Below are 99,702 nucleotides of genomic sequence, written 5' to 3' on the forward strand. Positions count from 1 at the left end.
CTGTAGTATGTAATTCTGTTAAAATATCATGTAATTCTTCACTTGGACCAGTAAACTCATGTGTTAAAAAGGATTGGATCATATCAATCGTGGGATCCTTCTTTTTGACGGATTCACGTTCTTGTTGAGAAATATAAAATAGTAAAAATGCAAAAGCTCCTAAAACTATTAGAATCTTAATTAGCTTTTTGGGTGGTCTCATTTTGTATTTCCCTCCATTCAAATCCGATATACTAATGTATATGTTTACACTATATACATAGTTTCAAGTATGGCATAGAATTTGGTGTGACAAAATTTACCAGAAACTCAATTTGAAAAGGGTATAGTTACTTTTACTATTTATGGTAGTCTATAAACAAAGGGGTGTGCCTCATGAAAAGAATATTCATATTATTGTGTGGACTATTTTTAGTTGCAGTTACAGTTGCAGGCTGTTCAAATGTAGCGAAAACATCGGATAAAACAGAAAATACAGGATTCCAAATGGCATCATCAACCGTCTCTATTGGTGCAGTCGAAGAAACCAAAACCGATATACAGAAACTAAGCTATGAATTTGTTATGACGAATGATAAACATAAAGCTATTCAGGAAAATTCGGTTGAAATCATGCAAACAGATTGGTTAAAAGATCTAATAATTGACCAGCAAATAACCGAGATAACGATCCATATGGATGATCTGGTGATTAAAGGGTATATTATTTTTGACACGAAGGGATTAACAAAAGAAGAGATTGTAAGTAACGAACCGTTTTTAGAAGGTGTTAAGTTCAGTACCGTAGACGGAGCTGAGCACGTGATTAACCATCATGATTAAAAAATCATCATCTGTTAGATGGTGATTTTGTTTTTTTAGACAAATTTTTGAGTTACCAGTGAAAAAGAAGTAATTCCTTGTTCAGGTTCCAGCTACAAGTTTATATAAAGTCTAATTTTAGCCTCCATTTTAATCTTGCTTCTACTAATAGTCTCCATTTTTCGTCGTCCTAGTATTTCGAATTTTTATTTTTTCATTCATAATGAGGTTAAGAGACAAGGAATCCTTAAAAGAAAGTGTGGTAGAAATCGTGAATCCATTTTTACGCGAAAAGATCGAGGTAATGGTAGGTCCAATTCAAAATATCACTGTACTAGCTGAGCAGGGCTGGACCTCTGAAGTTTGTCAAATTGAAACTGAAGCTGGTATTTATTTAATGAAAAGTTCTTATAAGGAAAAATACCGTGAGTGGTTAAAGCAAGAAGCAAACGTGTTAGAAAAGCTTCATAACCAAAATCAAATTCCCGTCCCTGCTTATTATGGGTTTATTGAGGAACAAGATGGTGCACATTTGATCATGTCATTTGAGCAGGGAGTCACGTTACGAGTTGCCTTAAAGCAAGCCGAAACAAGAGCTGAGCAGAAAGCGCTGATAAAAAGCTTTGGCCATTTTCTTCAACAACTCCACGAAACAAAAATTATCCAAACACTAGACCGTCATGAAAATTGGTTAGAGGAACAGCTAGCAAAGGCTGAAGGGTATGTGAAACGTGGACAAACAGATGGGAGTGTAGAGCTACTTGAGAAGTTAAAGAATTCAAAACCATTCCCGGTTAAACAAACCATTATCCACGGGGATTGTACAATTGATAATGTTCTAGTGAAGGATGGAGAAGTGAAGCTATTTATAGATGTTGCTGGGATGACAGTCGGTGATCCAAGATATGATGAGTCGCTCGCCATCAGAAAGTTTGTTAACGATAAAGAGGATATGGATGCTTTCTATGAAGGCTATACACGTTACAGGGTGTCAAAAGAGGAGCTACAATACTTTGATGAGGGATTATATGAGTTTTTTTAACTACAGTATGCCAATATGATATCAAAGAAAAAACCACTTCCTACTGGGGGGAACCTATACACGATTTGGATGGTTGTATTACTGTCTTTTTTAAAGAAATTTACAAATGCTCATAGAACAAGCCATCCAATCAGAAGAAATAATGCGATAGTGTTTAAGCCAGGTATACCTATGTTATTCATAATTAGTATCCTCTATTTCTAACAGTATTAAAACTGATATCTACTAATAGTCGTCTCCTAAAGTAAAAGTCAAGTAGATGAAAGCTATGTGATATTAAAAGGATACTGCCATTGGTTTTTGTAAGGAACAAGACTATAAATAAATCATTCTTTGGACAAATCGTGAGCTTCGGGCAGCAAGACTGATTTACGAGAAACATAGATTTATCTTAAACCTTACTAGAACCCAAATACTCTCAAATAAAGAACTTACCGAAGAACAGTGGGAACGATTCATTTAAAAAGGCTTTACCATAGTAAAGCCTTAATAAGGCTACTCCGCGAAATAGCACACACCAAGTGTATGACCATCTAAGTCCTTGAAATTAAATGATAAAACATCCCCATAATCAACAATTTCTTCTACTTGAACCCCTTTCGACTTGAGTTCTTGATGTGCCTTATGAATATCGGATGTATAAAAGTTAAAAGGACAGTGGGATGAAGGCGTTACTTCTTTTGAACGAACTAGAGTCAGTGGAGTTTCACCTATATTGATTGCAGCATACCCACCTTCTTGCTGATACCAGCGCAAGCTAAACCCTAAAACGTCTGTGTACCATTTAATAGACTCATCCATATCAGAAACCTCTAAAAAAACAGTATCGATTCTTTTAAATAAATGGCTCATTTTGATTGCTCCTTTATTGTTTTTTCCTTGGAAGCATTCTACCACGATAGCTTTTTTTCCTGTGCCTATTTTGAGGATTGGTAAAAAAATAGTAGGATGCCTGGGTTACAAAAGAACTTAAATGTTTTACGGGGAGTATGCTAATAAACGTTTAGGAGCATAAGTTAACCGCCGTTAAAAAATATATGGCTCTATTGAAAATCTGTCTGCAGAATTTGTTAATTTCTATAAGAAGGGATCGTAAAAGGAACGCTACTATTGTTTTATTAATTTTTTATGCCCGTACAGTTTTCGATCATTTTTTCGTCTTAACCATTGAACACACTATTTTAGGGAGGAACTATAGTGATAAAAAATGATGTATCCAACATTAGTGAAGAGTTAGAACGTATTCATGATTCCTTTGATCAAATGGTCCAGCCTTTTCGCTCAGCTCTATGGAATTATTGCAAAAGATTGACTGGCTCTCCATGGGATGCGGAGGATTTGCTGCAAGAAACTTTGTTAAAAGCATTTGCATCCTTGACTAGGGTGAAGCAATCAGTAAACCCAAAAAGCTATTTATTTCGAATTGCTTCAAATACGTGGATTGACGATTGTCGGAGGAACAAAATCCAAATAGAAGAGCTTGAGATTGAACAAGCCTATGAAGAACATTCTGTTTCTTACATAGATCTCTCAGAGGCAATGGACACGTTAATTCATCAATTACCACCAAAACAAGCATCGGTTATATTATTAATGGAAGTACATAACTTTACAGCAAAAGAGACAGCAGACATTTTAGGGACGACTGAAGGTGCAGTGTACTCACTATTGAATCGAGCAAGAAATAGACTACAAAAGCTGCATACTATAGACCAAACTGAACAGTCCCTTTCCACTTCCGCTGAAAAAGAGGCCGTGATCCAGCAGTATATGGATTCATTTGTGAAGGGAGACTTTAAAACAATCGGCACTCTATTAGCAGATTATGCAACAAATGAAGTTGTTGGAAGAGGACTTGATATCGGAAAAGTACAAATTCGCAAGAATTCCATGGGGGATTGGGCAAGTGGTGGTTCGGATCAAAGCTTGCAGGCAAAGCTTGTCACTCTTTGGGGGAAACAATCTGTTATGTATACAAAGGAAACAAAAACGGGAACTGCTTTATGGGATATTACGACAGTTGAAATTGAAAATGGACGGATTGCCAAACATAGAAGTTATTATTTCTGTAAGGAATTTTTAGAAGCAGCGGCAAAGGAGCTTCATATACCATTGTTTGTAGATAAAGAGTTGTATGGGGTTCAGTGGTAAAATTGTAGAATTTTCTCATCAAATGAAATATATAAGGGAGACAGAAGAATGACTAGACAAATGGAAGCAAAAGTTGAAAATGACAGTACAACATGTTCGTAAACTGACACTCTGATTATGAAAGGGATGCTAACAATGGGAAACATAAGCTGGGAAGAATCATATGTAGGTCAAATGCGAAAATTGATTGGTCATGCTAAACTTATTCATCCTTCTGTCCGAGCAATCATTCAAAACGAACGAGGTGAAATTTTATTCATTGATCGAAGAGGGGAAAATCGTTGGGGGATGCCAGCAGGATCAATGGAGCTAGATGAATCAATTTATGATTGTTTAGTTAGAGAAGTGAAAGAAGAGACAGGAATCGATGTGCAAGCAGCAACATTACTAGCTATTTATACTAGTCCTAAAAAGTCGATTACGAATTATTTTGGAGATGAATACCAAATGTTTGAGCTAGTCTTTCATGTGAATAAATGGTCAGGTGAAATCATAACCGAAACGGAGGAGACAACTAACGCCAAGTTCTACCCTATAGACGCATTACCAGCGGGGTCAGATGAATTCTGGGATGACCATCATCAAGAGGTCGTAAAGGATTTACAGAGCTTTACCGGATCTGTTATCGTGAAGTAGATTTAATGAGGAGAGGAATAGCTTAGCTTAGGTACGATGCCAAAGCTATTCCTTTTTTTGAGTACGATTTCAACTAAACTCATTTTTTTCCGCCATTAAATAGGTGTGGTATTCAAAATTTAAATTATAGCTACTGTTTATTGTCTATAATGATAAATTTACTAGTAACTTATTTCAATATTTTGGTAGAATAAATTCATACTTGATGGCTCTCTTTCATGGATGCCAAAAGTGTAACTTGTAACTTCATAAATTTGTGATAAGTGAATACTATTTTTTCTCTTGTAATAGGGGAAAGGGGCGGGATGTTTTGGGGCTACTACATCTTTTTGATACGATTGTTGAAATTATGCATCATGACTATGCCGGGCATAAAGATAAAGAAGGCTGGGACCGGCCGGACTATTTTCGAGGAAAGCTTGAGGAGCTTGACAAGAATGACCAGCTGACTAGAAATCGATTTGAACAAATAGTAGGAGATTATTTACTAGATTTTCAAGATGAGCATAATGTTCTTCGTTCCATATTGGATGAAGCACCACCAACATCAGTAGGGTTTAGAGTCAGACATTATGAAGAGTATCTGTTTGTGGATAGGGTAGACCAAGAATCGAGAATACAGCTCGGTACTATCATTACTGAGATTGATAAGGTTCGAATAAATGTTATAGCTGATGAGATGAGACGGTACTTAAAGTCAACGGTTCCTGAAAGAGAATGGTGGGAATCTATTTTACTTGAGGCGAAAACGATAACCATTGAAAAAGATGGAACGAAAACGTTAGTTGAATTGAGTCACTATGATAACCCTCGTCAACCTTCCAACTATGTTGTTGAAGAAAAAGAAGGTACCTTGCTCTTTCGTTTTAATGATTTTATCGACCTTAACCAAATGAAATCATTATTAGAAACACATAAAGATCAGCTAAACAGTACATACAACTGGATTATAGATGTTCGAGAATGTCGAGGGGGCTCTGACTCAGTTTATCATCTACTACTGGATGGGATCTTTCAACCGAATCCAACCCTTACCCATGATGGAATGCTACATTTATGTACAGAGCGAAATTATCATAATCGTATGACGACCTTTAAGAAATTTAATAACATCTTAGAAAGTCCAGATCTTTTCATTGCAGCCTTTATGATACAGATGGACGTAAATCGTGGCAAAGGTTTTGTACAATTTGATTTTAGTGAATTTAATGAGGACAATCCGATTAAAGGTTCTGAGCTTCCCAAACGGGTAATACTCGTAATAGATAAATTTTGTGGAAGCTCAGGCGAGCAGTTTGTGTTGGATGCAAAACAGTCAACAAAAGTAACGGTAATTGGCAGGCCAACAAAAGGTGTCTTGGATTATAGTAACCAGGCTGTTGAGATATTTAAACATGAAGGTTATGAGTTTGTGTATGCAACATCTAGAAGTAACCGAATTGATCGTAACGAAGGAATAGATTTCAATGGAATTAATCCTGATATTTATATTAAGTGGACACCGGAACATTTACGAAAAGATGTGGACGTTGAATATGCATTACAGCTAATAAAAAATGGCTAAATGAAATAGAGGAGAACTGGAAGTCTTGGATGTAAATCCTCTTTGAGTCTGGGATGGCCGCCAAAATTTCTAGAACTTGCTCTCAATCAAACTTTTCCATTTATTTTATAACAATCATTTACAAAAATATGAAAAAATGTGATAATAAAGAAAATCTTGAAGGGGGAAAGTAAGTTTATGGAACCAACGAATTGCTAGTATTAATTTTATTTAAATTAATATGTATTTTGTATGGAGTATGGATTCGCCTACAATTGATAGGTTTATTTGTTATGCTCTTTATGAAATCACGGCAATTTAGAAGGTTACTTACTTTACTGATAACGAGATAATAATTTATCGACTCATTTATAGTTTTAATGGATGTCGTTGGTTTTGATTAGGCAAGTGCTTGCATTTCTTTTGCATGGGCATGTTTTTTCATGGGCCATAAATTATACGTGTTGATGATATAGACTGTAAGGAGAAACCCTCTTCTTATAGTCTTTTTATTTTTCAACTAAATACCTGCAGTTCTTCTTTGCCGTGTCCATAAAGACGTAACGTACATTATGGATGAAAGAAGGAATACGTATGTTAGAACTGAAATTAAATAGGATTAAAAAATATATGGAAGCGACCCTAGTCGTAAAGGATATAACCTTTCAAGCGTATGAAGGGGAAAAGGTTGGGATAGTTGGTGCAAATGGAAGTGGAAAGAGCACGATTCTTAAATTAATCGCTGGCGTAATCCAGATGAACTATTGGCCAGGATATCCACAAACCTCAAGCCCCGGATATGATGAAGGATTGATTCACTTGCCAAGAGGTGCCACAAGGGCATACCTAGAACAATCACCAGTGTTTCCAAAGGGATTAAAGGTCATTGATGTATTGAATGTAGCGTTTGAGGAAATAGATACCATTGAAATGCAAATGCGAGAATTAGAAGCACTAATGCAGACACTGCAAGATGAACAGCTCGAAAAAGCATTAAAAAAATATAGTGATTTGCTACAAGTGTATGAGGTAAAAGGTGGATACGAAAGGGATGAGAAGGTAAGTAAGGTTTGTACAGGTCTTCACTTTACAGATGCCTTTTTAAACCAAGACTTTGATTTATTAAGCGGAGGGGAAAAAACGACTGTCGTTCTAGGGAAGTTACTCATTCATAACCCAGATATCTTGTTGCTTGATGAGCCGACCAACCATCTAGATATGGAATCGATTGAATGGCTTGAAGGTTACTTGAAAAGCTACAAGGGTATCGTCTTGATTGTCTCCCATGATCGATACTTCTTAGATAATGTTGTTTCCAAAATAGTCGAAATCGAGGATATGGAGTCAATCTCCTACAAGGGCAATTATTCCTCTTTTGTAAGTCAAAAAGAGGAAAACATGCGAGTCCAATATGAGCATTATCGTGAGCAACAAAAAGAGATTAAAACCTTTGAAAAACAGGTGCTGAGTTTAAGAGAATGGGCCATGAGGGCTGATAACAACAAGTTCTTCAGAAGAGCAGCAAGTATTCAGAAGAAGCTCGATAAAATGGCTCGGATTGATAAGCCGATTTTTGAACGACGGAATATGAGACTTGATTTCAAAGAGACAGAACGTTCGGGTAAGGAAACAATCAAAGCGGTGGATTTAACGAAAAGCTTTGAGAATAAAGTAATCTTAAAAAATGCCAACCTCTTAGTTGAATATGGTGAAAGAGTGGGGCTGATTGGTCCTAACGGTAGCGGGAAAACGACTTTCTTAAAGATGCTTGTAGGAGAGGAGCAGCCAGATCATGGTGTGGTGGAATTAGGTGCAAATGTGATGGCGGCCTATTTACCACAGAACATTACCTTTCATAACGATGAGCATACCGTATTAGAGTGCTTCAGAGAAGATATATCCATTGTGGAGGGAAAAGCACGAGAATATCTTGCTAAATTCATGTTTTACAAAGGCAGTGTGTTTAAGAAAATCAAGAATCTGTCAGGTGGAGAGAAAATTAGACTTAAGCTCGCGATGCTGCTATATCAGGATATAAATTTATTAATTTTAGATGAACCAACCAATCATTTGGATATAGATTCTATCGAAACATTAGAGGCAGCACTTGAGGACTTTCAGGGGACTATCTTCTTTATCTCTCATGATCGGTACTTTATTAACAAAATTGGAGAAAGAATCATTGCTGTTGAAAACCAAATGCTGAAAAGCTATCTAGGCAATTATGATGAGTATAAGTTGGAAAGAGAAAAGAAAAGTATGTCCAAAGTACAAGAGCCGATAGCAAAAACCGAACAAGTAGAGAAAGAACTGCCAAATGATGTTGATTCGAAGAAGGAAGCTGCAAAAGCCAAAGTCCTTATAAATATTGAACGTCTTGAGGAGGAAATTAGTGAGATCGAAATTGCAATGAACACAGGTGACATGGATTACGAAGAGCTGACGAAGCTATATGATAGAAAACAAGCCTTAAATAGTGAGCTTGAGAGTGCAATGGAGCTGTGGCTTGGGTAAGGTAGAGAGGGAGTTTGTAAACTCCCTCATTATTCATTCGCCGGTAAATGGCCAAAATCGGCCGGTATTTTGCTGAAATTCGCCGGTAAATTCTGCTGCTACGGGAAATTACTAGTCAAATTGGGGAGTTGTGCTTGAACTTTCCCTAATACATGATCTAAGTGAGGCATTATTGTAGACGAATTGAAGGAATTTAGTTTATTATGTTGAATTTCCTAAATAATACTATCAGAAAAAGGTAGGTTCTAAAATGAAACAGAAAAATCGTCTATTAGAATTTACACAAATGCACGATGAATTTATTCAAAATTGGAAGGTGGCGATGAAAACAGGTGATACATCAGCTGTTGAGAGAATGGCTGAGGATTACTATGTCGCCTTCTTTAGTGGAGCACATGACAAGCCGATGTTCTTTAATAAAATAGAAGCTGTAACTGGTATGAAGCAATCGGTTATGCATTTTCTAGGGGCTGAAAAGAGATTTGAAAATAGAGTCATTCGTCTTAAAAGCGATGAACTTGTGGTTGTTTTTTATGAGCAGGTCATTGTAAAAGAAGAGCAGGTAGAAGCAAGGTTGTTTACGATAGAAAGCTGGAAAAAGATCGATAACAAATGGATGATTGTGAGAGAAATAGAAGAACCGCTTTAAGAAAGGAATGACAATGAACGAACTTACACTGAAAGATTTACAGAAATATATAAAAAATAAAGATTATAAACCGGATATGAAACATGCTTATTTTCAGAAGCTCATTGAAGAAGTAGGGGAACTTGCTGAATCCTTACGTAAAGATAAACGAATGGAACAAGGTGTGATAAAAGGAACGATAGAAGAGGAATTATATGACGTTCTCTACTATATCCTAGCCATTGCGAATGTTCATGAGATTGACTTACAGGAATGCTTTCATTTGAAGGAAGAACTTAACATGAAGAAATACCAACAATAGTCGCTGTGTGGAAAGTATTGACTATTTTTCCTTTATTTAATAGAATATTAGGAAAGTTTCATAGTTGAAAACACAATGATTAGGAGTAGTAAGGACAAGTTATTGGAAAGAGAGCTGTCGGTCGGTGCAAGACAGTCAATAGCCTCCTGAAGCTCGCCTATGAGTGGATAGATTGATATGTAAATCTGTACGGGTCACTTCCGTAATCAAGTATCGAGATGTTTCGCTTTCTTTAACGAAACAAGAAGAGTGGTACCACGATAACACCTATCGTCTCTTTTGAGACGATAGGTTTTTTATTTTTGCAATGACTCTATTAGTATTTGTTGTTGATATTGAAACAGAAATTGGTGTTGAGCGAGAGAGCAACCGATATTCTAGGAGCAATTCAAAAACTAACACCGGCGAAATAACATCGTTTACGAGAGTATTTAATTGATGCCCTTGCTGCTGCTTCTTCTACGGGGACTGTTCTATAAGACCTTTTGGGGCAATAATTCGGCTACTTTGACTTTTTTATTGCGAAGCAGTTTAGACAAAGCAGAATGTTCCCTATTTCTTAATTGAAATTTATATGGGACTTCGCTACAGGGAGCAAAGGTTGTAGAAGAATTTACTATCGGTTAAAACTGTTGACAGTAATAAAGGAGATCATTATGGGGGAATAAGAGTTGGAAGATCAAGAAAAAGTGAGTACCTTTCAAGAGGTTAATAGGATTCGTAATAAAATGAAATCTTTAGTTCTAAGCTATATTTTTGCTTTATTAACAGGGTGCACAAACCACACATCAAATGAGGAAGATTATCTAGAACTACAAAAAAGTATAAATAGTTTAGAAGCCGAAATTTCTAATTTGGAAAAAACTATTGAAAAACAACAAGTAATCTTAGAAAATCAAGAACAGTATTTAGCCCAAAATAAGGATAAAATTCAAATGATGGATAATACTATTTCTTTTCTTGAAGAACAGAATTTTGTTTTAACACTAAGAGAAAAGAATTCACATTATGAACAGATGTATAAAGAACTTATTACTAAAGTAAAAGATCAAAGAATTGCATCAGTTGTCATTCTTTACCTAGAGGCTATGAGAACCGAGGAACAATCTACATTGAAAAAATATTCATACACTCCAGAGGAAAAAGCATTAACGGAGCATATAAAAGAATATAAAAACATCCAGTTTCCATCTATGAAAATAATAAATACACAGTATAGTAAGGCAGATCCAGAATTATTAATTACGTTATCTTACGATGAACTAAATGGTAAAGCGGGTAAAAGGTTTTTAGCCTTACAGGATTATGAATCTATTAAAGTATATGAATCTGATAAAGGTTACGATTAAGACCATAGAAATTAGAATTCCAAATATACGGAAGTCCTAATTGTGTTGATGAAAATCAACATTAAACACATATAAAGCCTTTACAATAAAAAAGGAGGAAGTGTAATGACTGAGAGTTGTTTCATTTGTGACAAGCATAGGGGGAACATCAATACCGCCGGAATTATGATTTATGAAGATGAATATGTGTTTGTTGGTCATATTGATAGAGGTGGAAAACCAAATTATATAGGTCATATCATGATTGATTTGAAAAGGCATATACCAACACTTGCTGAAATGACAATGGAAGAAGCGAAAGTCCTTGGAGTGGTGATGGCTAGAGTTAGTAAGGCATTAAAGGAAACGGAGAAAGCTGAGCATGTATATGCACTTGTGTCGGGTAACTCAGTTCCTCATCTTCACGTCCATTTAGTCGCACGTTATCCGAATACACCTGAGGAATACTGGGGTCCTATGGAGGTATATGATTGGGCTGATGCACCCATGGGAAGCAACGATGAAGTAATAAAAATTTGCAAACGAATAAAGGGTTATTTGGAACAAAACGTAGATTCTAGGTGCAAATATGATTGATTTTCAATGGGTAGGTAGCGATAAAACGTTTGTGGATGAAATTGACATTCGATCATTGAATGATCATGTTGTAGTAGGACGCTTTGGGGGGAACTCATCAGCTGGTCAATATAAAAATGAGGACGGCCTATTAATCTGGGCAGCTCCAGATAAAGCGTGGGAATTTGTGATCCTTCTTGATTCTCATAACACCGCTCAAAGTGCAGAGCTCGTTATAAATACTTTCGAGAATGAAAAAGAGGACATTTTAAAGCTTTTACACTTAGAAACAGATAAAGTGTTTGATCTAATAAACAAGCACCTGCTACATATCTTCACAAGTGAGAAATTTAAGGAATCCTGTAAGCATATTACCGGTGAGACAGCATGTCTACTTGTTGTGAGAAAAGAGAATTATCTTTGGTGGTTTTCAATTGGAGATTGTGTTCTTTCTTTATATCATCCAGAACTTGCAGCTCTCGGAGAGTATCAACAAAACCATCGAAGCTTTTATGAATGGATAGGTCAAGAAAGCACGTTCAATAAGAAGGTTCCTTGTTATAGCTCAGGGACAAAAGAGCTACGAAAAGGAGAAAATCATATATTCATGACCACAGATGGTCTCATAGAGTGTCCAAACACTAGCTATTATCATCAAAAGGTACTATTTGATGAGTTTTTGGGCTTATCAAATAAAGAGGGTGTCAAAAAATTGCTTGAAAGGATCAAGAATAATCATGTCCGTGATAGTACAACGATTATATCTTGGAAAATAGTGAATAACGTGAAAGCTACGATGCCGAGTGATCAAAAGGAAGGGTAGGTACCAAATAAACAAAATTAAGTTAGATTAAATTATTTTGATGTTCAAAAATGTAAGTGGGGGATAATGTTGGAGATTTTAAAAATAAAAGAAGAAATGTTAGAGAAAGTTGCTTCTTTGTATAATAAAGTTTGGAGTGTAAGAGGAACCTCATTTCTAGAAAGATTACAAAAGCATATGAACTATGAGGGGTTTACAGGATTTGTTATCGTCTCAGAAGATGGTGATGTGATTGGTTATTCTTATGGATATACATCACTGCCAGAACAATATTACCATGGTTTACTATCTAATGAGTTTAATTCAGAAGATTATCAAAAGTGGCTTACAGATTGTTTTGAGTTTGTTGAATTAGCAGTTCATCCTGGTTATAGGAAACAGGGCCATGCGAATCAATTAATTACGAAATTGCTCGATGGTGTAGGACATAAAACTGCTATTTTAACTACTCAACAAAACAATTTCTCTGCCCGAAAGTTATATGAAAGCTTACATTGGGTGCTTTATAAAGAAACATTTTACCCAGGTGATAAGAGTAATCCTTTTGTAATCATGGTAAAGAAATTACGTTAGTTTAACACTCTAGAGCTTCATGAGGTGAGGTTATGGAAGACAATAAATGGAATCCTCTATCAGTAGAAGAAATTCACGACCTATTTCGTACAATCCCGATAAGTTGGTGGATTGCAGGGGGATGGGCATTAGACCTAAATGTAGGGAGAAAAACAAGAGAGCACGATGATATCGATATCGTCATCGTAAGGGACGAGCACTTAACATTACAGGCTCATTTACATAATCAATGGGACATGTATAAAGCGATCAAAGGACAATTAATACCGTGGGATAAAGATGAAATACTACAGGTTCCAATTGATAGTATTTGGGTGAAAAAAAAGGGCGACAAAGTATGGGCATTTCAAGTCATGATATTAGATACGGAAGGGGATGAATGGGAATATAAACGGAAAAATACTATAAGGAAGCCGATAAAGGATATCGGACTATGTTCACCAACAGGCATTCCATATTTAAGACCAGAAATCCAGCTTCTTTATAAAGGAGGAAGCTCTGTTCTTAGGGGAAAAGATACGGTAGATTTAGAAAACGTCCTACCACTATTGGCGAATTCAGAATTAAGGTGGTTAAAGGATTCACTTGCTGAGCAATTTCCAACTGGACATCAATGGATGGATCAACTGGTTAAATGATGGGATCGGTAAATAGAAGCCTTAAAATTAGTCGTATTTCTGCGAGAATACTTTTGGCAAGAAGGAAACCTTAAAGAGTAGGTAAGGCTATTCCATTATCGTAAGACTGAGCAAGAGAACATCCTACCTTTTCACAGAGTTCTTTACAATCCTATAGAAAATAATTTTCATTTGACATAATTTTGATAATTCGGTATTAAACTACAATTGTGCAGATAAGTTAATTATTTAACAAATGGAGAGATGCATGATGAAGTACTTTAAGACAACGAATGAAATTCACAATGTTCACTGTTCAAAGAAGGATAACGAAAAACCTTCTCCTCTCAAGCCGAGGGATGACAACTGGCTATTTCCTATGTAAGTATACTGCTACCTGAGTAATTCATAACAAAATATAGAGCATAATTTAAAGAATACACATTAGAACCTTCAATCAGGAAGGTTTATTTGTATTTACTATAAAACTGGAATAGGATAATGGATAAACTATGTGAATTTAGAATTCACATCTATTTCAAACTGAATGTCCTTCATAGTTTCGTTCACATAAAGTATGTAAGGGAAATTTGTTTGCCGGAAAAGTAAAGAAACAATGTTTTTCCACGATTTAAAGTATTCATGAGCATTAAAGTCCAAGGATTGTATTGTAAGAAAATCTTGACCGGAGGAAATTCTAACATCCGATTCACATCAAATGTAAAATCCTATTGACGTCGAATGACGGGTTCGAATACAATGAAAAGGGAAAGATTAACAAAATGATAGGATTGGAGAATGGATTCAATTGAGTATGTATCAAGAACGAATTAGTTTTCAAATCTCACCTGTAGCCGAGTTGCTTTCAGCACTATGTCTTCTTGGATTTAAAGAACATGTTGATGATGCAACGAATGAGCGAAACGAGCTTAATCCAGAGCTAAAAGAATGGGTAGAGAGCATGAAACAACAACTTCCTAAAGACATGTTAGAGGAAATCCAGGTATTCTTCAACAAAGAGAGTTTTTTAGGGTTCACACTGTTTCCGTTTGGTATCCATCACAAAGCATTTGAAGAAGTTCATGCCTTTATTAGTATGCTTCATCATCTCCCATTAAAGGATTACTATTGGGCGTTTACGAATACCGGCTTTAGCCCTGACATTAAGTTGGAGGGAAATGAGGAGCCCAAAGCTATCATTGATCTATTAAATACGACCAATTTGCCGCAGGAAGAAAAGTGGAAGATTAGCTATTTAATTTTTGATGGTGAGCGAACAAAAGAGCGTGTGATTAAACTGATTGAACGTTTCTATTATCAGTATTTTCAAGAGTCTGAAGAGAAGTTAATCAAACACCAAAGGAAATTCACGAGCCAGATGGAGCAGGAGCTTCAGGGAGGCAATGTGAAATATCTTGAGTCGTTAATTGACGAACAAGGAATCGATTTGATGAATCATGATGTCATCGTTTTTCCTTCTTATTATTCAGACGCAAATATTGCTTACTCATCTATCGGCCGATTTAATTTAAAGTGTTTTATTGTAGGCACAAGGCATTACAAAACAAAGGAAATGGCCCGAGGGGAAAAGGAAACATTAGATGCGATAAAGGTCTTAATCGATGAACGTCGGTTTAAGATTCTACAAATGTTAAAAAAGCAGCCTTACTATGGGTATGAATTAGCTCAAGCTATCAATGTTTCGAATTCAACGATGTCTCATCACCTTTCTACGCTTATGTCCCATCACTTCATTAGAGCCATTCGAAAAGAAAACAAAGTGTATTATGAAACCAATAAGGAAGAAATTCAGGCTGTCTTACAACAAGTGGAAAGAATGTTTATTGACTAGGTAGAATAGGGGGAATGCTCCTCCTTTTTTTACGAATAAACATTCGATGTGTATCGAATGTTTAGTTTGATGAGAGGGTGAAGAGGATGGGACAGGTACAAACGGTTATTAAGCAAGAAGCGAAACAAATGGGAATGATGGGGATACTTGGACAAAAGAAATTTTTACTATTGTGGCTCACCTATTTAGCATCGTCATTAAGTGTATCGTTCTTTTTGTTTGTCACAAATTGGTACGTAGTTGACTATTTAAGATTGGAAGCGATGTTAGGGCTCGTATTCTTTGCATCGACTGTTCCTAGGGTCTTATTTATGCTAATTGGCGGAGCTATTGCTGACAGGGTGAGTAAACCATGGATTATGTTCGTTTCTGATTTTGCAAAGGGGCTCATCTTACTTGGGGTAATTGTTCTATTGTTTACTGATTTACTATCCATCTGGGTACTCATTGGTTTAGGACTTGTCTTTGGGATTTTAGACGCTTTTTTCTGGCCTGCCAGTGGATCGATCCTACCTACGATTGTAAAGGAAGAAGAGCTAGTTCGTGCCAATTCAATTTTAGACATGACAAGGCAATTTTCTTTTATATGTGGACCATTGATCGCTTCATTCTTACTTGGCATAGGAGGATATACGACGGTATTCGCTATAACGGCTGTTTTCTTGCTTTATGCAGCATTTATTGATCTAAAACTAAGAGCTAACGGATCGGAAGAATTAAAAGAGGAAAGCGAGAAGGAAGGACGTATGGCAAAACAGCAGCTTGCAAGTATCATGGCCTCAATTAAAGAAGGATTCATGTATGTAAAAAAATCCACCTTTCTGACTGCGTTAATGAGTACCTCGGTTTTTTTAAATCTTTTCTTTACGGGACCTTATACGTTAGGAATGCCTATTTTCACCCGGAATATATTAGGGGGAGATGTGTTAACGTATAGTTTACTAACTGGGAGTGTCACAACTGGAATGTTAGTGGGTACCTTTTTAATTGGAATGCTAAATCTTAAGAAAAAACGAGGACTCATTTCAATTCTTAGTATTTTAGCCATGTCGATTCTATTTATAGTCTTAAGCCTTACAAAAGTATTTTGGATTAGTATCCCGGTCGTAATTTTAATGGGGGCAACGATTGCGTTTGCGAATGTACCATTATCAGCTGTTATCCAAAGTCATACCGATAAGGAGTATCTAGGAAGAGTGATGAGTTTACTCGCATTTGCAGCCATGGGCCTTACACCCATTTCACACCTTCTCACCTCTAGTTTATTAGCACTTGGTATTTCGATTGAAAAAATCATGCTCGTAAGTAGCTCATGCTTATGCTTGTTTATCGTCTTTACGATCATTAGGGCAAAGCCTCTTAGAGAGGTTGATTAAGCCATAAAGGACCGTTTTACGTTCGAATGGAACAGTAAAACGGTCCCTTTTTTTTCAATAATTACCAATTAGTGAGTTAGGTTTAACATAATATCGGTTACGGGTAGTTATAATACTAATAACTAGTAGTAAGAAATTGTTTAAGGTAGGAGGTGATAAACTTGAGTAGAAAATTAGAGTCAGTTCAGCACTACAAATCGCTCTATGAAAATCACCCAGATGCCATTTTTACGTTTGATGTGTCTGGAAACTTTTTGGATGTTAATCCAGCATGTGAAAAACTATCAGGTTATTCTGCCGAAGAATTAATTGGGAGATCCTACCTTCCACTAATAGCATCAAACGAGAGAGAAAAAGTGAAGTCTAGCTTTGATCGTGTCTTACTCGGTGAAACGGAGAGTTATGAATGCTCGATTCACGATAAGAGTGGAAGGGTGATTGACTTAAGCATTATGAATATTCCCATTGTTATCGATCGTAAGGTAACGGGGGTATTCGGTATAGCAAAAGATATTACAGAAATGAAAAGATTAGAGAAACAGCTTCTCAATTCACAGAAAGAATTGAAGGATATCGTTCATAAGCACCTAGGGTTCATTTTTAAATTCAAGAAAATAAAGGATGAATTCATTTATACATTAGCTGATGGACAATTACTATCGAAAATGGGAAGTAGCTCTGGCGATGTACTTCATAAAACAGTAGAAGAAGTATTTGGTTATTCAGAAGAAACCTTACAAATCAAAAATATATATGAACGGGCATGGAGCGGAGAAGAGGATCTATTTTATGAAGGAACGTTTAACGGGATTTCATATATTACAAGGTTAACACCGATATTTAGAGAAAATGAGGTAACAGAGGTACTGGGGAGCTCCATAGATATAACAGAGCTAAAAAATATGGAGAGGATTTTATCAGTAAATGAAAAACGATTTCGAAGCGTCGTAGAATTGTCACCTAGTATTATTATTATTCATAGAGATCAAAAAATTTTATATGCAAACCCAGCAGCGGTAAAGATAGTTGGTTTAAATAGTCAAGATGAGTTAAACGATCATTTTATTACAGATTTCATCCATACTGACAGTCAAGAACTATATGAAACAAGGATGAAATCCTTCATGGATGATACTGATAATTCCTTTCGAGAATATAGAATCATTAGAAATGAAGGAAAGGATTTTTATATTGAAGCACGAGCTAGAGAAATTCACTATAAAGGACAAACGGCTGTGCTAACTGTTGGAGTAGATATCACGGCACGTAAAGAAAAAGAAGAGCAGCTTCGAAAGAGTGAACAACTACTAGCAGAAGCACAACGAATTGCTAAATTAGGAAGCTGGGAGTTTAACTTACTTGAGAAGAAATTATGTTGGTCGGATGAAACATATCGAATTTTTGGGGTGACATCAGAAGAATTTACACCAAGCTACGATGCATTATTAAACTTTATTCCTCCTGAAGAAAGAGAATACGTACATCGAGAAAGCGAAGCTGCTTTGAATCAGAAATTACCTTTTTTGGTTGAACACCGAATTATTCTAGCTGATGGAAAAGAGAAATTCGTTCGCCAACAAGCGGAGGTGATTTATGAGGATGGACAGGCCATTTTTATGATTGGTACCATCCAGGATATAACGAAAAAACGAAAGACGGAACTTGAGCTAAAGAGGAGTGAGGAGAAGTTTCGTTCAATGGTTCAGCACGCTAGTGATGTGATTAGTATTGTAGACGAAAAAGGAGTTATTCAATATCAAAGCCCTTCCAGTAAACAAATATTTGGTCATGAACCAGAAGAATTATTAGGGAAAAATGGTTTTACCTACAATCATCCTGACGAAAGAGGACGAGCTGAGGAAATCCTAAAGAAAGCATTAAAACATCCAGGAAGACCAATTCGAGCAGAGCTTATGATACAGCATAAAAGTGGAAAATGGCTACACTGTGAGCAAGTATCAACAAATCTTCTACATGATCCAAATGTAAGTGGGATTGTGGTCAATATAAGAGACATCACGAAACAAAAAGAATACTTCGAACAGGTGAGGCAATTAGCGTATCATGATGATTTAACTATGCTCCTGAATAAACGAGGTTTAAACCAATTACTTATTGAAGAAATACAAGCATCTATGAAAACTGATTCGTGTTTTTCTCTCTTGTACCTTGATTTAGACAATTTTAAATACGTAAATGATAGCCTGGGACATGAAGTAGGAGATAAACTATTACAAAAAATATCGGGGATGTTAAGAGACCTAGTAGGTGATAAAGGAAAAGCAGCCAGACTAGGTGGTGATGAGTTTGCCATTGTCTTACGAAATTTAGTAAATATAGATGATGTTGAGGTTATGGCAGGTAATATTATTCAAATGTTTAACCAGCCGTTCAAAGTAGATCAGTATCAATTTTATATTACGACAAGTATTGGTATTTCGTATTTCCCAAATGGAGCGAAGGATTCAGATACACTGTTAAAACATGCAGATATGGCCATGTATCGAGCTAAACATTCGGGGAAAAATACGTACCGAATATTTGATGAGGATATTCAAAAGAGTAATGAACGAACCTTTTTTATTCAAAATGATTTACGAAATGCTCTCATAAACAATGAACTCACGGTACATTATCAACCGCGTATTAGTACAGATAGTGAAAAAATGGTAGGGGTTGAGGCATTGGTCCGTTGGAATCACCCAAAGCTTGGTCCAATTTCACCAATCGAGTTTATTCCAGTAGCAGAAGAATCAGGGTGGATTGTCCAATTAGGTGAGTGGGTGTTAGACAGCGCTTGTAAGCAGCTTGTAAAATGGCATCAACAAGGGTACACTTCCTTGTCCGTGTCGGTGAATTTTTCACCCCTCCAATTTTTGCAAATCGATTTGCATGAAAGAGTAAAACACATTATCGATAAGTATAATGTAAATCCAAATCAAGTGGAAATAGAAATAACCGAATCAGCTGTAATTGATCAAGATGTGGGGCTTCAGGAAAATATTAGTAAATTGAAGGAAATAGGCTTACAAATTGCGATTGACGATTTTGGAACTGGCTACTCTTCTTTAATGTTCATTAAGAAGTTTCAAGTGGATACCATTAAGATAGATCGTTCATTTTTATTTAATCTTTTGGATGACATTGGAAATTTGAAAATTGTATCGGCCATCATAAATCTTGCGAAAGCACTCGGCCTTAATGTTGTCGCAGAAGGAGTCGAAACGTGTGAGCAGCTTTTTAGGCTGAAAGAGATGGATTGTAAAGAAGTACAAGGGTATTATTTTAGTAAGCCATTACCATCAGATGAGTTGGAGAAGAATGTCTTTCCGAAGTATTGTTAACACCACTTAGTTGAAGTGGTGTTTTTTTAGATTATTAAGAAAGTATCGACAAAACCTGACAAGTGACTGTCACCTGTCGAATTCGACAAAACCTGACAAGTGACTGTCACCTGTCGAATTCGACAAAACCCGGGTGGTACCTGGAACCAATATAGGCTGTTGTTCATATGATAATTCCAACCTTGAGAGTTACTCTCAGGAAAGGAGGAAATGTATGGAGTTAACAGCAGCTCATTGGTTGTACGGGTTGGTTACGCTAGGCGTCATTTTAACAATGATTTTTCGGAAAGGTGTCGTCTTGCCTACTTTAGTCGGAACGTTTCTTGTCGCATGGGTGTACCAAGGAAGTGTCATCAGCGGGTTCACCTCTGTGTTTAATGCCAATTTAACTGCGGCAAAAGAATTGTTTAGTATCTTTTTAATTATTACGTTTATGGTGGCCCTTCTTCATTCATTAAAGGATTTAGGTGCTGACCATCAAATGATTGCCCCTATCCAAAAGGTCATGACTAATGGGCATATTGCTTATATTGTCTTGATAGCCGTCACATTTGTGATTTCATTATTTTTCTGGCCGACACCTGCTGTTCCACTCATATGTGCGCTGTTAGTACCAGCAGCAGTTAGAGCTGGGTTACCGCTAATGGGAGCGGCAATGGCTGTTGCTCTTGCCGGTCAAGGGATGGCTCTTTCATCGGATTACGTCATGCAAATTGCGCCAAGCTTGAGTGCAAAAGCAGCTGGGATTGATACAGCATTAGTAGCTGACAAAGCGTTAATCCTATCTCTTATATCTGGTGGAACAGCTATCCTGTTAGGTTATTTAGGTGTAAGGAAACAAATGAGGAAATCGACGGATCCCGTAATCGAAACGGAGCTGAAGACGCTTCAAGGATCATCGGATGAATCCAAGCAAGACGAAGCGAAACAAACCGTGTGGAGCAAGGTGTTTGCTGTATTGGTACCGCTTTCAATGCTTGGGGTCATGATCTATATGATTTCAACAAAGGTGAGCGGAGGAAGAATGGGAGGATTCGAAGGGGGAGATGGTGCGGCCTTCATCGGTGGAGTGGCCGTGCTACTCCTTAGCCTAGCTACTGTAACGTACGGTAAAGTTCAAGCGTTAGATCGGATTAGTGAGCACATTACATCAGGCTTTGTGTTTGCTTTTAAAGCGATGGGACCGGTAATTCCGATTGCTGGGTTTTTCTTCTTAGGAAGTGGTGATTTTTCTGGAAGCATCCTATCACTCGGTGAAGCTACACCACCTGCCTTCCTATTCGATTTAGTTCAAGCAGGTCAAACGGTCATACCAGAAAACATGGTTCTTTCAGCATTTGGAATTTTGATCATTGGAATTATTACGGGTCTCGATGGCTCAGGATTTTCTGGTTTACCTCTAACTGGTGCACTTTCTGGAGCGCTTGCCTCCAATTCCATCGATCCATCTACCCTTGCTGCAATCGGTCAAATGGGATCAATCTGGACAGGTGGAGGAACTTTAATCGCTTGGTCATCACTTGTGGCAGTAGCTGGATTATGCGGAGTACCAGTTATGGATCTTGTTCGGAAAAATTTCTGGCCTGTAATGGCGGGGTTGGTTGTATCAACTATTCTTTCGTTGTTAATTTGGTAACAATAAACGTATATAGTCCATATTCCCTACCTATATTCCGGTGATTATACTAGCGTTTACATTGACTTTAGGATTGTAGACCTATATACTAGCATTGAAGTACTGAATATTTTGATAAAAGGCAAACCCATCGAAAGGTGGAGACGCAAAGCTAAAGGGGCTAACATCGGTTTGATTATGCCAGCCAGTTACCGATAGAATGAACTATTCGTCTATTTGAATAGACTAATCGGTAATCGGTTAGTCTATTTTTTATTCTAGCATTCCTGTATTAAAGTAAAATAAGTTTCTGGTGTTTAGTTTATACAACAATGTTTCGGCTAATCTAGCTCCAGCACCCAGCCAAGATGAATTGGCGACGATCTTTGCCGTTTCATCTTACTCGAGGGAAAAAGAAGTATCACTTTTTCCTTGGTCAAATAACCTGTCATGAATACAAGGGAAAACCACCCTTTTTTTTCATGACAGAACATTTGCTCTGCCTGAGGCTATACGGGGCGCCCTGAGCCTTTTGTTCTATGTTCTCGCTCTTTGTTCATGCAGTCATCAGAAAAGATAATGGAGGATGACGATGGAATTCATTAGTTTTTTAGTAGGTTTGTTTGTTGGGATCCTCAGCATAAAAACGTATAAACAAATCGTAAGGATGAGGGTCAAGGAACGAAAGGAAAATGAGAAGAGAATTTATAATTTAGTAGAGAGTTCTAGAGATATTATCTATTATTATCAAGTAAAGCCCGAACGGAAATTTAAATATATAAGTCCCTCTATAGATAAGGTGTTAGGGGAGGGGATAGTCGGGGAAAGCTTGATGAATCCTAATATTCCCTTTGATCTTGTTCATCCAGATGATTATGAAATTGTATCTAATAAAATATATGGCCATGCCGACTACAGCAAGCCCATTATCCAAAGATGGAGAAATAAAGAAGGGGAATATATATATTTCGAAGAGTACGCTACACCAATTTATAAAAATGGTGAGTTTGTGGCTATCCAAGGTATTATCCGAAATATTGACGACAAAATTAAACTTCAAAAAGATCTGGAGTTTAGAATATCACATGATACTTTGACAGGTATTTACAATAGAAGTTATTTTGACCAGCAAATGGAAAGACTAAACAAACAGCGGGATGTTCCGTCTAGTATCATCCTATGTGATTTAGATGAATTAAAGGTATTTAATGATCAATATGGCCATAAGACTGGGGATATCCTGATAAAAGAGACAGCGAGAATATTAGATCAATTTTCCGATGAGCATGTCTTTGTTTCTAGAATTGGCGGAGATGAGTTTGCTATTTTAATAGAGGATCAGCCAGAAAGCTACGTGCAAGCATTCATAAAAAAAATCCATCAGGAACTAACAGTGTTTAATGAGAAAAGCACAACAATCAACATTAAAGCATCGATAGGCTATGCTCATGCAGAACATTCATTAGGAAACATGAGCTCCTTGTTTGTAGAAGCGGATTCGAACATGTATGCAGAGAAAAAGAAACGGAAGGAAATGGTGGATACTCCACCTATCCTAGAATAGAAAGTACGATAATCTGGGCCTAAATCATATTTGATTTAGGCTTTTTTCAATTATTAAGAAAGGTTTCAGCAAGAGAATGGGCTAGTAACTTGGAATCCAGCTCCCAGCCACTCGAGGTCAAATAACCTGTTATGACTAAAAGGGAAAACCACCTTATTTTTTCATGACAGAACATTTGCTTTGCCTTAGGCTAAACGGGGCGCACTAAGCCTTTTGTTCTTCCAAAAGCTGGTTTACACAAACTTTCTATCGTGGCTTTTAGAGAAAGTTGTAGTAGATGAAATGGAACTAAATGATGATCTTAATGCCTTAATGTAGTATTGCCTTGATTCTGGTATGCCAGTAATGGCCATTGAATCTGAACACATCAATTACCAAAGAAACGAACAATTCCTCTCGATTATGAGTTGGGCTCATTAGCAGTAAAGAGCCTCCTCTCAAGGCACTGAATTCCATGATTTTTATCCGGTTCCAACTGGCGGATAAGCGCCAGTAATAACCCTGTATAGGAACAAGACTAAAGTCGCCACCTTCTGTGGCAATGTCAGTGTGACCCACAGTGTGGGCCGGGGCTAACAATCAGTTGGGGATGAGGAACACCCCCACTGATTGAAGTTTCACTTTATTTGTTCAACGTTCTGAAAAATGTAAGATGCAATAAATGCAGAAGAAATAGAAATGGATATGTAATAGCCGAGTACCAATATCTCCACTCATTGTGATAAAAATACCCTGACAGTATAGAAAGAAATTCAAAAATCAAACAGAAAATAGTCCAGAAAAAAATATAGAGTAATTTATTTTTTAGTGATTGATTACTTGGATAGAAGTTCATAAAGATAACACCTGATGTTGGAAAGAGTATTAGAATAGGTAGAAACCCCGCAAATTGGACGCCTGAAGTAAAATAGCCATACCAATTATATTTAAGGTCAAACGTAATATCTGTTACAAATCCTAATAAAATTGAAAAGTTTGAAATCGCGTAAATTTCAGGTTTAGAAAGATTTTTAGGAATCCAATAAGCAACCATAATAAACAAAATGCATGAGAAAATTAAGAATTTCATCTGATAATCCTTTCAATAAGCTGTGAGCATTTCCTACTTAATTTTCCCCAATGGTTTTATCTCATTCTTAGATTTTTGCAGTTCGAGGTAAAATCCATGCAGAGAATTTTTTTATGAGTGGTAAGTAAATGTATCGGTAATGTTGCTGCTAAAGAGTGTAATTAGCATAAGATAAACAGCAATGGCTTTTATAAAAATTAGTGAGTCAATATAAGAATTACTTATAGAATATGATAAATTTATTCAACTTTTATGATCGCTTCTAGTAAGTTATTATAATTTTAGAACTGTGAGTAGAAATTGATTCAGAAAAAAATAACTATCATTATGGAAGAGTAAGGAGGGATACCAAGTTGAACATACAAATTGTATTATTTGATGGTTTTGGAGAGTTAGTCGCCCTAGCACCTTTTGAGGTTCTAAAACGAGCAAATGAATGTGGTGCTAGTTTTGACGTTGAAGTAGTTTCATATGAAGAAAAGACTGACATTATTTCATCCTTTGGGTTAATCGTAAAAGCGAATGATATTTTGCGAGTAGAGAATAGACCTGACTTACTTATCATTCCTGGTGGAGGATGGAACCACAGATCAGATGTTGGAGCAAGAAAAGAAGCAGAGAAGGGGAACTTGCCTCAATTAATCTATGACCTTCATTCAAAGGGGACAATTGTAGCCGGGGTTTGTACAGGTGGCATGTTAATGGCTTCTTCTGGTATTTTGAAAGGGAAAACAGCAAGTATGCACTATCTGGCAAAAGAAGAGTTAAGGGGATATGACGTAGAATTGATTAGTAACCGAATTGTGGATAGTGGAGATGTAATAACCTCTAGAGGAGTAACAGCTGGTGTTGATCTTGCATTATGGATCATTGAAAGATTCGCAGGGGCAAATATTGCAGCAGCTGTCGAAAGTCGAATGGAATATGAACGAAGAGGGGTTATCTGGAAAAACTATCCATAATAAATCTTCTCTATCTAATGCGATAGCAATAATGTCCTCAAAAAACAGACTGAGAAGGATCGCAGCCTGTTTTTTCTTTGTTCTATTTGAAGGTTTAATATCAAACCAATTAAACCGTAATGACCACTTTTCCTTGGGCATGCCCTTCTCCAAAATAATTAAAGGCTTCTTTTATATCACTTAATTTATACCGTCTATCAATGATTGGTTTTATTTTTCCAGAGTCAAGTAGATCACTTATATCATGTAAATCCTTTCGGTTTGCTCTTTGCAACAGGCTACTCATTTTTTTTGTTCCACTCATTGAAATAATAGGGCCGAAAGCTAACGTTTGAAACAGTTGTGATCCAGATCCCCCAACGTGAATAAATGTGCCATTTGGTTTTAATGCACGCTTGTAAACTGAAAGGGGGCGAGATCCATTCACGCCGAGAATAAGATCATAATGCTCAGCTTTAAGAGTAAAATCCTCCTTTGTATAGTCAATGACATGATCTGCTCCAATTGATTTCACGATGTTTACATTTCTTGTGCTACACACCCCTGTTACTTCAGCTCCGAATGATTTTGCAATTTGTACCGCGAACGTACCAACACCACCAGAAGCCCCGTAAATTAATACCTTGTGTCCAGGCTGAATCTTACCTTTATCTCGTATACCCTGTAAGGCAGTAACAGCCGCCATTGGCGTAGCAGCTGCTTCCTCGAAAGAAATACTGGATGGTTTTAGGACTAGAGCTTCTTCAGGGACAGCTACGTATTCAGCAAATCCTCCCCAGCCACAAATAGAAAGGTCACCAAACACCTCATTACCGACTTGAAACTGTTTAACATTCTTGCCAATAGCTTCAATCCGTCCAGCGATATCCCCTCCAGGAATGGAGTATTTTGGTTTTAGGAGTCCGAAAGCGAAGCGAGCTAAGAAAGGTTCACCTTTCAAAAGAACTACGTTTCCAAAGTTTAACGATGCAGCATGAACCTTTACCAACACTTGATTTTCTGAAGGTACAGGCTTTTCAATCTCTTTTAATTTTAGGACTTCAGGTGAACCATACTTTTGATAAACGATCGCTTTCATAAAATCTCCTCCATTATTGTATTCAATTCAAATCCAATACCATATCATTTAGATGGTATTGTGTGAACTGTTAAGCAAAATCTAAATTTGGCTATGACTGAGGTATAGTAGTATCTAGGTATTTATACGAACTTGAAGATAAATAGATTCATTATTCATTGGATCTTCATGAAAGTATTACAAATGAAATGACGTAATAGTGTATTGGAATGTTGGAAGTAACAATGACGGGTCTTAGTGATGAAGATGAAGTCCTATCCCTTAATAAACATCCCTTTACCTGGTTAGACTATTTGTTTGGTGAACTTACTAATTCATCAAATTGCGATTATTTTCTTGCCTTAAAGTTCATAAACAAACAGATGACCATCCACATTAGTAATAGTGCTAGTAATAATGTCCAAATGGATTTTAAGTGGTCATAAGTTAAGAAAACGGGTATACCACTAACGATTGACACAAGCAAACCCACCTGTATTTTTTTACTTATAAAATACCCTGCTAAACCGAGTAGGACAGGAATAAACGCAGGAAGCATCACTAATACCGTCATATACATCCTTCCTTTTTATTGAACTAATAGTATGTACGGCTAGGTGAAGAAATGGTTTCAATTTGAATACTTAAGTAACTTTGTAGCTAAATAGACTATATCATGTTTCCTAAGTGAAAATGGAAGGGGAGTAAATGATCTTAAAATAAGGATTTTAACTAGTAAACGGCGAAAACAACAGGACAAGTCGCCTCCTGTTATCGCCGTTTACTTAGTTTATCGAAATTGAGTACTTACTGTAACAAATTCTTTATCACAAGGTTCGTAAGGTTAGGAACGACTTCAGTAGAATACGTAATTTCCATTCGCTCATATTTTTTATGAGCATCAAACCCGTACGGACCAATATTAATAACGGGTACATTAATATCCCGGATATCTTGATAATTCACGTAATGCTTAGTACCCCAGCCAGGGTTGTTATCAGAAACAGCCTTTATCCCTTGTTCATCGTCGCTTAGAGCTACAAAGCTCATATCTGAAATGTAAGGGAAAAAGTTCCTTGTCACAATTGGATAATCGTATGTTGGTTGAATTTCGTTTACGGCAACCTCGAGTGCATCTAATAACTGTTTTTCCTTGTCATCTTTCCCGCTTATTTCAATGCGCGGGGAATAGAGTGATGAGTAGAATAGAATCATGGCTGGACTCTTGTCAGGCATCCATTTCCACGCTTCTTCCACCACTCTTGCAGCAAACATTCGGGTATCTAATGTAGAATCAAGAAGCAGTTGCTCCTTAAACTCTTTCATATGATCAATATATGGAGTGCCCTGAGTGGAAATGAGCATTTGCTCAAATTCCTCATATATAAACACTCTAGGCTTCCATGGGTGCTCCTTATACGGTTCACCACTTATCTCACAGTAGTTTCGGTAGCGTTGATTATACAATGCAAGCGCCTTTTTAAAAGCCGCATGAGCCTCGGTTTTTAACTTCTCCAAAACCTCCTTTGGTGACCAGGAGTGTATAAAGAAGTTATAGTACACATACGCAGATAGAGCTGTTTGGACCGTATATGAAGGCTTTAAATCTGTTTGCTTTAAGGAAACAGGCGGAACCGTAATTTCCCCATATGCTTCATTACTTAGGTCCGGGTTATAGTTAATTCGACTTGTAAGCTCGGCAGCAAGGAAGTTTGGATCTAATCCTTCAAAGCAAGAACCAACATGAGTTTCAGCTCCTGTAATGAAAAAGGAAGGAAGTAATTTTCCGACGGTTCCTTTATAGATGTAACGATTTTCATCTCCCTCATAACGAGGTGAAACAAAGTCTGCATTAATGGCACTAACATAATCAAAGTGATGCTCTTCTTTCCACGCTTTTAAATCCTTAAGTGCAGAAAGGATTCCATGTGAGCTATCCTCTTCATCACATTCAGCTACGAGCACAAGATTTCCGTCTAGTTCCTCAGGGTGCTCGGAATAATATTTTAATAGATAAATATGGCTGGCGAGTCCGCTCTTCATATCTAATACACCACGGCCAAACATCCAATCCTCGCTATCTGCGTGCTTTTTAATCACGTCTGGTAACGATTCTCTTCGAATCGCCTCAAGTAATTCGTCTGGATGCACGGCTTTGTCTGCTAGCTGATTAAAGTCATCAATTCCGACGGTATCCATATGTCCCATTAAAATCACAGTCTTATTACTTGTCCCTTTTGTCCCCTTCACAAAGGCAAGCACGTTATACCGCTCTTGTTCATCATTTTGGGTTTGATTCATTACAATCTGGCTCGAATTCTCCACAAAATAAGGAAACGAGGAAAGAAGCGTATATAGCACTTGAGCCATTTCCTTTTCACCGTTCGTATTTACGATACTCTCTATACTCACAAGCTGTTTCGTTAAAAACAGTACCTCATCTTTACAATTTAGCATATATTTTACCCCTTTATCTCTTTAACGTATTGCTTCAAACGTAGCTTATTTTTGGGGAAAATTCAATAGATTTGCGGTCCCTATTTTTGACAACTAAAAACTAATTATACTTTTTTTCGGCCCAAGTCAGCCCCTTACCGGCCAAATCTACTAAAATACCGGCCAACCAGCCCAGCGGCCTAACTCGCCCAACTGAACAAAAACGTTAGTCAGTATACATATAATTGAATATTTATAGAATTCAACCTTAGCAAACACTACTATTCACAAACTTTTTTTAGTATTTTTATATTTTATATTGCATAAAAATACCGTATAACTTATAATCATTCATTATTAAAGGTTTTAGGAGTTGAGGAATTTGAAGGCTGCTGTTATTGGTGGGACCGGTTATAGTGCGATTGAGCTCATTCGGTTATTGCATCATCATCCATATGCACATTTAGATACGATTGTTTCTCATTCAAATGGAGGAACGGAGTTACATGAGATCTATCCGCACGTCACAAATCTAATTGATACACCATTACAAGCATTAGACATAAAAAAACTTAGCCAAAAGATTCAGGTTGTATTTTTTGCGACACCTTCAGGAGTTAGTAAGGAGATGATCCCTGCATTTTTAGACGAAGGTATCAGGTGTATTGATTTATCCGGTGACTTTCGCTTGAGGTCCCAACAATCCTATGAAAAGTGGTACCGGCATCAAGCAGCAGAAGAAACCTACCTAAAGAAGGCAGTATACGGTCTCAGTGAAATAAACGAAGCACAAATCAAGGGATCAACGTTTATTTCCAATCCAGGCTGCTATCCAACTGCCACTCTATTAGCCCTGATTCCAGCCCTTCAATTAGGATTCATCGATCAAGACAACATCATCATTGATGCTAAATCAGGGGTATCTGGAGCAGGGAGAGGTTTATCACTTGCCACCCATTATGGTGAGGTAAATGAAAATGTAAAGGCTTATAAGCTAGGAGCCCATCAACATATACCCGAAATTGAACAAACACTCCAAACAGCCTGCCATTTTTCCAAAAGCATTACATTCACCACACATCTTGTCCCAATGACAAGGGGCATTATGTGTACGATTTATACAAATTTAACGAAGCAGGTGGCAACCGAAGACATTACTCTAGCATACACGGAATATTATCAAGACCATCCTTTCGTCAGGATCAGGCCAAGTGGAACGGTCCCTGCTACGAAAGAAGTATACGGTAGCAACTTCTGTGACATCGGATTCCATGCCGATGAACGAACAGGAAAGCTAACAATTGTGTCTGTAATTGATAACTTGATAAAGGGAGCTTCAGGTCAGGCAATTCAAAACTTAAACTTAATGAATGGATGGGATGTTCGCACAGGACTGTTGAATATTCCACTTTATCCATAGAACAGGAGATAGAACAATGCAGGTGATAAAGGCAAAGGAAGTTGTGAATGTACCAGATGGGAATGTGACCTCGCCAAAAGGGTTTAAAGCAGGAGGCTTACACTGCGGAATTAAGAAAAAACGCTTAGATCTTGGTTATATTTATTCGGAAGTTCCAGCCGTAACAGCTGGTGTGTATACGACGAATCTATTTCAAGCACCACCACTTGTGGTTACGCAGGAAAGTATTGCAAAAGAACAGAAGGTTCAAGCCATTTTAGTGAACTCTGGAAATGCCAACGCCTGCACGGGTGAGCAAGGTATGAAGGATGCGTATACGATGCAGAGCCTGTTTGCTGAAAAGCTGAACATACCGAATCATTTTGTTGCGGTCACTTCAACAGGTGTGATTGGTGTCCCTTTACCAATGGAAAAAATCAAGGACGGAATTGAGCACATTCTTTCGGATGAATACGAAGGTTCCTCACTATTCGAGCAGGCCATCTTAACCACGGATACAGGTGTAAAAAATAGCTGTGTTCAATTAGAGATTGATGGGGAAATCGTATCGATTGCTGGGGCGGCGAAGGGGTCAGGGATGATTCACCCTAATATGGCGACAATGCTAGGGTTCATAACCACCGATGCGGCAATTGACTATGAAGATCTTTCCTTTGCTTTAAAAGAAATCACGAATCATACCTTTAACATGATTACAGTAGACGGTGATACAAGTACAAATGACATGGTTCTTGTCATGGCAAATGGTAAGGCAGGCAACAACTCTCTAACAAAAAACCATCCTGATTGGGAGTTATTTAAAAAGGGACTAAAAATGGTGAGTGAGTCGTTAGCGAAGCAGATTGCTAGAGATGGAGAAGGGGCAACGAAATTAATCGAAGTACACGTAAAAGGTGCTATGAATCTAGAGACAGCTCGAGCTGTTAGTAAATCGATCATTTCTTCGAATCTAGTCAAAACAGCGATTTATGGAACGGACGCAAACTGGGGCAGAATTGTTTGTGCCATTGGATACAGTGGTCAGTCTATTGATCCTAACAGACTAGAAGTAAGCCTAGGTCCAATCAAAGTGGTGAAAAACGGATTGCCTTATCCATTTGATGAGAGGGGCGCGACTGCTTATCTCCAGCAAGAAAATGTTCATGTGTATGTTGATTTACATCAAGGTGATGTGGCAGCGACCGCATGGGGCTGTGACCTCACATACGACTACGTAAAAATAAACGCTTCTTACCGTACGTAAAGGGGAGAGAGGATGAAATATTTAGTCATTAAATGTGGTGGAAGTGTGATGGAACAGCTGCCATCCTCCTTTTATGAAGATATTGTGGATCTTCATGTAAGTGGTGAATGGATGCCCATCATTGTTCATGGTGGGGGGCCTCTCATCTCGACTTTACTCAAAACTAATGGGATTGAAACAAAGTTTGTTGATGGGCTTCGCGTTACAACCGAAGAAGTGCTTGATGTTGTTGAAATGGTTTTGAGTGGTACGGTCAATAAGCAAATCGTTCGAAGGCTATTGAAACATGGCGGAAAGGCGTTTGGCATCAGTGGTGTAGATGGAACGCTTCTCAAAACAATCCCGACTACTAACCATCACGAACTAGGCTTTGTCGGTGAAGTAGCTGAAGTAAATAAAAACATCATTGAAACGATTATTGACGCAGGCTTCATTCCTGTGATTTCACCAGTCGGAATCGATGAAGAAGGACAGCGCTATAACATTAATGGAGATATCGCGGCTTCAGCGGTGGCCAAAGCGCTTGGTGGAAGCATGTGCATGATCAGTGACATACCCGGGATTTACACGGAAGTTGACGGGGAAAAATTCACGTTAAATAAACTCACAAAGAAGGAAGTTGAGAAACTAATCGATCGCGGCATGATATCAGGTGGAATGGTACCGAAAGTAAAGGCAGCCATCGATGGTCTCGTTCATCAAGTTCCAGAGGTCGTAATAATAAATGGGATGGAGCCTAATAGCTTAAAAAGATTCACAGAAGGAAATGAGATTGGCACGAAAATTGTGCTAGATGAGGAGTGCTTACATGTCCACTAATTTACAAACCTCACCGTTAATGTCTACGTATAGCCGATTTCCGGTCACAATTGTTAAGGGAAAAGGAAGCTTTGTTTGGGACGAAACAGGAAAACAATATTTAGATTTCACGTCAGGAATTGCTACATGCAACCTCGGTCATGTGCCAGATGTTGTAAAAGCGAAACTGGAAGAACAATTGCAGTCGTTATGGCATTGCTCAAATTTATATCACATTCCGGTTCAGGAACAATTAGCACAGCTGCTTGTTGACTATAGCTTTGGTGATCATGTGTTCTTTTGTAACAGCGGGGCTGAAGCGAACGAAGCGGCGATTAAGCTAGCGAGAAGATATGCCCAAAAAGTAAAGGGTACGGATAAGTATGAGGTTGTCACGTTTACCCACTCCTTCCACGGAAGAACACTTGCCACAATATCAGCCACAGGACAGGGAAAAATTCAAGCGGGCTTCTTCCCACTTGTACCAGGATTTAGGTATTTGCCGTTTAATGATGCAGAGGCACTTGCCGATCTTGTATCAGAAAAAACATGTGCTGTTCTGCTTGAACTTGTGCAAGGCGAAGGCGGAGTGGTGCCAGCAGACCCAGCGTGGATCAGCAAAATCGCTGATTTATGCAGGAAGCATGACATTCTCCTGATGATAGATGAAATTCAAACAGGAATGGGCCGAACAGGTTCATTGTTTGCCTATGAGCAATATGGGATCGAACCAGATGTGATGAGCTTAGCAAAAGGACTTGGATCAGGCTTTCCAATTGGGGCGATCATCGCAAATGAAAAGGCAGCAAAAGCGTTTGATCCTGGGAGTCACGGAAGCACATTTGGTGGAAATCCACTTGCGACCTCTGCAGGTCTTGCCACGATGGAATATTTAGTATCAAGTAACACCGTGCAAGAAGCTAGTTTACTAGGTACCTATTTAGAATTGAAATTAAATGCCCTAAAGGACACGTTCCAACAAATAGATGAGGTTCGTGGAAAGGGCTTGCTACAAGGAATTGTTGCAGTAGAAAAAGCAGCGAAAATAATAGAAAAGGCTAGAGAGCATAACATCCTTCTATTAACAGCTGGTCCTGATGTAGTTCGAATCCTGCCGCCATTAACGACAAGCAAACAAGAAATCGATCAGCTCATAGATGCTTTACAGATGATATTTACAAGCTCACTAGACTTCTAACGTAGGAGGGAACAGGAATGAACGAGCAAGGATACCTCATCCTTGAGACAGGGGAAACATTTGAGGGATATCTTATTGGAAATAAAAAGGGGTGCACAGGAGAGGTTGTATTCAACACAAGTATGACGGGCTACCAGGAAATGATGACAGACCCTTCCTATGCAGGTCAAATCTTAACGTTTTGTTATCCTCTTATTGGTAATTACGGAATCAATTTATTTGATAATGAGAGTAAGAAGCCTCAGTTAGCAGGTGTAATCATCGGAGATCTTTGTGAGAAGCCAAGTCACTATTTGGCCATCAATAGTCTATCCAATCAGTTAGAACAGGCAGGTATTGCTGGTCTTACAGGAGTGGATACACGTGCATTAGTGAAATGTATTCGTAAGCACGGGACGATTAAAGGCATTGTTTCCACAAGCCTTTCTCCTCAAACAGACTTTCATTATTCGAATCCGTTTTGGGTGAAGGAGGTTGCGACAAAGGAAGCAGTCCATTATTCAAATTCAGGTCCACACGTTGTATTACTCGATTATGGCTATAAAAAATCAATACTTGATGCGTTAGTACATGAGGGTTGTGAAGTAACCGTTGTCCCGTATCATTATACGTACGAACAAGTTCATGCGCTGAAGCCTGATGCAGTCATATTCAGCAATGGACCAGGGGATCCAATGGAGTTAAAGTCTTATTTTTCCGAAATTAAAAAAATCAGCCAGCACTATCCGGCATTAGGGATCTGCTTAGGTCATCAGTTACTTGCTCTCGCCTACGGTGCGAAAACAGAGAAACTAGCATATGGTCATCGAGGTGGGAATCATCCAGTAAAAGAACTGCTCACAGGAAAAGTGCAGATGACCTCTCAAAATCATAGCTACGTCGTAACAGATTCCAGTATTGATTTAAATGAATTTATCGTGACGTACCGAAATGTGAATGACCGAACGATCGAAGGACTACAGCATAAAAAGTATCGTATTCAATCCGTACAATTTCATCCAGAAGCACACCCAGGTCCAAGTGATACCGCTCATATTTTCACCGAGTTTCTTGGACAATTATCACCAGTAGGAAGTGTCAATTATGCCGTTACGTAAAGAATTGAAAAAAGTACTCGTCATTGGATCAGGTCCGATTGTGATCGGTCAAGCAGCGGAATTTGATTATGCAGGTACACAAGCATGTTTAGCCTTAAAGGAAGAAGGAATCAAGGTTGTACTTGTGAATAATAACCCCGCCACGATTATGACGGACACTCAAATTGCAGACAGTGTGTATATGGAGCCATTAACCGTTCCTATTTTAGAGGAAGTTATTAAAATGGAACAACCAGATGGAATCATTGGAACGTTAGGCGGACAAACAGGCTTAAACCTTACTGTTCAACTCTTTGAACAGAACATCCTGCAAACATATGGAGTGGAGCTTCTTGGGACTTCCGTCGACTCGATTCAACAGGGAGAGGACCGGGAGAAGTTTCGTCAACTCATGCTTGAAATAGGCGAACCGATTCCAGAATCAAGTATTATTCACACATTTGAAGAAGGAGTTCAATTTGTAAAAGAAATTGGTTATCCTGTCATCGTTCGTCCAGCCTATACACTAGGAGGGGCTGGCGGGGGCTTTGCCTACAATGATGAGGACCTAGAAGTTGTATTGAAAACGGGACTTGCAGCTAGTCCGATTCAACAAGTACTCCTTGAAAAGAGTATTAAGGGCTGGAAGGAAGTCGAGTACGAAGTAATGAGAGATGACAATGATACGTGTATCATTGTTTGCAATATGGAGAACATGGATCCAGTCGGCGTTCACACAGGAGATTCAATCGTTGTAGCACCCTCTCAAACGCTAACAGATGTCCAATATCAAATGCTTAGAAACGCTTCACTAAAGGTCATTCGTGCATTAAAGATCGTGGGGGGCTGTAACATTCAGTTTGCGTTGGATCCACTGTCCAACCAATACTACATTATAGAGGTCAACCCGCGTGTGAGTCGTTCATCTGCACTTGCCTCAAAAGCAACAGGCTATCCGATTGCAAGGATCGCAGCAAAATGTGCGATCGGCTATCACCTAGATGAAATCGTGAACCCGATAACAGGCTCAACCTTTGCTTCTTTTGAACCAGCCTTAGACTATATCGTCGTGAAGCTTCCAAGATTTCCGTTCGATAAGTTTTCAGAAGCAGATCGAACGTTAGGGACGCAAATGAAAGCAACTGGAGAAGTCATGGCGATTGACCGCTCGTTTGAAGGAGCATTAAACAAAGCAATTCGATCACTAGAAATGCAGGCAAATGGTTTAAGAATTCCCTCCTTGCAGTCTATCGGTGATACGGAATTACATGAACTGTTAGTCACCCCAACGGATATACGACTGTTTACCTTAGCTGAAGCGCTATGGCGCGGAATGACGGTTCAGGAGTTAAACGAAAAAACGAGCATCGATGCATGGTTTTTAGAGAAGCTTCTAGGTCTCATTGACTTAGAGAAGGAGCTATTAACCTATTCCTTGCATTCGCTTCCTATCCCGTTACTACAACAAGCAAAGCGAAAAAATATTGGAAATGCTAGATTGGCTTCGATTTTCAATGTTTCTGAAAAAGAAATAAGAGGGAAGCTGAAGGAATATAAGTTAATGCCTAGCTATAAGCTAGTTGATACGTGTGCAGCTGAATTTGATGCGGTGACACCGTATTACTATTCAACGTGGCAGGGAATGGATGAAGTCGAAATATCCAATACCCCTAAACTAGTTGTCATTGGTTCAGGTCCGATTCGAATCGGTCAAGGGGTGGAGTTTGATTATTGTTCTGTCCATGCCGCCCTTGCTGTTAAAAAGAAGGGCTATGAAGCGATTGTTATCAATAACAATCCAGAAACGGTAAGTACGGATTATTCAATCGCAAACAGGCTTTATTTTGAGCCGTTAGCGACAGAGGATGTTCTTGCTGTCATTGACAAAGAAAAACCACTTGGCGTCCTTATTCAATTTGGTGGGCAAACCGCTATTAATCTAGCGCATGCGCTTCAAGAAGAAGGGGTAAAGGTGCTTGGAACTTCGGTAGAATCAATTGATGCTCTAGAAGATCGTAAACAATTTTATGACGTGTTAGCACGCCTGCAAATTCCGCATATTAAAGGTGAGACCGTTACACACGCTGAGCAACTAAAAGAAACAGCTAGTAAACTAGGTTTTCCAGTGTTAGTTCGACCTTCTTATGTCATTGGCGGTCAATCGATGTATATTTTTCATAAAGAGGATGAACTAGACCATTATGTCAAGCGTTTAACCGAAACACCAAATGATCGAATCTGGCCCCTTCTTGTTGATGCCTATATTCCTGGACTAGAGTGTGAGGTTGATGTGATTAGTGACGGCATGGATATCGTGATACCAGGTATATTTGAGCATATAGAACGAGCGGGTGTGCATTCTGGTGATAGTGTGACCATCTTCCCGCCGGTAACGTTATCGGTACAAACAAAAGAAACATTAGTGGACTATGCAACACGAATTTCAACAGCAATGTCAGTAGTTGGAATGATGAATGTACAATTCGTCATCTCAGAAGGAACCGTTTACGTACTAGAGGTGAATCCTCGTACTTCCCGTACGGTGCCAATCATGAGCAAGGTTACCGGAATTCCGATGATTGAATGGGCTACGTACGCCCAGCTTGGCGTACCACTTTGTGAACTGGCAAAAGAAACAGGACTATTAAAGGAACCTACTTACTACGCGGTCAAAGTACCTATCTTTTCTGCCAGTAAACTAAAAGGCGTAGACCACATACTTGGACCTGAAATGAAATCGACTGGGGAAGTATTAGGACTAGGAATTACTCCAAAACAGGCACTGCAAAAAGCATTACCTTATGAATCACTCGATCAAGAGAAGTCTATCTTTTGTTCAATCTCCGATGCGATGAAGCATGAAAGTTTAGAAGTCTTGAAGAAGCTCACGCAAATGTCTTATAACTTAATTGGAACAAGTGGAACTGTAAGCTTTTTAAAAAGATATGGGATAGAAGCAACTACCGTGGAAAAAGACGAAAGGACGTTAGAGAAGCTTTGGAAAAATGGTGAAGTCGGAGCGGTTTTGAATATACCTACACAAGGAAGAAACAATCAAAAGCTAGGGTTCTTTATTCGAGAGCTATCTACACGATTCCAAGTTCCATGTTTTACAAGCTTAGATACATTTAACGTATTTCTTGAATTAGAAAAAGAAGACGGTATATCAGTGAAGTCCATACAAAAATATCAACATGACCAACAAAAAATCATGATACAGTGAGGTGGAAGGTGTGTTAAATAAGGCAAAATGGCAACAGGATTGGGTAGGCCCGCAAATGAAACATAAGGATTTATTGACGTTAGATCAGTTAGAAGCAATTGAACTTACGTCTCTTTTATCAGAAGCGATTCAATTGAAAAAGATGCAAAAGCAAGGGATTCCACATCCCTATTTAAGCGGAAAGGTACTTGGGTTGATTTTTGAAAAGTCTTCAACAAGAACAAGGGTTTCGTTTGAGGTAGGGATGCTCCAGCTTGGTGGTCATGCTATCTTTCTTAGTTCAAAGGATATTCAATTAGGTAGAGGCGAAACAGTGTCAGATACGGCAAAGGTGTTGTCACGTTACGTGGATGGGATTATGGTTCGGACATTTGCGCATCAGTCCATTGAGGATTTTGCCCAAAATGCAACGGTACCAGTGATTAATGGTCTGACTGATTTACACCATCCATGCCAGGTGCTTGCTGATTTATTGACGATTCTAGAGCATAAAGGAAAGCTTACAGGTCTTAAAATGTGTTATGTGGGCGATGGAAATAATAATATGACCCATTCACTAATCGAAGGTGCCGTTAAAGCCGGTATGCATATGAGTGTGGCAAGTCCAATGGGATACGAACCAAACAAAGGCATCGTGAATCGAGCGCTAGAAGCAGCGAAACAAATGGGAAGCTCCATCGTCATCACAGATGACCCAGTGGAAGCAGCTCAAGATGCCGATGTGATTGTCACAGATGTCTGGACGAGTATGGGAATGGAAGATGAATATGAAGAGCGTATGCAAATTTTCCAGCCGTATCAAGTGAACGCCGAGCTTTGCCAGCATGCTAAAAAAGATTATATCTTCTTGCACTGCTTACCTGCCCATCGAGGTGAAGAAGTAACGGAAGACATTATTGACGGACCACATTCGGTTGTGTTTGATGAAGCTGAAAATCGACTTCATGCACAGAAGGCTGTGTTAAAAGCGTTGCTAGGAAAAAATTAACTTATTTTTTTTGTTGATTATAAATAAATATACAGTATAATAAATATTAATACAGAAGGGGCGCGGAGGCTGACTCCATCTCCCCTATGAAATTTTTAGAGGAGTGAACTAATCAAATGGCAAAAGAAAAAATCGTTTTAGCATATTCAGGAGGATTGGATACCTCTGTTTCAATAAAATGGATTCAAGAGAAGTATGGATATGATGTGATTGCGTTAGGTCTTGATGTAGGAGAAGGGAAGGATCTAGAAGCGATCAAAAACAAAGCACTAAACGTTGGGGCAATTAAGGCATACATGGTCGACGCAAAGGAAATGCTGGCAAAGGATTATATCGTTCCTGCGTTAAAAGCGAACTGCTTATATGAAGGAAAATATCCTTTATCATCAGCTCTATCACGTCCGCTTATTTCGAAGCTATTAGTCGATGTAGCCAAGCAAGAAGGAGCTGTCGCTGTCGCGCATGGTTGTACAGGAAAAGGAAATGACCAGGTTCGCTTCGAGGTTTCGATTCAAGCATTAGATCCAGACTTAAAGGTAGTCGCTCCTGTTCGTGAGTGGGGCATGACAAGAGATGAAGAGATCAAGTATGCAGAGGAAAATGGGATTCCGATTCCTGTTGACTTAGATAACCCATTTTCAATTGATGCCAACATTTGGGGACGTGCTTGTGAGGCAGGTGTGCTTGAAGACCCGTGGGCAGAAGCGCCTGAGGCTGCTTATGACTGGACGAATCCAATTGAAAAAACACCAGATGCAGCGGAGTATGTAGAAATCGAGTTTGATCAAGGAGTTCCTGTTGCCCTAAACGGTGAACAGCTGGAACTTGTGACTTTAATCGAAACATTAAACGAGCTTGGAGGAAAGCATGGAATTGGACGAATTGACCATATTGAAAACCGTTTAGTTGGGATTAAATCGCGTGAAGTGTATGAAAATCCAGGTGCCCTTATATTAATTAACGCTCATAAAGAGTTAGAGTTTTTAACACTTCCACGCGAAATTACTCAATTTAAAACGTTAGTTGATCAGCAAATGACAAAGATTATTTACGATGGATTATGGTATTCACCACTGAAAAATGCCTTAGAAGCGTTTGTTGATGAAACGCAAAAAGTGGTGTCTGGTACGATTCGCGTGAAGCTTCATAAAGGGACTCATTTTGTAGTAGGACGTAAGTCTGTTCATAGCTTATATAACGAAGAACTAGCCACTTACTCAAAAGGAGATGCATTTGACCATAATGCTGCGGTCGGCTTTATTAAGCTTTGGGGTCTTACAACGAAGGTGTATTCACAAGTAAATCAAGAAAAAGAGACTGTCTCTTCGAATAAATAGATTGTTAGCCTGCAAAACTTTAATAGCATGCTCACCATTAACTTTAGGAGCATGCTCATTTTATCCCGTTCCAACTAGCGCTAAGACCCCCCTTCAAAACTTTAGATGAATCGAGAAGTTTAAGGGGGGGATAAGCGCCAGTAAGAACCCGATTGGTTCAACTAACAATCAGTGGGGGATGAGGAACACCCCCACTGATTGAAGTTTCACTATATTAAACGGTGGAGGTAACGAAATGTCAAAACTATGGGGTGGCCGATTCACAAAGGAGACGAATAAGCTCGTAGAAGAGTTTACGGCATCGATCTCGTTTGATCAAAAATTGGCACTAGAGGATGTGGAAGGTAGCCTTGCCCATGTTCAAATGCTTGGTGAATGTGGAATCATTCCGCATGAAGATGTGCAAAAAATTAAGGCTGGTCTTCATTTGATAAAAGAAAAAATAGAAGCTGGAACGATGAACTATACGGTAGAGCATGAAGATATTCATATGAATATTGAAAAACAACTAATCGATTTGATTGGGCCAGTTGGAGGAAAGCTGCATACAGGAAGAAGTCGAAATGATCAAGTTGCCACCGATATGCACCTTTATTTAAACAGAAAAACAAAAGAGATGATTCACCTTGTCGAAGCGGTTCAACATGCCTTATTGAATCAAGCAAAAGAGAATGTCGAAACGATTATTCCGGGCTATACTCATCTTCAGCGTGCACAGCCAGTGTCTTTTGCTCATCATCTGTTGGCTTATTTCTGGATGTTTGAACGTGATAAAGAACGTCTGCAAGACAGCTTGAAGCGTGTGAACTGGTCACCTCTTGGTGCAGGAGCTCTAGCAGGTACAACATTTCCAATTAATCGAGAGCGTTCGGCGGAGTTACTTGGATTTGAAACGGTGTATCCGAACAGCATGGATGCGGTAAGTGACCGGGATTTTATCGTAGAGTTTTTATCGATTGCATCACTTCTAATGACTCATATTTCAAGATTTTCTGAGGAATTAGTAATCTGGTCGAGTCAAGAATTCCAATTCATTGAACTGGACGATTCCTTTTGTACAGGCTCTAGTATAATGCCACAAAAGAAAAACCCTGACGTACCAGAGCTCTTACGTGCAAAAACAGGCCGTGTCTATGGCAACTTAATCGGACTTCTCACTGTATTAAAAGGATTGCCACTGGCTTATAACAAAGATATGCAGGAAGACAAAGAGGGAATGTTTGATACAGCTGAGACGTTAGAGGGCTCTCTTCAGCTTCTTGCGCCGATGATTGACACCATGGTAGTGAAGAAAGAGGTCATGCGAAAAGCAGTGAATCAAGACTTCTCAAATGCGACTGATATAGCCGATTATCTAGTAACGAAGGGAGTGGCATTTAGAGATGCTCATGAAATTATTGGCAAAATTGTATTATTTGCCATTGGCGAAGGCAAGTATTTATTAGATTTAACCATGGAACAGTACAAACAGTTTAGCCCACTTTTCGAAGAGGATATTTATACCGTACTATCACCAGAGCATGTGGTAGGAGCAAGAAAAAGCTATGGGGGAACTGCTCCGACTCAAGTTATGGATCAAATAAAATTAGCAAACCAAAGATTGCTAAAACAAGAGATTCGACATATTTAATTAAGATAATACAAAATTCGACAAAAATATATTGATAATTATTAATTCGTATGTATAATTATAAATAACAGATAATTAAAACACAATAAGGGGAGCAGCAACATATGAAATCACAAAAAAAGGTATTATTTATTATTTTTACTGTCCTTACAATGATGATTCTGGCAGCCTGCGGTCAATCAACGTCAACAAGTGAAACTCTAAATGTTGGTACCGATGCAGCGTTTGCTCCATTTGAGTATATGGATAAAGGGGAAATGGTCGGATTTGATGTTGATTTACTAGCAGCTGTAATGAAGGAAGCTGGATATGATTACGAATTAAACAACATTGGATGGGACCCATTATTCGCATCCATTCAGGGAAAAGAATTAGATTTAGCTATCTCAGGTATTACAATCAATGAAGAGCGTAAGCAAACGTATGATTTCTCTGTACCTTACTTCCAATCAACACACATGATTGTATTTAAAGAAGGCGCTGGTATTACAAATGCGAACGATTTAGTAGGAAAGAAGGTCGGGGTACAAAATGGTACAACCGGTCAATCGGCTGCTGAAAAAATAATGGGAGTTAATAGTCCTACTAATATGAAGTACGAGAATACAGCTGTTGCATTTATGGCTCTAGCTAATGGTGATGTTGAGGCAGTGGTAACAGACAATGTGGTGGCAAGTGAATATGTGAAAAACAATCCTGACGCTAAGGTGGAAGCTATTGAAGATCATACAAACTTTGAATCTGAATTCTATGGTTTAATGTTCCCAAAGGGAAGCGAATTAAAACCGAAGTTTGACGAGGCTCTAAAAACAGTTATTGAAAACGGAACGTATGCAGAGCTTTACAAAAAATGGTTCGGTAAAGAAGTAAATGTAGAGGAACTATTAAAGGCTGAATAAAAACTACAAGTAGCGTAACGTATGCTCGTTGCGCTATTTTTTATAAAAGCAACAAGAAACGCATCATTCAGGAGGTCAATTATGGATTTTCGTTTTGATATTGTCTTAGATTATTTTCCATTATTTTTAAAAGGGACAATGTGGACAATCCTTCTTTCCTTATTAGGAATATTGATTGGTACAATTTTAGGATTATTGATTGGTTTAGGAAAGATGTCATCTATAGCTGTAATCCGCCTACCATTTATATGGTATATCAATCTTTTTAGAGGAACACCTTTTTTTGTTCAAATCCTTTTAATACATTTCGGACTCATGCCTATATTTATGTCACCTGTCAACCCGATTGCAACGGGTGTTGTAGCATTGTCATTGAATGCAGCTGCTTATATTGCGGAGATATTCCGAGCTGGTATTCAGTCTATTGATCGAGGACAAATGGAAGCAGCAAGATCACTCGGTATGAACCATATTCAGTCAATGCGCCATGTTATTTTACCACAATCCTTTAAACGTATGATTCCTCCGCTTGGTAATGAATTTATCGTTCTATTAAAAGAATCGTCACTATTGGCTATTATTGCAGCACCTGAGCTTATGTATTGGGGACGAGCTGCTCAAGGGCAATATTATAGAGTTTGGGAGCCGTATTTAACTGTTGCCATTATTTACCTTGTTTTAACCTTAACATTAACCTATCTATTAAACCACGTAGAAAAGAGGTTTAAGACAGAATGATATCCGTACAAGGTTTGAAAAAATCATTTGGACAATTAGAAGTGTTGAAAAACATAAATGCTGAAATAAAACAGCAGGAGGTCGTGGTTGTCATAGGGCCTTCTGGATCTGGAAAATCCACCTTTTTACGCTGTTTAAACTTGTTAGAATCTGTTACAGATGGACATGTTTATATAAAGGGAATTGACCTTGCAGACAAAAAGACGAATATAAATGAAGTTCGAAAAGAAGTGGGAATGGTATTTCAGCAATTTAATTTGTTTCCACATAAAACAGTGTTAGAAAACATCATGCTCTCACCTATGGTCGTTCGAAAATGGGATAAGAAAAGAGCCGAGCAAAAAGCAATTGAATTATTAAAAAAGGTTGGTTTGGGTGATAAAGCTTATGTCTTTCCAGATTCCTTATCTGGTGGCCAGAAGCAACGTGTAGCCATAGCTAGAGCCCTAGCGATGGAACCAAAGATCATGTTATTTGATGAACCAACTTCTGCATTAGATCCAGAAATGGTAGGAGAGGTTCTTGAGGTCATGAAGCAGCTTGCTCAAGAGGGGATGACCATGGTTGTCGTGACTCATGAGATGGGCTTTGCAAGGGAAGTTGGCGATAGAGTGATATTCATGGATGGTGGATATATTGTAGAAGAGAATATCCCTTCAGAACTTTTTACAAATCCACAAAATGAGCGAACAAAAGCATTTTTGAGCAAGGTTTTATAAATGAAGGAGTCGGAGAAGTAGCTTATATAGCTACTTCTTTTCCTTTTCTTTCTAATTTTCTATAATGAGAATATATGTAGAAATAGGAATGAATTGTATTTTAATAGAATAGGGGGCGTTTCTTTGCAAAAGTATATTCTTTCACTTGATCAAGGTACTACAAGCTCAAGGGCGATATTGTTTAATCACAAGGGAGAGATTGTCCATATTTCGCAAAAGGAGATTACGCAATACTACCCAAAGCCGGGATGGGTGGAACAGGATGCGAATGAAATTATCGGGTCTGTTTTTTCGTGCATTGGCTCATGCTTAAAGGAAGCAGGTGTAAGTGCTTCCCAAATTGCTGGCATTGGCATCACAAACCAGCGGGAGACAACGGTAATTTGGGACAAAAATACGGGTAAACCAATTTATCACGCAATCGTTTGGCAATCAAGACAATCATCCTCTATATGTGAAGAACTCAAAGATAAGGGACTTGAACCAACGTTTCGAGAAAAAACAGGTCTCGTGCTTGATCCATACTTTTCAGGCTCAAAAGTAAAGTGGCTGCTCGATCATGTAGAGGGAGCAAGAGAAAAAGCAAATGAAGGCAGCCTTTTATTTGGAACAATTGACACATGGCTTATTTGGAACCTATCCGGCAGACGTACTCACGTGACAGACTATACGAACGCATCAAGGACGCTATTATATAACATATATGAACTGAAATGGGATGAGGATCTGCTCACATACTTGGACGTTCCAAGTTCTCTACTCCCAGAAGTAAAGCCATCCTCAGGATTGTTCGCTCACACATTACCAGAGGAATTTTTCGGGCAACAGATTCCAATAAGCGGGGTAGCTGGTGATCAACAGGCAGCTCTGTTTGGTCAAGCATGCTTTGAAAAGGGAATGGCGAAAAACACGTATGGAACAGGCTGCTTTATGCTCATGAACACGGGTGAGAAGGCAGTATCATCCGAGCACGGATTATTAACAACGATTGCTTGGGGGATAGACGGTAAGGTGGAATACGCTCTTGAAGGAAGTGTATTCGTAGCCGGCTCAGCTGTTCAATGGCTTCGAGATGGACTTCGAATGATTAAAGCGGCAAAGGATAGCGAGTTATACGCAGAGCGAGTACAATCGACGGACGGGGTGTATGTGGTCCCTGCCTTTGTCGGACTTGGAACACCATATTGGGATAGTGACGTCCGCGGTGCCGTTTTTGGGATGACAAGAGGAACAACAAAGGAGCATTTCATCAGGGCAACATTAGAATCCCTTGCCTATCAAACAAAAGATGTTTTAACCGTTATGGAGAAGGAATCAGGTCTTGCATTAAAAGAACTCCGAGTAGATGGAGGAGCTGTTATGAATAATTTCTTAATGCAATTCCAAAGTGATATATTAGGTGTTTCGGTAGAACGCCCGGTTGTAAATGAAACCACGGCCCTTGGCGCTGCATATTTAGCAGGATTAGCTACTGGCTATTGGGATAGTAAGGAAGAACTGAAAGAACAACGGATGACAGACAAACATTTTCATCCAACAATGAGTGAGAACGACCGAGATCAATACTATACCGGCTGGAAAAAGGCAGTAAGCGCAGCTCAAATGTTTTCATTGAAATAGGACCCCATGGAAGCCGATAGTGAAAAAATATAGCAAAATAACATACAAAAGCAGCATGAAAAACAGTTAATACGCTTGGAGGATAAATATATCCAAGTGTTTTTAGGGCCTCTAAGGAAAAAGTCTGATCAATTCCTTGCTTCTTTGAATAGCGCAACCAAGCATTTTGACCAATTTGAAATAAGACAGCCATCACCATGTATACAATAGAAGAGGGAATCCACTTTAGGAGGTGAAACACCAGCTGAGACGAAACCGTTCACTGGTACTCACATGAATTTTTCAGCACTTGAAAGGCAAGCAAGATGGAATACGATACGTAAACAAAAGTGGGACGTCATTGTCATCGGCGGTGGAATAACGGGAGCTGGCATCGCGCTTGATGCAGCGAGCCGTGGGATGAAAGTCACACTATTGGAGATGCAAGATTTTGCAGCAGGAACGTCGAGTCGTTCCACAAAGCTCATTCACGGCGGTTTGCGTTATTTAAAGCAATTCCAAGTAAAGCTTGTCGCGGATGTTGGAAAGGAACGAGAGATAGTGTATGAAAATGGACCACATGTAACAGAGCCTGTCCGAATGCTATTGCCTATTTATAAGGGAGCAACATACGGGAAGCTTGCAACTTCTTTTGCTATATCTGTATATGATTTTTTAGCGGGTGTGAAAAAGGAAGAACGAAAAGAAGTGCTATCAAAGAAAGAAACGATTAAGCGTGTCCCCTTTATTAAAAAAGAAGGATTGGTAGGAAGTGTTCGTTACGTAGAATATCGAACGGACGATGCAAGGCTCACGATTGAGGTCATGAAAAAAGCCAATGAGTTAGGGGCCATGCCAATTAACTATGCAAAAGTAACGAAATTTCATTATGATCAAGATGATAGAATAATAGGCGTCCGTGCGATAGATCAATTGACGAATGAAGTATATGACGTACATGGATCCATCATTATTAATGCGACTGGTCCGTGGAGTGATATGGTTAGAGACTTCGATAGAAAGCAGGGGGATGGAAAGTACCTACTTCGTACGAAAGGAGTCCACGTTGTCATTGATCAAATGAAGCTGCCCTTAACACAAGCCGTGTATTATGATACACCGGATGGACGGATGATTTTTGCCGTTCCAAGAGGAAATAAGGTGTATGTTGGAACAACAGACACCGTCTACGAGAAGGATCTTGCTCATCCGTATATGGATAAGACTGACTTATCATATCTATTAAAAGCGATTGATTATATTTTTCCAGATGTAAAGATTACTAAAAAGGATATTGATTCAAGCTGGGCTGGGCTTCGTCCTCTTATTCATGAAGAAGGAAAAGCACCCTCGCAACTATCACGAAAGGATGAAATATGGGAATCAGCATCAGGTTTGATGACGATTGCAGGAGGAAAATTAACGGGTTACCGGAAAATGGCTGAACATATCGTGAACTTGGCTGCGAAACGGCTTGATCAGAAGTTTGACCGTTGCCGAACGAAAGCCCTTCCTATATCGGGGGGAAATGTTGGTGGCTCTAAGGGGTTTAAACGATTTGTCTACACGAACCGATTGAAGCTGCAAGAAGTTGGGTTATCAGAAGAAGCTGCCGATCGGCTTGTTCGCTTTTACGGTTCCAATATCACAACCATAATTAAAGAAATAAGCATCTACAAGCGGTCAGCAAAGACTCAAAATCTCCCATTAGACCTCATCATTCCAGTTTTATACGGTATTAAGCATGAAATGATGGTTACACCTTGTGATTATTTTATTCGGAGGGCGTCCTCCTTACTTTTTGACATTGATTCCTTCAAGGAACAGGTCGATGATGTCATTTCTTATATGAAGTATGTGTTGCTCTGGACTGAAGAGGAAGAGAGAAAGTATAGAGGAGAGCTTGAGAGAGAGCTAGATTATGTCACCTTAGCTTTACGATAAGAAAAAGGGGCCATCATTCGTTTGTTGTGATGGCCTTATTCTTTTAACCAGCCTTTATTTTCGGCAATTCCGATTGCTTCAATTTTATTTTTTGCATCTAGTTTTCTAAAAACCTCTGACAAATAGTTGCGAATCGTTCCATCGGATAAAAACAACGTTTTGGCAATCTCCTTCGAGGTTTTTCCGCTTTTCGCAAGCTTTAAGACTTCAAGCTCCCTTTCGGAAAGAGGATTCGTATCCTCCCAAACGGCAAACGAAAGCTCGGGACTAATAATCCGTTTTCCTTCCATCACCTTACGAATATAGTGAGCGAGTTCATCACTTGGACCATCTTTTAGTAAGTACCCGTAGACACCTGCCTTCATTGCTCGTTGAAAATATCCGGGTCTAGCAAAAGTGGTGAGCACCATCACCCTGCAAGGATGGTTTTGTTCCTTTAGCTTTTCGGCAACATCAAGACCAGAAAGAACCGGCATTTCAATATCAACGATACAAAGGTCAGGCTGCTTTTCGTCAATCATCAGTAATGCCTCAGCCCCGTTGGTTGCTTGACCGATAACTTCAAAATCCTCCTCTAAATCTAGCAGGATGCCAAGAGCACCTCGTAGCATACCTTGATCCTCAGCTATCACAATTTTTATCATCATACTCCACCTTTACGCTGTTGATTCAACACTATTTCGGATAATTTTCGGTAACGATATATGAATGGTAGTTCCTTTATCTTCATGTGTATCGATATGAAACGTTCCATCGATAAGTCGGATTCTCTCCATCATACCAAGGAGCCCGTTTCCATTAGCTGATTTCTGGTCAATTCCTGTGCCGTTGTCTTTCACAGTCAGAACAAATTTATCAATGTCCTCTTTTATTTCGATGATACATTTGGTACCTTCGCTATGTTTGATCACATTAGTTACTGCTTCTCTTAAACACATTCCGAGAATATTTTCGTGAAGCTTAGGCATTTTGACATTGTTGATGGGACCTAACAACGTTAATTCAAACTGTGCGGCTTCTAATATACTTCTTACATTTGCAAGTTCCTCTGTAATTTTGATTAAATTCATATCACTTACTAGCTCTCTTACTTGACGTAATGTCGATCTTGACGTTTCCTTGATTTCCTTTATTTCATGGATTGCAAGGTCAGGATTTCGTTTAATCATTTTTTCAACGATTTCGCTCTTAAGCGTAATTAAAGATAACGTGTGACCAAGTGTGTCATGTAAATCTCTAGCAATTCGTTGCCGCTCTTCACGTTTAATTAATTCATTGATTTGTTGATTCGCAGAGTTTAATTTCTGTTGAAGCAGCTGATATTTTTTATTGGCTTGAATGGCAAAAGGAGTAAGCACTATGATGAAAATTGGTGCCAATGTTGCAATGAAAAGGGGGGAGCTTATCGGTACATCATGAATGATGATCGATGAGATAAAGATCCCGATTATACATAGTACTGTTATCCAATGGATGATTTTATTTTGAATCAAATTTAATAGGTTAATAGGATAAAACCCTACATAAATAAACATAGGATTAAAAAAACTGCAAAATACAAAGACAATTATTAGCTCAATTGTTAAATGAATGTTAAGAAATCGTGGTCGCCAATAGCTTTCCCGGTAAACAATGACAAGCAGAAGAACCAAAGCATATCCGAAGATTGCTTTGGTTAATGGTTCTTGTGAAATTCCGAATAGCGGAAAGATGAGATAGCTTAGCCAGAATAGTGGCAAGCTTTTAAACCTTTCGGGAAATAGCCTAAACGGCTTCATGATATCGCTTCCTGTCTTTTGGATATATATACAGATAATACCATAAAGATGACTAAGTAGAGGAGTAAAATTCCTGCATCTACCAATTGAGGGGATTCACCCGCAAGAATATTCCATGCGCCATGCCCATATCGGTAGGTTGGTAGCCACTCGCCAATGTTTTGAACGATGGTAGGCATGATTTCAAGCGGCATCCATAGTCCTCCTAAAATGGCTAAGCCGAGGTGGACAATGTTACTAAAAACTTGCGCAAGCTCCGTCGTCTTACTAGTTCCGATCAAAACACCAAGCGCAAGAAATGGTAATGCCCCAATCCAAATCCATAGACCGCAAAGAATCCATTGCCACACAGTCAGCTCGATCCCTTTTACGAAAATGCCGATGATAAATAACAGAAGAATAATCCCAATATTTAAGATGGCTTGTGTCACAATCTTAGAACTTAGGTACACCCAGCCTGGCAGAGGAGTAACCTTTAACTGTTTCACCCAGCCTTGTGTTCTCTCCTGCGATAACCTGATGCCAAGTGTACTAATGGCTGCACCGATTACACTAAATACGGTCATGGACATGAGGTAATAAGCTTTCCAATCAGTTCCTCCAACCTGTGTGTCATCACCAATGACACTTGAAAAGATAAAATAAAACACGACAGGCATGGCAATCGAAAACATCACAAAAAATTTATTCCGAACGGTTCGTTTGAATTCAGCCTTACATTGAGAAAATAACATATTCATGAGAGTACACTCCTTACGAGATTTGTTTTTCAGGACTATTGGTTAAAAATTCGAACGCTTCATCTAGTCGACCTCGCTGGACCTCAATGTCATAAACATCTAAATTGTGTTTGATAATATGCTTGAGTAACTGATCCGTGTCAGAAGAGTAAAGCTTGATGGAACCAGCAGATTCTTCCACTTTAGTTACCAACGGTAATGCATCTACATTTACATTCCCTCTTGTTTTAAGCTGGATATACTTTGACGTTGCATTTTCCTTTAAGGAGGTTGGACTACCGTCAGCCACGATTTTTCCTTTATGAATGACCACTACTCGGTCTGCTACTTGATCGGCTTCCTCCAGATAGTGGGTAGTCATAATAACGGTTTTTCCTTCTTTAGCAAAAGCACGAATCGTCTCCCAAAACATCCTTCTTGACGCAACGTCCATTCCAACCGTCGGTTCATCTAAAAAAAGAATAGAGGGATTGCCAGCAATAGCTTGTGCAAATCCAAGTCGTCTTCTCTGTCCACCAGATAAGGAGATAGACATTTTCTTTCGTTCATCTTCTAGTCCCGCCATTTGAAGGAGCTGTTCGGTTTGGAGACTTTTGGGATAAAAGCTTCGAAACATATCAATACACTCCTGAACAGTTAAACCATCAATGGTGGAGTTCTCTTGAAGCAATGCTCCAATTTTTTGTTTTGTTTTCATATCCTTTGGTGAGCCAGTTAACACCTCAATTGAGCCTGCTGTTTGGTTTAATAGCCCTAAAATCAACGAAACCAATGTTGTTTTCCCTGCACCATTAGGACCAAGTAAAGCAACAACACTACCTTCTTTGATTGTTAAACTAATATTATCAACAGCCGTATGATTCTTAAAACGCTTCGTTACATTCTTCAATTCAATAATCGGTTTCATGGATTCACCTTCCTTAAAGTTCTAATCTAAGAATAATAAATCTGGAAAATACAAGTTAGTACGTTATGTCATTTCTTTCATATGACATTTGTCAGGAATTGAATAGGGATAAGGATTTTGACAAACCTTAAATACGTACAAAATCGAAATGAGGTGAGAAATACATGCCAATGAGAGACAGTCATAAAGGACAGCAAAAGAAGATGAAAAAAGGAAGTAATGCGATTGGACAAGACCGTGATTACGGAAATGACCTAGCAGAAAAGAATCATAATGAACGGATGGATAAAGGAAAGCGCTAAAATGAATGTTGCCTGTATCAAATGGATACAGGCTTTTTACAAGAGTCCAATGACAATGTTGGTTACAACAGCAAACGAGTCAGAGTTGTTGATAAAAAAACAAAGTCGCTGAAACGAGAGAGTTGCTGATAAATTTTTGAACGTTGCTGATAACAGAGTTGCTGTTAAAAAAACAAAGTTGATGAAACGAGAGATTTGCTGATAAATTTTTGAACGTTGCTGATAAAGTGTTCAGAGTTGCTGTTAAAAAAACAAAGTTGCTGATAACGAGTGAGAGTTGCTGATAAATTCAAAAAGTTGCTGATAAAAGTTCGGAGTTGCTGATAAATCACACAAAGTTGCTGATAAATCACACTAATATGCTGATACACGTCATAAGGCTGCACCTGTCAGTTGGAAAATGACTAAAATTTCCTCACATTTTTACTCGGAACCGATCATAGTATTGTAGATTTCAATAATGGACCCATTTTTTTGAGTTAAAAGCGATTTTTACTGAAATATGAGCTCTTCTTCACATCCGAGCTAACTCGTAGCTTTTTTATTAAATGGTCCCTTTAAATTTCTCTGGCTTTTTTACATAGCCTTCGATGATATACCCACAATCCGTACAAATAATATAATCAATTTCTGAACCAAAACTCATTTTATTATCTGGATACATCACTCCATATCCGGCGTGCTTTCCTTTTCCTAATTCTTTTCCGTGACATTTTGGACATTCTGTTGGTTTCATTCCATACCTCCTCTCCTCGTTCTAGTGCACTATATGGAATTACGAATGTACGATGAAAATGTTTCAGATTTCAGACAACAGAATAATTCGAAAAATATTGAATTTATAATTCAAATAATTTAGAATTAGTTTTATCCAAGTTTAGGGGGTAAACATGAAAACAATAAATGAACCAGTCTCACAAGAAACCGTCACTATAACCGTAGACTTTTCTCCAGTCTGGGAAATTATAGTAGGAATTGCAGGCTATACATATCAAACATTACGCCACACGTTTGAGTTCGATGAGAAGTGGAAAGAGAATCAATCATCAATGTCTACAAAGCTACTAAACAATCTGAGTGAAATCGAAAAAACAAATTTATGGTATGGTCTTCTGTTAATGCAGAATAAATTATCAGCCCGATCTATTCAAGAATTCATTCATGCCCTTCATTCATTAGCTCCAGAAGATTTCTATGAAACTCTGTTACCTTATAAAAATCGATCACATGAAGAGTTTAGAAAAGAAGCAGCAAAAAATGTAGATCGTATTATTCAGTATTCTAGCCTTTTTGAGGAGCATGATTATTTGGAAGGATACATAGTAACTCTTAGTGAAAAAAAGCAACACGAAATTGTTCAATTGTTTTCTGAGATTATGACAGAGTGGTATGAGTGGATTTATACAATTGTCGATTGGGAAAAATGGATGAAGGTTCTTTCACTAGAAAAAAGTAAACATCATACGATTGATTCAACTAACCCAATAGAAGAGGTTAAGCGAGTGACAGAGGGAGCAAAATATACAATGGAGCCTTCTATTTGGAATATTAAACTCATTCCACACGTATCTTACCGCCCTTGGATTTTAGAACAACGTACTTCTGACACAAAATTATTCTATTATCCAATTAATGATGAAGCGTTTCAAGAGCCTGGTATACCACCAAAGGGGCTCATTCGAGGTCATAAAGCACTAGGAGACGAACTTAGGTTAAAGTTATTGTTTCAGATAATAAAAGGCCCCCTATCTCTTCAGGATCTAAGCGCGAAATTTAATGTATCCAAAACGGCATTACATCATCAGCTATCCTTACTGAAAGCGGCAAAATTTATTTCTGTTCATAAAGGTATCTATTCAGCAAATCCTACTCAAATTCAGTCGTTTACTTCACTTCTTGGACAGTATTTAGGGACTAATTATGAAAATGTCAAAGAATAAATCATTTAAAGCGTTATGGACCGGACAGATTATCTCGGAGTTTGGAGGAGCCGCAGGAGGAATTATTAATGGGCTACTATTATATGATTTAACAGGTTCAAAAGAATGGATGGGGGTTCTATGGCTTGTTTACTTTTTGCCATCCCTTGTTGTGCAAGGGATAAGTTCACCATTTTTAAATCATGTTTCAAAAGAAAAACTACTTAAGAGTATTCAGGTTATTCGATCATGTTCCTATCTATTGCCCCTCATAGGATATCTCAGTGGAAATGAAATAGGCACCATTGTTGGATTGGTCATGTTGCAATGTATATTAGGGCTTGTGCAGCCTATTTTTGCTAGTCTATCCTTTTCACTTTTACCAGAATTATGTGAGGAAAATGACCTCGTACATGCAAATAGTTTATTAGATGGGACACTGAGACTTATGAGTTTTATAGCACCTGGTGTTACCGCATTACTTCTTTTAGTCAGTCCTTTTCATGTTCTATATGTATTATCTAGCCTCATGTTTTTGCTTAGCTATCTTTCACTATCAAAAATTCCTCATACTCCTGTGACAAGAGTGGCAGCCTGGTCTAAGAAATTTTGGTGGGATGAAATAAAAGTAGGTTATCAAGCGTTCTTTCGTTTTCCTCATTTAGTAAGGCTCACCATGCTTTCATCATTGGTTCAATTTGCAGTAGGGGCTACAATGGTTATAAATGTTCCGTTTATTCGTAGCGAATTAAATGGAGAGCCTTGGGAGTACGCCATTTTTTCAGGAATGTTTCCGATTGGATATGCGCTAGGAATGATACTGCTTACTAGGTTACCTAAAAATGATAGGTCCATGTATGTAGGATTAATGGGGGGAGGATGTTCTTTTGTTCTTTTGTACTTTGTCCCTTGGATTCCGTTAGCGTGGGCGTGTGAATTAATTGGTGGTATGCTATTTCCTCTGTTCAATGCTCAAAGTGCAGCAATTTTTCAGCGTGAGGCACCAAGAGAGCGATTGGCTCAATTAAGCTCCGTTCGTCTGCTTTTCTTGCGTGTTACAATGCCACTAGGTATTCTGTTTGCCTCATCCTCTTATTTTGATATAAGTACACGATTTACTTATTTATTTATTGGGCTGGTTATTACACTACCTGGTTTGTTTTATCTCATTAGAGTCCCACTAAAGAAGGATTCGTTACAAATCTATGAGGGTAAAACAGGGTAAAAGATAGAGAGTTGAAGTGAAAATTAAATTTACAATTCTTACTAATAGAGTTATAATTTGAAAAGATAAAAGCAAAGGGGCCTGGAAAACATGAAAGTAATTTGTTCAGATCACAAGAATCAATCGAATTCAATTTTTTAACAGCCCACTTTTATCTGTATGGATGTAATGTAGTGTAGTGTAAAATTTATATTTACATGTACTCACCACAGATTGGTCGTCTGTGGTTTTTTAGTATGTAAAAAACGAATGTACGTTCTTGTGTTAAGGAGGAAAAACCATGATTACTGTAAAGGATTTACAAAAGGAATACAAAATTGTGAAACGTGATCCTGGCTTAAAAGGAGCAGTGAAATCATTATTTAACCGAAAATATGAAAGGAAGCAGGCGGTAAAAGGGATAAGCTTCTCAATCGAGCCTGGGGAAACGGTTGCATACATTGGAGCAAACGGAGCAGGGAAGTCAACGACGATTAAAATGCTTACCGGAATTTTAACACCGACATACGGTGTTGTAACCGTAAACGGGATTGTTCCGTATGAAAATAGGCAAAAAAACGCGAAAAACATTGGCGCGGTATTTGGTCAAAGAACACAGTTGTTTTGGGACATTCCTGTTAGAGAATCGTTTGATCTATTAAAGCATATTTATGAGGTCTCTGAAGAGGAGTTTCAAGAGACATTACAGATGTTCACCGATGTGCTTCAGCTAGAGCCATTACTTGGAATTCCGGTTCGACAGCTATCGCTTGGACAAAAAATGCGCTGTGAACTAGCGGCTGCATTCCTCCATCGTCCAAAGGTGGTCTATTTGGATGAACCAACGATTGGATTAGATGTTGCCGTAAAGGTTCGAATTCGAAAATTCATTAGAGAGATGAATGAAAGATGGGGAACAACCGTATTACTGACAACTCATGACATGCAAGATATTGAGGAAATTTGTGACCGCATTATTATTATTGATGAAGGCACGATCCTCTATGACGGTGAACTTGCATCGATTAAACGCCGTTTCGGTCAAAAACGTGTCATTCATTTTGATATGGTTCAGCGTGATAAGTTCTTCCTGCCGGAGCTATTAGCTGGAAAAGTCGATGTTTTACCTGTTACTGAAGGAGAAGAAAACAAGGTCAGTCTATCGTTTGATAGTGATGAAGTATCGAGCTCGATTGTCATTTCCACGATGATGAATACGTTTGAGGTACAAGATCTATCCATCTCAGATCCAAAAATTGAAACGATTGTAGAAGAAATATTCAATAAACGTGAAATGGGGGAGGAGCATGAGGAAATACTGGCAGCTAACTAAGTCTCAAATGCAGACAAATACAGCCTACTCAGCATGGTACTGGGCTGGTTCCATTTCCACAATCATGCGATTACTCATTATGTATTTCTTTTGGCATGCAGTATATGAAAGCCGATCAACCATTGAAAATATTGACCTTTCAACGATGCTTACGTACATCGTAATCGCGATGCTATTGCAAGGGTATGTTGGCGGAATTGGAAATGAATTAGCTGAAAATATCCGAAATGGGGATGTCGCGATCGAATTAATGAGACCGTATGATTTAATATTCAAACTCATTTCCTTAGACCTTGGTTCTAAGTTTACATACTTTTTTAGAGAAACCATCCCAATGGTCGTGATTGCGTTTTTGTTTATGAAGCTCATGTTTCCCACTTCGATTGAAGTCATTCTTTTATTCTTAGTCAGTGCCTTTTTAGGAATATGGATTGGGACATTTTTTGATTTTATTATTGGTGTTCTCGCTTTTTGGACCGTTAACATTTGGGGTCTTCGCGTATTAAAGGAAGGGGTCTTTATGTTTTTTTCAGGTGCCCTCGTTCCGATTGTCCTATTTCCAGAATGGTTAAAGTCCATTAGTTTAGTCCTACCATTTCAATCGATGATCTATGTACCTGTATCGATTTATACCGGCATTTTAACAGGGATAGATGCTTATATGGCCGTCGGCATTCAGCTCATCTGGGTGGTTGCTCTGTATATTTTAGTTCGTGCCATTTGGGCACAAGCACTTAAACAAATTACGATTTTCGGTGGGTAGGAGGTGTCAAAATGGTACGTTACAGTAAGCTTTATTGGGTTTTTGCTAAAAACCATATGAAGGTGATGATGGAATACCGACTTGATTTTATCATCGGTGTGTTTTCGGTTATGCTCCAGCAGTTTGCTTCCATATTCTTTGTAAAGGTTGTCTTTGATCATATTGAGCAAATCAACGGATGGACGTTTTATGAAATCCTGTTTATTTATGGGATTGCTGCGACAGGAAGATCCATCCATCATATCTTCTTCGATAATTTATGGACGTTAGGCTGGCAATATATTAGACCCGGGCAATTAGACCGGTTACTGATCAGACCGATTAACCCATTATTTCACTTAGTAGCTGATCGCCTACAGCAGGACGGCTTTGGTCAACTTATAATTGGATGTATAATTTTAGGAACAGCCATCCCGCATTTAGATTTATCGATGGGATTTGTAGACTATTTGTTATTAGTTGTTATGATTATTTCTTCAGGTCTTATTTTTGTGGCAATTAATCTATTCTTTGCGACATTCTCGTTTTGGATGATTGATAGCCTACCAGTGGTGTGGGCGGTCTTTAATGTAAGTGATTTTGCTAGGTACCCATTATCTATTTATCATAAAGGCATTCAACTGTTCTTAACATGGTTGATTCCTTATGGGTTCACAGCCTTTTACCCAGCGGCATACTTCATCGATCCGGATGGATACAGATGGTTTGCCATCTGGACACCTCTTGCTGCACTCGTATGCTGCGTACTTGCCTATTTGTTTTGGAACCGGGGTTTGAAGGCGTTTGCTAGTACGGGGAGTTGATTTGAAAAAGACTGTATCCTAGATACAAGTCCCAGGCTGTCGAGAAAGTCACGGCAGCCTTTTTTTACTTTCTAACACAATATACGGTGGTTGTATAGTATACCTCATTTATTCTAGAAAAAGGGGAACATCCGACAATATTTCCATGAGCAAGGTACTCAAAGACATTTAGAGGCACTATGACGTGTGAAATGTCTAAGAGAGGGTTCCTCAAAGACATTTTGATGCGCTTTTACGTGTGAAATGTCTAAGAGAGGGTTCCTCAAAGACATTTAGATGCGCCCTGACGTGTGAAATGTCTAAGAGAGGGTTCCTCAAAGACATTTAGAGGCGCCCTGCCATGTGAAATGTCTAAGAGAGAGGTATTCATAGACATTTTGATGCGCTTTGACATGTGAAATGTCTAAGAGAGGGTTCCTCAAAGACATTTAGAGGCACTTTTACGTGTGAAATGTCTAAGAGAGGGTTCCTCAAAGACATTTAGAGGCACTATGACGTGTGAAATGTCTTTGAGCAGGATCCAAATAGCTTTTTTAAGAAGCTTTAATTGTGAGCTCCCTTTCGAACATTGAGGGTTTTTCTACAAGCTGAGACTTGTTTCCTTGATGCAAGTCTTTTTCTAAACCTATCTTGGTAATTAGAATCTTTACACCTCTTTAGAAATTTCTTTTCTATTAGGAGCAAGAGGCGGTTGTTCTAACCAATTATTTTTTACCATTATGTTATACCATTTTTTTGTAAGCCATAAGTTTTTCAGAATCGTCCCCTCATAAGCTGTTACAAGATCTGTTCGCATAGCTGATGCTAATCCCGCCCCATGATAGTTTTGTGCAGCTTGGAACAAGAATCCAATATGGTACATCATTAATTTGTCTGAAAATGGTGAGTCCGTTGTGGTCGTCACTTCTGTTTCCCATGATTTTGGAACTGGTAAATTATCCGCTTGCATTATTTTTGCAAATGATTTTATTTGACCATCCGCTGTTTGTTCAGAATCGGTTAAAAACTTTCTTACTTCTTTCGTATGAGCGACTTGACTGAATGCGATAGAAAGTGTTTTAGCCATAATGCTCTTTTTTAGATTAAACGAAATACTAATGATTTCAGTAGCTGCTAACTTTCTTCCTTTTCCAAAAAATCCATCCGTGAAATCTTGGGTGGATATAAATTCGGGGTTATTAGGTGGATAAAATAGTGGATCTCTTTGAAAATTTCCTTTCTCAAGCAATAATTCAATGGTTTGATGAAACATCTTTTTCGCATCATTATCACATGAATCATAAAAGTCTCTGAGGTCTTTTCGAACAGAAACACCTAGAGAGGTTATGTGTCCTAGCAACCCATGTAATGTCATGATATGTAAGTAATTTAAGCAAAAAATATCTGTAAATAATCTTGGTTTATCTTTATAGAGGTCAGAATCAGTAAATCCAATTGGAACTGGAAACCCTTCATTCACCATAAAAGTTTCGATTTGCTTCTTTTGTTTCGCAAATGTTTGAATGGCATCCTCAAATGTAGCTTTTATCTCCTTGTCTTCAATAATTGAAAACATATATTTATTTACAATATCTATCGCACTTCCGTTCACATACTCTCCCCATAGTGTTCCGATTTCAGAAGATGTAAGCTTTAACTTATTTTCCTCCATATTATCACCTCTTGGTTATTATTTTTCAATTTAGTTCCTGTTATGTATATCTAGAAGCGCTAGACATTTTTGCCAGAGAAAGACTTGATGGCAATCATGTAAATACAGAAAAAGGTAAGTATATTACTATACTTACCTTTTTCATTACAATGTGAATAAGAGATTACTTTCAAAATACTTAAGTGACTAAGTTAAAGCTGGCATTCTTAGTAAATACGATAATCTGAAGGTAATATTACTAAGTAGAAATGCCACTTTAGTGCCAAGCGTAATGAAACTTGTAATTAGCCTTAAAAGAATATTCAAAGTATATCCCCCCACATCGAAGTTAGTGTTAAATGATAACACTACGGTTATTGTTAATCTGGAAAAGAAATTTATACATTTAAACGTGTTTAAAATCATACAAAACTCCGAGCATAACAAAATGTATAACAACATTGATTGGGACACGATCGAGTTGTTTATAGTAAGATGTTGATGTAGTATCAATTTTATGTCTTTATACTTTATGGTTTCTTAATTGTGAGAATTAAGGATTAAAAGGGAAGTCGGTGTAAATCCGGCGCGGTCCCGCCACTGTGATGCTTTAGGTTCTTTGTTAGATTTTGCCACTGTTTCATATTGAAATGGGAAGGCGTAAAGAACTGTTGAAACTAAGTCAGGAGACCTGCCATAAAGGGAACACAATTTTTCCTACGGGAGATAGGAGAGTGTTGCAATATGAAACGTTCATGGAGTTATAATGCAAGGCTTCGGCGTTTTCTGAATATAGCTGATATCTTTCAAGAGTGAAGATTCAATTCCATTTTAAAAATTATTTATTAATGGAGGGAAGCCATGATGGAACAAGCCTATTCAGTAGAACGCTCAAGAACCATTCAGACTAAACTGGTTCTACCACCAGATACAAATCATTTACAAACCATTTTCGGTGGAAAGGTTCTTTCGTATATTGATGAAATTGCTGCATTGGCGGCAATGAAGCACTGTAATCATGTAGTTGTGACAGCATCCATTGATTCTGTGGACTTTTTATCGTCTGCCACCGTTGGAAATGCTCTTAGTTTAGAAGCATTTGTAACATCAACGGGCCATACTTCTATGGAAGTCTATGTAAAAGTTTTCTCAACTGATTTATTATCTGATAAGAGAACGTTAACGACAGAATCGTTTCTGACCATGGTAGCTGTTGATCAAAATGGAAAACCAACTTCCGTACCAAAGGTTATACCTCATACTGAAGAAGAAAAAAGACTGTTTGAAACGGCTGCTGCTCGTAAAGAGAATCGAAAAAATAGAGCATTGATTCGATAGTTCCTCAGCTGGACGCTAGCCTTTCATAATCAAAACGAAGCAATTGCCCCTTAAGTAAGGTTTTAAGCAATTGCTTCGTTTTTCCATCATATTGTCGCTACTTATCGTAAAGCCTCACTTATTTATGTCTATACGATAACTCAAGGTTAAAGCGTTCCTTCAGCTTTCCATCATCATCCAGATTTTCTTCTATCCAATGTAATAGTTCTAATTCTGATTTTGGTTGACTAACTAAGTATCCTTGTATTTCGTCACATTTATGTTCATTCAGAATATGGAGCTGGCTTTCTTCCTCTACACCCTCTGCTATGACATTAAGGTTAATACTATGACCTAGCTCAATTAGTGTTGTCGCAATGGCTGCATCCACCAAATCTCGATGTAAATCACGAATAAAAGGTCTAGCGATTTTTAACGTGTCTAGTGGTAAATGCTTTAAATAACTTAGTGTACAATAACCAGTTCCAAAGTCGTCAATCGAGATTTTAATACCACGTTCTCGCAGTGTTTTTAATATTTTTATAACCGATTCCTCATTACGCATTAACGTGTTCTCCGTTATTTCTAGCTCTAGCCACTTGCCTTCTAATCCCGTTTTCTCTAAAACGCGATTCACGGTCCCGATAACATCGTGTCTGAATTGAACGGGTGATAAATTAACTGAAACAACTAATGAGGGATAGCCAGCTTCCTGCCAAGCTTTATTTAATCGGCATGCTTCCTCTAGTACCCATTCACCGATTGATACAATTAGTCCTGTCTCTTCGGCGATTGGAATAAAATCTGCCGGCGAAATCATGTCAAGCTCAGGATGCTGCCAACGAATGAGTGCTTCTACCCCTGTAATTTTACCTGTTTTGATGTTCATTTTAGGTTGAAAATAAATGGAGAATTCGTTTTTTTCCACTGCCTTTCTAAGCTGATATTCAAGCATGAACCGATCAGATGTTGTTCTAATATGTTCTGGTTGATAAAAACTATATGTATTTTTTCCATGTTCTTTCGCGATGTACATAGCTGTATCGGCTCGCTTAAATAATGTCTCTACATCCGATCCATCTACAGGATATAAACTAATTCCAATACTAGCTGTTACAATAAATTCATGATCTTTAATAAAAATAGGTCGTGTCAATTCATTGATGATTTTTTCTGCAACTGTTTTAACGTGTTCGTAGGCAGCGGTTGGTAGGATGATCGTAAATTCATCACCCGATAGACGGTACACCTCTCCAATAGAATCGATACATTCTGAAAGTCTGATTGAAACCTTTTGCAATAATTTGTCTCCCATCGTATGTCCGAGCGTATCATTAACGAGTTTAAACCGATCTAAATCGATAAAAAAGAGTGAGAAATCTCCGTTCGTTTCTTTAGACTTTTCAAGATGAGCAGCTAAGGCATCATAGAAGTTTAAACGGTTTGGTAAACCGGTTAAATCGTCAAAGTAGGCCTGCTTGTGAACCAGCTCCTCGTTCCGTTTCCGATCCGTAATATCAGTTGATACACAAAGAACATATTTCTTACCTTTATGAGTAATAGGAGTTTTAATGGCATGGATCCATTTCGTTTCTCCACTGGAATGCTGAAAGGGAACCTCAAAAACAACTTTATCCTTCGTTCCATTCATAATATCCTGGTCTTCTTTCAAACGCTTTTCTATATTTGTGGCAAGAGGATTAAAATCCTTTTCTAATTTCCCAATAATGTCCTTCGGTGTTACACCAAACATATCGGCAAAGGTCGAATTAGCCAAGAGATAATACCCGTTCCAGTCCTTTACAAAAATCATACAAGGATTTTCCTCGATTATTTTTTCACTAATCTCTTTACTTAAAAGTAGCTCGTCAATATTTTGTTTGTTCATCCAGTAATTCTTCAGCTGCATGAGACTATAAAGTAGAATCGAAACTAAAAGACTATGAATTAGAATGTTTGTCCATATATTTTTAAAGACGTTGAAGAAAAAAATATGAAAAATAATCACGCTTATTAGAACGATAAGGGCGACATACTTATTTCTCTGGCTGTAATTCATAATATTCACTCCATAACTTCGATTCCATTATATATGGTGTAAAAAGATAGTGGGGGCTAAGCTCGTAAAAGGTCATTTAGTAGGAAAATAGTAATGGTATTTTCTAACTATTATATCTTTTATGACAATTCAACACAATCCAACCTCTAATTTCGATGGTAACTTAGGTATTATTTGCTTGTGCTCTAATCATAAGCCCCACTCCTAGCCATACAATTGCGACAAGAGTAGGCATAAATTTATAAACACTCCATCCATCAACGACAATAGATACTAAGTTAAATAGTAAAAGTAGGACGGAAACAATGATGAAAACATTTGAAAGCGTGCGATACGTCTTTACTGAATACTTTTTCTTCACAAATCCCATGGATACACCTTCCATCTACTTATTTTCATTCTTTAGTGTGCTTTTAATAATTTGACTTTCTCTAAATCCAACAACTAGTGTTCCAACCATACCGCCATACAAGAAGATATTTAATTCTTTTGTTATAACGAACACAAACAATAAAGCTATTAAAAATACAGGAGACAGAGTAAAAAAGTAAAGGGCTGTTTTCCTACGTTCTTCAATTGTGATTGTTTTTTGCTTAAATCAAAACAATCTATCTTCCTCCATTTTCTTAGTAAGAATTTCCGGTTCTACTGTGAATACTGGGTTCGAGCATTTTTTGAATGGGAATCCAAATAAGATGAAATAAGATGTGAACAATAATCGCAGCAAAGATATCTGCCTTTAGAAATGCAAAGCCGGCTAAGACACCTACCCAAATGTTTCCTACTATGGCATACACATACATGTTGCCTTTGGTTCAGAACTCACTAGCTTATCCAGGTAAATGGACAAGGGCAAATAGACTACTAGAAAAGCTGATCGCGATACCAATGCCAATCCCGTTTACTGACTCAAAGATTAGTTGCCATAGCCATAGCAGTAAGCTCATGATTCCGAATCGAAATATTACCTCTTCAACAAATCCACCATAAATGATGCGCCCCATTATACCTATTCGCTTATAATGGTTCTCGATATCAATATAATCTTGATACGAAACTGATTTGACGAAGTAAAAATAATAGAATAAAAGATTGCCAATTGAACAAATCAGCCCTAGCTCTAAACCATAAGTAAAAATGCCTCCATGAAATAATGTCGGAATGATATCGACTCTTGTGATAGAAAAGGCCCCAATGGCACAGAATAACACGACAGTCAAAAGGTGTGCGATAATTGCTCTTTATCCGAAATATCTCCAGCATCCTCCAACTTTTTTTCAGTCTGAACCATAAAGAAAATTCCCGGCAGGCAAATGACGATTGTCAGTATGAATAAAGTCCAAAACATGTATTACACTCCATTCCCTTTCAATGCAGGGTGAAACACCGGCTAATGGTTTAAATTTCCTTCTTCATTATAGTCCTTCTTCCAAATTCTAGCGACAGTCTTCATGAATTCTGATCATATGTCAACTTTTACTAATGTAAACATGCAGGAATTTTGTTTAGAAACTCGAAATAAATACACTATAAATGTTTTTAGAGAAGGGGAGAGGTTAATGAATCCATTTGTATTTTCTTGTATCACCCCTCATGGCGGAGAAATAATTCCAGAATTAAGCGGGGATCAGCCAAATCGAATGGGGACCACAAGGGAGAGTATGCTGAAGCTAGGAGAAGCAATGGAACGAGCAAATCCTGATACTATCATTGTGCTAACACCGCATGGTACAAGAATACATGGACAGTTTTCGATTACTGATTCGGAAAGAATGCTGGGATCCTTAGAAGATCATGGTGCAGAGTTTCAGTTAGAGAGAAAGGTAGATCGTGAGCTAGCTAGAAGGATCTACGAAATCGCCGCTTCGAAAGATTTACCAATCGGTATGCTTAACTATGGAACAAGTAGCGGTCCTTACTCATGTTTACCATTAGATTGGGGGGCAATGGTTCCACTTCGGTTTATGCCTAATGTACCGATTGTTGTTATAACGACCTCTAGAGAGGTATCGCTTGACCGGCATGTAGAGCTTGGACAAGTATTAAAGCAAGTGTCCGAACAAACATCCAAGAGAATTGCCTTAATTGCGAGCTGTGATTGGTCGCATACACACGACTCAGCAGGACCGTACGGGTTTGATGCAGCTGCAAGCCAGCTTGATGAGGAAGTTGTCCAATTCATTAAAACAAACGATTTAGAAGGAATGATAGGATTTTCTCCTGAATATATAGACGCGGCCAAACCAGATGGAATCTGGCAAACAATGATTCTTGCAGGAGCAATTCCTCCTGAAAATAGAAAAGTTGAGTTTCTATCCTACGAGGCTCCAACGTATTTTGGCTTAATTTGCACGGCTTATTATTAATAAAGAGGTGAATAGTCTTGGTAAATTGGAATGAAGAGGTACTTAAGCGTAAAGAAGAACTGATGAAGGATTTATTTGACCTCATTCGAATTGAAAGTATAAAGGATGAAGCGACAAAATCAGAAAGACATCCGATGGGTGAAAAAATCGGAGAGGCGTTAGACTTTATGTTAAGGCTATCTGAAAAAAGTGGTCTGCAAACGAAAAACGTGGATGGCTATGCTGGACATGCTGAATACATAAACGATCCAAGCGAAGAAACGATTGGTATCCTATGTCATGTTGATGTTGTGCCTGCAACAGGAGAATGGGCAACACCTCCATTTGAGCCGACAATTAAAGATGGAAAACTATATGCAAGAGGTTCTATCGATGATAAAGGACCAACGATGGCAGCGTTTTATGGTTTGAAAATTGTAAAAGAGTTAGGTCTACCTTTAAGAAAAAATATCCGAATTATATTTGGAACAGATGAAGAAAGCGGTATGAGCTGCATGAAGTATTACCGCGAAGTAGAAAACATGCCTCAGATTGGATTCGCACCTGATGCGGACTTTCCTATGATTAATGCTGAAAAGGGTCAAATGACCTTACAGATTTCACTACCGAATGCTACAAGCGAAACGGTAGAATATCTTGATCTCATTTCATTTCAATCAGGAGCGAGGGTCAACATGGTACCTGAGCGTGCCGTTGCCTCTATTACAGGAAATGGAGTAAACGAGTTACTAGATGAGTTTGAGACTTTTTGTGAAAAACTTGGTGTGAAAAGGTCTGTAAAGGTAGAAGAAAATCAGGCGGAATTAAATGTATTCGGTGTAGCGGCTCATGGAATGGAACCACATGTAGGGATGAATGCGGGGACATTACTGGCAAGTTTTCTCGCTCGTTTTGAGTTCAATCGTGAAACCAATTCGTATCTTCGTCTACTTGCAGACCTGCACGAGGACTTTGAAGCAAAGTCATTGAACATTCAATATAAGGATGATATAACAGGCCCACTTACAATAAATCCAGGTGTCATCAAGTATGAAAAAGGTCAGGAATCCTATGTTCAAGTGAACGTTAGATGTCCTGTAACCACGAATTATGAAGAAACAAAACGGACGCTCTATCAAGAGGTCGAGAGAAGAGGCTTCCAGGTAACAGCCTATCGTGAATCACAGCCCCATCACGTTGACGCTGGTCATCCGATGATAAAAGTATTACAAACTGTCTACCAAGAGGAATCAGGGCTTGAACCAACTCTCCTTTCATCGGGCGGAGCAACGTATGCTCGCTTTATGGAAAATGGAGTGGCATTTGGTTCATGCTTTCCAGGAAAAGAAATGACGGCTCACCAGAAGGATGAGTATATCGAAATTGAGGATTTATTAAAAGCAACGGCCATCTACGCAAGAGCGATTTATGAATTAGCTAAGTAAGGAGAGCGACCATGAATAGAGCGATTCAAGTTTATCGAGGAGAATTTATTGAGAGCACCCATGACATACATGTAGCAATCGTTAGTAACAAAGGTGAGCTTTTATACTCATATGGTGATCCAAAGCGTCTTACGTTTCCAAGATCATCTATGAAGCCTTTTCAAGCGATTCCACTAATTGAAACAGGCGCATCTGAAGCCTACCGTTTTACAAATGCTGAGATTTCGTTAAGCTGTGCGTCCCATAGCGGTGAGATTTTCCACAGGGAAACGGTTCAAGGCATTTTATCACGAATTGGATTAACAGAAGATGAGCTGCAATGCGGGACACATATTCCGAGAGATATGGAAAGCTATAAACAGCTAATCCGTGAGGGGAAGGACTTAACACCAGTTTTTAGTAATTGTTCTGGTAAACATTCCGGCATGCTCGCTACAGTCGTTCACATGAAGGAGGATGTGACGACTTACCGAGAAGTAGAGCATCCACATCAGCAGCGAATTTTACAAGCCATTGAAGATGTTTGTGCCTTTCCAAAAAAGGATATTCAGTTGAGTGTAGATGGTTGCGGAGTACCGGTACACCGCCTCCCACTTTTCAATAGCGCATTAGGGTTTGCGCGCCTTGCGAATCCGGCGCAAACCGTTCCAGAGTCAAGAACGTATACGTTAACCAAAATAAGAGATGCGATGATGGAACATCCTGAAATGGTCGGAGGAACAAACCGATTTGATACAGATCTAATGGCTGCTTATCAAGGAAATATTGTGGCAAAAGCAGGAGCAGAAGCAGTTCAATGCCTCGGAATTGTCGATCAAGGAATAGGAATTGCCATTAAGGTAGAAGATGGTACACCGAGAGCAACCTCTGTCGCAACGATGGAAGTATTAAAACAGTTAGGAATTGCTGACGAAAGCATCAGCCACAAGCTTGAAGAGTATGTGAATGCACCTGTATTTAATGCACGAAATGATAAAATCGGTGTGGTCAAAGCAAACTTTGTTCTTGAAGAACATTAATGGGAAAGTGGTACCGGCTAGGTACCACTTTTAATTTTCAACATGTAATTATGAAGAAAGTATAAAAGTTTTCAGCAAGAGAATGGGCAAGTGACTTGGAATTCAGCTCCAGCACCCAGCCAAGATGAAATGGCGACGATCTTTGCCATTTCATCCTACTCGAGGGGAAAAGAAAAATCACTTGGTCAAAAAACCTGTCATGAATAAAAGGGAAAACCACCTTTTTCATGACAGAACAATTGCTATGCCTTAGGCTGAACGGGACGCCCTGAGCCTTTGATTATTTCACAAATCCCATCAATCGTTTCACTTCTAGGCAGTTCTCTTCACTAGTTAACATTTCTAATAGCTTGAAGGCAACATCAAAGGCAGTCGCAGGGTTATAGGAGGTAATAATGTTACCATCAACGACGATCGGTGTATCAGCTTGAACATTTACACCGAATGCAGCTAGCTGCTGTTGACGGAGGCTAGAGCTAGACTTGTAAGTTGTAGCGTTGCGACCAGAAAGTACGCCGCTCTTTCCAAGTGGCAGGGCCCCTACACAAATGGACGCAATAATCTTATTTTTTTCATTAAAAGCTCGGATGAGTTCTAGAACATCCTCCCGATACGCATCCTCATAAAATTGAGCAAATTCAAATCCGCCTGGCAACGTGAGTGCATCAAAATTATCTACAATCACATCTTCAATCACCATTTCTGGAATTACCGTAAAATTCCAAGTGCATGTTAGTTCTTTACGAGTTCCCACCGTTACTAACTCTGTGGTCCCATCCCCTTCCACTTGATTCCATCCCATCACATCTGTAAAAACACTTGCTTCCACTGCTTCAAAGCCATTTGGCAGTAATAAACATATTCTCTTCATGTCATCTCATCCTTTCACTACTTCTAATTTGAAGTATAAAAGGATTTTTAACTTTGGTAAAATTGAAATAAATGAAGAAGATGTTCAGAAAAACTGATAATTACTATTTACCGCGGTTGATAACATGGCAAAACACAGGTAGGTTGAGCAGATACCAGCCCAACCTACCTCTGGTCTATTCACCTAATTAGCGATACCGGCCAAACGTAAAGAAATACCGGTCAAGTCGACTAAATACTGGTCAAACTGTAGCATTTACCGCCCAATACACTGAAATACCGGCCAAACACAAAAACAACAAAGGAGTGAGTATCATCGATATCCGTCATCTAGTCACATTCAAAACTATAGTAGAACAGAAAACCTTTACAAATGCTGCAGCTGAGTTGAAATATGCACAATCCACTCTGACGTTACATATTAAAATGCTAGAAGAAGAGATGGGTGCTCCACTATTTGATCGATTTGGAAAAAAGCTGTCACTTACACAGGCTGGTCGTGAATTATATCCTCTTGTCCAGGAGCTTTTACAAGTGTATGAAAGAATTAAAGCAATTTCCGACCAAAGTGATGAGGTAAAAGGTGAAATCCGAATCGGTGCGTCGGAAACTGTCACGGTATTTAGAATGCAGCCTGTATTAGCCTATTTTAAAAAACAATATCCAAATGTAGACGTGCTCTTACTAAATGACAGTTGTCCGAAGCTTCGGGAGAAAGTAAAAAATGGGGAGCTAGATATTGCCCTTATTTTAGAACCAGAAATGAAACAGGAAGACCTTTATATCCAAAGCATTATTGAAGAACCCATTGTGTTTATTGGTGGTAAAGATACTAGCATTCAATCACTAGGTAGTGAAAACAGAGAGCTTCTTAGCCATGAATGTTTTATCTTCTCAGAAGGAGAATGCTCACTTCGAAGAGCTTTTCAATCCTATTTAAAGGACAAGAAAATTGCCCCTAAAAACACAGTTGAACTCTCCAGTATGGAAGCCATTAAGCAATGTGTATCAAGTGGCTTAGGACTAAGCATAATGCCACTTGTGAGTGCACAAAGTCTGCTTGATGAAGGGAAAATCAAAATCATCAACCACGAGGAAGGAATCCCAGTGCATTTCACCCAAATCGTATATCATCGTAACAAATGGCTATCTCCTGCCTTACAAAAATTTATGGAAGCCATTTATAAGTACTATTAAAAACTGAAAGTCCATTTTTCCTCCCAGTTATTACCGTTGACTTGTTATCGAAATTTTTAGATAATTCAAATAGAATTACTGTTCAACAAATTTCGACAGCAGGAGGAAAAAGAGATGGAATTCATTCATGGGTTAATTGGACAAGCAAACAATATTCTATGGTCTTATATATTAATAGGGCTATTACTAGGACTTGGATTGTATTTCACCATCCGTATGAAAGTAGTACAAATTGCAAAGATAGGTGAAATGTTCAGGGTATTAAAGGATAAAAATGAAAGTCTCCCAGGAGAAAGCAGCATCTCTTCACTTCAAGCATTTTTCATTGGTGCAGCAACACGTATCGGTACAGGTAACGTTGCTGGGGTAGCAATGGCAATTGCTTTAGGTGGTCCTGGAGCCGTGTTTTGGATGTGGATTGTTGCCATATTAGGTGGAGCAAGTGCCTTTGTTGAAAGTACGTTAGCTCAAATTTACAAAGTAAAAGATAAACAGGGGTTCAAAGGTGGACCCGCTTATTATATGCAGAAGCAATTAGGTGCAAAATGGTTAAGCTCTATGTTCGCCTTCGGAATTATCATTTCTTTCGGTTTAACTTTTAATGCTGTGCAAAGTAATACAATTGCAGCAGCATTCACAAACTCATTTAACATGAGTGGAGCAGTTGTTGGTGGAATTTTAGTAGCATTAACAGCCGTGATTATTTTTGGCGGAGTACAACGTATTGCAAAATTTTCTGCAATCATTGTCCCAATTATGGCTGGATTCTATATTTTACTAGCAGCATTTGTAGTGTTAACGAACATAACAGCCGTTCCAGCCGTTCTTTCATTAATAGTAAAAAGTGCCTTCGGATTTGAGCAAGTTCTTGGTGGTGGAGTAGGCGCAGCCATCATGATGGGAGTAAAGCGCGGACTATTCTCAAACGAAGCTGGTATGGGTAGTGCACCAAATGCGGCAGCAACAGCAGTTGTGTCTCACCCGGCTAAACAAGGATTTGTACAAGCATTAGGCGTTTTCTTCGATACGTTAATCGTGTGTACAGCAACAGCCTTTATCATTCTTTTGTCTGATTCTTATACAACAGGTTTACAAGGAATTGAGCTTACTCAAGCATCTATGGCAGAACACTTTGGTGGTTGGGCAAGTATTTTCGTAGCTATTGCGATCTTCATGTTTGCATTTAGCTCCATTATCGGTAGCTATTACTATGGCGAAGCAAATATTGAATTCGTTCATAAAAGTAAAACAGCGTTATTTATTTACCGCTTACTAGCTTTAGGTATGGTGATGTTTGGAACTGTCGCAAGCCTACAAATCGTTTGGGATTTTGCCGACTTAGCAATGGCTGTCATGGCTTTAACCAATCTCATTGCAATCGGTATCCTTGGTAAATATGCCTTTAAGGCGCTTGATAACTATATGGAGCAAAGAAAGCAAGGGCTTGACCCAGTATTCTATGCTGATGATATTGAAGGCTTAAAAGGAGTCGAAAGCTGGCCTGTTCGTGAAACGCAGCAACAAGTTAAGAAAATAGGTTAAGTAAGAAGAGACTGGACATCCAGTCTCTTTTTCGTTGCTTAGGAAATTATAAAAGCTCACCATTTGTGGATAACTTAGTGATGTGCGTAGTAATCCGGCTCCAGCGCCCTGCCAAGATGAAATGGCGACGATCTTTGCCATTTTATCCTACTCGAGGGAAAAAGAAAAATCACTTTTTCCTTGGTCAAATAACCCTTGAAGAGAAAAAGGGAAAGAGCACCCTTTTTCTCTTCAAGGAACATTTGCTATGCCTGAGGCTAAACGGGGCGCCCTGAGCCTTTTGTTCTTCTACAAAAAAAATCGGTATTGAAGTTTACGTTAACGTTAATGGTAAACTAGATATATCAAAATATTCTAAAAACAGGATGAATATAATGTACTCGATATCTGATATGGCAAAAGAATTTAAGGTTACAACAAGAACGATTCGGTATTATGAAGAGCTCGGTCTCTTAAAGCCATTGCGTTCTGAAGCAGGGAGACGAGTTTTTACAAGTAAAGATTATGCGAGACTAAAGTTGATTGTTCGCGGTAAGCGGTTCGGCTTTACGTTGGATGAAATTAAGGAAATGGTTCTGTTATTTGACGTTGATCCGACAGGGAAAAAACAGCTGGAGAGGACTATCGATTATGGCAATCAACGAATTAAGGAGGTGAACGAGCGGATTGAAGAACTTATGGAGATGAAGCAGGAGATGGAGCTGCTTCGAAATGACTTTTTAAAACGATTAAATCACTTAAAGGGAGAGAAAAAGCTATGAATATTTCTGAATTATTATCAAGAAATGCACGTAAGTATCCTTTACAAGAAGCAATCGTAACAGAAAAGACAAGACTTTCCTATCAGGAATTACATACAAAAGTCAATCAATTCGCTTCTTCGCTTGAGACAATAGGTGTTCAAAAAGGAGACAAAGTCGTCTTATTTATGCCAAATACAGAGGAATTCATCATTAGTTACCTTGCTGTTCTGCGTCTCGGAGCTATTATTGTCCCGATCAATGCAAAACTCACAAAACGAGAAGTAGAATATATTGTAGACCATAGTGAAGCAAGTGTTTTACTTGTTCATGAATGGTTGTTTGAAAATGTGTCATCCATTGAAAAAGAAGGCTTAGTGTTAATTAAAACAGGAAAGCCTGATGGATTGTGGCGCTCGTTTGCAACCTTGCTTGATGGAGGAGAAACGAAGGAAATCAACTGTTTATTAACTGAAGATGATGAAGCAACGATTTTATATACATCTGGAACGACAGGAAATCCAAAAGGTGTACTCTTCACCTATCGAAATATATTAACCGTCGCGATAATGATGTGTGTAGAAATGGAAATGAAACCAGAAAGTAGAATTCTACATATGATGCCGCTTAGCCATTCGGCACCGCTACACCTATTTTTAGTAGCTGGTTTATACGTTGGATCGACCCATGTTCTCTCACCAACGTTTACCCCAGATGGATTGTTAAAGCTTGTTGATCAAGAGAAGATTACCCATTTTTTTGGGGCACCTGTTGCTTACCTTTTCACAACCAAAATGCCTAACATTGAATCGTTTGATTTATCCACGATGAAGTACTGGGTTTATGGGGGAGCACCATTGTCGCAGCAAGAAGTTCAATATGTTCAGGCAAAATTTAAAACGAACAGCTTGTATTGTGTATATGGTCTTACAGAGGCAGGCCCAAGTGGTACCTTACTTTTAGCAGAGGAACATGAAGAAAAAGCAGGAAGTATTGGAAAACGAGGTGCTCTAGGAACCGAGATTAAAGTGATAAATGAAGCAGGAGAGCTGGCTCAGCCTGGTGAAGTGGGCGAAATTATTCTATATGGTGAAGGGATCATGAAGGGGTACTACAAGGATCCGGTAAAGACTGAAGAAGCGATGCTAGATGGATGGCTTCGAACAGGTGATCTCGGAAAAGTAGATAAGGATGGATACTTTTGGATCGTTGATAGAAAGAAGGATTTAATTATTTCTGGAGGGGTAAACATTTATCCAAAAGAAATCGAAGAAGCCCTTCTCGGTCATCCACAAATCTCAGAAGTAGCCGTTGTGGGTGTACCTCATCCAGAGTGGGGTGAAACAGCTAAAGCGTATGTTGTAGGAGAAATCGAAGACGTAAAACAAGAATGCGTAAGCTATTTAAATGGAAAATTAGCATCCTATAAGATACCTAAATTATATGAAAAGGTAGAAGCATTACCTCGCAATGCAACTGGAAAAATATTAAAGCACGTACTTCGAGAACAACAAACTGGGGTGGTATCGTGAAAAAAATCGATAACTTTTATTCGGAAGACAAGGTTGTTCAGGAAATCGCTAAAGAATATCTATCAGCAGAATTTCACCAATGGGCTGAAAAAGAGCTAATGGAGTTTGGAGAAAGCTGTGCCAACAATATTGATGAAAGAGCCGTTCATACAGATCGTGAAGGTCAGCCAAGGCTCATCAAATATAACCGATTTGGTGAGGAGGTTTCAGAGGTCTGGGTAAATGAAGGATATAAGAAGACAGTAGAAGAAACGTATAATCGCGGTATTGTCGGTTATGTTCATAAGAATATACCGGGGTTAAATAAAAAGGGAAACTATATGTATTCGTATCTACAAGGGTACTTACTCAGTCAAACAGAGCCAGGCTTCTATTGTCCAGTTACGTTAACAATGGCTACAGCCTACCTACTTGATCATTATGCAGATGAGGATGTAAAGGCAAAATTTCTACCACACGTTATTTCAACAGGTGAAACAGAGCTTTTTGAAGGTGCAACTTTCTTGACAGAACGACAAGGTGGTTCAGATGTTGGGGCAAACGTAGTTATGGCCAAATACGAGAATGGAACGTATCAGCTCTATGGTGAAAAATATTTTGCATCCAATGCAGGAATGTGCGGTGTTGCGATGGTGTTAGCAAGAATCGAGGAATCTGCACCAGGAACAAAAGGACTCAGTTTATTTGCTGTCCCATGGCGAAACGAGGATTCCAGTTTAAATGGAATTAAGATTCGGAGATTAAAAGATAAGCTTGGGGTGAGGGCCGTCCCGTCAGGGGAAGTAGAGTTTGAGGGTGCAAAGGCCTATTTAGTGGGAGAAGCATCAAAAGGAATCTACTACATGATGGAAGCATTAAATCTTTCCCGCGTATGTAATGCGATTGCGTCGATAGGAATAATGAGAAGAGCGTATATGGAGGCAAAAAATTATGCGTTCCACCGTGAAGCATTTGGGAAAAGGCTCTATGAGTATCCAATGGTGAAGGATACGCTCGTGAAATTAGCGGTGAAGCATGAAGTAGAGACCAAAGCGACGTTTAAGCTTGTCCACATCTTTGACCAAGTGATGAGAAAAGAAGCTCTATCTACTGAAAAGGATATGGTGTTAAATCGTCTTCTTATTGCCATTTTGAAAAAAGAATCAGCTGAGCAAGCAATTCATTTTTGTCATGAGGCGATTGAAATGCATGGAGGCAATGGATATATTGAAGATTTTGTGATGGCACGTTTACTTCGTGATGCACAGGTGCTTACCGTTTGGGAAGGAACAGCCAATATTCTAGGCTTAGAGGTCCTTAGATTAATGCAAAAATATCAGGCACACCAAGTGTTTATTGACTATATTGAAGAAAAACTACTTAACAATGCTTCTAGTGTTTCCACAGATTTAATTAAAAACGGTCTAGAAGAGTTGAAAAGGATGACAGCTTATATTAGTCAATCAGATGAAGCTGTCCAAACCTTCCATTCGAAAAAAATCGCAAAGCTTATGGCTGATTTGTTTGAAAGCATTATAGCCATTGAGTATGCCGAAAAAAGTGAGCGAAATCGTAAAGTAGCAGAAGTTTTCTTAGAAATGACATGGTTACAATTTACCCGCATAGACCATGATATGAAATCTGTTCAATACTTTGACGAAATCGTCAAAGGGACAGTAGAGAAAGATTCATTGTCCCATGCGTAAGCTAAACCGAGACCAAATCGTGCTGATTTGGTCTTGGTGTATTAAGTCACCTAACAGAACACTATCACACTCCTCTACAAAATCGTACTGATGCACGCGTGTCTGATCTGGAGTATATACGTTTCCCGGTTAGAGATGATAAGGTAATAGTAAATGACAAGTAGGAAGTGAACCTTGAGGAGGATTTAAATGGACAGTTTAATCATTTTACTATTTATTCTAATGATCATCGCTCTTAATGTTGCAACGTTTGTTTTAGTTAAGAAGAATAAGCTAAACATAATGTTATCAGGTTTGATCATCATCGTACTTGCTCCAGTAATTGGATTTTCTAGTGGTGCATTACTATATCAAACATATGATTTTAGTTCAGGTGGTACTGGTGAAGGGGCCGGCTATGGCGGTGCATTTTTGGGACTGATTACGATAGGAAATGGACTTCTTATTTTCCTTATAGGCTTCATTAGATGGATCATAAAATTTTTAACACCAAAGAAATAAAATTAGTTCTCGTCTGATGGGAGAGGAAGATGGCGTCTGAGATTAACTAGGTGATATCTTATTTTGTAATTATAATTAAAAATGTTATGACCCTATTTTAGTGTTAGTTATAAAATCATATAAATAATCAATTGTGGATCATAGGTTTTTAAGTCAATGTAGTTGACCTTTCTTTAAGAAAACCGACAATCTTATAACAAAGAAGAGCAATAGCTATATAAATTACAAAAGAATAGATATGCTCCCAAGTCAACTGTTGATATACACCGATCCAAGCCATAAAAGGCTCTGCGATAAACGCTATAAAGGCTGCTACCACAACAACGACAACTATAAACTTTTTCGTTTCCGTACAATACTGAAACGCTAGCATAAATGGAATAATGACTAAGGATACATCGTAGGGGTAAAACTGCGGATACAGATAAGGTGATAGCCGTACAGGATAAAACCAAAGCAAAGTCGTACTCCCAATTGAATCAAGGATGCTAGCAATCGTTCCTAGAAATAAACCAAACACAAGTATCTCGAAGCTTCTTTTCTTATCTAACAGCTTCCACCATATGATAGGAGGAAGAATCGACAGGATGACTAGAAACCACCACCTAATTGTAAAAAGCTCGCGATGATGCCAATGTGTATATAAAATGTCATAATAACTCTTTTCTGCCTTAAGCAGTTCTTCCAAGGTAGGAATGACAGTAAGAATATCAAAAGAAAGTATCATAAAAGCCACACTCCTTATAGATAGAGTGCGGCTCTAATGAAAATATATTCAACGTCTCTTTTTTCTTTCCACAGAGATGATAACGATAAACAAATAAGGAAGAGGAGAGCTAGTAATGTACCCCCTCTCAAAGCTTTAATTTCTATTTGACTATAATTTTTCAAAAAAAATAGATGAATATTACTATCATTACACAAATTGTACAGAGCTATGGAGTGAAATGTTTAAGATTATTGCAATAACGTCGTAGTTTTAGCTGCTTGTAGGTCAATTTTGAAAACGTATCAGCAACTTATCGCTTTTTATCAGCAACTATTCGGAAATTATCAGCAAGTCAGTATGATTTATCATCAACTTTTACAAATTATCATCAACTTTCCGAGTTATCGGTAACTTTCATTGAATTATCAGCAAGTCGTTTCAATTTATCATCAACTTTTACAAATTATCATCAACTTTCCGAGTTATCCGCAACTTTCATTGAATTATCAGCAAGTCGTTTCAATTTATCATCAACTTTTACAAATTATCATCAAATTTCCGAGTTATCCGCAACTTTCGTTGAATTATAAGCAAGTCGTTTCAATTTATCATCAACCTTCAATAAGTAACGAATCATCAAGGTTTGATAATTTTTAGCAACTTTCGGGGTATCAGCAATATTTAGTAAGTAATCTTCGAGTTGTATAGTTTTATCAGCAACCAATCTACTACTTTCCTCAAACATCAACCTCCTCTTAAACAATATAAGCTACACTACCCATAGCATATAAGGGAATCCATTAATAAAAGTAAGGGTATAAGATAGCGCGAATTAGTCTTCTAAGTGGAAATCGATATCTTCTAAACCGGCGGAATCTTCTCGGGTAGCGTCGACCATAGCCTCCGTAACCTTGTCCGTAGCCTGACCCATATCCACCGTAACCATAGTCATCATCATAGCCGCCAAAAGAAAACTCACGGTCTTGATGATGATCCCCATCGGGAATCAACATGTAAACATTTTCGTCGTCTACCTTATCAACGATTCCATCATATTGCTGCCCATCATTCATTTCTAGAAGTACATAAAAATCCTTATGTTTCTTACAAAAATCTTTCACATGCCCTGGAGCTAGAGATGGTTCTACATTTGGTTGATAAGGGAATTGCGGGAATGGATACGAGCCAGGATTGCTAGGATAGCCAGGAGATGGGTTTAATGGCTCTTGATACGGTAAAGCAGAATAAGGGTAGTTTGTAGAAAGCTGTAAGTCGGGATAAACTGGTGCTGCTGGAGCAGCTGGCTGTTGCAAGGGAAAGCCATGTGGATTCGTGTTGTAATAAGGGTGTTGATTCAATTCATGTTCCTCCTCTTTATCGTGATGTACTCCAACATCATCATATGAAGAGGACAGAAAAAATAGGTATATATAATTTGTAAAGTTCTTACTGAAAATCATTATCCACAGAAAAAGCTCTTATACATCAAGTTCTCCACAAACTTATTAACATTATCCACAATAAATACACTGTTTTGTCCACATTTTTATCCAAAAATGATTGAAAGCCCAAATGCCTGACCAAACAAGAACATGTAGCAGGATATCCACATTATTCACAAAATAAATAAAAACTGTGGATAACTACAACATAAATAAAAGGTAGCCACCTATTGGCTACCCGGTATTCCGTATTTATCCCGCGTGCTAAGACCCCTACTTTAACCTTTATAAGATACGAATAAGTTTAAGTGGGGAATAATCGCCAGTTAAGACTCGATAATAGGAACACAGACTGAGATTGCCACATCCTGTGGCAACCTCTGTGTGATCCACATCGAGCGGGCCACATCTAACATCAGTGGAAGATGAGGAAATCCACCACTGATTAAAATTTCATTTTATTTTTGTCTTCCTTTCGCACGAGCGTCGGCTGCATTAGATCTTGCTAAGGCTTCAAGGTCCTCTTGATCAGCAAGCTCTCGAGAAAACTCAACATCTCTTCCATCTGAATCTAGCTTTGCATAGCTAGGTGTTTGTGGCAAAGACTGTTTATTTTTATCTCTTGATTTATGTCCATGATGTGTTGGCATGTTGTTTCCCCCTATAATCGCGATTTGAACAACGTGTTCACATCTATTTTTTCACATAGAGGAAGAAGATATTACGGAATAATTAGGAATTATTTTGTAAAGCCTCCTGCTTTATCAGCCCTCTTAAATTCTCTAGAGTATGTAACTTCCTGCATGCTTGATAAAGTACTTTTCGTTTTATCACGCTTTTTCTTTTCCATATAATTCCCTCGCTTTTTTTGTGATTTTATTATCAATGTAACCCTTTATGAAGGTTGTTATTCAACAAGCATAAAAAAACCTGTTCCGAATGGGAACAGGTTATGCTTCTTTTAAATGCTCTTCTTGATATATAGAGTGCTCTCTCATTGTATGAAGTGTATAGAGGTCTTTTGGAATTTCAAAAAGATTGTATATATCTTCATTCGCATTGATTTCTTCATATAGGCTTTTCCTTGTTTCATTTGCAAAAATCACATAAGGAAGCTTAATAGCTGCTTTGTAAGAGCGCACATTCACTTTACGGATGCGCATAAAAATGGTTTCAATACCTAGCTCATGGAAGGCTTCATTAAAAAATGCATCCTTTGCAAGCTTGTTATAGCCTTGTCCATGATAAGGTTTACCAAGCCAAGTTCCGAGAAAGCCAGCATTATCTTGGATATCAAATAAGTTAATGGTCCCAATTGGAGCTCCCCATTCATCTAAAATAGTACGTGAAATGATTTCACCACGTTCCTCAGCTTCAATTGTAGACTTCGTTAAGAATAAGAATTCTTCGTATGAGTAGGCTTTATGACGCACAAAAGGGAAGACTTCTGGGTGCACCATTAACTCATACAGAGCGTGTGATTCATATAGATCACGTCTTTTTAGCATGTTTGATCCCTCCATTGATGAGGGCAGTCCTGTGGTAAGGACTCCTCCCCCTGAAATTTTTTCATAATCATTCATCAAAAAAATTTCGGGGTGGGAATCGAACCCACTAGGACCAGTCACATGCTGGTGGCGCACCATTTGCCTTCCCCATAACATTGCTTTATATGTGATAAAAAAAAGATACTAACGTATAATACGATAAAATTTATAAAAAAGATACAATTTTTTTGTTAAGAAATGATGAATTTTTTCGATAAAATTCGCCAACAGGAAACAATTGGTTTGAACAGCTGAGACCAAATAAGAATAACAGTGAAAATGCCTATTGAAGTATCCAAAACTTTCTAAGCTGTAAGGCAAAATCTACAGTTGGAAAAGTATCAAAGAACTAACGATAGACTAATTTTTCTTGTATATGATATCCCCGTTTATCATTGTAAGTCGTACCTTTGCCGTATAGTGAAATGGATGATTAGACCATAGCACAATATCAGCATCCTTTCCGACCTCTAGACTTCCAATTCGATCATCGACACGAAGATTTCGAGCTGCCGTAATCGTAATTCCTTCTAATGCTTTTTGTTCATCTAATCCCTCTCGAACAGCTAATGCTGCACATATATTTAAATATTGGATTGGTGTATAAGGGTGATCGGTCGTGATGGAAACCTCTACACCAACATCAGATAAAACTTGATAGGTCTTCCACGATTTATTTTTTAACTCAATTTTGGACCGACGAGTAAGAGTTGGACCTACACATACCTTTATGTTCTTACCCTCGAACTCCTCTGGTATTAAATGTCCCTCTGTTGTATGTTCAATCCGAAGATCTAAATTGAATTCTTCAGCAAAACGCATGGCTGACATAATATCGTCTGCACGATGTGCGTGAATTCTTACAGGTATCTCTCGGTTTAGCGCTTTTAGGATTGGGGAGACTCTAGGATCATTTGGTTTATCACTATTCTTTGCTTGGTAAAAGGCCTCTCTTAGCATACCCATTATACCCATTCTTGTAATGGAGTCATTGCTGCCATGACTATGAATTCGTTTTGGGTTTTCCCCAAGTGCACACTTTAACCCAGCCGTTTCTTGCAAGAGCATTTTAGATACATTTCGACCATGTGTTTTAATAACGGAGGTAGTTCCGCCAATTACATTGGCACTACCAGGCATAATATGTGCGGTTGTGATGCCATGCTGGATGGCGTCACTAAAGGCAGTGTCAAGCGGATGTAAGCTATCAAGTGCACGAATATGAGGCGTTAGTGGTTCAATGGTTTCATTTGCATCATTTCCAGCCCAGCCTGTTCCTTCATCATATAGACCTAAATGAGTATGAACATCGATAAATCCTGGGAATAAAAATTGTTCCTTACAATCAACGACGAAAGTATCTTCTGTTTGTATGAGGTTATAGCCAATTTCCTTAATTTTTCCATCTTCCACGAGTAAATCTGCATTGTGCAAAGGACCTGTTGTTATCGGAAAGATTGTTGCATTTTTAAATAAAGTTTTCATTTCAATTAGTTTCTCCATTCGTAGGGACAATCCCAAGTGTGACTAGTATTACTATGATTTTAATATGCTAGATAGAGCTTCATCAAGAAAAGAATGAGAAAATTCATAACCATTTTTTTCTGCTTTTTCTGGCAAGACACGTTGACCTTCGAGTACTAACATACTCATCTCGCCGAGGAGCAGCTTTAATGCAAAGCTTGGAGCTGGTAGCCAGTGTGGTCTGCCGATAACATTCCCAAGCGTTTTCCCAAAATCCTGCATCTTCATCGGATGAGGAGAGGTGACATTCATTGCTCCTTCAATTTGTGTGTTTGAGATTGAAAAATCAATCATTCCTACAACATCGTCAATGTGAACCCAAGAAAGCCATTGTTCACCTGAACCGACAGTTCCACCGATAAAAAAATGGTAGGGAAGAATCATTTTATTTAGTGCACCTTCATTTTTACCAAGAATAATACCGAATCTTGGATAAACGACACGTATGCCAAATCCTTCGGCAGCTTTTGCTTCTTCTTCCCATGACCACACCACCTCTGCGAGAAAATCATGGCCATGCTTTTGAGTATCCTCCGTAAAGGTTTCGTGAAGTGATGTTCCGTAATAACCGATTGCACTCGCATTAATGAGTACAGAAGGCTTATTTTTTAACGAAGAGAGGATACGAAGGACTTCTCTAGTAGTGTGAATTCTACTGTTGTAAATTCGTTCTTTACGTGTCTCTGTCCAGCGCCCACTGTTTAAAGGTTCACCAGCTAAATTAATAAAAGCATCTATTCCATCAAGCTCATGTTCAGGCTGACTACCACTAGTTAGCCAAGAGACATAACGTACATTTTTTATGTTAGACTCTTTTAGTTTTCTCGTTAATATGAATAACTCATAGCCTTTTTCCAGAAAAAACTTAGTCAAGGCTTTGCCGACAAAGCCTGTTCCACCTGCAATCGCAATTTTCATCGTCACCCTCCATCGTTCTTTTCATTTATTCATCATTCATTCGTATACTAGCTATTTCCATTTAGTATAGTATTCTCGGCTTTATCTCTTTTTCCTTTTCCCGAATGTGCTATAGTAAAAACGAGAGGTGATAGAAGTGGCGATTATAACGAAAATCTTAACACAGCAAAAAAATAAAGAACGATATAATATATATATTGATGATGGGACAGGTGAAAAATACGCCTTTAGTGTTCATCAAGACGTTTTAATAGCTGAACAGCTGCAAAAAGGAAAAGAGATTGATGAATTTGATATCGAGGAAATTGCTTTTATGGATGATGTAACGAAAGCTTTTCAAAAGGCGATTGTATTTCTATCCTATCGCATGAGATCAACAAAAGAGATTATGCAGCATCTAAAAGAAAAAGAGATAGATGAACCTGTCATCCAAGAGACGATTCAAAAGCTTAAACATCATCAATATATAGATGATCAGGGGTTTGCAGAGGCTTATGCTGTAACGAATGCGAGAGTTTCATTAAAAGGACCCATTGTCCTTCGAGACGAACTCATTCAAAAGGGGATATCATCAGAAGTGATTGAACATGCACTATCTAAAATCCCCTATGAAGATCAAATTCGCTATGCTTCAAAGGTAGCTGAGAAAAGCTATAATAAGTCAACCAAACTCTCTGAAAAAATGCAAAAACAAAAAGTAACTGAGGCACTTGTGAGAAAAGGATACGGCAAGGAGATCATTAACGTGGTTATCGAAGCAATGGCCCCTGAAAAAGATGAAGAATTAGAATGGGAAGCCATTTGTAGAGCCGGTTCAAAGGCATATAAACGGTACAGCAAATTTGATAGCTATACGTTTACGCAAAAAATGAAACAGCACTTATACCAAAAAGGCTTCCCAGTGGAATTAATTGAGCAATATTTGGAGTCTGATGAACTAAAGCAGGAGTTATCTGATATGAATTTCTAGCCTGCCGTCATCCTCTTTAAAAATTTGCTCGGCAATAAGCTTAGCAGACCTGAGCCTAGATTTATCTTTTACATGATTGGAGTCATCCCAAAAAGGGGTATCCATTCCGCCCATATAAACAGCACTTACGGATATAGGAGTCGATTCGAGCTCCTTATAGAGACTTTCTGTAAATCCCCGAACCGCAAACTTGCTAGCACAATAGACGGATTCGTTTACTTTACCACGTAGACCTGCTGTTGAGATAATGTTCATCAACTTGCTCTTAGGTTGCTTTTTTAAATAGGGAAGAATATATTTTGACATATAAATAGTTCCGATTATATTTGTTTGGATGATCTCTTCTATTAAATGGTCGTCCATCGTTTCTAATTCTCCAAAATGACCGATTCCAGCATTGTTGATAAGCATCGTTACGGTATATAAAGAGCAAACATGATGAATGACTTCCTTAACAGAGCTTGGATCTTTAATATCACATACAAAATACTCCGAGGAACATCCAAGTTCACGAATAAGGGTTTGTGTTTCTTTTAAGGTTGATTCAGTGCGACCAATTACTATCGTAGTTATCTCTTTATGACTATACTGAAGAGCTAGTTCACGGCCTAGACCTGTCCCGGCACCCGTTATGATGATAGCGTTCATTCTCATGACTCCTTTATGAGGTTATGTAGGTATTCATAATGATTTGTGCATAATGATAGCAAAAAGAAGAGGAGAATAAAAATAATGGAAAAACGATATAGTGAAATGTCTCATTACGAGCTCAATCAAGAAATTGCTCAATTACATGAAAAAGCACGAAAGGCAGAGCAAATGGGGATGGTGAATGAATTTGCGGTTTTAGAGCGTAAAATCGTGATGGCAAAAGCCTACTTATTAAATCCCGATGATTTTAAGCCGGAGGAAGTGTACGAAATTGACCAAGATCCAGGCAGTTATTTTAAAATTCAATATATGAATGGTGTTTTTGCTTGGGGCTATCGATTAAATGGAGCAGAAAAGGAGGAAGCCCTGCCCATCTCTATGTTGAAAAAAACAAAATAAGCCAGAGAGAGCTCTCTGGCTTTGGAACTTATGAACGCTTACGAGTTTGGCGTTCTAAAATAATTAAATCCTGAGTTTGCTGAGTTTCACCATTTACCTGTGCATGTGCATGCTTGGGGTTTGCCCAAGGCTGTTGATACGGATTAGAGTATAAGTTGTCATAGAACTTCTTTTTTGTATTACGCATTCGAGGCACCTCCAAAAGGTTAAAATGCTGCTATTCGTCTTCTCTGAGTCCTGATGCACGCATTCTTTCTTGAGGATGGGTGTTGATGGTTCCGTTGGCACGTTTTGATGCATATTCGGCTTTGGCCCTCGGTTCCCCCTCAAACTTTTGGTTGTTTTGATTTGGGAATCCACGCTCTTTGTTACGCACTGTAAGAACCCCCCCTTAGCGAAAATTCTATATAATCGTACTTAAGAGTGGTGTGAATCATCTCTTAAGCACGTACTACTAGTATAAGACAAACCATCAAGGATATAAGATAGAAAACTTGGAAAGGATGGGTAGAACTTTTATGAATGAACATATTGAGCGATTAACCAATTTATTGTTAGAAAAGAGTGATGCTTTATCTTATGCACAGGCACGGACATGGATCGAGCTATTATGGGAGGATTTTGAATCCACGTATGCAAAGGCTGGTGAAAAATACATGGGGAAGGAAATGGCTGAAAGAGTTGTGACTCAGTGGATTACCCATTATGGATCTAAATTGCACGAATTTGTAGCGACTAATCCCAAATATGCACATCTTTTAAATCAAGGTGATCATCTAAAACACTAACCATGTAGGGCAATGCCTCATAAGCCAAAAAAACTTGGATATAATGCAAATGACATACAAAAAGGCTGGGTTATTGTAAAACCCAAGCCTTTTAATATTTAGTCCAAAAAAATAACATTAATCATTTATTTTTTATTCATTTGCTTTCGTTCTTCCATTTGTGGTGGCTCTTCCATCCAACCATTGTTTATCATGATTTTGGCACCACGGTGGGCATATTCAAATATATCTTTCATAAAAATGCTAATTTTGGCTGGCAAGTCATTCCGTAAACTAAATGCGGTTCCTAATGAGCTGCTCCCCATAGAAAAACCGCAAAAAAGGCTTGTACAATACATCATCAATTTATCAGAAAATGGGGCTATCGTTGAACGGGTCGGATTCCCACCTGATGAAACAGGGGCTTGTATATTATCGATGAGAAGAGTTTCACTTATCTCCTTTATAATACTTTTGGCAAGTTCCGCTCCTTCAGTAAAGAATTGTTTAACCTCTTTTTCATTCGCACATTGAGCAAAACCTATAATCATCTGCATTCCAATAACATTTGACTCTATAGCATGGTGAAGATGAGCTGTTTCGACTGAATTTAATGGTCGCTTTTCACTAAATGGATTGATCGTCAGCCCGCCCAAATAATTTGTATCCTTCACAAACTCTACTGACTTTGGCATGGATACATAGGGAGGCCGGGCAAGCATACCTTTCTTTATTAAATATTGTGTGCACAGATTGTAATATTTTTGTGTTATGGAAGTCAGTTCTTTAAATAAAATCACGATATCCTCTCGATAAGACATCGTGATATTTAGTGAATGCATGGCCATACTAATCTCTTTTATTAGACGTACGAACATAATATCAAATCCGTTATCATATAACTTTGGAACATCCTTGTTGACATCTTGATCAGAAAACCCGAGCGGTATTACAGCACCTTCACTGTGAAAAATTTCTGTTATTTTACCAACATAAGGATTAATTTCACCGTATAAGCCCGTCATAATGTTTTTTGCTTCTACATCATCAGCTTTTTCAATAAAATACTCTAACATCCGTAAAATCATTGTTTTTTGTTGATATGTTAGCCATAATGATCCTAATTCGGAAGATGTAATCGTAGGGGTTTCAGGCATAAATTCTCCTCCTTCAAAATATGTTAATTTTAGCTTAACCTAATGAAACCATAGTAATGCTCAATTTTTTGTATCGTTTCTTCAGATTGCTATTATGTCCTTCCTTAACATGTCAAAGATTAAAATTATCATGTAATTTCCATCAAGTACGATTACATATATTAAAACAACATGATAAAAGCCCAAATCAATAGATGATTTGGGCTATTTCTTTGTGATCTTTTGTTTTTCTTCAAAAAACGAAACCCCTACACATTCTTTAGTCAGAAGGAAGAAGTTCAAGCTTGTTTCGTAATTTCTCCTCACTAAAAATCCAACCTGTGTAGGAGCTTACAATTTCTAATGATCTATCAAGCTGTACAACCGCCACAAAGGGGTAGTATCCTTTACTCCTATAGCGTAAATCAATAAATTTTACCTCAACATGATCTTCGTACTCTTCGATCTCCCATCTATATACAGGTGAAAAGGATAAAAAAGCTGAAACATTTTCATCTTTTCTAGCTGCTTCCATAATTGGGGTGTTCGGAATAGGAGTGCGCTCAAACGTATCATGAATAATGATTTCTCCTCTTACGGACCTTACCACGTAAAAATAGTCCTCTGATTTAACGGCAATATGCCAGCTATTAAATCGGTACGTTGGCGACACAATAATTTCAGTGGCATCTGGAATTATTTTTTTGACATGATTCGTCACAGACCGCCTCATATTGTATCGAACCACATAATACACCGCAATTCCCACATACATACTTAAAAAGGTTGTCGCAGGGTCCGCTCCAAGACTCCATAAAAGAATTCCCACTAAATGGGCGAAAAAGATAAATGGATCAAAGGTATTAATGACCCCAAGGGCCACCCATTTTCGCGAAAAAGGTCGAAGAGCTTGTGTCCCATAAGCGTTGAAAATGTCGACAAAAACATGAAGGATTACAGCTAAAAATGTCCAAATCCATAGGTGGACAATATTCACCTGTGGGACGAACGTATATATCGCTCCAGTAATGGCAATCGGCCATAATAGCACGGCTGGAATGGAGTGGGTAATCCCGCGATGATTCCGTATATATTTAGCATTATTTCTAAGTTTTAATATCGTATCTAGGTCTGGTGCTTGAGAACCAACAATGGTTCCAATATAGATGACCTGAGAGGTGACTGTATCTTGCGCAACAACGGGGTCGAGAGTAGCCAGTCCACCTAATGCAATCCCCATAACAAGATGGGTTCCAGTATCCATTTAATTTTTCCTCCTTTCTAAAAGAGGGTTGTATCACTAATACCCAAAAAAGAAGTATGTGTAACAACGTAAGGTATTATTAATATGCACAAAAACTTTAGTTTCAAAAAGGAGAATAGCACATGTCGGTTCGTATTTTTATTGAATATAAGGTAAAGTCTTCACATGTTCATCAATATGAACAACAGATGAAAAATGTACTAAGTTTTTTACCTACATTTGGCGCAGACCAAATCAATTGGTTTCATGAGGAAAGAGACAGTAAATACATTGAAAGCTTTTTATTGCCAACCATTTCCCATTACGTGGCATTGAAAAAAATAAGAGCTAAAACGTGTCATACCATTTTTGGGATACTTGACCAATTTATAGAAGGTGGAATTCAAAATATCCAGATTCATGCGGTTAAGGTACAATAGAAGTAGAAAAAATTCTATTGTATAGATGCATCGTGAGGGGAAACAGTTGAAATCGTATGAATATATAAATGACTTTAATATAGAAGGTTTTCAAACCGATTTAATTTCATGGTTTGAAAGAGAGCAAAGAGACTTACCTTGGAGAAAGGATCAAGATCCGTATAAGGTATGGGTATCTGAAATCATGCTTCAGCAAACGAGAGTAGATACCGTCATTCCGTATTTTCTTTCATTTGTAGAGCAATTTCCAACGATTGAAAGCTTAGCAATTGCGGACGAAGAGAAGGTACTGAAGGCGTGGGAAGGTCTTGGTTATTATTCACGTGTTCGAAATCTCCAATCTGCTGTTCAAGAGGTCCACGAGGCTTATGACGGAATTGTTCCGAATACAGCAGATGAAATCTCAAAATTAAAAGGAGTCGGGCCTTATACAACAGGGGCAATTTTGAGTATTGCATACGGTGTACCTGAACCAGCGGTAGACGGAAATGTAATGCGGGTATTATCTCGCATCCTTTCGATTTGGGAGGATATTGCTAAGCCAAAGACAAGAAAAACGTTTGAGGATATTATTCGAGAAATCATAAGCAAAACAAATCCTTCCTTTTTCAATCAAGGACTTATGGAACTTGGAGCGATTGTTTGTACACCTACATCTCCTTCTTGTTTACTATGTCCTGTTAGGGAACATTGCCAAGCCTTTTTGGACGGTACCCAATCAGAGCTGCCTGTAAAAACTAAAAAAACCTCTGTAAAAGATATTCCGATTGCAGTCGGTATCCTTAAAACAAAAGATGATAAATTCCTTATTCATAAACGTGCAGACACGGGACTCTTAGCAAAGCTATGGGAGTTTCCTAATGTGGAAGTATTAAAGGGGCTCACGTTACCAACTAACCAGCTCCAGGAATTTATCTTTAACGAATTCCAAGTAGAAGCTAGCATCGGTGCTATTGTTAGTACACTTCAGCATGCCTTCTCTCATTTAACATGGAACATGACAGTTTATGCCGGTGTGATTGAAGGGGATGTTAAAGAAACCGAAAGACTGAAGCTTGTCACAATCGATGAGCTAGAATCATATGCCTTTCCTGTTTCCCATCAGAAATTGTGGAAGGAATATAGAACAAGCCAACCCATTTAGGATGGCTTGTTTTCGCTTCTAAAATGATTTAATCATATTGAACTCTTGTTCCGTGCGTCCAATCGGCCTCATTACGCTTCATTCCGCCTCTTGCTTCGATTTCTTCGACGATCTCACGGTGTATGGTCTGACCCTCAGCGTTTAAATAAGGAACAATTTGTTGAAACGAACGGTGGAAATAGGCTAGTTCATTATCCTTCCAGTCCGTTTTCGACATCATAGATAATTCGGTCATATCGCGTCCTACATACATATACATAGCTCCTCTCGAAGGAAGTCATTACTATGTTTCTTCTTATTTATACTTGATATGCATGCCAGGAATAAGTAATATTTGGGGTTTTCCAAAAAAAACGGTAAAATATGTACTGATAATAAAGGAGTGATAGAAAAATGACACAAAAAGTTGCACTAGTGACTGGTAGTAGTCGTGGTATTGGAAAAGCCATAGCTTTAAGATTAGCCAAGCAGGGCTACGATATTATTGTAAATTATGCTCGTAGTAAATCAGCGGCAGAGGAAACAGCAAGAGAAATTGAGGCTCTAGGAAGAAAAGCCGTTGTCATTAAGGCGAATGTAGGAAAACCTGAAAAAATTAAAGAAATGTTTGCCGAAATTGATGAACATTTTGATAGACTCGATATTTTTGTAAGTAATGCTGCATCAGGAGTATTGCGTCCGTTAATGGAGCTTGAGGAATCTCACTGGGATTGGACGATGGATATTAATAGTAAAGCATTGCTGTTTTGTGCCCAAGAGGCTGCAAAACGCATGGAAAAATCAAATGGTGGAAAAATTGTCAGTCTCAGTTCACTAGGCTCCATAAGGTACTTAGAGAACTATACGACCGTGGGTGTATCTAAAGCAGCCGTTGAGTCATTGACGAGGTATTTAGCCGTTGAGCTTGCCCCTAAAAATATCGTTGTAAATGCGGTGTCAGGTGGAGCCGTTGATACAGATGCTCTAAAGCATTTCCCAAACCGAGAAGAGCTACTTGAAGATGCCAGACAAAAAACTCCTGCTGGGAGAATGGTTGAACCAGAGGACCTTGTCAATACGGTGATGTTCCTCCTTTCAGATGAAGCATCAATGATTAGAGGACAGACGATTATTGTGGATGGCGGTCGCTCTTTACTTGTATAATTCAGTAACTAAACAATTTTAGAAAAAATATATTTTTTTTAGCATATAAATTTTCACCTCCGGACATCCTAATTTCTGTTGGAGGTGATAATCATGGCAAAAAATCAAGCTTCTAAAACAAATGCTGCTGAAGTTCGTAAGCAAAACGCTGCTTCTGCTCAAGGTGGTTTTGGTGCAGAATTCGCTTCTGAGACAAACGCTCAAGAAGTACGTCAACAAAACGCTCAAGCTGAAGCAAACAAAGGTAAAAACTCATAATACACCTAACAGGCACTCCTTATCAATTTTGTAAGGAGTGCCTCTTCATGTTGGTGCAACCCTAGCATTGAAGGTGGACAAAATAATCATGCACAAGATAGGTGGACAAATTTTATCATGCACAGGTGCCCTGTAAAGGTAGGTGGACAAATTTATCATGTACAAGAGCCCTTATAGGAAGTCGGACAAAATGATCATGCACAAGTCTCTTGTAAAGGTAGGTGGACAAAATGATCATGCACAAGTCTCTTGTAAAGGTAGGTGGACAAATTTATCATGTACAAGAGCCCTTATAGGAAGTCGGACAAAATGATCATGCATAAGTACCCTGTAAAGGTAGGTGGACAAATTTATCATGTACAAGTGCCATTATAGGAAGTCGGACAAAATGATCATACACAAGTACCCTGTAAAGGTAGGTGGACAAATTTTTTGTCCTTTGCCTCTTCATGATTTGTGATGATCGAAACATCATCATGAAGCCTCTTTAAGAGAATATTTGAATAAAAGACATCTTTTTTGAAAAAAAAATACAGCTTTTTCGCTTTTTTTTCTTGGAAAATTAAATTTATTAACATATTTGAATATATTCGGAGACAAAATAGAATGTTTACCTTTGGTGTTCGATGTTTATCATCAACTTCTTAAATTTTATCATCAACTATGTGGAAATTATCATCAACTTGGCAATTTTATCATCAACTTTTTGGATTTATCATCAACTTTTTAATTTAACAGCAACCTTGATATTGTTATCATCAACTTTCACATTTTTATCATCAACTTCCTGAAGCGTAACATCGACATTATAATCATCAGCTGTCCTGAAGCCTAACATCAACAGTTTTTGCAAGTAGTTCTAAAATAGCATAAGCGTATGATTCCAGCTAAGCGATGCCCAAGAATATAACAGCAACCCAAAGCAGACATACATATCGACAAAACTTCTTAATTGTCTACATATAAAGTCAAAGGAATCCAGCATGATCCATAGAATTTAACCACTAAACAGGCAAAAGAAAGGGATGGTATATTTTCATGTCTAAATTCGATCAGTTAGTCAGACAACAACTTCAAACGATGGACAAGCTCTTGTTTTTGCAATCAGAAATTGAACGATGCCAGGAGCTTGAAAAAGAGCTTGGCGAATTAGATAACCAGACAGAGCAACTCACTATAAAGAACGAAATACAGAAAATGAAAGTCGAATTACGAGAAATTCAGCTTACCTTTGAGCGACAAACTGACGCGGTTATTACATCCTATAAACACTTAAACAATGAAGTTGTGACGACAGCGTTATAAAGATTTGGAAGAGCCACTAAATAAAGTGGCTCTTTTGTTTTAAATTATAGGTAGAACCGTTATAATAGTAAGAAGTAAAAACATATCCAAACATATATAAAGAGAAAGCATCCATCATTGGATGACGATAGGGGCTTCAACTGATTCGTTCAAAGTGGTGTATTTAGTCCTTCGTAAACACCTGGGGATGAATAGGGGACAAGTATTTTTAAAATGAATACATATATGGTTTAGTTGTGAAAAGTGGCGATGAAAGAAGGGAGTTTGAATGGGTTTTCCCATGGCAGGAGAAAGGATACAAATACATAGTTATAAACATAATGGGTGCATACACCGAGTATGGGAGGAAACGGTTGTCTTAAAGGGGACGAAAAACTTAGTAATAGGTGGAAATGACCGGACTACGGTAACTGAATCAGATGGTCGCACTTGGATTACAAGGGAACCAGCGATTTGTTATTTTCATGCCCATTATTGGTTTAATATCATTGGAATGCTTAGAGAAGATGGGATCTATTATTATTGTAATATAAGTTCTCCATTTATTTGGGACAAGGAAGCATTAAAATATATTGACTATGACCTGGATGTTAAGGTTTTTCCGGACATGACGTATATACTTTTAGATGAGGATGAATATCAGCGTCATAAACAAGAAATGAAATATCCTGAAGTAATTGATCACATTTTAAAGAAAAACTTAGATCACTTACTCCTTTGGATCAGGCAACGAAAAGGTCCATTTGCTCCTGATTTTATTGATAGTTGGTATGAGCAGTACTTATTACAACAATTATAAAAATCCTGTTGAGTCGATCAACAGGATTTTTTACCGGTAATTGCATGAAATGTGGTGAAACTATGGGAAGTGTAAAACGATATTTACAATTTGTCCATCCATATAAGTGGCATATTGTGTTTACTATTATTATTGGTATTTTTAAATTTGTCATTCCACTCCTTATTCCTCTTTTATTAAAATATGTAGTGGATGACATCATTAATGGAGATCTAACAAGTGCTGAAAAATTAGAGCAATTATTTTGGATTATGGGCATTACGTTAGTTGTGTTTGTTATTGTCAGACCACCTATTGAATATTTCCGTCAATATTATGCACAGTGGGTTGGCAGTAAGATATTGTACGATATAAGAGACAAGTTGTTTCATCATTTGCAAAAGCTTAGCTTACGCTATTATTCGAATACAAGGGTTGGAGAAGTTATTTCACGAGTGATTAATGATGTAGAGCAAACAAAAACGTTTGTGATCACAGGACTTATGAACGTTTGGCTTGATATGATCACCATTGTCATTGCTGTTGCTATTATGTTTTCTATGGATGCCATGTTAACGGTTGTGGCTATTATCCTCTTTCCGTTTTATGGATTTTCTGTTAAATATTTTTACAGTAAGCTTCGCCATCTAACACGAGTTAGGTCTCAAGCACTGGCAAATGTGCAAGGACATTTACATGAGCGTGTGCAAGGGATTCCGATTATTCAAGGATTTGCTCTTGAAGACCATGAACACAAGCAGTTTGATGTTCAAAATCAGCATTTTCTACTAAAGGCATTAGAGCACACAAAATGGAATGCGAAGACCTTTGCAGTTGTGAATACGATAACAGATGTAGCACCACTTCTAGTGATTGGATATGCAGCCTATCAAAGCATTGTAGGAGAACTAACGGTAGGAACGATGATTGCATTCATTGCGTACATGGATCGTTTATACAGTCCGCTTAGGAGACTTGTTAATTCCTCTACCGCTTTAACGCAGGCGGTTGCATCAATGGACCGAGTGTTTGAGTTTATTGATGAAAAATATGATATAGAGGATGACCCGGCATCAAGAGAGCTTACAAAGGTTGAGGGTACCATACAGTTTGATCAAGTTTCATTTCAGTACACTGAGGCAGATATACCTGTTTTGAAGGACGTGACGCTTAACATAGAGAAGGGTCAAACGGTTGCCTTCGTTGGTATGAGTGGGGGAGGAAAATCAACCCTCGTTAGCTTAGTACCTCGTTTTTACGATGTAACGAGTGGTCGAATTCTACTAGACGGTCATGATATTCGTGACTTTCAAGTAAGATCACTTCGAAGTCAAATAGGACTTGTCTTACAGGATTCGATTTTGTTTAGTGAATCGGTGAAGTTTAACATCGCGATGGGAAACCCAGATGCAACAGATGAGGAAGTTATGGAAGCCGCAAAGGCTGCCAATGCACATGACTTTATTATGGACCTTCCAGAAGGCTATAATACAAAAGTAGGGGAACGTGGTGTGAAGCTTTCTGGCGGACAAAAGCAACGTATTTCGATTGCAAGAGTATTTTTGAAGAACCCACCTATTTTAATTTTAGATGAGGCAACCTCAGCGCTAGATTTAGAAAGTGAGCATTTAATTCAAGAATCGTTAACAAGGCTTGCTAAAAATCGCACAACCTGTATTGTGGCTCATAGACTGTCAACGATTACCCATGCTGATAAAATTGTGTTACTTGATCATGGGGAAATCAAAGAAATCGGTACACATGAACAGCTAATGAGCCAAAAAGGACAGTACTTTGAATTATTTTCCATCCAACAAATAGATCATTAATCTTCAAAAGGCATAGACAAATCGTCTATGTCTTTGTTATTATATTCTAAATTGTCGAAACATTTATTGCACGGTCGACATTATTCGACAGTATTTTTGTCACAAAATTGTAATAATAGACACACAGGACAAATTGATGTTTTAGATGTAAAAGGGGGGAACACATATGAATCAGCAGCCAGTCTTAGATGTTAAAGATTTACGAACTTCCTTTTTAACAGATTCTGGTGAGATACCAGCCGTTGATGGTATCGATTTTTACATAAATGAGGGAGAAGTTGTAGGAATTGTTGGAGAATCAGGTAGTGGAAAATCCGTAACATCACTTTCCATCATGGGACTTGTACCGAAACAAAATGGAAAAATCCAAGGTGAGATTTTATACAAAGGTGAAAATCTTAGAAATGCTTCTGAAAAGAGAATGTGTCAAATAAGAGGGAATGAGATTGCGATGATCTTTCAAGAGCCAATGACATCACTCAATCCATTATTTACAATTGGTCAGCAATTAACAGAAGCAATAAAGCTCCATCAAAAAATTGGAAAAAGAATGATTAAGCATCGTGCAATTCAAATGCTAAAGCTTGTTGGACTACCTCGGGCAGAGGAACTTATCAATGAGTATCCCCACCAATTGTCAGGTGGGATGAGACAGCGTGTCATGATTGCGATGGCAATGGCCTGTGATCCTAAGGTGCTTATTGCGGATGAACCGACAACAGCTCTTGATGTAACCATTCAAGCACAGATTCTGCACCTTATGAAGGATTTAAATAAAAAGACGAATACGTCCATCATGCTCATTACGCATGATTTAGGAGTAGTGGCAGAAGTTTGTGACAGAGTAGTTGTCATGTATGCAGGAAAGATTGTAGAAGAAGCAGATGTAAATACGATTTTCAAAAATCCAAAACATCCATATACCGTTGGATTAATTAAGTCAGTTCCTGATGTTAGAGACAAAAAAGAACGATTATATTCCATACCAGGAAATGTTCCTAAACCAGGATCAATCAAGCAGGGATGTAGGTTTGCAGCACGCTGTGAGCATGCATTTGACCGTTGCCAAGTTGAAGACCCTGAATTAGTTAGTACTGAGGGTAGAGGGCATAAAGTAAGGTGCTTCCTTCACCTAGAAGAGGAGGGGTCTACAAATGACAGAAGCGCTATTGCAAGTTCGTGATTTAAAAAAACACTTCCCAATTACGGGCGGAGTATTTGGTAAACAAGTCGGAGAGGTCAAAGCTGTTGATGGATTGACCTTCGAAGTGAAAAAGGGAGAAACATTAGGATTAGTTGGAGAAAGCGGATGCGGAAAATCTACAACGGGTAGGCTTCTACTTAGATTACTAGATCCAACTGAAGGCTCTGTTATGTTCGAAGATAAAGAGGTAACAAGTCTCTCAAAGGAAGAAATGAGAAGACTTCGCCGTGAAATGCAAATGGTATTCCAGGATCCATACGCATCACTTAATCCAAGGCATACGATTGAAAGAATTTTAGAAGAGCCATTAATCGTTCATGGAATTGGTAATAAAGCAGAACGTATTAAACGAGTTCATGAGATTCTAGAGGTTGTTGGGTTAAGTAGCTACCATGCTAAGCGCTATCCACACCAATTTAGTGGTGGTCAAAGGCAGCGTATCGGGATCGCAAGAGCACTGATGACAAAGCCAAAGCTCATTATCGCAGATGAACCAGTATCTGCACTCGATGTTTCGATTCAATCTCAAGTACTAAATTTAATGGAAGATTTACAAGAGGAATTCGGATTGACCTATATATTCATTGCTCATGATTTAGGGGTTGTTAGACATATTAGTGACCGCGTCGGTGTAATGTACTTAGGTAGAATAGTAGAGTTGTCTACAAGTGAGCAGATTTACGCGAAGCCGCTTCATCCATATACAGAGGCGTTGCTATCGGCAGTACCAGTCCCTGACCCTGAACTAAAGAAAGAGACGAAGCTATTGGAAGGGGATATTCCGAGCCCATCCAACCCGCCTAAGGGTTGTGCCTTCCATACACGCTGTCATGCCTGTATGGATATTTGTAAACAAGTAAGACCTGAAATGAAAGAAGTTGAAGAAGGGCATTATGTTGCTTGTCACTTATATGAGTGATAGCAGCATTAAAATATAATAATCCGTTCAATAGCCAATTGAACAATTTATTCAATAGGGGGAAAGTTAGATGAGCAAAAAGCTATGGTTAACATTGTTAATGGCATTTATGTTAGTTCTTGGACTAGCAGCCTGCGGTGGAACTGAAGATGCATCTGATAACAAAGATGCTGGCAAAACAGAAGATACTACTTCTGGAAATGATGATTCAAAAGAAGAAGAAACACCAGCTCAAGATACGTTAGTATTTGGTCGTGGTGGAGACTCTGTAAGTCTAGATCCAATCACAGCTACTGATGGTGAATCTTTTAAAGTAACAAAAAATGTTTTTAACACACTTGTAGATTACGGTGAGCAAGATGTTACAATTCGTCCATCACTTGCAACTGATTGGCAGGTTTCTGAAGATGGATTAGTTTACACTTTAACTCTTCGCGAAGGTGTAAAATTCCATGATGGTACTGATTTCAATGCTGACGCTGTCGTTTACAACTTCAACCGTTGGGGAAATGGAACAAAGGATCAATTCTATTACTATGGGTCTGCTTTCGGTGGATTCGGTGATGAAGAGAAACACATTATTAAAGAAGTTAAAGCTTTAGACGCAAAAACAGTTCAATTTACATTAAAGAAGCCTCAAGCACCATTCATGCAAAACTTAGCAATGTCACCATTTGCAATTGCTAGCCCGGCTGCAATTGAAAAGTATGGCGATAAGTTTAATGAAAATCCAGTTGGTACTGGTCCTTTCAAGTTTGTTGAGTGGAAGCGTAATGAACGTGTTGTAATTGAGAAAAACCCTGACTACTTTGTAGAAGGTCTACCTAAGTTAAACAAAGTTATCTTCGTTTCTATTCCAGATAACTCTGCTCGTGTAAATGCACTTTTAAGTGGAGAAGTACACCTAGCTGACGGATTAAACAATTCTGATTCAAATCAGCTTACTGGTAACCTTCAAGCAATCAACCGTCCTTCAATGAACGTTGGTTACTTAGGTTTAACAGTTACTAGAGGTCCACTAAAAGATAAGTTAGTACGTCAGGCTCTAAACCATGCGGTTGATAAGCAAGGAATCATTGATGCATTCTATGGAGGTCAAGCAATTCCAGCGATTAACCCAATGCCTCCAAGCATTAAAGGATACAATGATCAAGTTGCTGATTATCCATATGATTTAGATAAAGCAAAATCATTATTAGCTGAAGCTGGTTATCCAGATGGATTTGAAATGGAGCTATGGGCTATGCCTGTACCACGTCCATACATGCCAGACGGACAAAAGGTTGCAGAAGTACTTCAAGCTAGCTTTGCACAAATTGGTGTAAAAGCAAACATCGTATCATTTGAATGGGCTACTTACCTTGAGAAAGCTCGTGCAGGAGAAGCAGATAGCTTCATGCTTGGTTGGACTGGTGACAATGGAGATGCAGATAACTTCCTAAATACATTGTTAGGTGGTTCTAACATTGACAGCAACAACTATACACGTTATGACAATGCTGAAGTAAATGAATTGTTAGCAAAGGCACAATCAAGTAACGATGCTGCTGAACGTGAAGATCTTTATAAGCAGGCACAAGTAATCATTAAAGACGAAGCGCCATGGATTCCATTAGTTCACTCAACTCCATTACTTGGAGCATCTGCGAACCTAACTGGTTTCTATCCGCACCCAACTGGTTCTGATAAGTTAGAAACTGTTGAATTTAAATAAGCTGAATCACTTAATCAGTCGGGGTCAATCCCCCGACTGATTTACTTCACATGATCGGCTTTTACGGGCAGTTAGCCTCCAAAATTAGACATCAACGAAACATTTGAAGCCTTTAAACTGGGGGCTTACTGCCCGTTAAAGCGGGTTAAGCCTCATCGTGAAGGAGAAACGATCAGCCCTTCATGAAGCTATAAGAAAGTTTACTTTCTTACTATACTAAACTTAGAAAGAGGTGACTCTCACATGTTCGCCTACACAATTCGTAGATTACTATTATTAGTTCCTGTTTTACTAGGAATGACGCTTATTGTGTTTTTTATGATTCGTGCAATACCAGGAAACCCAGCTCAAGTTATACTAGGTCAGCTAGCAACAGCAGAGGCGATCGAGAGTTTAACAAAGGAACTAGGATTAGACAAGCCTTGGCATGTTCAATATTTTTCCTACTTAGGAGACCTATTGCGAGGAGATCTTGGAGAATCTTTAAGGACACGTGTACCAATTACAGAAGAGATATGGCCGTACTTAGCAGCAACTATTGAACTTTCCTTAGCTGCTATGCTAATTGCGATTTTTATAGGAGTTAATGCAGGGATTATTAGTGCTTGGTTCCAAAATTCATGGTTCGACTATTCGGCAATGGTTCTGGCTCTTGTTGGAGTATCGATCCCGATTTTCTGGTTAGGGTTAATGGAACAGTGGGTATTTTCTATTAATCTAGGCTGGCTACCAACCTCTGGTCGTGAATCAGTTATGAATCCTGTGGATCCAGTTACTCACTTGTTTGTTATTGATACCTTATTACAAGGTGATACAGAGAAGCTAGGGACTGTTCTAAAACACTTAGTATTACCGGCCTGTGCGTTAGCGACGATTCCAATGGCAATCATTGCGCGTATTACAAGATCAAGTATGCTTGAGGTTATGCGTTCTGATTATATTCGTACCGCTCGAGCAAAGGGAATGAAAATGTTCTGGGTAGTTTACAAGCACTCTTTGAAAAATGCAGTTATTCCTGTACTAACAATAATCGGTTTACAAACAGGGCTGTTATTAGGTGGTGCGATTCTAACAGAAACGATCTTTAGCTGGCCAGGAATTGGTCGTTATATTTATGAAGCGATCGGTTTCCGTGATTATCCAGTCATTCAATCTGGAATATTAGTAGTTGCTTTCATCTTTGTTATGATCAACCTAATTGTCGATTTACTATATGCCTTAATTGATCCTAGAATTAAATATTCATAGAAAGGAGGGATTTTAGTGGCAGAACTAGCAAGAAATGACGCACCAATAAAGTCCGTTCCAAAAGAGGAAGTCGTGTCTCCTTGGTTAGAGGCATGGCGGAACTTCAAGAAAAATAAAATTGCGGTTGTTGGGGCTACAATTATTTTTGTATTTATTATCCTGGCACTTGCTGCACCTATTATCGCTCCTGAGGGAATTAATGATCAAAAGCTAGGAGAAAGATTACAACCACCTTCTGCTGAGCATTGGCTTGGAACAGACGACTTTGGTCGTGATATTCTAAGTCGAATTCTTTACGGAGCAAGAATCTCTCTTTGGGTTGGATTTTTAGCTGTAATAGGCTCAGCGGTTATGGGTTGTCTTCTAGGCATAATAGCAGGTTATTATGGTAAGTGGGTAGATGGTGTCATTTCACGTGTATTTGATATCATGTTAGCTTTCCCAAGTATCTTACTTGCCATTGCGGTGGTTGCAGTACTTGGACCATCTTTACGTAATGCTTTAATAGCTATTGCAATCATTAACATTCCAAACTTCGGTCGTCTCATCAGGTCAAAGGTACTAAGTGTCAAGCAAGAGGAATATGTATTAGCAGCCAAAGCGGTTGGAATGAAGGATGCTAGAATCCTTTTTCATCACATTTTACCGAACAGTATGTCACCGATTATTGTTCAAGGAACATTAGCCATAGGTACAGCCATTATTGAATGTGCGGCGCTAGGATTCCTAGGATTAGGAGCAGAGCCACCGAATCCAGAGTGGGGTAAAATGTTAGCCGATTCGAAGCAATATATTATTCAAGCACCTTGGACGATGATTTTTCCAGGTATTGCGCTCATGCTAACAGTCCTTGGCTTTAACCTAATGGGTGATGGATTACGTGATGCACTAGATCCGAAAATGAAGCAATAGAAAACATAGGTAAAATACTAAAACCGAAATCTGGTAGATTTCGGTTTTTTTAATAAGTTAAGCGTACAATGTCAAATACTTTTTTTAAGTTTTAGGGTAACTCAAATACACTTACTGTAATATCCTTTTTTTTACAAGTAACAATTAACCAAGTTATCTATGATATAGGTACCACTTTCTTGATTCAGAAATGGGTTATTCACTCGCTTCTTAATCTGCATTGATGCATT

Annotated in this window: 95 protein-coding genes, 1 pseudogene, 2 riboswitches and 1 other annotated feature (1 of these 99 only partly in view); of the genes and pseudogenes, 65 read left to right on the forward strand and 31 right to left on the reverse strand. The window is 38.4% G+C overall.

Annotated elements, in window-relative coordinates:
• Positions 1 to 202 carry the 5' end (the start) of a hypothetical protein gene (locus tag ACFSCX_RS24310; protein ID WP_377930852.1) on the reverse strand. 341 nt of this gene lie to the left of the window's left edge, so the window shows 202 of its 543 coding nt (coding positions 1-202); it begins with the start codon at positions 200 to 202; its stop codon lies off the left edge, out of view.
• A 173-nt stretch (positions 203 to 375) separates the two neighbouring features.
• Between ACFSCX_RS24310 and ACFSCX_RS24315 the strand changes: the two genes are divergently transcribed.
• Both ACFSCX_RS24315 and ACFSCX_RS24320 read left to right on the forward strand, forming a co-directional pair.
• Positions 376 to 822 (forward strand): hypothetical protein, encoded by a 447-nt coding sequence (locus ACFSCX_RS24315; RefSeq protein WP_377930853.1) that lies wholly within the window; start codon positions 376 to 378, stop codon positions 820 to 822.
• A gap of 250 nt (positions 823 to 1,072) precedes the next feature.
• A complete protein-coding gene (locus ACFSCX_RS24320; protein ID WP_377930854.1) occupies positions 1,073 to 1,843 on the forward strand; it encodes a phosphotransferase in 771 nt (256 codons plus the stop codon).
• Positions 1,844 to 2,338: 495 nt separating this feature from the next.
• On the opposite strand, the gene ACFSCX_RS24325 is transcribed toward ACFSCX_RS24320, so the two are convergent.
• Positions 2,339 to 2,695, reverse strand: a complete 357-nt coding sequence (locus ACFSCX_RS24325) for a VOC family protein (RefSeq protein ID WP_377930855.1) — start codon at positions 2,693 to 2,695, stop codon at positions 2,339 to 2,341.
• 345 nt (positions 2,696 to 3,040) lie between these two features.
• On the opposite strand from ACFSCX_RS24325, the gene ACFSCX_RS24330 reads away from it, so the two are divergent.
• From ACFSCX_RS24330 to ACFSCX_RS24410, 17 genes and pseudogenes are all read left to right on the forward strand, one after another.
• Positions 3,041 to 3,994 (forward strand): RNA polymerase sigma factor, encoded by a 954-nt coding sequence (locus ACFSCX_RS24330; protein ID WP_377930856.1) that lies wholly within the window; start codon positions 3,041 to 3,043, stop codon positions 3,992 to 3,994.
• Positions 3,995 to 4,129: 135 nt separating this feature from the next.
• Complete coding sequence (locus tag ACFSCX_RS24335; RefSeq protein WP_377930857.1) at positions 4,130 to 4,630, forward strand: NUDIX domain-containing protein; 501 nt, start codon at positions 4,130 to 4,132, stop codon at positions 4,628 to 4,630.
• 310 nt (positions 4,631 to 4,940) lie between these two features.
• Complete coding sequence (locus ACFSCX_RS24340) at positions 4,941 to 6,194, forward strand: S41 family peptidase (protein WP_377930858.1); 1,254 nt, start codon at positions 4,941 to 4,943, stop codon at positions 6,192 to 6,194.
• A 573-nt stretch (positions 6,195 to 6,767) separates the two neighbouring features.
• The gene (gene abc-f / locus ACFSCX_RS24345; protein WP_377930859.1) at positions 6,768 to 8,687 is read left to right on the forward strand and encodes a ribosomal protection-like ABC-F family protein; all 1,920 of its coding nucleotides are present in this window, start codon (positions 6,768 to 6,770) and stop codon (positions 8,685 to 8,687) included.
• 250 nt (positions 8,688 to 8,937) lie between these two features.
• Positions 8,938 to 9,336, forward strand: coding sequence for a hypothetical protein (locus ACFSCX_RS24350; RefSeq protein ID WP_377930860.1), 399 nt, complete (start codon positions 8,938 to 8,940; stop codon positions 9,334 to 9,336).
• A gap of 13 nt (positions 9,337 to 9,349) precedes the next feature.
• Positions 9,350 to 9,637, forward strand: coding sequence for a MazG nucleotide pyrophosphohydrolase domain-containing protein (locus ACFSCX_RS24355; RefSeq protein WP_377930861.1), 288 nt, complete (start codon positions 9,350 to 9,352; stop codon positions 9,635 to 9,637).
• A gap of 66 nt (positions 9,638 to 9,703) precedes the next feature.
• Positions 9,704 to 9,918, forward strand: a binding site (T-box leader).
• 72 nt (positions 9,919 to 9,990) lie between these two features.
• Positions 9,991 to 10,113 (forward strand): annotated as a pseudogene (locus tag ACFSCX_RS24360) (IS1595 family transposase); the annotation flags it as partial.
• 195 nt (positions 10,114 to 10,308) lie between these two features.
• Entirely contained in the window at positions 10,309 to 10,986 is a 678-nt protein-coding gene (locus ACFSCX_RS24365; RefSeq protein WP_377930862.1) for a hypothetical protein, read from the forward strand.
• Positions 10,987 to 11,091: 105 nt separating this feature from the next.
• A complete protein-coding gene (locus tag ACFSCX_RS24370) occupies positions 11,092 to 11,562 on the forward strand; it encodes an HIT family protein (RefSeq protein ID WP_377930863.1) in 471 nt (156 codons plus the stop codon).
• Complete coding sequence (locus ACFSCX_RS24375; RefSeq protein ID WP_377930864.1) at positions 11,555 to 12,364, forward strand: PP2C family serine/threonine-protein phosphatase; 810 nt, start codon at positions 11,555 to 11,557, stop codon at positions 12,362 to 12,364. The genes ACFSCX_RS24370 and ACFSCX_RS24375 overlap by 8 nt, the downstream gene beginning before the upstream one ends.
• A 66-nt stretch (positions 12,365 to 12,430) precedes the next feature.
• The gene (locus ACFSCX_RS24380; RefSeq protein ID WP_377930865.1) at positions 12,431 to 12,937 is read left to right on the forward strand and encodes a GNAT family N-acetyltransferase; all 507 of its coding nucleotides are present in this window, start codon (positions 12,431 to 12,433) and stop codon (positions 12,935 to 12,937) included.
• Positions 12,938 to 12,969: 32 nt separating this feature from the next.
• Positions 12,970 to 13,575, forward strand: a complete 606-nt coding sequence (locus ACFSCX_RS24385) for a nucleotidyltransferase domain-containing protein (RefSeq protein ID WP_377930866.1) — start codon at positions 12,970 to 12,972, stop codon at positions 13,573 to 13,575.
• A 793-nt stretch (positions 13,576 to 14,368) separates the two neighbouring features.
• Positions 14,369 to 15,406 (forward strand): ArsR/SmtB family transcription factor, encoded by a 1,038-nt coding sequence (locus tag ACFSCX_RS24390; RefSeq protein WP_377930956.1) that lies wholly within the window; start codon positions 14,369 to 14,371, stop codon positions 15,404 to 15,406.
• A gap of 86 nt (positions 15,407 to 15,492) precedes the next feature.
• Positions 15,493 to 16,782 carry an MFS transporter gene (locus ACFSCX_RS24395; RefSeq protein WP_377930867.1) on the forward strand — a complete coding sequence of 430 codons (1,290 nt, stop codon included), beginning with the start codon at positions 15,493 to 15,495 and terminating at the stop codon, positions 16,780 to 16,782.
• Positions 16,783 to 16,943: 161 nt separating this feature from the next.
• Positions 16,944 to 20,126, forward strand: coding sequence for a sensor domain-containing protein (locus tag ACFSCX_RS24400; protein WP_377930868.1), 3,183 nt, complete (start codon positions 16,944 to 16,946; stop codon positions 20,124 to 20,126).
• A 214-nt stretch (positions 20,127 to 20,340) separates the two neighbouring features.
• A complete protein-coding gene (locus tag ACFSCX_RS24405) occupies positions 20,341 to 21,762 on the forward strand; it encodes a hypothetical protein (RefSeq protein ID WP_377930869.1) in 1,422 nt (473 codons plus the stop codon).
• Positions 21,763 to 21,872: 110 nt separating this feature from the next.
• Positions 21,873 to 21,958, forward strand: a riboswitch (cyclic di-GMP riboswitch).
• Between the two features lie 375 nt (positions 21,959 to 22,333).
• The gene (locus ACFSCX_RS24410; RefSeq protein WP_377930870.1) at positions 22,334 to 23,305 is read left to right on the forward strand and encodes a sensor domain-containing diguanylate cyclase; all 972 of its coding nucleotides are present in this window, start codon (positions 22,334 to 22,336) and stop codon (positions 23,303 to 23,305) included.
• Positions 23,306 to 23,927: 622 nt separating this feature from the next.
• Here the strand turns inward: ACFSCX_RS24410 and ACFSCX_RS24415 are convergent.
• Positions 23,928 to 24,374: a CBO0543 family protein gene (locus ACFSCX_RS24415; RefSeq protein WP_377930871.1), complete on the reverse strand. Its 447-nt coding sequence runs from the start codon at positions 24,372 to 24,374 to the stop codon at positions 23,928 to 23,930.
• Positions 24,375 to 24,727: 353 nt separating this feature from the next.
• Between ACFSCX_RS24415 and ACFSCX_RS24420 the strand changes: the two genes are divergently transcribed.
• Positions 24,728 to 25,336 carry a DJ-1/PfpI family protein gene (locus tag ACFSCX_RS24420; protein ID WP_377930872.1) on the forward strand — a complete coding sequence of 203 codons (609 nt, stop codon included), beginning with the start codon at positions 24,728 to 24,730 and terminating at the stop codon, positions 25,334 to 25,336.
• 109 nt (positions 25,337 to 25,445) lie between these two features.
• Here the strand turns inward: ACFSCX_RS24420 and ACFSCX_RS24425 are convergent, their stop codons facing one another.
• The 3 genes from ACFSCX_RS24425 to ACFSCX_RS24435 form a co-directional block, all read right to left on the reverse strand.
• Positions 25,446 to 26,414: an NAD(P)-dependent alcohol dehydrogenase gene (locus tag ACFSCX_RS24425; protein ID WP_377930873.1), complete on the reverse strand. Its 969-nt coding sequence runs from the start codon at positions 26,412 to 26,414 to the stop codon at positions 25,446 to 25,448.
• Positions 26,415 to 26,742: 328 nt separating this feature from the next.
• A complete protein-coding gene (locus ACFSCX_RS24430; RefSeq protein ID WP_377930874.1) occupies positions 26,743 to 26,967 on the reverse strand; it encodes a hypothetical protein in 225 nt (74 codons plus the stop codon).
• A 233-nt stretch (positions 26,968 to 27,200) separates the two neighbouring features.
• Positions 27,201 to 28,850, reverse strand: coding sequence for a M20/M25/M40 family metallo-hydrolase (locus ACFSCX_RS24435; RefSeq protein WP_377930875.1), 1,650 nt, complete (start codon positions 28,848 to 28,850; stop codon positions 27,201 to 27,203).
• A 361-nt stretch (positions 28,851 to 29,211) separates the two neighbouring features.
• On the opposite strand from ACFSCX_RS24435, the gene argC reads away from it, so the two are divergent.
• The 14 genes from argC to ACFSCX_RS24505 all read left to right on the forward strand — a co-directional run bounded on the left by argC (position 29,212) and on the right by ACFSCX_RS24505 (position 47,641).
• Positions 29,212 to 30,249 (forward strand): N-acetyl-gamma-glutamyl-phosphate reductase, encoded by a 1,038-nt coding sequence (gene argC / locus ACFSCX_RS24440; RefSeq protein ID WP_377930876.1) that lies wholly within the window; start codon positions 29,212 to 29,214, stop codon positions 30,247 to 30,249.
• 16 nt (positions 30,250 to 30,265) lie between these two features.
• On the forward strand, positions 30,266 to 31,492 hold the full coding sequence (argJ, locus tag ACFSCX_RS24445) for a bifunctional ornithine acetyltransferase/N-acetylglutamate synthase (protein WP_377930877.1): 1,227 nt from the start codon (positions 30,266 to 30,268) through the stop codon (positions 31,490 to 31,492).
• Positions 31,493 to 31,504: 12 nt separating this feature from the next.
• Complete coding sequence (gene argB, locus ACFSCX_RS24450) at positions 31,505 to 32,311, forward strand: acetylglutamate kinase (RefSeq protein ID WP_377930878.1); 807 nt, start codon at positions 31,505 to 31,507, stop codon at positions 32,309 to 32,311.
• Positions 32,301 to 33,488, forward strand: a complete 1,188-nt coding sequence (locus tag ACFSCX_RS24455; protein WP_377930879.1) for an acetylornithine transaminase — start codon at positions 32,301 to 32,303, stop codon at positions 33,486 to 33,488. Before argB ends, ACFSCX_RS24455 begins: the two co-directional genes overlap by 11 nt.
• Before the next feature lie 17 nt (positions 33,489 to 33,505).
• A complete protein-coding gene (locus ACFSCX_RS24460) occupies positions 33,506 to 34,585 on the forward strand; it encodes a carbamoyl phosphate synthase small subunit (protein WP_377930880.1) in 1,080 nt (359 codons plus the stop codon).
• Positions 34,572 to 37,787, forward strand: coding sequence for a carbamoyl-phosphate synthase (glutamine-hydrolyzing) large subunit (carB, locus tag ACFSCX_RS24465; protein WP_377930881.1), 3,216 nt, complete (start codon positions 34,572 to 34,574; stop codon positions 37,785 to 37,787). Before ACFSCX_RS24460 ends, carB begins: the two co-directional genes overlap by 14 nt.
• Before the next feature lie 55 nt (positions 37,788 to 37,842).
• Positions 37,843 to 38,775, forward strand: coding sequence for an ornithine carbamoyltransferase (argF, locus tag ACFSCX_RS24470; RefSeq protein WP_377930957.1), 933 nt, complete (start codon positions 37,843 to 37,845; stop codon positions 38,773 to 38,775).
• Positions 38,776 to 38,891: 116 nt separating this feature from the next.
• Entirely contained in the window at positions 38,892 to 40,112 is a 1,221-nt protein-coding gene (locus tag ACFSCX_RS24475) for an argininosuccinate synthase (RefSeq protein ID WP_377930882.1), read from the forward strand.
• Between the two features lie 235 nt (positions 40,113 to 40,347).
• On the forward strand, positions 40,348 to 41,742 hold the full coding sequence (gene argH, locus ACFSCX_RS24480) for an argininosuccinate lyase (RefSeq protein WP_377930883.1): 1,395 nt from the start codon (positions 40,348 to 40,350) through the stop codon (positions 41,740 to 41,742).
• Between the two features lie 104 nt (positions 41,743 to 41,846).
• On the forward strand, positions 41,847 to 42,641 hold the full coding sequence (locus ACFSCX_RS24485) for a basic amino acid ABC transporter substrate-binding protein (protein ID WP_377930884.1): 795 nt from the start codon (positions 41,847 to 41,849) through the stop codon (positions 42,639 to 42,641).
• A gap of 81 nt (positions 42,642 to 42,722) precedes the next feature.
• Entirely contained in the window at positions 42,723 to 43,379 is a 657-nt protein-coding gene (locus tag ACFSCX_RS24490; RefSeq protein WP_377930885.1) for an amino acid ABC transporter permease, read from the forward strand.
• Complete coding sequence (locus tag ACFSCX_RS24495) at positions 43,376 to 44,098, forward strand: amino acid ABC transporter ATP-binding protein (RefSeq protein WP_377930886.1); 723 nt, start codon at positions 43,376 to 43,378, stop codon at positions 44,096 to 44,098. The genes ACFSCX_RS24490 and ACFSCX_RS24495 overlap by 4 nt, the downstream gene beginning before the upstream one ends.
• 123 nt (positions 44,099 to 44,221) lie before the next feature.
• Positions 44,222 to 45,718 (forward strand): glycerol kinase GlpK, encoded by a 1,497-nt coding sequence (glpK, locus tag ACFSCX_RS24500; protein WP_377930887.1) that lies wholly within the window; start codon positions 44,222 to 44,224, stop codon positions 45,716 to 45,718.
• Between the two features lie 273 nt (positions 45,719 to 45,991).
• On the forward strand, positions 45,992 to 47,641 hold the full coding sequence (locus ACFSCX_RS24505; protein WP_377930888.1) for a glycerol-3-phosphate dehydrogenase/oxidase: 1,650 nt from the start codon (positions 45,992 to 45,994) through the stop codon (positions 47,639 to 47,641).
• Positions 47,642 to 47,676: 35 nt separating this feature from the next.
• Here ACFSCX_RS24505 and ACFSCX_RS24510 read toward each other — a convergent pair whose 3' ends face one another.
• From ACFSCX_RS24510 to ACFSCX_RS24525, 4 genes are read right to left on the reverse strand one after another with little or no spacing between them, the layout of a single operon-like run.
• On the reverse strand, positions 47,677 to 48,285 hold the full coding sequence (locus tag ACFSCX_RS24510) for a response regulator transcription factor (RefSeq protein ID WP_377930889.1): 609 nt from the start codon (positions 48,283 to 48,285) through the stop codon (positions 47,677 to 47,679).
• 12 nt (positions 48,286 to 48,297) lie between these two features.
• Positions 48,298 to 49,419 (reverse strand): sensor histidine kinase, encoded by a 1,122-nt coding sequence (locus tag ACFSCX_RS24515; RefSeq protein ID WP_377930890.1) that lies wholly within the window; start codon positions 49,417 to 49,419, stop codon positions 48,298 to 48,300.
• A complete protein-coding gene (locus ACFSCX_RS24520; RefSeq protein ID WP_377930891.1) occupies positions 49,416 to 50,159 on the reverse strand; it encodes an ABC transporter permease in 744 nt (247 codons plus the stop codon). Before ACFSCX_RS24520 ends, ACFSCX_RS24515 begins: the two co-directional genes overlap by 4 nt.
• A gap of 13 nt (positions 50,160 to 50,172) precedes the next feature.
• Entirely contained in the window at positions 50,173 to 51,066 is an 894-nt protein-coding gene (locus tag ACFSCX_RS24525) for an ABC transporter ATP-binding protein (protein ID WP_377930892.1), read from the reverse strand.
• Positions 51,067 to 51,230: 164 nt separating this feature from the next.
• Between ACFSCX_RS24525 and ACFSCX_RS24530 the strand changes: the two genes are divergently transcribed.
• On the forward strand, positions 51,231 to 51,368 hold the full coding sequence (locus ACFSCX_RS24530; RefSeq protein WP_377930893.1) for a hypothetical protein: 138 nt from the start codon (positions 51,231 to 51,233) through the stop codon (positions 51,366 to 51,368).
• A 544-nt stretch (positions 51,369 to 51,912) separates the two neighbouring features.
• Here the strand turns inward: ACFSCX_RS24530 and ACFSCX_RS24535 are convergent.
• A complete protein-coding gene (locus ACFSCX_RS24535) occupies positions 51,913 to 52,104 on the reverse strand; it encodes a transcription initiation factor TFIIIB (RefSeq protein ID WP_377930894.1) in 192 nt (63 codons plus the stop codon).
• A 154-nt stretch (positions 52,105 to 52,258) separates the two neighbouring features.
• On the opposite strand from ACFSCX_RS24535, the gene ACFSCX_RS24540 reads away from it, so the two are divergent.
• The 5 genes from ACFSCX_RS24540 to ACFSCX_RS24560 all read left to right on the forward strand — a co-directional run bounded on the left by ACFSCX_RS24540 (position 52,259) and on the right by ACFSCX_RS24560 (position 57,390).
• Positions 52,259 to 53,308 (forward strand): ArsR/SmtB family transcription factor, encoded by a 1,050-nt coding sequence (locus ACFSCX_RS24540; RefSeq protein ID WP_377930895.1) that lies wholly within the window; start codon positions 52,259 to 52,261, stop codon positions 53,306 to 53,308.
• Positions 53,289 to 54,512, forward strand: a complete 1,224-nt coding sequence (locus ACFSCX_RS24545) for an MFS transporter (protein WP_377930896.1) — start codon at positions 53,289 to 53,291, stop codon at positions 54,510 to 54,512. Before ACFSCX_RS24540 ends, ACFSCX_RS24545 begins: the two co-directional genes overlap by 20 nt.
• Positions 54,513 to 54,792: 280 nt before the next feature.
• On the forward strand, positions 54,793 to 55,824 hold the full coding sequence (locus tag ACFSCX_RS24550; RefSeq protein ID WP_377930897.1) for an ABC transporter ATP-binding protein: 1,032 nt from the start codon (positions 54,793 to 54,795) through the stop codon (positions 55,822 to 55,824).
• Entirely contained in the window at positions 55,799 to 56,587 is a 789-nt protein-coding gene (locus tag ACFSCX_RS24555; RefSeq protein ID WP_377930898.1) for an ABC transporter permease, read from the forward strand. The genes ACFSCX_RS24550 and ACFSCX_RS24555 overlap by 26 nt, the downstream gene beginning before the upstream one ends.
• Before the next feature lie 11 nt (positions 56,588 to 56,598).
• Positions 56,599 to 57,390 (forward strand): ABC transporter permease, encoded by a 792-nt coding sequence (locus ACFSCX_RS24560; protein WP_377930899.1) that lies wholly within the window; start codon positions 56,599 to 56,601, stop codon positions 57,388 to 57,390.
• 646 nt (positions 57,391 to 58,036) lie between these two features.
• Here ACFSCX_RS24560 and ACFSCX_RS24565 read toward each other — a convergent pair.
• Positions 58,037 to 59,041, reverse strand: a complete 1,005-nt coding sequence (locus ACFSCX_RS24565; RefSeq protein WP_377930900.1) for a DUF3231 family protein — start codon at positions 59,039 to 59,041, stop codon at positions 58,037 to 58,039.
• A 495-nt stretch (positions 59,042 to 59,536) separates the two neighbouring features.
• Positions 59,537 to 59,733, forward strand: a riboswitch (cobalamin riboswitch).
• A 151-nt stretch (positions 59,734 to 59,884) separates the two neighbouring features.
• Between ACFSCX_RS24565 and ACFSCX_RS24570 the strand changes: the two genes are divergently transcribed.
• Entirely contained in the window at positions 59,885 to 60,358 is a 474-nt protein-coding gene (locus ACFSCX_RS24570; protein ID WP_377930901.1) for an acyl-CoA thioesterase, read from the forward strand.
• A 118-nt stretch (positions 60,359 to 60,476) separates the two neighbouring features.
• Here the strand turns inward: ACFSCX_RS24570 and ACFSCX_RS24575 are convergent, their stop codons facing one another.
• The 4 genes from ACFSCX_RS24575 to ACFSCX_RS24590 form a co-directional block, all read right to left on the reverse strand.
• Positions 60,477 to 62,396 carry a sensor domain-containing protein gene (locus tag ACFSCX_RS24575; protein ID WP_377930902.1) on the reverse strand — a complete coding sequence of 640 codons (1,920 nt, stop codon included), beginning with the start codon at positions 62,394 to 62,396 and terminating at the stop codon, positions 60,477 to 60,479.
• Between the two features lie 163 nt (positions 62,397 to 62,559).
• Positions 62,560 to 62,766: a hypothetical protein gene (locus tag ACFSCX_RS24580; protein ID WP_377930903.1), complete on the reverse strand. Its 207-nt coding sequence runs from the start codon at positions 62,764 to 62,766 to the stop codon at positions 62,560 to 62,562.
• A 460-nt stretch (positions 62,767 to 63,226) separates the two neighbouring features.
• Complete coding sequence (locus ACFSCX_RS24585) at positions 63,227 to 63,607, reverse strand: CPBP family glutamic-type intramembrane protease (RefSeq protein ID WP_377930958.1); 381 nt, start codon at positions 63,605 to 63,607, stop codon at positions 63,227 to 63,229.
• Positions 63,608 to 63,612: 5 nt separating this feature from the next.
• On the reverse strand, positions 63,613 to 63,744 hold the full coding sequence (locus tag ACFSCX_RS24590) for a hypothetical protein (RefSeq protein ID WP_377930904.1): 132 nt from the start codon (positions 63,742 to 63,744) through the stop codon (positions 63,613 to 63,615).
• A gap of 211 nt (positions 63,745 to 63,955) precedes the next feature.
• On the opposite strand from ACFSCX_RS24590, the gene ACFSCX_RS24595 reads away from it, so the two are divergent.
• The 3 genes from ACFSCX_RS24595 to ACFSCX_RS24605 are packed head-to-tail and all read left to right on the forward strand — an operon-like array spanning position 63,956 to position 67,205.
• Positions 63,956 to 64,762 carry a DODA-type extradiol aromatic ring-opening family dioxygenase gene (locus ACFSCX_RS24595; protein WP_377930905.1) on the forward strand — a complete coding sequence of 269 codons (807 nt, stop codon included), beginning with the start codon at positions 63,956 to 63,958 and terminating at the stop codon, positions 64,760 to 64,762.
• Positions 64,763 to 64,779: 17 nt separating this feature from the next.
• Positions 64,780 to 66,186, forward strand: a complete 1,407-nt coding sequence (pepV, locus tag ACFSCX_RS24600) for a dipeptidase PepV (protein WP_377930906.1) — start codon at positions 64,780 to 64,782, stop codon at positions 66,184 to 66,186.
• A gap of 11 nt (positions 66,187 to 66,197) precedes the next feature.
• Entirely contained in the window at positions 66,198 to 67,205 is a 1,008-nt protein-coding gene (locus tag ACFSCX_RS24605; RefSeq protein ID WP_377930907.1) for an asparaginase, read from the forward strand.
• A 280-nt stretch (positions 67,206 to 67,485) separates the two neighbouring features.
• On the opposite strand, the gene ACFSCX_RS24610 is transcribed toward ACFSCX_RS24605, so the two are convergent.
• Positions 67,486 to 68,076 carry a DJ-1/PfpI family protein gene (locus ACFSCX_RS24610; RefSeq protein WP_377930908.1) on the reverse strand — a complete coding sequence of 197 codons (591 nt, stop codon included), beginning with the start codon at positions 68,074 to 68,076 and terminating at the stop codon, positions 67,486 to 67,488.
• Positions 68,077 to 68,381: 305 nt separating this feature from the next.
• Between ACFSCX_RS24610 and ACFSCX_RS24615 the strand changes: the two genes are divergently transcribed.
• The 6 genes from ACFSCX_RS24615 (at position 68,382) to ACFSCX_RS24640 (ending at position 75,272) form a co-directional block, all read left to right on the forward strand.
• Positions 68,382 to 69,272: a LysR family transcriptional regulator gene (locus tag ACFSCX_RS24615; protein WP_377930909.1), complete on the forward strand. Its 891-nt coding sequence runs from the start codon at positions 68,382 to 68,384 to the stop codon at positions 69,270 to 69,272.
• Positions 69,273 to 69,386: 114 nt separating this feature from the next.
• Complete coding sequence (locus tag ACFSCX_RS24620) at positions 69,387 to 70,814, forward strand: alanine/glycine:cation symporter family protein (RefSeq protein ID WP_377930910.1); 1,428 nt, start codon at positions 69,387 to 69,389, stop codon at positions 70,812 to 70,814.
• Between the two features lie 374 nt (positions 70,815 to 71,188).
• Entirely contained in the window at positions 71,189 to 71,575 is a 387-nt protein-coding gene (locus ACFSCX_RS24625; RefSeq protein WP_377930911.1) for a MerR family transcriptional regulator, read from the forward strand.
• A complete protein-coding gene (locus ACFSCX_RS24630) occupies positions 71,572 to 73,086 on the forward strand; it encodes a class I adenylate-forming enzyme family protein (protein ID WP_377930912.1) in 1,515 nt (504 codons plus the stop codon). The genes ACFSCX_RS24625 and ACFSCX_RS24630 overlap by 4 nt, the downstream gene beginning before the upstream one ends.
• On the forward strand, positions 73,083 to 74,771 hold the full coding sequence (locus ACFSCX_RS24635; protein WP_377930913.1) for an acyl-CoA dehydrogenase family protein: 1,689 nt from the start codon (positions 73,083 to 73,085) through the stop codon (positions 74,769 to 74,771). Before ACFSCX_RS24630 ends, ACFSCX_RS24635 begins: the two co-directional genes overlap by 4 nt.
• A gap of 189 nt (positions 74,772 to 74,960) precedes the next feature.
• Positions 74,961 to 75,272 carry an inner-membrane translocator gene (locus ACFSCX_RS24640; RefSeq protein WP_377930914.1) on the forward strand — a complete coding sequence of 104 codons (312 nt, stop codon included), beginning with the start codon at positions 74,961 to 74,963 and terminating at the stop codon, positions 75,270 to 75,272.
• A 148-nt stretch (positions 75,273 to 75,420) separates the two neighbouring features.
• On the opposite strand, the gene ACFSCX_RS24645 is transcribed toward ACFSCX_RS24640, so the two are convergent.
• From ACFSCX_RS24645 to ACFSCX_RS24680, 8 genes are all read right to left on the reverse strand, one after another.
• Positions 75,421 to 75,999 (reverse strand): CBO0543 family protein, encoded by a 579-nt coding sequence (locus tag ACFSCX_RS24645; protein WP_377930915.1) that lies wholly within the window; start codon positions 75,997 to 75,999, stop codon positions 75,421 to 75,423.
• A 532-nt stretch (positions 76,000 to 76,531) separates the two neighbouring features.
• Positions 76,532 to 76,726 carry a hypothetical protein gene (locus ACFSCX_RS24650; RefSeq protein ID WP_377930916.1) on the reverse strand — a complete coding sequence of 65 codons (195 nt, stop codon included), beginning with the start codon at positions 76,724 to 76,726 and terminating at the stop codon, positions 76,532 to 76,534.
• Between the two features lie 55 nt (positions 76,727 to 76,781).
• Complete coding sequence (locus tag ACFSCX_RS24655) at positions 76,782 to 77,339, reverse strand: hypothetical protein (RefSeq protein WP_377930917.1); 558 nt, start codon at positions 77,337 to 77,339, stop codon at positions 76,782 to 76,784.
• A 542-nt stretch (positions 77,340 to 77,881) separates the two neighbouring features.
• Positions 77,882 to 78,073: a YfhD family protein gene (locus ACFSCX_RS24660; protein WP_377930918.1), complete on the reverse strand. Its 192-nt coding sequence runs from the start codon at positions 78,071 to 78,073 to the stop codon at positions 77,882 to 77,884.
• A gap of 89 nt (positions 78,074 to 78,162) precedes the next feature.
• Positions 78,163 to 78,273 (reverse strand): YfhE family protein, encoded by a 111-nt coding sequence (locus tag ACFSCX_RS24665; RefSeq protein ID WP_377930919.1) that lies wholly within the window; start codon positions 78,271 to 78,273, stop codon positions 78,163 to 78,165.
• Between the two features lie 100 nt (positions 78,274 to 78,373).
• Positions 78,374 to 78,931, reverse strand: a complete 558-nt coding sequence (locus ACFSCX_RS24670) for a GNAT family N-acetyltransferase (RefSeq protein WP_377930920.1) — start codon at positions 78,929 to 78,931, stop codon at positions 78,374 to 78,376.
• 399 nt (positions 78,932 to 79,330) lie between these two features.
• Complete coding sequence (locus tag ACFSCX_RS24675; RefSeq protein ID WP_377930921.1) at positions 79,331 to 80,455, reverse strand: amidohydrolase; 1,125 nt, start codon at positions 80,453 to 80,455, stop codon at positions 79,331 to 79,333.
• A gap of 51 nt (positions 80,456 to 80,506) precedes the next feature.
• Positions 80,507 to 81,412, reverse strand: coding sequence for a TIGR01777 family oxidoreductase (locus tag ACFSCX_RS24680; protein WP_377930922.1), 906 nt, complete (start codon positions 81,410 to 81,412; stop codon positions 80,507 to 80,509).
• Between the two features lie 136 nt (positions 81,413 to 81,548).
• Here ACFSCX_RS24680 and recX point away from each other — a divergent pair, with 136 nt between their 5' ends.
• Positions 81,549 to 82,382: a recombination regulator RecX gene (recX, locus tag ACFSCX_RS24685; protein WP_377930923.1), complete on the forward strand. Its 834-nt coding sequence runs from the start codon at positions 81,549 to 81,551 to the stop codon at positions 82,380 to 82,382.
• Here recX and ACFSCX_RS24690 read toward each other — a convergent pair.
• Complete coding sequence (locus ACFSCX_RS24690; RefSeq protein ID WP_377930924.1) at positions 82,362 to 83,030, reverse strand: SDR family NAD(P)-dependent oxidoreductase; 669 nt, start codon at positions 83,028 to 83,030, stop codon at positions 82,362 to 82,364. The two genes, recX and ACFSCX_RS24690, sit on opposite strands and share 21 nt — an antisense overlap.
• A gap of 84 nt (positions 83,031 to 83,114) precedes the next feature.
• On the opposite strand from ACFSCX_RS24690, the gene ACFSCX_RS24695 reads away from it, so the two are divergent.
• Complete coding sequence (locus tag ACFSCX_RS24695; RefSeq protein WP_377930925.1) at positions 83,115 to 83,432, forward strand: YfhH family protein; 318 nt, start codon at positions 83,115 to 83,117, stop codon at positions 83,430 to 83,432.
• 28 nt (positions 83,433 to 83,460) lie between these two features.
• On the opposite strand, the gene ACFSCX_RS24700 is transcribed toward ACFSCX_RS24695, so the two are convergent.
• Together ACFSCX_RS24700 and ACFSCX_RS24705 are read right to left on the reverse strand one after the other, a co-directional pair.
• Positions 83,461 to 83,619, reverse strand: a complete 159-nt coding sequence (locus ACFSCX_RS24700; RefSeq protein WP_377930926.1) for a YpzG family protein — start codon at positions 83,617 to 83,619, stop codon at positions 83,461 to 83,463.
• 30 nt (positions 83,620 to 83,649) lie between these two features.
• Positions 83,650 to 83,808 (reverse strand): small, acid-soluble spore protein K, encoded by a 159-nt coding sequence (locus tag ACFSCX_RS24705; RefSeq protein ID WP_377930927.1) that lies wholly within the window; start codon positions 83,806 to 83,808, stop codon positions 83,650 to 83,652.
• Positions 83,809 to 83,950: 142 nt separating this feature from the next.
• On the opposite strand from ACFSCX_RS24705, the gene ACFSCX_RS24710 reads away from it, so the two are divergent.
• Positions 83,951 to 84,220 (forward strand): YfhJ family protein, encoded by a 270-nt coding sequence (locus ACFSCX_RS24710; protein WP_377930928.1) that lies wholly within the window; start codon positions 83,951 to 83,953, stop codon positions 84,218 to 84,220.
• Between the two features lie 125 nt (positions 84,221 to 84,345).
• Here ACFSCX_RS24710 and ACFSCX_RS24715 read toward each other — a convergent pair whose 3' ends face one another.
• The gene (locus ACFSCX_RS24715) at positions 84,346 to 85,356 is read right to left on the reverse strand and encodes a DUF3231 family protein (RefSeq protein WP_377930929.1); all 1,011 of its coding nucleotides are present in this window, start codon (positions 85,354 to 85,356) and stop codon (positions 84,346 to 84,348) included.
• Between the two features lie 259 nt (positions 85,357 to 85,615).
• Entirely contained in the window at positions 85,616 to 86,599 is a 984-nt protein-coding gene (locus tag ACFSCX_RS24720) for a metal-dependent hydrolase (protein WP_377930930.1), read from the reverse strand.
• Positions 86,600 to 86,721: 122 nt separating this feature from the next.
• Between ACFSCX_RS24720 and ACFSCX_RS24725 the strand changes: the two genes are divergently transcribed.
• Together ACFSCX_RS24725 and mutY are read left to right on the forward strand one after the other, a co-directional pair.
• Positions 86,722 to 87,018: a hypothetical protein gene (locus ACFSCX_RS24725; RefSeq protein ID WP_377930931.1), complete on the forward strand. Its 297-nt coding sequence runs from the start codon at positions 86,722 to 86,724 to the stop codon at positions 87,016 to 87,018.
• Positions 87,019 to 87,043: 25 nt separating this feature from the next.
• Positions 87,044 to 88,162, forward strand: coding sequence for an A/G-specific adenine glycosylase (gene mutY, locus ACFSCX_RS24730; protein ID WP_377930932.1), 1,119 nt, complete (start codon positions 87,044 to 87,046; stop codon positions 88,160 to 88,162).
• 28 nt (positions 88,163 to 88,190) lie between these two features.
• Here mutY and ACFSCX_RS24735 read toward each other — a convergent pair whose 3' ends face one another.
• Positions 88,191 to 88,415 carry a hypothetical protein gene (locus ACFSCX_RS24735; RefSeq protein ID WP_377930933.1) on the reverse strand — a complete coding sequence of 75 codons (225 nt, stop codon included), beginning with the start codon at positions 88,413 to 88,415 and terminating at the stop codon, positions 88,191 to 88,193.
• Positions 88,416 to 88,555: 140 nt separating this feature from the next.
• On the opposite strand from ACFSCX_RS24735, the gene fabL reads away from it, so the two are divergent.
• The 10 genes from fabL (at position 88,556) to nikC (ending at position 99,472) form a co-directional block, all read left to right on the forward strand.
• The gene (gene fabL, locus ACFSCX_RS24740; RefSeq protein WP_377930935.1) at positions 88,556 to 89,305 is read left to right on the forward strand and encodes an enoyl-[acyl-carrier-protein] reductase FabL; all 750 of its coding nucleotides are present in this window, start codon (positions 88,556 to 88,558) and stop codon (positions 89,303 to 89,305) included.
• A gap of 93 nt (positions 89,306 to 89,398) precedes the next feature.
• A complete protein-coding gene (locus ACFSCX_RS24745; RefSeq protein ID WP_377930937.1) occupies positions 89,399 to 89,563 on the forward strand; it encodes a gamma-type small acid-soluble spore protein in 165 nt (54 codons plus the stop codon).
• 1,038 nt (positions 89,564 to 90,601) lie between these two features.
• Positions 90,602 to 90,868, forward strand: a complete 267-nt coding sequence (locus tag ACFSCX_RS24750) for a YgaB family protein (protein WP_377930939.1) — start codon at positions 90,602 to 90,604, stop codon at positions 90,866 to 90,868.
• 268 nt (positions 90,869 to 91,136) lie between these two features.
• Entirely contained in the window at positions 91,137 to 91,667 is a 531-nt protein-coding gene (gene ntdP / locus ACFSCX_RS24755; protein WP_377930940.1) for a nucleoside tri-diphosphate phosphatase, read from the forward strand.
• A 62-nt stretch (positions 91,668 to 91,729) separates the two neighbouring features.
• A complete protein-coding gene (locus ACFSCX_RS24760; RefSeq protein WP_377930941.1) occupies positions 91,730 to 93,475 on the forward strand; it encodes an ABC transporter ATP-binding protein in 1,746 nt (581 codons plus the stop codon).
• A 166-nt stretch (positions 93,476 to 93,641) separates the two neighbouring features.
• Positions 93,642 to 94,658: an ABC transporter ATP-binding protein gene (locus ACFSCX_RS24765; RefSeq protein ID WP_377930942.1), complete on the forward strand. Its 1,017-nt coding sequence runs from the start codon at positions 93,642 to 93,644 to the stop codon at positions 94,656 to 94,658.
• Positions 94,630 to 95,598 (forward strand): ABC transporter ATP-binding protein, encoded by a 969-nt coding sequence (locus ACFSCX_RS24770; protein ID WP_377930943.1) that lies wholly within the window; start codon positions 94,630 to 94,632, stop codon positions 95,596 to 95,598. The genes ACFSCX_RS24765 and ACFSCX_RS24770 overlap by 29 nt, the downstream gene beginning before the upstream one ends.
• Before the next feature lie 70 nt (positions 95,599 to 95,668).
• A complete protein-coding gene (locus ACFSCX_RS24775; protein WP_377930944.1) occupies positions 95,669 to 97,312 on the forward strand; it encodes an ABC transporter substrate-binding protein in 1,644 nt (547 codons plus the stop codon).
• Positions 97,313 to 97,555: 243 nt separating this feature from the next.
• On the forward strand, positions 97,556 to 98,560 hold the full coding sequence (locus tag ACFSCX_RS24780) for an ABC transporter permease (protein ID WP_377930945.1): 1,005 nt from the start codon (positions 97,556 to 97,558) through the stop codon (positions 98,558 to 98,560).
• A gap of 15 nt (positions 98,561 to 98,575) precedes the next feature.
• Positions 98,576 to 99,472: a nickel transporter permease gene (nikC, locus tag ACFSCX_RS24785; protein ID WP_377930946.1), complete on the forward strand. Its 897-nt coding sequence runs from the start codon at positions 98,576 to 98,578 to the stop codon at positions 99,470 to 99,472.
• Positions 99,473 to 99,702: the final 230 nt, after the last annotated feature.

Origin of the sequence: Bacillus salitolerans (assembly GCF_042680805.1) — a bacterium.
Taxonomy (GTDB): domain Bacteria; phylum Bacillota; class Bacilli; order Bacillales; family SA4; genus Bacillus_CJ; species Bacillus_CJ salitolerans.

Excerpts from the sequence above, each read along its gene's own strand:
- ACFSCX_RS24315 (WP_377930853.1), top strand. The coding sequence starts at position 376 with ATGAAAAGAATATTCATATTATTGTGTGGACTATTTTTAGTTGCAGTT.
- ACFSCX_RS24325 (WP_377930855.1), bottom strand. The coding sequence starts at position 2,695 with ATGAGCCATTTATTTAAAAGAATCGATACTGTTTTTTTAGAGGTTTCT.
- ACFSCX_RS24335 (WP_377930857.1), top strand. The coding sequence starts at position 4,130 with ATGGGAAACATAAGCTGGGAAGAATCATATGTAGGTCAAATGCGAAAA.
- abc-f (WP_377930859.1), top strand. The coding sequence starts at position 6,768 with ATGTTAGAACTGAAATTAAATAGGATTAAAAAATATATGGAAGCGACC.
- ACFSCX_RS24350 (WP_377930860.1), top strand. The coding sequence starts at position 8,938 with ATGAAACAGAAAAATCGTCTATTAGAATTTACACAAATGCACGATGAA.
- ACFSCX_RS24355 (WP_377930861.1), top strand. The coding sequence starts at position 9,350 with ATGAACGAACTTACACTGAAAGATTTACAGAAATATATAAAAAATAAA.
- ACFSCX_RS24370 (WP_377930863.1), top strand. The coding sequence starts at position 11,092 with ATGACTGAGAGTTGTTTCATTTGTGACAAGCATAGGGGGAACATCAAT.
- ACFSCX_RS24375 (WP_377930864.1), top strand. The coding sequence starts at position 11,555 with ATGATTGATTTTCAATGGGTAGGTAGCGATAAAACGTTTGTGGATGAA.
- ACFSCX_RS24380 (WP_377930865.1), top strand. The coding sequence starts at position 12,431 with ATGTTGGAGATTTTAAAAATAAAAGAAGAAATGTTAGAGAAAGTTGCT.
- ACFSCX_RS24385 (WP_377930866.1), top strand. The coding sequence starts at position 12,970 with ATGGAAGACAATAAATGGAATCCTCTATCAGTAGAAGAAATTCACGAC.
- ACFSCX_RS24390 (WP_377930956.1), top strand. The coding sequence starts at position 14,369 with ATGTATCAAGAACGAATTAGTTTTCAAATCTCACCTGTAGCCGAGTTG.
- ACFSCX_RS24395 (WP_377930867.1), top strand. The coding sequence starts at position 15,493 with ATGGGACAGGTACAAACGGTTATTAAGCAAGAAGCGAAACAAATGGGA.
- ACFSCX_RS24405 (WP_377930869.1), top strand. The coding sequence starts at position 20,341 with ATGGAGTTAACAGCAGCTCATTGGTTGTACGGGTTGGTTACGCTAGGC.
- ACFSCX_RS24410 (WP_377930870.1), top strand. The coding sequence starts at position 22,334 with ATGGAATTCATTAGTTTTTTAGTAGGTTTGTTTGTTGGGATCCTCAGC.
- ACFSCX_RS24415 (WP_377930871.1), bottom strand. The coding sequence starts at position 24,374 with ATGAAATTCTTAATTTTCTCATGCATTTTGTTTATTATGGTTGCTTAT.
- ACFSCX_RS24425 (WP_377930873.1), bottom strand. The coding sequence starts at position 26,414 with ATGAAAGCGATCGTTTATCAAAAGTATGGTTCACCTGAAGTCCTAAAA.
- ACFSCX_RS24430 (WP_377930874.1), bottom strand. The coding sequence starts at position 26,967 with ATGACGGTATTAGTGATGCTTCCTGCGTTTATTCCTGTCCTACTCGGT.
- ACFSCX_RS24435 (WP_377930875.1), bottom strand. The coding sequence starts at position 28,850 with ATGCTAAATTGTAAAGATGAGGTACTGTTTTTAACGAAACAGCTTGTG.
- argJ (WP_377930877.1), top strand. The coding sequence starts at position 30,266 with ATGCAGGTGATAAAGGCAAAGGAAGTTGTGAATGTACCAGATGGGAAT.
- argB (WP_377930878.1), top strand. The coding sequence starts at position 31,505 with ATGAAATATTTAGTCATTAAATGTGGTGGAAGTGTGATGGAACAGCTG.
- ACFSCX_RS24455 (WP_377930879.1), top strand. The coding sequence starts at position 32,301 with ATGTCCACTAATTTACAAACCTCACCGTTAATGTCTACGTATAGCCGA.
- ACFSCX_RS24460 (WP_377930880.1), top strand. The coding sequence starts at position 33,506 with ATGAACGAGCAAGGATACCTCATCCTTGAGACAGGGGAAACATTTGAG.
- carB (WP_377930881.1), top strand. The coding sequence starts at position 34,572 with ATGCCGTTACGTAAAGAATTGAAAAAAGTACTCGTCATTGGATCAGGT.
- argF (WP_377930957.1), top strand. The coding sequence starts at position 37,843 with ATGAAACATAAGGATTTATTGACGTTAGATCAGTTAGAAGCAATTGAA.
- ACFSCX_RS24475 (WP_377930882.1), top strand. The coding sequence starts at position 38,892 with ATGGCAAAAGAAAAAATCGTTTTAGCATATTCAGGAGGATTGGATACC.
- argH (WP_377930883.1), top strand. The coding sequence starts at position 40,348 with ATGTCAAAACTATGGGGTGGCCGATTCACAAAGGAGACGAATAAGCTC.
- ACFSCX_RS24485 (WP_377930884.1), top strand. The coding sequence starts at position 41,847 with ATGAAATCACAAAAAAAGGTATTATTTATTATTTTTACTGTCCTTACA.
- ACFSCX_RS24490 (WP_377930885.1), top strand. The coding sequence starts at position 42,723 with ATGGATTTTCGTTTTGATATTGTCTTAGATTATTTTCCATTATTTTTA.
- ACFSCX_RS24495 (WP_377930886.1), top strand. The coding sequence starts at position 43,376 with ATGATATCCGTACAAGGTTTGAAAAAATCATTTGGACAATTAGAAGTG.
- ACFSCX_RS24505 (WP_377930888.1), top strand. The coding sequence starts at position 45,992 with ATGAATTTTTCAGCACTTGAAAGGCAAGCAAGATGGAATACGATACGT.
- ACFSCX_RS24510 (WP_377930889.1), bottom strand. The coding sequence starts at position 48,285 with ATGATAAAAATTGTGATAGCTGAGGATCAAGGTATGCTACGAGGTGCT.
- ACFSCX_RS24515 (WP_377930890.1), bottom strand. The coding sequence starts at position 49,419 with ATGAAGCCGTTTAGGCTATTTCCCGAAAGGTTTAAAAGCTTGCCACTA.
- ACFSCX_RS24520 (WP_377930891.1), bottom strand. The coding sequence starts at position 50,159 with ATGAATATGTTATTTTCTCAATGTAAGGCTGAATTCAAACGAACCGTT.
- ACFSCX_RS24525 (WP_377930892.1), bottom strand. The coding sequence starts at position 51,066 with ATGAAACCGATTATTGAATTGAAGAATGTAACGAAGCGTTTTAAGAAT.
- ACFSCX_RS24530 (WP_377930893.1), top strand. The coding sequence starts at position 51,231 with ATGCCAATGAGAGACAGTCATAAAGGACAGCAAAAGAAGATGAAAAAA.
- ACFSCX_RS24535 (WP_377930894.1), bottom strand. The coding sequence starts at position 52,104 with ATGAAACCAACAGAATGTCCAAAATGTCACGGAAAAGAATTAGGAAAA.
- ACFSCX_RS24540 (WP_377930895.1), top strand. The coding sequence starts at position 52,259 with ATGAAAACAATAAATGAACCAGTCTCACAAGAAACCGTCACTATAACC.
- ACFSCX_RS24545 (WP_377930896.1), top strand. The coding sequence starts at position 53,289 with ATGAAAATGTCAAAGAATAAATCATTTAAAGCGTTATGGACCGGACAG.
- ACFSCX_RS24550 (WP_377930897.1), top strand. The coding sequence starts at position 54,793 with ATGATTACTGTAAAGGATTTACAAAAGGAATACAAAATTGTGAAACGT.
- ACFSCX_RS24555 (WP_377930898.1), top strand. The coding sequence starts at position 55,799 with ATGAGGAAATACTGGCAGCTAACTAAGTCTCAAATGCAGACAAATACA.
- ACFSCX_RS24560 (WP_377930899.1), top strand. The coding sequence starts at position 56,599 with ATGGTACGTTACAGTAAGCTTTATTGGGTTTTTGCTAAAAACCATATG.
- ACFSCX_RS24565 (WP_377930900.1), bottom strand. The coding sequence starts at position 59,041 with ATGGAGGAAAATAAGTTAAAGCTTACATCTTCTGAAATCGGAACACTA.
- ACFSCX_RS24570 (WP_377930901.1), top strand. The coding sequence starts at position 59,885 with ATGGAACAAGCCTATTCAGTAGAACGCTCAAGAACCATTCAGACTAAA.
- ACFSCX_RS24575 (WP_377930902.1), bottom strand. The coding sequence starts at position 62,396 with ATGAATTACAGCCAGAGAAATAAGTATGTCGCCCTTATCGTTCTAATA.
- ACFSCX_RS24580 (WP_377930903.1), bottom strand. The coding sequence starts at position 62,766 with ATGGGATTTGTGAAGAAAAAGTATTCAGTAAAGACGTATCGCACGCTT.
- ACFSCX_RS24590 (WP_377930904.1), bottom strand. The coding sequence starts at position 63,744 with ATGTTTTGGACTTTATTCATACTGACAATCGTCATTTGCCTGCCGGGA.
- ACFSCX_RS24595 (WP_377930905.1), top strand. The coding sequence starts at position 63,956 with ATGAATCCATTTGTATTTTCTTGTATCACCCCTCATGGCGGAGAAATA.
- ACFSCX_RS24605 (WP_377930907.1), top strand. The coding sequence starts at position 66,198 with ATGAATAGAGCGATTCAAGTTTATCGAGGAGAATTTATTGAGAGCACC.
- ACFSCX_RS24610 (WP_377930908.1), bottom strand. The coding sequence starts at position 68,076 with ATGAAGAGAATATGTTTATTACTGCCAAATGGCTTTGAAGCAGTGGAA.
- ACFSCX_RS24620 (WP_377930910.1), top strand. The coding sequence starts at position 69,387 with ATGGAATTCATTCATGGGTTAATTGGACAAGCAAACAATATTCTATGG.
- ACFSCX_RS24625 (WP_377930911.1), top strand. The coding sequence starts at position 71,189 with ATGTACTCGATATCTGATATGGCAAAAGAATTTAAGGTTACAACAAGA.
- ACFSCX_RS24630 (WP_377930912.1), top strand. The coding sequence starts at position 71,572 with ATGAATATTTCTGAATTATTATCAAGAAATGCACGTAAGTATCCTTTA.
- ACFSCX_RS24640 (WP_377930914.1), top strand. The coding sequence starts at position 74,961 with ATGGACAGTTTAATCATTTTACTATTTATTCTAATGATCATCGCTCTT.
- ACFSCX_RS24645 (WP_377930915.1), bottom strand. The coding sequence starts at position 75,999 with ATGATACTTTCTTTTGATATTCTTACTGTCATTCCTACCTTGGAAGAA.
- ACFSCX_RS24650 (WP_377930916.1), bottom strand. The coding sequence starts at position 76,726 with ATGTTTGAGGAAAGTAGTAGATTGGTTGCTGATAAAACTATACAACTC.
- ACFSCX_RS24660 (WP_377930918.1), bottom strand. The coding sequence starts at position 78,073 with ATGCCAACACATCATGGACATAAATCAAGAGATAAAAATAAACAGTCT.
- ACFSCX_RS24665 (WP_377930919.1), bottom strand. The coding sequence starts at position 78,273 with ATGGAAAAGAAAAAGCGTGATAAAACGAAAAGTACTTTATCAAGCATG.
- ACFSCX_RS24670 (WP_377930920.1), bottom strand. The coding sequence starts at position 78,931 with ATGCTAAAAAGACGTGATCTATATGAATCACACGCTCTGTATGAGTTA.
- ACFSCX_RS24675 (WP_377930921.1), bottom strand. The coding sequence starts at position 80,455 with ATGAAAACTTTATTTAAAAATGCAACAATCTTTCCGATAACAACAGGT.
- ACFSCX_RS24680 (WP_377930922.1), bottom strand. The coding sequence starts at position 81,412 with ATGAAAATTGCGATTGCAGGTGGAACAGGCTTTGTCGGCAAAGCCTTG.
- ACFSCX_RS24690 (WP_377930924.1), bottom strand. The coding sequence starts at position 83,030 with ATGAACGCTATCATCATAACGGGTGCCGGGACAGGTCTAGGCCGTGAA.
- ACFSCX_RS24695 (WP_377930925.1), top strand. The coding sequence starts at position 83,115 with ATGGAAAAACGATATAGTGAAATGTCTCATTACGAGCTCAATCAAGAA.
- ACFSCX_RS24700 (WP_377930926.1), bottom strand. The coding sequence starts at position 83,619 with ATGCGTAATACAAAAAAGAAGTTCTATGACAACTTATACTCTAATCCG.
- ACFSCX_RS24710 (WP_377930928.1), top strand. The coding sequence starts at position 83,951 with ATGAATGAACATATTGAGCGATTAACCAATTTATTGTTAGAAAAGAGT.
- ACFSCX_RS24715 (WP_377930929.1), bottom strand. The coding sequence starts at position 85,356 with ATGCCTGAAACCCCTACGATTACATCTTCCGAATTAGGATCATTATGG.
- ACFSCX_RS24720 (WP_377930930.1), bottom strand. The coding sequence starts at position 86,599 with ATGGATACTGGAACCCATCTTGTTATGGGGATTGCATTAGGTGGACTG.
- ACFSCX_RS24725 (WP_377930931.1), top strand. The coding sequence starts at position 86,722 with ATGTCGGTTCGTATTTTTATTGAATATAAGGTAAAGTCTTCACATGTT.
- mutY (WP_377930932.1), top strand. The coding sequence starts at position 87,044 with ATGCATCGTGAGGGGAAACAGTTGAAATCGTATGAATATATAAATGAC.
- ACFSCX_RS24735 (WP_377930933.1), bottom strand. The coding sequence starts at position 88,415 with ATGTATGTAGGACGCGATATGACCGAATTATCTATGATGTCGAAAACG.
- fabL (WP_377930935.1), top strand. The coding sequence starts at position 88,556 with ATGACACAAAAAGTTGCACTAGTGACTGGTAGTAGTCGTGGTATTGGA.
- ACFSCX_RS24745 (WP_377930937.1), top strand. The coding sequence starts at position 89,399 with ATGGCAAAAAATCAAGCTTCTAAAACAAATGCTGCTGAAGTTCGTAAG.
- ACFSCX_RS24750 (WP_377930939.1), top strand. The coding sequence starts at position 90,602 with ATGTCTAAATTCGATCAGTTAGTCAGACAACAACTTCAAACGATGGAC.
- ntdP (WP_377930940.1), top strand. The coding sequence starts at position 91,137 with ATGGGTTTTCCCATGGCAGGAGAAAGGATACAAATACATAGTTATAAA.
- ACFSCX_RS24760 (WP_377930941.1), top strand. The coding sequence starts at position 91,730 with ATGGGAAGTGTAAAACGATATTTACAATTTGTCCATCCATATAAGTGG.
- ACFSCX_RS24765 (WP_377930942.1), top strand. The coding sequence starts at position 93,642 with ATGAATCAGCAGCCAGTCTTAGATGTTAAAGATTTACGAACTTCCTTT.
- ACFSCX_RS24770 (WP_377930943.1), top strand. The coding sequence starts at position 94,630 with ATGACAGAAGCGCTATTGCAAGTTCGTGATTTAAAAAAACACTTCCCA.
- ACFSCX_RS24775 (WP_377930944.1), top strand. The coding sequence starts at position 95,669 with ATGAGCAAAAAGCTATGGTTAACATTGTTAATGGCATTTATGTTAGTT.
- ACFSCX_RS24780 (WP_377930945.1), top strand. The coding sequence starts at position 97,556 with ATGTTCGCCTACACAATTCGTAGATTACTATTATTAGTTCCTGTTTTA.